The following is a 115,343-nucleotide window of genomic DNA, read 5'->3' as shown; positions in this document are numbered from 1 at the left end:
CCATGATTATGGGTTTTGTGATCTTCTTTTTTTGTCTCGTCGTGATTAGATTTGTGACTCATAATTGAACCTCTAAATTAGATAGCTAACAGTTGATGAGTCTAGATTGCGCTTAAGCTAAAAGCAAAAATGTGATCTTCATCAACATTTGTTTAAGGCTGAAATTAATTATAAATCATCAATATTTCATCTTATAAATATTAACACTCGTCGTTAGGCAATAATCATTTGCACTGAGTGTAAACTTACACAAAACCACGATGATTAAGTCAAAAGGAAATCAACAGTAAATTGAAGCTATATGGTTAAAAAAGGCAGGGTAAATCAATGTTATAACGGCAGCAGAGTAAGCTATATCTAAGCTTACTCTGCTTTCATATTAGGGCTGCATCCAATCAACTTTGACGCCAGCTTGGTCAAACATATCTTGGCTTATCTTAATTTTATCTGCCCAGCGCGATAAAAAGTCCTCGCTTGGTTTAGGGCTATGTACTGTACTTAATCCCGTTTGGATTATCTTGGCTGCACAGTTAGGGCAGGGGAAGTGGGTCACCCATATTTCGCAGCCGCTAAGATCACGCTTAGCATAGAGAATGGCATTCTCTTCTGCATGGAGCGTTTTTAGTAGCTTCATCTCTCGGTTATCGGTTTCGGCACTGTCTGAGATCCCGTGTGGGTAGCCATTGAAACCTAAGGAGACAATTCGGTTATCTTCGGTGATTACCGCACCCACTTGAGTGGAGGGATCTTTACTCCAAGATGCGACAAGCTCAGCCATCTGTAAAAAACGTGTCGCCCATTTTGTCATCATTTAACAGTAACTCCTAATGTACGCTATTGAATAGCCAACTTAAACTAGCGTTATTCTCTATGGTGAACAATGATAAATCAACCTGTAGCAATGAATAAATGAGCTGCCTTCAGCTCTGAATCATCTATTTGAGACTTTATTGACTCTATATATCAGGTGGCAATATTTGAGCGTCAGCCTATAATTGAGGTATCGCTTAACTTACTGACTTGATTATTATTTTGCTGAGTTGTAAACTTTTATCTTACATTTGACTTGCTATGCAGGTTAAAACACCTTAATTAGGTTTGATTAACGATATGGTAATTAATAATCACGAAAACAATAGTTTAGATAAAGCTGATGTTTGTAATGAGTGTGACCTTACCTTATTGATCCCCAAGTTAGCGGTAAACCAAAAAGCGCTTTGTCCTCGTTGTGGCTACCTTTTAACGGCTAGACGTAGTAACTGCTTGGATCGTATTCTTGCGTTTGCCATTTCAGCGTTAATTTTCTTGATCCTATCATTTCAATTTGAGTTTATTTCTTTTGAATATAATGGCTTAGGAGATAGCATTAAGCTCTTAGATAGCGTGAGAATTCTTATTGATAATGGTTATGCTTGGCTTGCCATTATCGAAGTGGCTAGCGTATTTGTTATCCCCGGTTTCATATTAATCTCTGTTATCTATTTAGTGTTTTTTCTCAGGCAAGGTCGCTATCCACCTAAAGGGCTAGGCCTCACAAGTGTGATATTTAAATTGATCCCTTGGAATATGGTAGAGATTTTTTTAATAGGAACCTTAGTAAGCTTTGTAAAGATAATTTCGATAGCAGAAATTGGCTTGGGTACTTCCTATTTTTCATTTATTTTATTTTCAATTTCAATGACTGCCGCGTTATTACACTTGGATAAAAGAGCATTTTATCAAGCGTTAACAGTGAGGCGTACTGAACAGCAGCGAGTCCGCGTTCCAGTGTCTGAGCCTGCCGAGCCAAAACTCATACCTCAAGTGACAAGCAGTGATAAACGTCGAGCTAACAGCCTATCAATCCAAAAAACTTGGGCATTAATTATTACTGCAATTCTCCTTTACATTCCGGCTAATATTTTGCCGATAATGAATACTCAATTTTTAGGACAGAATGAACCTAATACAATCATTGGCGGGGTATTATTACTCTGGCAAGAAAAGTCATATCCTATTGCTATGGTAGTATTTATTGCCAGCATTATGGTACCGATTACTAAAATAGCTACCCTTATCTGGTTAAATTACAGCGTACAGATCCACTCGGGTCAATTATCGCATCAACGCATACTTTTGTACCGCGCTGCAGAGTTTATTGGTCGCTGGTCCATGGTGGATATATTTGTGGTGATTACACTCACAAGCTTGGTTCAGCTTGGTAATACCATGAGCATAATACCTGGCCCTGCTAGTTTGGCTTTCTCGGCGGTCGTCATCATAACTATGTTGGCTGCAATGAGCTTTGAGCCGAAATTAATCTATAACGAGTATTAAAATTTATGAAAACACAACAGCCCCTTGATGCAGAGATTAAAACAGTGAAAACAATCTCTACTATCTGGTTTGTGCCCATAGTTGCCCTATTGATTGGTGGCTGGATGGTGTATTACCACATAAGTAACCAGGGCCCGACTGTGACCATTCTTTTTAATTCTGCCGAGGGGATGGAAGCGGGAAAAACAAAAATAAAATCGAGATCGGTCACTATTGGCGAGGTTGAAACCATTAAGCTCAATGATCAAGATGATGGGGTTATTGTCACAGCAAGAATGTCAAAAAATACTGAAAAAATGCTGATGGAAGACAGTAAGTTTTGGGTGGTGAGCCCAAAAGTTGCCCTCTCAGGGATCACCGGTTTAGATACATTAATATCCGGTGTGTATATTGAGCTCTCACCGGGCTCATCTAAGCAAGGTCGTAATGAATTTACCGCCTTAAATTCTCCTCCCATCACGCCAAAGGGGACGCCAGGCTTACAAGTCACATTAATCAGTGATAAGGAGTTCGCTTATTCTCAGGGGGACCCTATTATCTATAAAGGATTAACCGTCGGTAAAATTGAAGAGGTGCACTTTAATATCAAAGAGCGCGCTGTTTATTATAATGCATTTATTCATGCTCCATACCATGAGCTACTCACTAATAACACTCGATTCTGGGATGCTAGCGGCTTAGTGGTTGACCTCAATGCTGAGGGGATTTCACTTAAAACAGGTAGTCTTCAAACCATATTAACCAATGGAGTGACCTTTGGCATACCGGACGGAATGCCATTGGGAACTAAAATTAATGAGCTAGACTCTTTTCAAATTTTTGATGACTATCAAGATGCCAGTAATGCCCGTTATAAATACTCACTACAATATGTGATGTTAGTGAGTGATACGATCCGAGGATTAAGTGTCGGTGCGCCAGTGGAGTATCGCGGTGTGACGGTAGGTGAGGTTTCCTCTGTTGAATTGATAACCACAGATCCTAGCATCATGTACAGCGAGGCAGTTCGTATTCCTGTGTTGCTCAGTATACAGCCTGGTCGAATTGGCCTGCCTGATAATGAGCAAGGCATGGCCTTGATGAAGAAACATAATACCCTGTGGATTAAAGAAGGATTAAGGGCCAGCTTGAAAACAGGCAGCTTACTGACAGGAAGTTTATTTGTTGAGTTACAGCATTTTGATTTGCCACGGCTAGAGAAGCTTGATATTTATCAAAATTATCCAGTAATCCCGACCGTAAAAGATCAGTATTCTCAGTTGATTGATAAAGTTGAGCTATTTGTCGACAAGCTGAATGGTTTGCCGTTAGATGAACTAACGGGCAATGCCAATGTCACCCTAGTTAATGCTGCCAGCCTGCTTAGCGAGCTTCAGCATACGAGTCAAAATCTAGATAAGTTATTGGTTAGTGCTGAACAGCAAGGCTTAATTAAGCAGTTAAGAGTCGCATTGGAGAGTTTTGAATCATTGAGCCAAGATTTCTCATCTGGATCTCAAGGTTATGAGGGGTTACAGGAAGCGATGAAGAGTATTTCAGATGTGATGTATGAGCTTAAGCCTTTGTTGGAGCAATTAAAGCGCAAACCGAATGGTCTTATCTTTGACTCTGGTAGCCAAGATTTAGAGCCAAAAAAACATTCAGAGGTTAACCAATGAGACTGATCTTAACAATGAGGCTGATATTAACAATGAGACTTGGCTTAATAAGTTTATTCGGTGCCGCCTTGTTACTTACAGGCTGCAGTTCTGCTTCAAGCAGCAATAGTTATTACTTGTTAAATAGCTACTCGGCAGCAGGGAATGCATCACAAGGGCAGATTGCATTAAATCAGGGCGTTGAGCCTAGTGAAAAAACCAATGTTGGGCTCACTGTGCAATTGGCGGAATATTTAAACTCTCCCTATCTCGTGATGCAAATTAATCAGCACAAACTGAGCTATGCCAGTTTTCATATGTGGGCCGAACCATTAGCCGATGAGACCTTAAAGGCCTTGCAGCTTGATTTAAACGCTATCAGTAAAACGCTTAAATTTGTCCCAGAAGCCGAAGCTCTGCAGGCTAATGAGCTAGCCCAGCTGTCTATTGAAATCGATTATTTCTATGTGACAGCGCAATCTAAGGTAGTGCTAGCGGGTCGCTACCAGTATCACAACAAGCTAGAAATGGAAGGTAAAGCAAAGGGCCGACAGGCCATTGAACAGACTTTTACCTTTGAGGAACCATTAGAAGCGGATGGATATTCGCAATCCGTTACCCAGATGAGAAGTTTGCTGTTAAAACTGGCTAAACAGGTCGCTGTCAATATTGAGCGTTAGTACTAGTGTTACCATCGCGCTAGCTTTATTCTAAATAGCGATGCCTGTCTCTTGTTTCTTATTTACAGCCTTCAGTTTCTAACAGAGGAGTCGCAGGCTCCTCTTTAGTAAACGATGAGTATTCGGGCATTTCTTTGATATAACTCAGCTACCCCATGTATCACTTGGGTTTATGATGCTGGACTATATTCGCAAAAAAGAAGTCGCATACAGATGAAAAATATCAATCAAGAAAGACTCGTTGAACATTTTATCTCACTGGTGAAAATCGACAGTGAATCAGGTAATGAAAAAGCGGTTGCAGAAACCTTAGTTGAGCAGCTCGGTCAACTAGGCTTTGAGGTGACTCGGCTTGCTGTACCAGGCTCGATTTCAAACGGCTTTAACATCTACGCTAAGCTACAAGGCGAGCTTGATGGTAGCATTGTTTTCAGTAGCCATATGGACACTGTAACACCGGGCAATGGTATCGAGCCTATCATCGAAGACGGCATTATTCGCTCTCAAGGCGACACCATTTTAGGTGGCGATGATAAATCGGGGATCGCCGCTGTGATGGAAGCGGTTCGTAGCATTCAAGAGAGCGGCGAAGCCCATAAAACGATTGAAGTGGCCTTTACCGTTTATGAAGAGCGCGGCATGCACGGTTCAAAAAACTTCGATATCAGCAAGATTGAATCTAAACAAGCGATTGTGCTCGACTCCGGTGGTCCTATTGGCACCATTATTACTACCGCTCCGGGTCAGCAAAGCTTAAAAGTGACCATCAAGGGTAAGCCTGCCCATGCGGGACTTGAGCCGGAAGCTGGCATCAATGCCCTGACGGTAGCAGCCGATGCCATTAGCAAGATGCAGCTGAGCCGTATCGATGATGAAACCACCGCTAATATCGGTGTGGTGCGAGGCGGTCAGGCGACCAATATCGTGATGCCAGAGCTGCATATTGAAGCAGAAGCTCGTTCATTGGATGATGACAAGCTAGCAAAGCAAGTAACGCATATGGTGTCGACCTTTGAAGCGGCGGCGCAAAAGCATGGTGCGAGTATAGAGATTGACTCAAGCCGCTCTTATAACGCCTACCATATCTCAGATGATGATGCGCATGTAGTTGCGATTAAGGCTGCCTTTGAGGCCATAGGGATTGAAGCGGTTACTAAGCCTACGGGTGGCGGTTCTGATGCCAACATCTTTAATGAACAAGGTTTGAAGACGGTTAACTTGTCGACGGGCATGTCGAAGGTGCACACCACCGATGAGTTCATTGCCGTTGCAGATATGGTCGCAATTACCAACTTTGTTCGCGCTTATCTAACGCGTTAAGTACAACGTCAGTTAATTGCCACGCTAGCTATCTCGCTAATTGCTGCGTTAAATTTAGCAATAGCAGGATGTACAGCCTGTGGGGATGAGCCGCTCTCTTATACTGATTGGTATTAATGGGGAGTGGTTTTTTGATTGATGAAGCCCCATCAAATTTTACTATTTTGAAGGCTAAGATTAACTTTAGTTATGGTTAAGATTAACATTAGTTAAAGCAACTACTTTTGTGATCCAAGTCAGATTTCAAACCAAACCTTTGTGCAATATTTCTCCAGTCGTATCCGTTGCTATCGAATTAAACTGGAGGTTTTCGATGGAGTTTGTTGATAATTTTCCTACCCTTTTCTCACTGGCGGCCAGCATAGCTACTGTTCAGTTTTTGGTTGTCGCTGTTGGACTCATTATAAATAAGCTGCAAGGTCTCTATAGCCAGCAATAGCGTTCATCGACAAAAAAGCCTGCATAGCAGGCCTTTTTTATAAGCTCGGTTCAACCGTTAAGCGACTTTCAATACCACTGCATAACCGTTATTAGTGATCTAACCATTTTGATTTACCTATTGCCTATCGAATCGATAGGGAGAATATTGAGTTCTGCTCATAAAAAGAGGGCGATTTATGCCCCCTTTCTCTTTAAGTGAATGGTTTTGATTTCGCTATTGTTTATCGTATCGATAGGGGGAGTATTGCGTTCGGGTGTAAGGGGCCAGTGTGTAATAGGGCTGCAAAAACACCACTAGGTTAACCAGCTCATCGACAGTCATTACGCTATTAAAGCTCACCATTTTTGATACACCATCGACTTGAACTGCAGACTTGGGGTAGCCGTCTATGAAGGTGTGTGACGGATTTATAATGCCCGTTACCAGAGCTGCGTAGGTTTTAACCTTATTGGATTCCCCCCCCAGAGGGATTGATAATATTGAGTGTTCGATGACCTCCGGTTGCTTAATACCTTCTAACTGATGACATGAGAGGCATTGATACTTCAAGAAAACCTGTTTTCCTTTGGCAACATTGCCATCAGGGAGGCTAAAGCCCTGAGGCGAATCTACCGACTTGTCACAACCCGATATTGCAGCTGCAACTAACCCTAGCATGCATAGACGTAAAAATTTCATACTCTGTAACTCCATCCTTATTGATCTGTTGCCGCTACCAGAAATTAGCTGCAACGAGCAATCATCACGGTTTGTGTCACTTTCGTTTCGTCATTAGCCAGCATTGATCCTCATCATCGCTGTCCTAGTTTAAGGAGGCTTAGATTGTCTTTGGCAGTAAGTAATTATAGTTCACTAAGCTCATTTTACGAATAGAGTCGTAGGCATGGTAACGGTTAGTGAGTCAGTCATTGGGTCCGACTGTAATGGAGTTTTCGGGGCTGAGAATTGTGAACCGATAAGCCGTCTTGAATACTAGTGAGAATCCACTAACATTTATTGCAGCCGCTATTGAGCACGAGCCCTGTATTGCCTACAATAGCGCACTTTTTATTTACTCCGATTTTTTACTACAGGCCACGATTATGACCGACACTACATCACAACCAGCTTTACCGGATCGTCTTTCTGTTAACCCACGTAGCCCACATCATGTGGAAGCTATTTTCGAGTTTGATATCGGTATCAAGGTTAACGGCAAAGAACGTTTTGATGTTGAAGAATATTGCATCAGCGAAGGCTGGGTAAAAGTGCCTTCACACAAAGCATTAGACCGTCGTGGTCAACCGCTTATGGTAACTGTAAAAGGCGAAGTTGAAGCTTTTTATAAATAGACGCAGTTAACTGCCTATCTTATTGAGCCTTGTCTGTAGTTATTTCATTGATTTAATGATGATTTAAATGGCAAGGCTTTTTCTCATCCTTTTGGCTTTTAACACATTTAGTGCCTCACCATCTGCAATATTGACTTCAATAACGACAAGATAGTACCAACCTCAATTTCAGCTTCAGTTTAAATTTCAAGTTAAACAAGCATTTGCCATTTTGCCTGCGCGATTACAACACGCTGACATAATCTGATTGGCTTAATAGCTACTTCTGTTTACAAATCTATGGCTTATGGATTTATTCGCTAATAATTATGTACTTTTGTTGTCTTAGCTTCAACTAGACTAATGTTGAACTATATTTCAAACAGGTTCATTGTACCTATACCTACGACTTCCGTTTTAGAGGCTTAGTTGTGGGCATGTCGACTAACCCAATCACCTCATACTATGAAGATGAAAACTTATGCCAACAAGTAAAGATACTGCATCAACTGGTGATTCCGAAATTACTCAGAAAAAAACGGTTGCCTCCTCTAAGCGTGTGACGTGGATTTTATTAGTTATTGTCTTTTTATTATGGATTTATACGCTCTGGGCTGATCGTGTTACTCCGATGAATAATCACGCGAGAGTTAACGCTCAATTGATCCAAATCACTCCTCAAGTTTCCGCTGATATTTACAAGGTATCAGTGCTCAATAATGCAGAGGTCCGCCAAGGCGACGCTCTAGTTGATTTAGATAATGCCCCTTTTTTATTAAAAATCACCGCCGCTCGCCTACATTTGCAGCAAACAACGTTGTCATTAGGGGCTGATTCGGCAGGGATCCAAGAGGCTCAAGCCAACTTAGTGGCTAGCGAAATCAAACATGATAATGCCTTTAAACATACTCAGCGAATGGCGGCTTTAGGGCGCACAGGGGTGATAAGCAAGCAGTCTTTAGAGGACAGTCAAGATCAGCTTAAAGATGCCGAGGCGCAGGTCGTTCAAGCTAAGGCCGCACTTGAACGCGCCAAAAAAGCTCTTGGACCAAAGGGTGAAAATAATCCACAGCTGCAAAGTGCGCTTAATCAGCTCCATCAAGCACTACTTGAAGAGTCATATTGTCACCTGCGATCACCAGGTGACGGAGTCATTACTCACCTTAATTTGGCGGCGGGTAATTTTGCTGTAGCAGGTCACCCTTTAATCACCTTTATCAATAATAAGCACACTTGGATCACCGCGATGCTGAGGGAGAACTCTCTCATTTATTTGAAACCGGGTACGCCTGTTAAAATTGTATTTGATGCCTATCCCGGCCAAGTCTTTCGTGGTGAGGTGCAATCTATTGGCTGGGGAAGCAGTGGTAATGGCAATTTACAAACCGATCAAACGACGGGATTATTGATCTCTCCTGATGGGCTGCAACACTCGCAACGTTTTCCTGTCAATATCAATCTCGGGCCGGAGGCGAGTGCATTACAGCAGCGCTATGGTGCTCGAGCCATGATAAGTTTTTACCCTGGGGAGTCGGGGGTAGGTGAAACATTGTTGAATATATGGACTTGGACTTGGAGCTACTTATCCTATGTTTCATAGCCGGGCAAATGCGCTGATCCGATTGGCTGTATTTCCAGTTTTATTGTTATATTGGCAGGATTTTTACGGTACACGTCTACCACTACTTGGGCCTGCCTTGGTGGCGGTTTTATTTTGTATCAGCTCACAAATGCCGTCAGCGAAAATGATTTTAAAGCTAGGTGTTATCTTGTTTGTTTGCACATGGGCGCAGGGTCAAATAAGCCTATACCTATTTGATGATCCATTAATTTATTATCTATTATTGTTTGTTACCTTCTATTGGTGCATGCAAAGGGCGCGTGAAAACCCTACTGATATCATATCTTCTTTCATGCTGCTTTCATTGGTATTAGTGACTGTATTTAGCCGCCAGAAGGGGCTTGATATCACTCAACTGCCTAAAGGGCTATTTTTAGAACTTATCTATGCTGGCTTTACGGTCTTTATTGCCTTTCTATTATTCCCCGGCGGGGAAATTATCGCGACAACTCAAACGATCCCAGAGGGGGGAGCACAGACGGAGATTTGGCATCTTTTGCTTAAAGCGGCTTGTTCGTTTATCTGTTTGTGGGTCTTTATCGACTTAAACTTATCTCAAGCGGCTCTTATGGCTATTACTTTTACGAATGTGATTAAGGATCCAAACCCGATGAAAGGGGTAAATTATGGTATTAGCCGCTTCATAATGAACAGTGTCGGGCTGTTGTTTGCTTTACCTCCGTTGTTGGCTGCTGCATTTGAAGTCAACATTATCGTGCAGCTAGGCGTGGCTATTGTTTGTGCCATGTTGATGGGTATTTATGCGATGAAAAAAGAGGCTAGTATCAATAGTTTTCAAGTCTTATATTGCGCCTATGTGATTTTGCTCTTTAAAGGCATTACAGAGAGTGGTGGTAATGCACTGCATAACGATTTTATTCGTATTGGGTCAATTTTGTTTTCGGTGATGCTGGGTTTGATTATATTGCTGCTACTTCAATCTCCGACTAAAACTGAGCAAGTACCTTAGCCATATTGTAAACAAAAGGTCGCATTTGCGGCCTTTTTTATTTGTTGTAAAGGTGAATAATATTTAAGGCTAACTCACTTAGCACAAACTAGTTTTTATTGTTTGGCTGATATATATTGTGGCGGCGCGTCAATATAGATCCCATTTACTACAATACAGAAATCCTCAATGTCTTTTACTAAAATACTCGTTTGTATGGTTTTGCTTACGTCGCCGCTTGTTTTAGCTAGCTCAAGTCTTAATCTAAGCCAGAATCTCAACGCTATCCACAGTTTGCCTTTATCTCCTGAGCAAGTGCAACAACCTTACCCTCATGTCACCGTTAAAACGCTAAGGTCGGCAGATCAGCTGATCACTGAGTTTGATAAAAATAACTATCAGCTTGGGCGCGTTGAGGACAGCAATAAGCTCCCAGCCTACTTTATTGAAAACTTGCCGAGTGATTTAAATGCGCTGCCGGTATCGCAAAAAACATCCGGTTTTATTCGGCTACTGATGCCCACCATCAAGGCGGTGAACGACCGTATTTTGCTGATAAGAGATGAGTTAAGCAGGTTATCGGCCAAACCTGCATCCCAGTGGTCTGAGGCTGAGAAGCTTTGGGTGCAAACATTGTCAGACTCTTACGCGATAAAGTCAGGAGATATAGCCGAGTTACTCTTGCATATCGACATTATTCCTGCCGGTATGGTGCTTGCGCAAGGTATTGATGAGAGTGGTTGGGGAACAAGCCATTTCGCAATAGCAGCCAATAATCTCTATGGTGAGCATCTGCCCCACGATGGCGGCAAGTACTTAACGACGCCGGACGGTCATGTAAAGGTGGCTGCATTTAGTGATCTGTACCAGAGCACCGCAAGTTATATGCATAACCTCAATACGACACGAGCTTACAAGGAGCTTAGGTTGTTGCGGCAGCAATTACGAGCTCAAAAAAACTTAACAGGATATGAGTTGGTGCAATCTCTGCTGCATTACTCGACGCGTGGTCAGGCCTATGTGGACAACTTACGTGCACTGATCAAGCGCCACCATTTAGATGATTTCGACCAGAGCAAGCTGAGCGCAAATGACACTATTCGCTACCGCTTTACCGATGACGGCAATGGTTAGCGAGTATCTGCTCATCGGCTTAGTTTTTTGCTAGAGGCTCAAACGATAAGATAAAGGTCGCAATGGCGGCCTTTTTTATGCTGATTTTATGAGCATAAAGGCATTATTTTGCACTTATTGTGATTATGCTGACTGTTAGCTTTAATCTTATGAAAATAGTGTCGACTTATTAGGGCTGTGTATTGCTGTTTCGAACTCATCACCCTTAACTCATTTTATGACTGAATCATTAACTTACACACAAACTTAAGCAAGTGTTTATATAAGGTGCTTATTTAAGGTGTTTGTGTAAAAGATGAAGCTTGAGTTGTGAAGCTGGCTGCTTAATGGGCTTATGCAGAGCTAAGGGATTATTCGATTAATATTGAGGTTTGTTTTGTCTGCTTTTTATCATAGTTGTCGTTACTTTTTTCTTCCTCTTATCTTCACGGCTATTGGCTTGGCTATGAGCGAGATCTATCAATCAGATTTGCAGGTTTGGCAGGGAGTGATACAACAGCTTCCCTATTGGTTGCTGCCGGCCTCAATCGCTATTGCGTTGCAGTTTAACCGTAGCCGCTTAGCTTACTTAGCGGCATTCATGTTGGCTTACTATCTGTGTGTGACCCACTCTTTAGTTGACTCCGCAGAGTTGGCGCAATACTCACGGCAGATCTTGCTCGGCGGTGCACTCACTATCAGTTGGTTTGCCTTTATTAAAGACAGAGGGCTACTATCTCCCCATAGTTTGGTGAGAGTGCTTGGTTGCTGCGTTTGTTTGGCGGCGGGCTTTGGTTGGCTATGGGTCAACTCGCAATTTAAATTACAGTTGGATGAGGTACTTCCTACGCAAATTAGCATGGATATTAGAGTCTTATCCCCTCTGTATCTTGCCTTATTGTTAGTGTTTATTCGTGGAGTTTGGCAGCCTAATTTAGTGAATACGTCTATATTCATAACCTTAGTGCTTTGGGCTGTGCACTTTGTTTTTCCGGCCTCTCTTCCATTGTCTATTTCAATGACGACATTGGCCACTATTTATATTTTGACTGTGCTCACCGACTCTTATTTCTTGGCTTATCGCGATGAACTCACAGGACTTGCGTCGCGCCGTGCACTGTATAACTTAGTGCTTTCTTTAGGGCGTAAATACAGCGTGGCCATGCTCGATATCGATCACTTTAAGAAGTTCAACGATACCTATGGCCATGATGTCGGCGATCAGGTATTGAGGTTAGTCGCCAGCAAAATCGCAAAGGTGAGCGGTGGCGGCAAAGCCTTCCGTTATGGTGGTGAGGAGTTCACCGTTATCTTTCCACGCAAGGATTCATCTGCGGTTCTTGGTTACCTAGAAGACGTACGCGAGGCGATAGAGGAATATGATATCGTGCTTCGTAATGAGCAGCGTAAGAGTCAATCAAAAGCTAAACGCGGTAAAGCTCAGCAAAAATCTCAAACGGTGAGTGTCACTATTTCGATAGGGGTCGCGGAGCATCAAAGTGGTGAAACCTTTGAGCAAACAATGAAGCGCTCGGATCAAGCCCTGTATAAAGCTAAGAAGAAAGGCCGTAACCAGATCTGCGTGTAACGAGGTGAGCTGCATACTCTTGTCATTGTATTTCTGTGCGGCCTATTACGCTACTGGGCGATAAATTGGCGTATGGTGCTGGTCATGCTTTTTAATGACGAGACCACTATGATTCAATTTAATGCCATAGGGTATGCAAAAACCGCGTATAAAACGATTGCTGATATGCCGATCCAAGGGGCGGGTATTGCCGATAATTTAGCGCAAATTGTAATAGATGAAGCTCTGCAGGCTGGCTTACAAGATCTCGGTGCCTTCTCTCATATTTATGTGATTTTTCATCTGCATAAAATGAGTGAACCAGCGCTGAGCGTAATCCCTTTTCTTGATACAAAACCACATGGTATTTTTGCGACTCGCTCGCCAAAAAGACCCAATCCGATCGGACTCTCCATCGCTGAAATCGAGCGAATTGAAGGCAACATTATTTTCGTAAAAGATATCGACCTGCTTGATGGCACGCCAATCTTAGACATTAAGCCCTATATTCAAGCTTTCGATAATATCAGCAATACTCGCGATGGCTGGTATGAACAAGGACTGGACCCTAAAACGATCCGCTCAGATGAGCGTTTCAAGTAAAGGAAGCTTAGTATTGAACACCATGTTTGGCAGAGAATGGAGGCGCTTATTTTTACTTGGCTTGAGCTTTTGCATATTGATTTAAGAAATAAATCAGATTCGAAGCGTAATATGTTTCTAATGGGTAAAAAGTGTGTCCTAGCGTCGTATTTTCGTCATAATTCTTCGCTATTATTGGCACCGAGATACATATGGTTAACTTATTACAAGGAGTATTTATGTCCCTTAGCCATCAGCAAAAAGTGTACATTCCCAAGAGCGTTCGAGCTAATCAATATATAACTGCTGAAATTAAGGTAACGGATGCTTTACTGGCCCATTACCCCGATTACAAAACGTGTTATCAGACGCTTAGTCGCAGCATTTTTAATCTTGCGAATCAAGAAGAGTTATATAATGTTCACGTGATCACCAACGATAAGTTACCCGTAGTACGTTTTCACTCTGAGGCGTACTGCTTCCCAACGGCAGAGCAGATCATATTTTTCTATAATCCCGAGTACCATGAAGCCCAAAGCCTTCATAGTAAGGATGACTATCGAGCACGAAAAATTAGGATTGTATTTCTAGCAACGGGTGATGAAATTCGCAGTAACTCAGCTAATCTTCATATCAAGGTGCAATCTTTTCTTGCGAAACTGATGCCTCAATTACCAGAAAAAGATCTCACCATCAAAATCCGCGATCACCAACATCTCTCATATGATCTATTCGCCAAAGCTAAAGGCAACAAAGAGAGTTATGGATATAAGCTGCGCTCAATTAGCGACAGATATAGATCAAGGCAGTGTCCGCTTCCAGAAGGGCACGGGTCACTATGTTATGTCACGGTCAAACTACCTTTAAGCCGTAAGCTTAAGCTGGCTATATTGCCAGAACATACCAATGACTTTACGCCTCTATATCAAAAGCTTGAGGATGCCTTTGTGCAAGCGGCATCAGCCAAACAACTTAAGCAGATAGCAATGGTTGCTAATGGACTCACACCGCTTGTACGCAACAGCAAATTCGATCAAGTTGATGGTACCGACGAAGTGCAAATGCTTGGCTTCGATCCCAATATAGAAGATCAACAATTTATTTGTCATTGGGATGGTAACCACTTAGTCGAAATGGTTAGCTTTACTATTGCCGCTGGCGTTAATGATAGTAAAGATGGGGCGCTTGGGCGTTATTTGAATCGAGTCGAAGATGCGCTAAGGAGCTTTGCCTCTGAATTAGCGTTAGATAAATCACGCGAAGATCTTATTGTGCGTTTTCATCAACATATTAGCTATCAAGCGCCGCAGCAGCTGCTAAGCTAATCCGTAATACAGACTTTTTGATGTGAAGATACGCCCTTTTATCATTGTGCCGCTAGATAGTGTTAGTCGTGCTGTGAGGAGGGCGTTTCTGTATAGGGAGTTGTATAGGAACTTTTATAAAGAGCCATAATCCAGCAGGCCATGGATGGCAACGAAAGGGAGTCGCATAGGGGCTTTTATAAAGCGTCATGCTCCCCGCAGGCCATCAGTGAGCGTCGATAGCGTACCGATTGCTAAGGTGTCAGTAGAACTTTCGAGTGTTGCTTAACTTAATTCGTGGAATTGACAGCGAGTTATCTTGCTAGAAGGAGGTCGAAAAATTACCGATAAGCTGATTATCACTATTAATGATCTTACCTTGGCAGGTTTCATCGCAATAGATAAAGTCTATATTTCTGTCTACGACATTACCTTTCACTAGAACATGGCGTAATAGCACATCACCATTTAGCTGGTGGATTAGTGCATCCCAAGAGATGTTATCTTTAAAAATATTAAAATTTACTCTCATTTATACCCTTTTTGTTATTTTAGTTTGTGCTGATTTCTTTTTTGATTGGTGAAACCAAAATCGTTTTGGACCCGATGTACGAGACATAGTTAACCTTTTTAAAATGGTGACTTAAATATAAGAAAAACTTAAATTAGTCTTGGTTTTTGAATGTTTAATTTTTATTTATAAGAATATAACGAAGTAGATCAGAAACGTAATGACATATACAAAAAGCAGATGATTGAAATGTTAATGTTTTCGCAGATACAGTATAAATTTGATTAAAGCTGTTTTTGTTGGCGTTAGTACTTAACGCTAGTTCTTAAAATTAGTTTAGAATGACGTAAATGACCAAGAAGCCATTTACGTCAACTTACGAAGTTACAGCGCGATTACGTTAGCTGCTTGAAGGCCTTTTTGACCTTGCTCTACTTCGAAAGATACTTTCTGGCCTTCAGCCAAAGTCTTGAAGCCGTCTGAAGTGATAGCACGGAAGTGAACGAATACGTCAGCGCCGCCGTTGTCTTGAGTAATGAAACCAAAACCTTTCTCTTCGTTAAACCATTTTACGATACCAGTTGTATTAGACATGATGTGTCCCTTATATTTAAATTCATAAAAATTGTCGCATTATGCGATGCACTGAAAAGTTGAATTATTTAATGTGACGATGAAGATAAGGGAAAACTAAGGATAACAACAATAACGAAGGAATTCTGAGATTTTACTTTTTAACTTATGTTTCATTAATAACTCTAAGCAGAGCGAGGCAGATAGTACCCGATAACTGAGTATTGTCCAGATCTATTTTGAATTTTTTTACTGAGCGAGTAACTCCAACAGCTAGAAATGAGCTAGTTATTGTGTCGTTTGTAGGAGTGGCTTTGATTATGGCTTTGATTGTGATGTAGCTAAACTTTAGTGTTTTCAGTGATTTGCTGTTTTTCTTGGTCGCGTGCTTTTGAATTATTTAGAGCGGATGCTACTGTTCTGCATCTAGGATGATAAATTTACATAAAAATGATGTTCCCACTTTCATCCACGGTTCTTTATTGCAGACAATAGCCAGAAAAATTTGCAAGCGACATGAGTACCGCTTGCTTTGAATGCGATTAGATAAGCTCGCTTGAGATCGCGCTTAAGTGCAGCTCTAGTTCATCTTCAGTTTTGGGTAATGAATTTAATTCAAAAGTGAGTGGTTTGCTGCCGTTTAGCATAAACACCGAGCTGGCTCCGTGATCATAGTGAAACCATTTCCCATTGACGCATAGATCGGTATAACAATTTGGTAGTAGCTCCATAGGGTACCTCTATATTTTTGGTTTCATTATTAAAAGCATCGGCATCAAAAGACATAAAGCCGTGCTTGTGTGAGCTGGATGTGAATGTCTGAATGCTATTTGTGACCCACCTCACTATTATATGACCTGAAAAGGCGTAGAGGCTCATTGATCTAAATCAAACCTAAGAGGATTAGCTCTGTTGAGTTTTTGATTATGGCGATACAAATCACTTAATCGAGAGTTGATTCAGTACCTTGCCGGAAGAAAGTTCGGCTTCAACTTGCTATGGCGAGAGTTACTTTTGTTTGTGAGAGCCATTAGCCGTTAAATGACCTTGGCTCAAAAAAGCGTACAGATTTTTAGCGTGTGGCAATATGGAGGCTTGCTTTGTTGACTGAAACTAAGATTATGTTTCAGAAATTAATTCTCAATATTTACTGAGGCATGAAGGTGAAGCTGCCGTCTCATCCAACCTAGCCGTGCTAATCTTATGAACTAGGCGTATATCGTTTAATTTTCTGCATGGGCTATGCATCCATCTAAAAGCGGAACTAGGTGAGAGGGGGGATTTACCAAAGTAACTCGCGATTGAGGCAAGTAATTAAAATCTAGATAAGATAATTTCTATTAAACGATATCGGAATGCTTAAATACATTTTCGTTATCACGACATTTTAATTATCACATTTAAAATGTACATATGTGATCTTTATACTGATAGTGTTTTCTAAAATTTTTATAATTATCTAAAATCACAATTCATATAGATTGTTAGTTGAGTATTTAATTAACGTTACCAAGTTCACAATTTTCCTTGTAATAAAAAAATACTGTTAAGTCGCAATAACAATAACAATATGATTAGGATGATTATGATGAGTTTAAATAAACGCTATTTAGTATTGGCTGTTGCAGCTGCAATGGGTTTAAGTGCATGTGGTGATGATGGTAAAGATGGCAGCGATGGTGAGTATATCCCTCCCACTGTAGGTACATCTGTAGAAACTAAAATTGAGTTAATAGATCATACTATTGAAGATGGTCAAATTAGCTTCGAGTTTCAGGCTATTAACGAAGAGGGCGTCATAATTGATGGCTTGCAAAAGGCAGAAGCTAAGTTCGCCATACAAACTGAAAAAGGTATTGGATTAAGTCGTACAGGGGAAGGCACTCTTGGCGGTTATGGCACTTTTGATGCGACAAAAGATAGCAATCCAGAAGGCGCCTCATTAGCGATTAATGAAGCGGGTAATTATAGCTTTGTTATGCCGATGGAACATGTGAAGGCGGGTGACGTCGGGATTGTCTGGTTACGCGTCGGGGGAGCTAAAGTTGATGACACGGTGTCAATTGCACGCAGTATGGCATTAATCGTCGACAAACCTGATGCGTTGCATACCACAACCACTGGAACCTGCTATACCTGCCATGTGGACTACGCCACCTCTGATTTCCCTCACCCTAGCTATACGGCTATCGATTTAGAAGGTAAGGTCGACTTCGTTGCAGGTTGTATGGTCTGTCATGGCAATATCTCAAGAAATGAGGAAAATGGCGGCTATGCGAAAAACACTCTGCAAAAAATAGGTCACATTAATCATCAATCATTCGAACGTGATTTCCAAGTGACTAACTGCTATACCTGCCACGCTGAACCAGTAATGAATACTAGTATTGCAGGCAATGGTTGCGTCGATTGTCACGCATCGGGCGCCACTGTGAACGATAAGATTGCCGCTTTTGCCGATGATGTCGATGTACGCGCTATCCACGCGACTAAATCAGGGATTTTAGAGCGTCAACAGACCCGTGATTCACATACTACAACTCTATCGGCTCCATACTGGGACAAGGATGTGGCATGGACAGATAAGCCGAGTGGGGCAGTGTGTACCGATCTGAAGTTGTTTAAAATCGAAGGTGAGACACAGACTCAGCTTAATATTGCCAATTTATATGGCGAGACCTTAAGTTATGCTGGTGGCTATATTCATGGCTATGACAGTAAGCACAATACTATCGTGGGTAGAGCCAATGCCTATGGTGCTCATCAATATGTTGAGCGTGAAGATGGTACGCGTTCAGTCTGTTACCCTGATCTTGTAGAGGGTTTTGCAAACTCAAATCTAGCGGCGAGTTCCCGATTGACCTTTGCCTTGGGCGATGTTGAAAATGCGGGCTATACCGGCGTGACATTAACGTCATACTCTGATGTAGTTTCGACCGACATTTATGATCCTGCGGTCACAGTGCCAACATTTACGCCTGAAGGTAAGTATGAGCGTCGCCTTGCTGTCACCAATGATAGCTGTACTAGCTGTCATAACAGTGAGAGTAACTATCATAAGAATGGTAGCTATCAAGAAGGTGGCATAGATTGTGTTGCATGTCATAACAATGGCCAAGACCGCAAGTCAAAAATGTCAGCACCTGGATTTGGTCCAATGGTTCACAGCATGCATTGGGGTAAAGGCAACGCGGTAAATGATGCAGAAGGCGTTGCTAACTCAGCGGATAAGCTCAATGCTGAAAACTGCGTCGCATGTCACGCCGATGGCATCGATCTCTATGCGGTACCAAATCAGTATATTCGTTCTCAAGCTTATCACGCTGGCGATACCACCAAGATGTCTAGCCCGGTATTAGCTAACTGTTATGCTTGTCATGATAGCGAACAAGCCCTAAACCACATGATTCAAAACGGTGGTGAGCTAAGTGCCGAGAAAGGTGCTGGTGATGATGGCGAGTGGTACACACTGCCAACATCGGAGTCTTGTGCGACCTGTCACGCCACTGGTAAAACATTTGGCATCGAGAAATACCACGTGTTTGAGCGTTAGATTGACTCGTGTCAGGAAGCTGCTAAGTCAGGTAGGTGTTTGATTATCCCAACCTTTATGTTGGCATCCCTGCAGGCTGTCCAAAGGTGGGGCTTGAGTTTAACAGCTGTTATTGATAGATAAATTTGACGCACATCCAAGGCCCTTCGGGGCCTTTTTACTTTTAGCCCTAAACCACAAACTTCGGTCGGGGGATTCTTTATACTAATTGGTATTTTCATTGGCAATGTTTGAATAAATTTTCTTGCAACTCACAAATCTATGGGTATTATCTAGCCTTAATCCTTTGAGTAGAGGCGCGCTGCCTAAAAGTATCCAGATAGAGGGTGACACCTAAGACATCTGGGGAAAGGAGACAGCGCCGAAGTTATTGTTGCGTCATCAACAATCGCTGGGTCTGCATTTAACAGATGCAGGACTGCCATAGTTATGTTGTCTATGGAGCGCTATTAGAGGGGTAAGAAGTATTATTTCGATTGAAATCTGTTTCTCTATCCTTTTGGTAGATCTCCACCTAAATAATAGGTGTTACGAGATCATGAGTTTAGTTCAATATTCCGATTCCCTGCTGTCGGTGGTACCGCCACTGTTAGCCGTTATCCTCGCCATTACGACTCGTCGTGTACTGTTATCCTTAGGGATCGGTATTCTTGCTGGTGCCATACTGCTAAGTAACTACAATCCGCTGAGTGCATTGCAGTACCTGTTCAATATCGTCTCAGGTATCTTTTGGAGTGATGGCGCTATCAATAGCGGTAACGTCAATATGCTGTTGTTTATGTTGCTGCTCGGTGGTTTGATCAGCCTGATGACAGCTACGGGGGCGACGAAGGCTTTTGCTGAGTGGGGAGTACGCCGTTGTAAAGACCGCCGCAGTGCCAATATGTTAACTGGCTTAATGGTCTTTGCCTTCTTCATCGATGACTTTTTCCACAGTTTGTCTGTGGGCCCCATCTGCCGTCCAGTAACAGATAGGTTCCAGATCTCACGGGCAAAGCTGGCTTATCTGCTGGACTCAACCGCCGCCCCTGTGTGCGTCATCATGCCAATTTCCTCTTGGGGGGCGTTTATCATTGCCATCCTCGGCGGTATTTTGGTGACCAATGGTATTACCGATATCAGCCCGATTGCCATGTTTGTGCAGATGATCCCGATGAACCTTTACGCGGTGTTTACCCTGTTAATGGTATTAGTGGTTATCGCCTTTCAGCTCGATATTGGTCCTATGCGTCAACATGAGCGCTGGGCACAAGAAGGCAAGCTGTGGGATGAGTCTAAGGGACGTCCTAAAGGGCTTGAGATCACCACCGAGGGACAAGGCAAAGGCGGTATGATTGATATGGTCTTGCCTATCGCAACCTTAACGCTGTCGAGCATCTTCTTCATGGTATGGAGCGGCGCCGAAGCCCTTTCGGCTAAGGGGCAGGCATTTAGCTTGATCGGTTCTCTTGAGCATACCGATGTGGGGTCGTCCTTGGTGTACGCTGCACTATGTAGTCTTGCCGTCTCTATTGTGTTAGCACTGCGATTAAAGTTGCCTGCCAAAACATGGTTATCTGCAGCGCCACAAGGTGTGCAGGCGATGATGCCAGCGATTATTATCCTGCTGTTTGCTTGGACGATTGGCACAGTAGTGAGCGATATGCAGACTGGACAATACCTCGCTGCATTGACTAAGAGCAGTATTCCGGTTCAGCTTTTACCTGCTTTAGTGTTTGTTCTTGCATGCGGAATGTCATTTGCGACCGGCACTAGCTGGGGCACGTTCGGCATCATGTTGCCACTGGCAGGTGATATCGCTATCGCCAGTGATGCAAGCCTATTGTTGCCTATGCTTGCAGCGGTATTAGCTGGATCTGTATTTGGCGACCATAGCTCACCTATCTCGAGTACTAGTATCCTATCGGCGACGGGCGCGAGCTGTCACCATATGGATCATGTTATGACCCAGCTGCCCTATGCCATCACGGTTGCCTTTGGTGCCTTCCTAGGTTATCTCGCAATGGGTATTACTGGCTCAACCCTTGCCGGTATCGCGGTGAGTGCACTTTGGTTCCTTGCGAACTGTGCATTCCATCTTCGCCGTCATAAAAGACAGCAAATGGCATTAGCTAGCGCATAGTCGTACCATGGCGATATTTCAAAGGCTTAACTTGATAAGTTAATCCGATAAGTTAACTCAAGAAGAGGCCCCTATGGGCCTTTTCTATTGTCAGGCTAAACCATCTATTTCACAAGGTAGATGGTTTACTTTCGGCGCTTTCCCAGTTTGCATGGCTTGAGTTTTTTAGCTGAGGCTGAAAAAATAGAGCGATTAGCTAAAAGCTAAAAGCTAAAAGCTAGAACCTAGAACCTATGACCCAAGCACCTCTATGAAACAAGAGATCACCATCTCGCTTCCCTCACTCATTCACCGAATCGGCCGTGAAGCGGTAAAGCAAGCGCAAGCTGTTGCTCAGCAATTTACCTGTGAGCTTAAGCGTGTGCGTCGTTCGAGAAATTGGGGCTTAACGGGTGATGCAATGCAGATCCAAGCTTTTAGTCAGCAGTTAAAAGCGGTGCAATTAAACACTGGAGGTAGTGAGTTTACCTACCTTATCCGAAAAATTGATACAGCGCTGCTAGCGCATGGGGATAAGTTGGAGCCGTTAGCGGCAAAGTTAATCCGTTTGATCAAGCAAGAACCCAATATCACCCTCACAGAACTGATGCATCTCACCGACTGTACACAGGCTGAAGCGAGAACGGCTCGTTTCGAAGCTGATACTTGGTAGTTATTCATCTCGAGTTAGTTAGAGTTACTCCCTATTTAGTCTTAAAAATTGATCGCTAAAGCAATTTATAACCTTACTTATCTTTATTAAAAATAACGGCTTGTACTTGCATGGGCTAGGGCTTAGTCTACTGCGCATCATGGGGCCTCTTATACCTGTTTTACTTTCCGTTTCTCGCCCCAGACATGAGTCAAAATGAGGTTTACATGCTTAGCAGTCGTATTTTCGATGGATTAGAGCTAGATGATGTTTTACGTGAACATCTTGATGGGTTAGATAGTTATGATGAGCCCTATTTTATCTGTATTAAGCTGAGCACTACGGCCGATAACGCGATAAAAATGTTGATCCCTGAGCTTGATCACCTTGATGACGATATCTTTGCCTTTAGGCTTAAACCGCAACTGTTACTGCTGAGCCTTGAGTGCGAAGTCGACGAGATTAAGTCGTTATCACAGATGTTGCTGAAAGCTTTTGAGGCTAATAACGTCACGGCGCAGATCGCTATTTTTCATCATAACTGTCTAGGCGCGCCGATTGAGACCTTGAAGTGGTCGACCCAGCTACTAGAAACCTTAATTGAGAAGTCGCCAAATGACTCTATCGTTGAGTTCAACGACTTTTGTGATCGCGGTAATTGGCCTGGGCTGAGCGCCTATATTGAAGGTCGTGAGCAAGGCTGCGGCGCTGATTTCGGCTATGACTATGACGAGAATGACTATGATGAAGACGACGAAGATGATGACGAAGACGAAGATGATGAAAACGATGATCGTTTTGATCAAGATGGCTTCGACGAGAATGGCCTCGATGCCAGCGGTTTTACCGCGCTTATTCAGGCTATTTTAGATAAAGATGCCGCAGCGGTAACCAATATGATAGCTAATGGCGCTGATATTAATAAAGGCGATTGGTACAAGAATACACCGCTTAATCATGCGGTCCAAAAAAGCACTCTTGAGATTGTTAGCTTGCTACTTGAGGCAGGCGCTAACCCTAATCAAGCGGGGAGTTACGGAACTAAAGCGCTCTATATTGCCAGCATCAACGGCATGTTGCCGAAAATGCAGTTGCTGTTAACTAAGGGCGCAGACGTAAACGACAAAGACGATGAAGGTGAGAGCGCACTAATGGCTGCAGCCGGAAATAGCACTGCGGAGGTGGTTGCGTTATTACTGCAAGCGGGCGCTGATAGTAATGCGCATAGTGACGATGGCAATACCGCATTAATTAAGGCTGTTATTGGTAACTATAATGAACGTACTGCGATTGTTGAGTTGCTCTTGGCTAATAACGCGGCAGAGACGATTCATCAAATCAATATCCATGACTCGACGGCGATGGATCTGGCTTTGGATCGTGAACATCAAGACATTATCGAACTGCTGAAACAAGCGATGTAAAACGCTTTTTGATTGGTATTACTGAGAGACAAGCCTTAACCCATACTGTTCGCAGGGCGTTGAGGCGATCTCTTTGATCTTGTTTTTTGCTTCTGTTTTTCCATTCTTGTTTTTCACTATTTTATTCGTTATTGCTTGCGTCTTGGAGTGTGACCGCTCCAGTTTTTGTAGGCGCGGAAAAATACCCGCACATCACTAAACCCTAGTTCTAACGCGATTTCGCTTAAAGAAAGTTCGCTGCAGCTAAGCCAGTAATCCGCCATCTCAAGACGCACATTATCTACTAGACCTTGATAGCTCATTCCCTGCTTGAGTAATTTTCGCTGCAAGCTTCTGCCGCTAAGATGCAGTTGGCTGGCTATCTGTTCCCGGTTTATTTTGGTTTGAGGGAGTCGCAGGCGAATAATTCGGGCGGCGGCAAGCTTTAGCTGATCGGCATCGCCAATGTCTTCTAATTGCAGTTTAGCGTTATTCATCAATTGCTTAAGTCGCCGCTTATCACCGCTTGGAAGCGGCTGCAGCAAAAGATCTTTGTCGATAAGGATGGCGTTCTCACTCTGCTCAAAGCGCACCGGGCAGTTAAATAGCGCCTGATACTGTTTTAGCTCTTTTGTGGCGGGTTGTGGCCGCGAAAGTTTGATCTCAATGGGTGAGGTGTAATTGTCTTGCATAAGAAAGCGGGCGAAGTTGACCCAAGACGCTAGCACGTTATCAATCAGATGGGGGATCACCATAGGGTTGCTGTATTGGCAGTGCCATACCATTTTTAATCCTTGAGGATGCTCTCTTAACTCGGTGATCCCCATGTCGCCAACCAGCTTTTCTAGCGGCATGGCTTGTTTGATGGCTTGGGCAAAATTGTCTGAGTTAAGCCCTATCTGTCCCAGTAGGTAGAAGCGGTCCGGCTGGATAAAGCGAGCGCTATAGAGGCCAAACAGCGGATGGTTCGCTTGCTCAATAAGATGGTGTAATAACTGCTGAAACTGCTCACCACTAAGGCGGGTATCTTTGCTTTGCAGGCAAGAGGGCTCGATATTGGCCAGCTCAAGAGCTGCTGCAACTTCAACCTTACAGTGCCGCGCTGCCTGCAGAAATTGCAGCACAGGCGGTAAGGAGGTTGTTCCTAAAGAGAGCGTCCCAGAAGATAAGCCTCCGTGTTCAGCTTGTATTGCCATCTTGTTTCGCTCCTACATTTTCATCGTTTAACCAATTTATGAATATTGTCCATATTTGTCACTGATAATATGTTGCAACATTGTAATATAAATCTATCTGTATGCAAATCGGTCAAATATTATGGGTAGAGCAGCGCTGGATAATCGAAAATGGAATGGCTGGGGCGACAAAGATAGGAGCTTGGCGCTGTCTGATGATGGTGCCACTTTTATCACTGAAACGCTTGGTGAGGCGCAGCCGCTACCTATAGCGACACTCGAAGAGGTCTTGGCCAAGGTGCCTGCCTCCCGTTTAGATGAGAGCGAGCTGTATACCACCGACGCTGAAGTGCGGCTGCGTCATGCCCGCGGTCAGAGTCTACCGGACTGGTTGGCGATGAAGAGCGGCGAGTTTAACCTGTTTCCCGATGCCGTCGCCTTTCCCCGTAGTAGTGAGGAGATCCGCGCCTTGATGGACGCGGCAAAATACAATGACTGGCAGTTGATCCCCTATGGCGGTGGTACCTCTGTGGTGGGGCATATCACCCCTTGTGAGACAGACAAGCCGGTACTGACTATCTCCATGAACAAGATGAACCGACTGCTCGCGCTCGACAGAGTCTCGCAACTTGCCACCTTTGGTGCCGGCGTTAAGGGGCCATTTTTGGAGTCTCAGCTGCAGGCTCAAGGTTACACATTAGGCCACTTTCCGCAGTCTTTCGAGCTATCGACATTAGGCGGCTGGGTGGTAACCCGCTCAAGCGGTCAGCAATCGTTACATTATGGCCGTATTGAAAACCTGTTTGCCGGCGGTGAGATTGAGACCTTCGAGGGCAAGGTGGATATTCCGACCTTGCCTGCGTCATCTGCGGGGCCGGATTGGCGTCACCTGGTGTTGGGCTCAGAGGGCCATTTAGGCATTTTAACCGAAGCCAAAGTTCGGGTGAGCCGCGTGCCCGAGCAGGAGTTCTTTGGGGTGGCCTTTATGCCGAGTTGGCAACAGGGGATTGCCTGTGCTCGAGAGGTTATTCAGCAGGGGCTGTCTCTTTCAATGCTTAGGCTAAGCAATAGTATCGAGACCAAGACGCAGCTTTTTCTGTCGGCTAATCAGCCCCAGCGTCACTGGCTTGCCAAGTTACTGTCTCTAAAAGGCGTGGGTGATGACAAATGCATGCTGATCTATGGCATTACAGGTGACAAGAGCGATAACAACCAGAGCTACAAGCGCTTGAAGCGCATTATCAACCAGTTCAAAGGGGTTAACACTGGCCAGAGTCTCGGTAAAAAATGGGCGCATAAGCGCTTCGCCTTCCCCTATTTACGAGAAACATTGTGGCAGATGGGCTATGCCATCGACACGCTAGAGACGGCGACCAACTGGTCCAATATTGAGCCGCTGACCGATAAGATTGAGCAGAGCCTAAAAGGGGGACTCGAGGAATTGGGCACTCGGGTGCATGTATTTTCTCACCTGTCGCATCTCTATAGCGACGGTGCCAGCATCTATACCACTTACCTGTTTCCTGTGGCGAAAACCTATGAGCAGACCTATCAGCAATGGCAAAAACTCAAATCGACCACCTCTAAGCTGATTGTTGAGAGTCACGGCACCATCAGTCATCAACATGGCGTGGGCGGCGATCATGCCGCTTATCTTGCAACAGAAAAAGGCGGGCGAGTGGTTGAGTCACTGCAGGATTATTTTAACGGCTTCGATCCTAAGGGGCAGTTAAATCCCGGCAAGCTGTTTAAGGCTATTAATAACCAAGATAAGGCGCAGCCATGAATACCTTGAGTCAGGCAGCGAAAGCAGCAACTGATGCTATTACTCAGGTGGAGGAGGCTGAGTATGATCTTATCATCATTGGGGGGGGGATCACTGGGGCTGGTATTTTCCATCTTGCTGCCAATCAAGGCCTTAAGGTGTTGCTGTTGGAGCAAAATGACTTTGCCTGGGGTACATCGAGCCGCTCTTCCAAAATGGTTCATGGGGGTCTGCGTTATCTGGCGACGGGTCAATGGCGTATGACTCGAGATGCTGCCAGAGAGCGAGAAGTGATGTTGGCGCAGCTGCCGGGCTTGGTGGACTTGATGCCCTATATGATGCTGCATAAGAAGGGCGACTTCCCGTCGGCGGCACTTTTTCATCGAGTATTGTCGATTTATGACAAGCTGGCTGGCAGTAAGCACCACCGCCCCTTGAGTATGGAAAAAGCGCGTACTTGGCTATCGGAGCTGTCTTTCGATGGCATAAATGGGGTGAGTCTGTTTGCCGATGGAGTCACCGATGATGCGCGCTTGGTATTGCGTGCGCTGCAAGACGGCGTACTCACAGGCGGGCAGGCGCTTAATTATGTCCGAGTGACAGGCCTCATTGAGCGAGGGGAAAAACAAGATAAAAACGAGCGAGTTTGCGGTGTAAGGCTTACCTTAGCGAATACTCTGGATAGCCAAGCTTTAGCAGACAAAGAGTACAGTGTGAAAGCTAAGTGTGTCATCAATGCTACCGGCAGCTGGGCTGATAAGTTGCATCCATTGCCCCAAGGCGGCTTGAGGCCATTGCGAGGCAGCCATCTGGTGCTGCCTTTTGAGCGTTTACCCGTCTCGGCTTGCTTGACCTTTTACCACCCTCAAGATGGACGCCCGGTGTATATCTATCCATGGCAAGGCTGTTGCGTGATAGGCACGACAGACTTAGATCATAGTGGCTCATTAGATAGTGAGCCGGGGATCTCCCAGCAAGAGGTCGACTACCTGCTGGGGTTAGCAAGGCATTATTTCCCTAAACAGCAACTCGACGAGCGTGATGTGGTTAGCTGCTGGAGTGGCATAAGGCCTATTTACAGTGATAGCCAGCACGAAGGTAAGGGCAAAGAGCTATCTAAAGAGCCATCGAAAGAGTCCCGTGAGCATATTATCTGGTCTAAGCCGGGGCTTATTTCGGTAACCGGCGGCAAGCTAACCAGCTATCATCTGATGGCTAAAGAGACCTTGGCGCGAGTCTCGCTGCAGCTGCCAAACCTCTTTAGTGCTGAACTGAAAAGAGCGCCTTTTAGCCAAGCGACACAAGGTTATGCCGATGAGCATTTAACTGGCTACTTTGGACATTTTGCGCCGCATATCGCGGCGATGAACAACGCACTTATGATAGGTATTAGTCGCTGCCAATGGCGTGAGCTGGAGTGGTCGCTAGCCAATGAGAGTGTGGTGCATCTGGATGATCTCTTGCTACGCCGAACCCGCTTGGCATTGCTGTTAGGCAGCGAAATTAATCAGTACCGAGAGGCGATACTGTCTCTGTGTTGTCAGCATCTAGCTTGGTCAATGACAAAGGCTGAGAGTGAGTGGTTGCGATTCGAGCAGATCATGAATGCTAGCTACCGCTTACCGAGCCAACAAGAGAAAAGGGAGTGTCTGTGATAGACAAAAAACAGCAGAGCCAGACACAAACACAAATGCAGATACCAGCAGAGACTCCAGTAGAGAGGCAAGCGGATTACATATTAACCATAGACAACGGTACTCAGAGCGTACGAGCCATAGTGTTTGATGCAAAAGGTCAGCTTGTTGCTAAGTCACAGGTCAAACTGACCCCCTATGAGTCGCCGCAATCGGGCTGGTGTGAGCAAAGTGGCGACTATTACTGGCAAAACGTTTGTGTTGCTTGTCAGGCGCTCTGGCAACAAGGCGTTGATAAAGCACGCATCAAAGGCATGTCGGTGACCACTCAGCGCGGCACCATGTTGCCGTTAGACCGTGATGGAGAGCCCCTGTATCCGGCGATCCTCTGGCTCGATCAGCGCAAAGCCGAGAGTGAGTCCGGTTTGGGAGGGCTGTGGGACCCGCTGTTTAAGCTGCTGGGACTGAGTGAAACCATTGCCAACTTTCGAAGTCGTGCTCAGCCTAATTGGCTCTATATGGCTAAGCCTGAACTGTGGCACAAGACCCATAAATTTGCGTTTTTGTCGGGATTTTTCCATCACAAGCTCACGGGAGAGTGGGCTGATTCGGTGGGCTCACAAGTGGGCTATCTGCCGTTCGATTATAAGAAGCACAGATGGGCACCTAGGTGGGACTGGAAGTGGCGCGCACTGCATGTGAGACCCGAGCAGCTATTAACGCTGCTAAAGCCCGGTGACAAGGTGGGCGAAATCACCGAAAAAGCCAGCGAACAAACTGGACTTCCTCAAGGGTTGCCAGTGATTGCCGCCGCAGCCGATAAGGCCTGTGAGGTGCTCGGCTCGGGCGGGCAAAACTCCGACGTGGGCTGTTTAAGCTTTGGCACCACGGCTACCATCAATGTGACCATGAAGCGCTATACCGAAGCGGTGCGTTTTCTTCCTGCCTATCCGTCGGCCATTGCCGGGGCATTTTGCAGTGAGGTGATGCTCTATCGAGGCTTTTGGATGGTGAGTTGGTTTAAGGAACAGTTTGCTCATATCGAGCAGGAAAAAGCACTACAAGCAGGGATTGAAGCCGAAGCGCTATTTGATGAGCTGGTGAGTAGTGTGCCACCAGGTTCCATGGGGCTGATGTTGCAGCCCTATTGGGGGCCGGGGGTAAAGCAGCCCGAAGCCAAGGGCGCTGTGATCGGCTTTGGTGATGTGCATACCCGGGCTCACCTGTACCGCGCAATTCTAGAGGGATTAGCCTTTGGGCTTAAAGAGGGGTTGGAAGCGATTGAGAAAAAGGGCGGCTGTAAAGTAAAAGAGCTACGAATTTCTGGTGGTGGTGCCAAGAGTGATGCTGCGATGCAGATAGCCGCCGACGTGTTTGGATTGCCAGCGGTGCGGGCGCACACGGTTGAGACATCAGGGCTGGGCGCCGCGATAGCAGCATCTGTGGGACTGGGACTGCATGATGATTTTGATAGCGCCATCAAGGCCATGGTGCATGACGGTGAGCGTTTTGAGCCTGATAATGAGCACCACCTTATGTATCAGCGACTCTATAAAGAGATCTATCTTGATATCTATAAGAAGTTGCAGCCACTATATGGCAAGATCCGTGATATTACGGGCTATCCGGAATAGAAGGTCCTAGGTTCTAGGAAAGGCAAAGAAAGGTTCTAGGAAAAACAAAGTCGGCCTGCGGCCTTACGAACGTGACAGTGTCACTGACGGAACGCTGCGCTTACGGAAAAGCAGGAAAAGAAGGTTCGAGGTGCTAGGAAAACAAAGAAAGGTCCTAGGAAGAAAAAAGACGGGAAAAGCCGGTAAAAGCTAAGACGATGAAAGCTGGAAAAGAAGGTTTTAGAAACTAAGTACTAGGAAGAACCAAGACGGGGTAAGCTAAGACGGGAAAAGCCGAGAAGAGAGCTGTCCTGCTTGTTAGCTTTTGCTCTTCCTAGCAGGGCGGAGCCCGTTCTCGCAGCGAAGCGCCCTAGAACCTAGGACCTTATGCTCTAGAACCTAAAACTAATGAATGGTGGGAGAATGACAGACCAAAAGCTTATTTTGATCCTAAAGATCTGTATCAGCATTGGAATTTGCTTGATTCTTGTGGGGATCTACCTGCACAATTTTAATGAAACCGTTGAAGCCATGGGCGTCAGCGGGATTATCATTAGCGCCGTCTGTGTGGCCTTTGGCATGGTGTTATCACTGCCAACAAAAATGTACCTGACCTTTTTGTTAGTCAAACGCGAAGCCGATAAGAATCAATAGCCTAACTACTGAGGAACTCTATTATTCCTCTGCCTTAATCTTATTTTCTTTTATTTAGGTTTGCTGTTCTGTCGCTTCGTTGTCGCTAATCTGAGCTTTTCTGTAATTAACCCAAGACTAATGCGCTAAAAACACCGATAATTCCCCCATTAAGTTTATCTGGCCTCAGGGCTCATATTTAAGCTTCTTGGCTCATATTTGAGTGCAAGACTCATATTTGAGCCAAAGGGCGACGCTCGCAATAAAGTGGAAATCATATTCAATGGAAATCAAAGTTAACTTTCTCGACAACTTGAGACTCGAAGCCAAGTTTGACGACTTCACCGTTACGGCCGACCAGCCTATTCGCTACAAAGGCGATGGCTCTGCACCAAGTCCTTTCGATTACTTCTTAGCATCGTCAGCACTGTGTGCGGCTTACTTTATCAAGGTGTACTGCAAAGCTCGCGATATTCCTACTGAAAACATTCGTTTGTCGCAGAACAACATTGTCGATCCTGAAGATCGCTATAACCAGATTTTCCAGATTCAAGTTGAGCTACCAGAGGATATTTCGGATAAAGACCGTCAAGGGATTTTGCGCTCGATTGAGCGTTGTACCGTGAAGAAAGTGGTACAAACCGGACCAGAATTTAAGATTGAAACCGTTGAAAACCTCGATGCCGACGCTAACGCCATGTTGATGGGTCAAGACGACAGCGACGCGAGCACCTATATCTTAGGTAAAGACCTACCGCTTGAGCAAACCATTGCCAACATGACGGGTATGTTGGCTGACTTAGGCATGAAAATTGAGATCTCATCTTGGCGCAATATCGTGCCAAACGTGTGGTCACTGCATATCCGTGATGCGGCCTCTCCTATGTGTTTTACCAATGGTAAAGGCGCGACGAAAGAGAGCGCGTTATGCTCGGCATTAGGCGAGTTTATCGAGCGTCTAAACTGCAACTTCTTCTATAACGATCAGTTCTTCGGGGAAGAGATCGCTAACAGTGAGTTTGTGCATTACCCGAACGAGAAATGGTTCGAGCTTACAGATGATGACTCATTGCCAACGGGCATGCTAGATGACTATTGTCTAGCTATCTATAACCCAGAGGGTGAGCTAGGTGGTTCGAACCTTATCGATACCAATTCGGGTAATATCGACCGTGGCATCTGTACCATTCCCTACACGCGTCACTCAGATGGCGAAACCGTGTATTTCCCATCGAACCTGATTGAAAACTTATTCTTAAGTAACGGCATGAGCGCGGGTAACAACCTGCAAGAAGCGCAGGTTCAGTGTCTGTCTGAAATTTTTGAGCGCGCGGTTAAGCGCCAAATCATTGAGCAAGAAATCGTACTGCCAGATGTACCGATGCAAGTGCTAGAAAAGTACCCAAGCATTCTTGCGGGCATTAACGGTCTAGAAGAGCAGGGTTTCCCAGTCGTAGTGAAAGACGCATCACTTGGTGGTCAATTCCCAGTGATGTGTGTAACGCTAATGAACCCGAAAACTGGTGGCGTATTTGCCTCGTTTGGCGCACACCCAAGTTTCGAAGTGGCACTGGAGCGTAGCTTAACAGAGCTGCTACAGGGTCGCAGCATCGAAGGTTTAAACGATGTACCTAAGCCAACGTTCAACAGCATGGCGGTGACTGAACCTGAAAACTTCGTTGAGCACTTTATCGACTCAACGGGCGTGATCTCTTGGCGCTTCTTTAGCAGCAAGCATGACTATGAGTTCTGTGAGTGGGATTTCTCGGGTACTAACCAAGAGGAAGCCGATGGCCTATTCGGCATCTTAGAAACCTTAGAGAAAGAGGTTTACACCGCTGAATTTGACCAGCTTGGCGCATCGGCTTGTCGTATGCTGGTTCCGGGCTTCTCTGAAGTTTACTTGGTGGATGACCTGATTTGGGATAACACCAACAAGGCGCTTGATTACCGTGAAGATATTTTAAATCTACACTCACTGTCTGATGATGAGCTGGTGGACTTGGTTAATCGTCTAGAAGAGAGCCAGCTAGATAACTACACCGACATTCGCACCATGATCGGCATCGTCTTCGATGAAAATACCGTTTGGGGTCAGCTAACCATTATCGAGCTTAAGATCTTAATCTATCTAGCACTTGGCGCAGCTGAAGAAGCGATGGAGCTTGTGGGTGATTTCCTACAGTACAACGACAACACGGTTGAGCGCGGTCTGTTCTACCAAGCGGTTAATGCGGTACTTGAAGTTGAAATGGACGACGAGCTAGAGCTTGAGCACTTTATCCATAGCTTCAACCGTATGTTTGGTGAAGATGTGATGCAAAACGTCATCGGTTCGGTGAGCGGTGAAGTGCGTTTCTTCGGCCTAACCAAGACCAGCATGGCGCTTGAAGGCATCGAGCCACATCTGCGATTGATTGAAAGTTATAAAAAGCTGCATAGTGCCCGTGCAAAGGTGGCAGCTAAGTAACTAGCGCGATAATGCTAGTCGATGTTAAATGCATTTGATTTAAAGTTCATGTTCGCACAAAAAAGCGAACCCTAATTAGGGTTCGCTTTTTTGTTTTGAGATTTCAACATCTATTCGGTTGTTTTTAATTAGTTTAATTGAAATTCTACCGCCCCAATATCAATTATCTTTGAGCCATTATTATCGCCATCAAAAGGCCTTTCGACACCATTTATATCCACATTCAGCGTTGAGGCTATTCCAGCATCAATTGCAGGCGAATTACTTAGCGGATAACCAGTATTATCAATCAGTGGATCGGCAAACACGCTGCCTATTTCGCTCTGCTTATTATGCATATCTTGATATTGCTTATCGACTTGGTAAATAAGGTTGTTTGTCAGGTTAAAAGAACTACTAGAAGTAAATTCAGCGAGGTTGCTCGAATACGAGGCATTCTCTATTAAAAAACGAGACTTAGAGATAATATTGTTGTTGATAGTGGCGTCATAATGCGGCGCGATGGTGCCGCGGTATACTAGCTCAAGCATTTTTCCTATGCCTTGAAAGGTGTTGTTATTCATCGTTATTTCGGCATTTGGATAGGCTCTAATAAAATCACATGCCCAATACAGATCAGGGTGAGTCAGCAAATTCCCTGAATAGATATTGTTGATGACAGTCGTCGTTGTGGCTTCATGGGAGTCGTAATTACCAACCTCAATATAGGGGCAATGGTAACTCTCTCGCACGTAGTCATAGGCATATCCAGTATCTAGCGCCGCTCCTACCAGTCTATTTTGCTCTAATGTTAGCTCACTAAAGCTTTGGATAAAGGTGCCTTTTAGGTGATAGTCAGTGCCATCAAACAGATTGCTTTTTATAACAGCATTTCCTTGGTTCACCTGAATATAGTGATTCGCAATGGTAAAACCGTTTAACTGACTATCATTCCCGATTTTTATGCTAGGACCGCTAAAACCTCTGTCGTTACCTAAGTCAAAATATAGCTTTGCATCCAGTGACTCCGCCTTGAGTTGCGTTGTTTGTTTACTGAGATCGAGTGAGCCCAAGTAAATACCTGCTGGGACCATTACTGTACTGTTATTCGCAGTGGCATCGATTTCCTGTTGAAGTAACTGGGTTGATTGTCCAACAACGATGGGAAACTCGGCAAAGCCAAGGAGCTGATCTTGAGTTGTGTCGCTTCTGGCGGTAAAGACTATCTGACCATCACCTTGGTTTTGAGCCGAAACCGTCAGCTTAAATTTGTTATAAGAACTGTCCTTTGTAAAAACAAGCTCATCATTTTCTAAGCAGTCATACCAGATGAAGCTGTCCTGTTCATAACATTGAGCGGAAGCGAGTGTTGCAAATGTTGGGATTTGAACTTTTACCTTAAACCCTGCAATTGGATCCAAGTTTCCAGAGTCTGTTTCTTGCTGGTGGAAGATAAATTCAGCCTGCTCTTGCTCACCTGTCAGCATCATAATGTGGTGCTGGTTAAGAGGTGCTTGAAAACCAAATTGAGCATCAACAGGCAGTCTAGCAATTTCGATTGAGGCGCTATCATTAGTCGTGTTTAAATCATGGCCAATATACTTTGCTGTAGCTGAAAGACTACTCGTTAGTGCGCCTGTGTGTTCTTCATTGCCTGTTAAATACACCCTATGATTAGATTGATTGCCGGGACTGATATAGTCGATTCGACAAGAAAGTTGTAAGTGATCGTCTGACAGATTGCATAAGCGGTTCGATTGATATCGAGTGCTATCAAATTGCGTGGGCGCCTGTGTTGTATAAGTAATGTCGAATACTGCATTTTGGGCTGAATTTGCACTATTTGTTAATGAGGCGATCACTTCTATCGCCTTGCCATAGCTATTAGGGGTATGGCTAAGAGATACGCCAACATCTGCCAGCCGTGGTGTTAGTTCGGCGTTATTGGGGTGACCAAAGTGAGTGAATTCATCGAGGTTGCTAAAACCATCGCCATCGAGATCTTGCTGGGCGTCACTGGCATCTAATGGATTGAGGCCAAATATTATTTCCCACGCATTGGTCATTCCATCAGCGTCATCATCAGCAAATGAGAACAGCATCGAGTTATCAAAATATTCCTGTAAGAAAATGTACTCGTTCTTCTCCTCTTTAGTATCGAGTTTGACTCGATAAAATGGATAATTTGAGGTGAAGTTTCCTCTTTGCTGGGAATAAAACTCAACTGAGAGCTGCGCAGTGCTTTCATTGGCGCCAGTGACGATAAGCGTTCCCTGTTCTTCTAGGGTTGGGATCATTGTGTTGAGGACGAAAGGCGTTGTGGTGTATAGGTTCCAGTAACCAGAGTCTGAATCGTAGACTTGTCCACGAACGGTAAAGCCGTTGTTATCCGAACAAAGAAGACCTGTGCCACCTACGCGAAAAAAGGCAAAGTCGGTATAGTAAACTTGATGGCCTGAGCTTGGCTCGGTAAACATCAAGTTATACAGCCCCTCTGTTTTGGGGCAAGCGTCACCATGCTCAATATGTTGAGCTGTACCCGCTAGCACTCTTTCTCCTAGCAAGTTTGTCACCTTTACATCTTCAAATATAATGGTGCTATCGATAAGGCTACCATTTGCTGAAAATTGATTGGCTCTAATCGTTGCTAGGCCATTTGTGACCATGCCATCTTCTGAGCAGTTTTCAAATGAAACTCGCTTTTCATTATCAGAATTGCCATCAGAAATAGTGAGTTTCCCTCCACCACTACAGGTCGAGCCTACCTCACCTGTTTGATCTTGGTAATCAGGTAAAAGCTCTGGCGCGAGTGACACTATGTACTGATAGACTTGGCCTAAGTTGTCAGTATTGAGAGCGGCAGGAGAACGACTGCCGATATAGGCATTATCTACGTCGATATATTTGGCTAAGGGATCAATCGGTGTTGGGTCAGGTTGTTCGGGGGAGGGCGTTGAGCCGCTATCAGAGCCACCACAGCCAGAAAGTAAGGTAAAACAAAATACTAAACTTAGGTACTTCATATAATAATCATCCTTTTTATTATAATTGTTTGGCTGTTTATTTAATGCTGGTTAAGGCGCGATGCAGTTTTTGATTAGGTGGGATAGTAACTTGCTACTTACATTACATTCAACATTTGTTTACAACCGCCTATGATACTTATTCATTTCTGAACGCTGTGACTATAGTTTGTAGCTTTAGGTGCATGTTCTGCATTAAAATCAGTCATTAAACTTTTAATAGCAATCCTATGTAGATGGGATTGCTATTTTGTTTTTAGCGCGATGATTTTATTCGCCTTTCATCGAGGCTATGCAAACTGTCCCTATTTTCTAATTGGCTATATGCCGCTATTAAAGAGTGCTATTGATGCGCGGAGTCTTGTATCTATTTATCGCCACCCTGTTGGCTGCAGTGGGCTGGGTTGCTTCAAAAATTGTGGTGCAATCTATGCCAGGAGAGCTTTTTATTGGCTCACGCTTTCTATTGGCGAGCCTGGTATTGCTGCCTTTTTGCTATAAAAGCCTACTGAAACTCAGTATGAAGCAGGTGTTATCGGCCTGTGGTGTCGGTGTTTTTCTTGGACTGGCACTGCAAGTTTGGATCTATGCGGTATCCATTAGTGACAGCTTGTCTGAGGGGGCGTTTATCATGAGCCTTGCGATGATTATCGCGCCGCTAACCGCGTGGCTACTGTTTCAAGTCAAACCCAATCGCGCCTTTTGGATTGCGTTGCCAGTGAGTATTACTGGCATGATGCTATTGAGCCTAACTAACGGCTGGCGGATGGAAGCGAGCCAGTTACTGTTTTTGCTAGCATCGGCACTGCTTTCGGTGCATTTTGTGATGAACAAACGCATTAGTGGCAATTTAAAGCCGCTGGTTTCTATCTGCTTGCAGCTATTTGTTGTTGGCTTAGTGGGTCTGATGTATGCCGCGTTCACTCAGCCACACACCATAGGCTTTTCCAGCAATCTGATTATCTGGTTTGCCATTTCGACCCTAATCGCCACCTCAGTACGTTATCTATTACAGACTATGGGGCAGTATAAGGTGAGCATGGAAACTGCGGCGCTGCTGATGATCTTAGAGCCTGTTTGGACCATGTTCCTGAGTGTTTACATGCTTGGGGAAACCATCGAACCACAGAAGCTTATTGGTGGCCTCTTTATATTGTCGTCGCTTTTTGTGTATATCAAACTTTCTCGGCGTGAGGCTAAGGCGGTGCAAGCAAAGGCCGAACAAGCTGGGACGGAAATGCAGGTTAAAGCAAAGAAGGTTCTAGGTTCTAGGTTCTAGGAAAAGCAGGTTCTAGGAAAGGTAAACAGCAAAGACGATGAAAGCTGAGATAGGAAAAGCAGGGTGAGTGCTGTTTGTTGTAGGTCGAGCTTTAGCCCGTCATGCTTTTGCTCTTCCTAGCAGGGCGAAGCCCGCCATCGAAGCGAAGCGCCCTAGAGCCTAGCCCCTTCTTTATAAAGCAAAGACTAAAAAGCCAGCGTTAATCGCTGGCTTTTTTTATGGGGCTAACTGATGTTGGCTTTTATTAAAGGCTAGCCAACAAAAATCATAAAGCCTTTTAGAAACAATGCGTTGACAATATCCACGAAGAAGGCGCCTACAATGGGGACTACCATAAAAGCTTGTGGTGACGGCCCCGTTCTCGATACCAGTGCGCTCATGCTCATCACCGCCGTAGGTGTCGACCCTAAAGCAAAACCGCAATGACCACCAGCCATCACTGCTGCATCATAGTTACTGCCCATTAAGCGGAATGTTACAAAGTAGGCAAACAAAGCCATTACCACAGTTTGTACCAGCAAGATAAGCAGTAGTGGTATCGCGAGGTCGAAGGTTTCCCACAATTTTAAGTTCATCAAAGCCATCGCTAGGAACAGCGCCAAAGAAACCGAGCCTAATACATCAACGCACTCGTTATTTATCTTATAGCCGCGAGAGACCTCTGTGATGTTGGTGATAAGTACACCGATAAAAAGTGCATAGACAAAAGCTGGCATCTTTAACCAGCTAACGTCGAGTGTTGCGACTAAGATACTGACCCATTTGGCGCCAGCCACACATAAGAGCAAGATAAACAAGACCTCTAATATACTCTTAGCGGTGACTCTGTCCTCTTCAAGCTGATCAAAGGTGACGAGCTCTGGATGCTCGGTGTGATGGTTGCCGCCGATCCCGTATGAAGAGACCAAGTTGTTCTTGTTGATCAGCCTTTGCGCCACTGGTCCGCCGATAATGCCGCCCATAACTAGACCAAACGTGGCCGCAGCCATGGCAAGTTCAAGCGTATTGATGCCGTACTCACTGAAGAAAGTATCAGCCCATGCCGCACCCGTGCCATGCCCTCCTGTGAGTGTAATTGAACCTGCAACCAAGCCCATAAACGGCTCAAGCCCAAAAGCGGTGGCCATGCTGATCCCTACAACATTTTGGATAATAATAAACAGTGAGGCAACGGCTAAAAATAGAAATACCTTAACTGCCGCCCTTGAGCAATAATTTATAATTTGCAGCTAAACCTACGGTACTGAAAAACATCAGCATTAAGGTATCTTGCATCGGCAGGCTAAATGTTAAGGTGATATGGTTGAAGTGCAAAACAGTGAGCAGGGTGGCAATGATTAAGCCACCGACTATGGGTTCGGGGATATTATATTTCTTTAACAGCGGGACATGACGATTGACCGTGTGGCCAATGAACAGCACCAGAATTGCCACTAAAAACGACTCTAGTTCGCCGATTGTATAAACGGTATCCATATGACTCCTAGTAGAATAGAACAGGTGTTATTCGAAGTTGTATGAACAGCTTAATTAGAGTTATTTATTCGATTAAAGTGAATAACTATTGTCTATGGGTGACTTATACTGCCACACTTTTTTAGGCTAGCGATATCTCTGAAGATGTAATAATGAGCTGATTTGCATTAATCTTTTTTTACATATCATAAAATCTTAAGCTCGCAGCCACTTGAAATAGCAGGTTGAAGCAAAGATGGGAAAGCCAGTTAAAATCCGAGAAGAGAGCAGTTCTGCTTGTAAGCTTTTGCTCTTCCTAGCAGGGCGGAACCCGTCGCTAGAAGCGAAGCGACCTAGAACCTAGCCCCTTCTTTTAAAGCTAAGACTAAAAAGCCAGCGTTAATCGCTGGCTTTTTTTATGGGGCTAACTGATGTTGGCTTTTATTGGAGGCTAACCAACAAAAATCATAAAGCCTTTTAGGATCACCGCGTTGACGATATCGACGAAGAAGGCACCAACAATGGGTACCACCATGAAGGCCTGTGGCGATGGACCCGTTCTCGATACCAGTGCGCCCATGTTCATAACCGCAGTTGGGGTAGCGCCAAGGCCAAAACCACAGTGACCACCGGCCATAACCGCTGCGTCATAGTTACTGCCCATTATCCTAAATGTCACAAAGTAGGCAAACAACGCAAGTACCGCGGTCTGCACCACGAGGATGATAAGTAGTGGTATGGCAAGATCAAAGATTTCCCATAGCTTTAGGTTCATTAGCGCCATCGATAGGAATAACGCTAAGGAAACTGAGCCAAGTACATCGACGCATTCACTGTTGATCTTATAGCCGCGAGAAATCTCGGTAAGGTTAGTGATGATCACACCAATAAATAGTGCGTAAACAAACTCCGGCATTTTAAGCCAACTAGCACCGACCACTTCGATAAGCATAGTGGTCCATTTGGCTCCAGCTACACATAACAGCATAATAAATAAGACTTCTAGTACGCTTTTAGCGGTAACTCTGTCCTCTTCTAGTTGGTCATAGGTAACTAGGTCTGGATGGTCTTTATGATGATTGCCACCAATACCGTATGACGACACTAGGTTATTTTTATTAATAAGGCGTTGTGCAACTGGGCCACCAATAATACCGCCCATCACCAAACCAAATGTTGCCGCTGCCATGGCAAATTCTAGCGTATTAATGCCATACTCGGTCTGGAAAGTATCAGCCCAAGCCGCGCCAGTACCATGGCCACCAGAGAGAGTGATAGAGCCTGCGATTAGGCCCATAAAGGACTCTAGACCCAACAGATTAGCTAGGCTTACACCGACGATGTTTTGAATCACAATAAATAAGGATGCGACACCAAGGAATAGAAATACCTTACTGCCTCCCTTGAGTAGTAGCTTGTAGTTCGCTGCTAAGCCTACGGTGCTGAAGAACATCAACATCAAGGTATTTTGCATCGATAGGTTAAATGCCACGGTAATATTGCTGAAGTGCAATATAGTGATTAATGCTGCTACCAGTAAACCGCCCACAATGGGTTCGGGGATATTATATTTTTTTAAGATTGGAATATAACGATTGACCGTGTGGCCAATAAATAGCACTAGAATCGCTACTAGAAACGATTCGAGCTCGCCGATTGTATAAACTGTATTCATATTACTCCTAGCAAAATGGATAAGGGCGTTATAGAAAAAACACCAATTTGTTACTAAGTTTTTATTTTTATTGGTTTATTTATATGGTTATGCCTTTGTGGCGGAATATACTGCCACACTTATTTATGTTTTAGATATCCCATATCTAGAAAACTGTTGCGTTTTTACATTAATTATTTTTTATGAATAGCTTGCTACAAATCTAAGCCTATTAACCCCTTACTTCTGATGGATAAAGTTAATAACGCTGAAATTTTGGCTATACTTGAATGATTCAATTTCGCTCTTTTGTAGTTACAGCTTAAAGTGCTGTAGTGAGAGCTGTAGAAGATTTAATTAAGCTAAAAAGGAGTTTGAAGATGAAAGCCACACAACTAGTGAGTGCATTGTTTGTATTGACCTCGTTTGTGCTTGCGCCAAGTGCAGTGGCTGAGCCACCGCAAAAAGCTGAAAAGCAAGTCAAAAAGGAATTAAATAAGAGGTCGCAAGAGCTAGATAAAACACTGCAAAAAGAAGAGAAACAGGCCGCCAAAGATATCCGAGATGCTAGAAAGGATGCTGAAAAGTATGACCGTGAGGCTCGTACAGCTGCGGACAGGGATATGAAAGAGGCTCAGAAGGATGCGCGTGATGCGAGAGAGGATGCTGACAGGTATGAAGGTGATGCCCGCAAAGATGTTGACCAAGATATGCGAGAGGCCAAGCAAGATAAGCGTGATGTGAGAGAGGATGCCGACAGGTATGAAGGTGATGTCCGCAAAGATGTTGACCAAGATATGAAAGAGGCCAAGCAAGATGCGCGTGATGCGAAAGAGGATGCCGACAGGTATGAAGATGATGCCCGTAAAAAAGCTGATGAACTAAAGCGAGAAGCCGAAAAGAAACCCATTCCTGAGTAAGCCGTTTGAGTTAAGAGCAAGTCTGAGCTACTACAGCTATGTCGACACGATATGAAGAAAAAGCCAGCAATTGATGCTGGCTTTCTAGCTTAACGCTAGTTTTACTCTAGCTTAGCTTCTGCAAGAAGGCTAAAAGTTGCTGCTTGCCATCGCGAACCCGATATAGGGTATCCATGATAGGTTTAATTACCTGATTTGCCGCTTTTAGGTTGCGGCGTTCATTACGTAAGCTTAGGCCGTAAACGGTCGCCATGATTGCCCCAAGAACAGATGCACAGATAAGGTACTCACTACTATAATAGGCCGCGGTAACCGTTAACCCCAGTAGCAGGCCACCACAAATTTGGCGCTAAAGCAGGTCTTGTTATAGTTGACCACAGACTGTGGCATCTGCCATTCACCTTTGCTGATATTGTAATAATATTCGCCGTAGGTCAGATTGCCTTTCTTGTAGAATAAACGTGAATAGCCTACTAGCAGGTAATCGCCAACGTCAGTTGAGCTTAACATCGATTCCGGTAACCACTGCTCAAACATTTCGCCTTCATCGTTTTCAAATTGAGAAAATCATTCTCAGATGAGCAGATGTAATGGAGCCTGAGGCGACTCCACTATGGTTGGGTTAGTACTTATTTTAGCTAATCGTGCGGCGGGCCATGCTGGTGAGGTAATCATTGAGCGCATAAGATGCTTCTACTGCAGCAACGGGATCGCCTTCAACAATTTTACGCAGTATGGTCGCATGTAAGTACGCTGCATCAGCCAGATCGCTAGATTCATTCTTGTAGGCGAACCAGAAACGACGCGATAGTCCCTGCAGCGGCGCCATCGCCAGTTGCAGATATTCATTATTGGAGACTTGTACTAACAAGATATGGATCTGTTTAAGTAGCTGGGCATAGACGAGATCATCTTGCTTGGCGGCATTATCTTCTAATTGACTCGCTAGCTTGGTCATTCGGATCTTTTCTGACTCAGAGGCTCGCGTTGCAGCAAAGCGAGCACATAGCGCTTCGACATCCCTACGTACTTCTAAGATCTTTAGTTGGCTCTCTAACGAGATCTGTGGAATTTGGATCCCGCGCCTAGGATGGATCTCTACCATTCGCTCGTACGATAAACGTTGTAGTGCTTCGCGAACTGGCGTTCGGCCAACACCGAGTTGCTCTGAGAGTTGCTTCTCACTAACCATGGAACCTGGCTTGAGTTCCCTGAAAGTAATCATCTTTTCGAGCTGATCGTAAGCAAACTCAGATTTATTCACCACATCATTAATGATCATCGTCACACTCCCTTTTTAATCTCGCGATCTAGGTCACGCTTTTGTGGTTTTCACTTGTTCGCTGCATGATACAGGAATATATTAGCGCTCAACAACTGATATATCAGATGAATATCACAAGCATATCAAGTGTGTATTAGAGTTCGTCTGACTCATATCAGCACCTATTGGAGTAAACATGAAGAATTGGCAGATTATTAACCGTTATGAGCAGGTACCACAACTACCTGTTCTTGCTGAGGTTGATGTATTAGTAGTTGGCGGCGGTCCAGCTGGTGTTGCTGCAGCTGAAACGGCAGCAGTCGCAGGTAAGAGTACCTATTTAATTGAAAAGTATGGTTTCTGTGGTGGTGCTGCCGTAGCGGGTTTATCTGGCACAATTTGTGGCATGTATATGGCGACCGAAGATGGAGCCGCTGAGCCAGAGCAAGTTGTTTTCGGCTTTACCGAGCGCTTTCGTCAAGCATTGGCTGACAATAATGGTGTTACCGCTCCGCAGCGCTATGGCAAGACATTTACCGTTACTCATGATCCTTTAGTATGGCGTGAAGTGGCAGATGACATGTTAATGGCCGCTGGCGTTAATATTCTATATCACACCGCCGTGACCGGAGTGATTATGGATGGCGATACCTTCAAAGGTGTGGTGATTGAGTCAAACGCAGGTCAGAGCGTCATACTTGCAAAAATCATCATCGATGCTTCTGGTGATGCCGCCGTTATTGCCCGCGCAGGACTCGATACCTACTTTGGTGATGAAGGCCGCATTCAAAATCCCACCATGTTTTTCCGTATTGCGGGTGTGGATATGGAGCAGTACTTGGAGTACTACGGTATGGATACTATCTGTCCGCCTAAAGTAACCGAGAATATCCTTAAAGCGAATAGCGAGCTAGGCTGGGAGCTACCACGCCATAAGATCTGGATCTTCCCGACCACGCGTCCTGGTGAGCTGATGGTTAATGCAACTCGTTTAGCTGGCCAAGATGGCCGCGTGCTGAATGTGATTGACCCTGTTGATTTTACCGAAGCCGAAGTCTTTGGCCGTCGCCAAGTTCGCGCCTATGCCAAGTTCCTTAATAAGTTTGTGCCGGGTTGTGACAATGCCTATGTGGTTGATACCGGCGTTGAAGTCGGTATTCGTCAGACGCGCTCTATCAAAGGGGTGAAGACACTGACTAATGACGATGTGGTTAACTGCCGCAAACAGCAAGATGGTATCTGTCGTACCCCCTGGCCAATTGAGTTGCACTCTGGCGATAAGCCAAAACTGCACTGGTTATTGAATGATTACTACGATATTCCCTTCGCCACTTTAGTCCCTCAAGTCGGTGAAAACATTATCGTTGCGGGTCGTTGCCTTAGCGCTGAGCATGAAGCGTTAGCTTCGGCGCGTGTCACCGCCCAATGTTTCGAATTAGGCCACGCCGCAGGTGTTGCCGCTATACAAGCTATCGATAGTCAGAGTCACATCCGTGACCTTAATGTTGCAGAGATCCGCGCCACCATGATTGCCAATGGTAGTGCGCTGTAACCCAATATAACTCGCCGCAGAGATTATGCTAACAGCATAAGGCGGCATCAAGCTGGTTCCTTTAAATGTAAGACAAAGGAGCAGCGTGGAATTTACCTATGAATTTCAAGAATCTTGATCATAAGCTGTTTTGGCCGGCCATCAGCTTTACTTTTTTAAGTTTGGCGTTGGCTGTATTTTTTCCGGAAAGCTCTAAAAATGTCGCGCATGCAGGTATGAAGTGGGTGACCAATGATATTGGCTGGTTTATCCAATTAGCCGGATTTGGTGCGCTTGTATTTTTGATGTGGATTGCCTTTAGCCGTTTTGGTCATATTAAACTGGGGGACGACAATGATGCCCCTGAGTTCACCTATGCAACCTATTCATTTATGATCTTTACCGCGGGTGTGGGCGCAGCATTGATTTTCTGGGCCGTAGGTGAGCCCATGTACTATATGCAGAGTCCGCCGATGTTTGCTGAAGCAGGCAGTGCAGAGGCTTCTCAGTGGCTTATCACTTATACCTTGTTCCATTGGGGACCGATAGGTTGGGCTATTTTCTGTTTGCCAGCAGTGCCTTACGCTTACTATCTACATAAGAAAAAGAAGCGTAACCTACGTCTATCTAACTTACTAGAAGATGTGATTGGTGAGAAGAATGCTAATGGTCCGCTAGGCTATTTCATCAACATTATCGCTATTTTTGGTACCTTGGGCGCCTTCTCTACCTCTATGGGATTGGCTGTTGACCTTATCGGTTCGGGTATTGAGAAAGTCACTGGTTTACCTAATGATATCTGGCTTCAAGTTGGCTTGATTGCACTGTTTATTGTCTTCTATGCCGTGGTGATGTTGGCGGGAATGAAGAAGGGCGTTGCTAAGCTTGCTAACTGGTGTGTGTATGCCGCGTTTGCCTTAGGTATTTTCATCTTATTGTCAGGTCCAACCGCGTTTATTCTGTCTTATTTCTTCGACAGCTTGAGCGTGATGGTTGATAACTTTGTCCGCATGAGTTTCTGGAGTGATCCAGTAGAAAAGTCAGGTTTCCCACAAGCGTGGACCATGTACTACTGGGCTTGGTATTTTGCTTACCTTGTGATGATGGGCATTTTCTTAGCGCGAATCTCTAAGGGACGCACGATTAAAGAGTTGGTATTGACCACGATATTCTTTGGTTCGGCAGGTTGTGCTTTCTTCATCGCTATCTTCGGTAGTTACTCGGTATTCAGTGAGTTAACGGGTGCGTTGCCTGTGCTTGAGTGGATGAATGAGGCTGGGGTCTCCATGGCCGTGATTGAGGTGATTAATGCACTGCCTTTTGGTGCGGCCATTTTGATTGTTTTTCTTATCGTTGAGTTCTTCCTGATGTCGACAACGATGACGTCGGCTGCGGTGTCCATCTCTATGATGACCACCAAGGAACTGGATGCTGATGCAGATCCGGATGTCTCGGTAAGACTGATTTGGGCATTAGGGATCGGTGCGGTTTCGATGGCAGCCTTCTTTATGGGGGGCAGTATCGACACGATTAAGTCCATGTGTATTATCGTTGGTTTACCGATGATCTTCTTGAATATCTTGATGGTGGTGTGTTTGATGAAGTGGATTAGAAAAGATCACCCAGAATTAATCAAATCAACAGCAACACCGGCTGTAAAAGCCAACGCCGAACAGGCTGAGCCTGCTCATGCCGAATTAGCCAAAGTTGAGGTATAACGAGATGGGCGCAAATATTGTTTCAGTGGAGTTTATTCCGGTAAACGTGGCCGCGACTAACTGGAGTGAAAACACCGTTATCGTTAAGGTTACCGATGAAAATGGTGTTTATGGACTCGGTGAGGCTGATGGTCCGCCAGAGTGTATGAAAGCGTTCTCGGAAATTGAGAACGAGCATAAATGGCTTAATAATATTAAAGAAGCGGTGATCGGTAGAGATCCGCTAGAGTTTCGCGCTAACTACAACCGTATGTATGACACCACAAAGTGGATCGGCATGCGAGGCTTAGGGTTATTTGCCATCTCTGGCATTGATATGGCGTTATATGATCTTGCCGGTAAGCAGCTAGGTGTGCCTGCCTATAAGCTTATGGGCGGCGCGCAGAAGGCGCAGTTGACGCCTTACTTTACCCTGTATCCGTCTGTTGCAGCCGATGCCACACTTAGCGATATTGTTGAGGCATACAAACCGCTAATCGCCAAAGCGAAAGAGCGTGGTGCTAAGGCCGTTAAGGTGTGCATCATTCCTAATGATAAGGTAACTGATAAAGAGGTTGTCGCTTACCTACGCGAATTGCGTGAGGTCATTGGTTGGGATATGGACATGATGGTTGATTGTTTATATCGATGGACCGATTGGCAGAAAGCTCGTTGGACCTTCCGTCAGCTAGAAGACATTGACCTGTATTTTATCGAAGCCTGCCTGCAACATGACGATCTGATTGGTCATCAAAAACTCGCGGCGGCGATTAACACTCGGTTATGTGGCGCCGAGATGTCGACTACACGTTTTGAAGCGCAAGAGTGGCTCGAAAAAACTGGTATTTCGGTGGTGCAGTCTGATTATAACCGTTGTGGTGGTGTTACTGAGCTACTACGTATCATGGATATTTGTGAGCACCATAACGCTCAGCTAATGCCCCATAATTGGAAAACAGGCATAACTGCGGCGGCGGCGCGTCACTTTGGTATCGTTTGCCATATCTCTGAATATGTAGAGTATCTGCATCCGGATTTCTGGAATGGCACCTTGACGCAGCAGCTGACACTTAACGAGCCTAAGATTATTGATGGCGCAATAGCCGTCAGTGATAAACCTGGGTTAGGTATCGAGCTGAACATTGAATTTGTTGAGCAGGTAACGGATCACAAGTTCTAGAGCTTTTCTTGAGAGCTCGCTGTTAGCGTTAACATTGAGCTAATTCAGGAGGTAGGTTTATAAAATGCCGATAAGTATGACTTATCGGCATTTATTTGTTTGAATACGAGCTTAATTGAGTAGTTGTTCTATATAAGGACGAACACTCTCTACATTATTGCAGTGATTAGGAATTGAGATGCAGTGGTAACCATCACCAGAGAAGGCTCTATCAATTTCAATCAATACCCCCGTTTCTGCGCCATTATCAACAAAAGTCACTTCTAACTCTCTTGCCCCAAAGAATGAGCGTGATTGTGGTTTAAACTCATACTCTTGATAGCAAGGTAGGTGCGACGCAAAACCTTGCGCACGAACATAGCCCACTTCGAGATCAGACTTAAACAAACGATAACCACTGTTTTCAATCAGTTCTAATACTGCAAGTTGGGTGCAAGAAGGCACGATCACCAAGGGGTCTTTGTCTGAGCCGTCGATGCCGTTTTTAATATCTAGTCCTGTTTGCAGCCAGACCTTAGCGATTCGTTGGCCAAATAGACTCGTGGCAGGGGCTTCTGGATGTAGATCAAGATTGAACTGACGGGTGATGGTTTCGCCTGGCTGAATCGCCTGCTTGAGCATAGGTCTCCAGCTTTGTAACACCACACTCTTGTTGTATTTGACTTCATCGTCACCGACTTTTTGCTCGGCTTTGGCTTCGGCCATAATCGCGAACTCAAGACCGTTAATCTCCTGCTCGATATCACCGCCTTTGATCACAACTTCAATAGCAAATGACTCACCGGCTCTTAATTGATCATCGAGCAATATGGTATCGACAGTGGCTTTACCAATACCAATACTGGCCAAGATTTTTTTTAGCATTTTTGTTTCCTTGGATGTGAACAAGTTTGGGCAGACACTAGCATTGAGGCTGTTCTAGCTCAATAACTACTTTGTATCTAAAGGCTTAGCATCAAGTCTTATTAGTTACGTTATCGTCGCTATCAATTTTTTTTGCTGCCGAGAAAATCGTTAGCCTGACTGGTGTCTATTCATGTTGACCGTTTCCTAAAAAACTCTGCAATATGTGATGTTAATCACTCATGTGTAAAGCTGTCAGTACTCTACAATAGCGCCCCTCGTTAGTTAAAACCGTAATCATTAAGTCGTCATCTCCAGAAATATGCTTTCAGGGGATCAAGTGTGTGCGTCGTAAATTTAATATTGATGTTGCACAGCTGTTTGGGACGCGGGTTGAGTGAAGTTAAAAGTGGAAATAATCTATTTATGAGTACGCCAAGCAATAAACAACATGCTGCAACTAATGAAGAGCCTGCAGAAGCTTGTGCTTCTGCCCAACCTGCAAGTGGTGGGTTGTTAGAGCGCTTTTTTAAATTATCAGCCCACAACACCACTGTATCTACCGAAGTTATAGCGGGCATTACCACCTTCATGACCATGGTGTATATCGTGTTCGTGAATCCACAAATTCTATCGGCTGCTGGTATGGATGCCAGTGCGGTATTTGTGGTCACCTGTTTGATCAGCGCTATCGGCTGTATCGCCATGGGCTTAATTGCCAATCTGCCAATTGCACTAGCGCCTGCAATGGGTCTAAATGCGTTTTTTGCCTTCTCTGTAGTAGTGGGGATGGGCGTAAGCTGGCAAATCGGTATGGGCACCATTTTTTGGGGCGCAGTTTGTTTTGCTATTGTGTCCTTACTTGGGATCCGTTCTTGGATCTTAACCAATATCCCAAAATGTTTACGTATTGGTATTCCTAGCGGTATCGGTTTGCTGATAGCCATGGTTGGCTTTAGTAATGCCGGCATTGTGGTCGCAAGTCCAGCGACTATGATCACCGTTGGCGACTTAAGCTCACTGCAGTGTGTTTTAGGTGCGCTAGGTTTCTTTATTATCGTAATTCTAGCCTCTCGTGGTATTCATTCCGCTGTGCTGGTCTCGATTGCCGTTGTGACTGCCATAGCGGCCCTGATGGGGGATATTGAGTACACTGGCATCGTGTCTATGCCGCCTAGTATCGCTAATACCTTTGGTCAGCTCGATCTTGCAGGTTCATTAGATGTGGCGTTGATGGGCGTTATTTTCTCATTTGCCTTAGTAAGCCTTTTCGATAGTTCTGGCACCATGATTGGCGTCACTGAAAAGTGCGGTTTCACTGATGAGCGCGGCCGTTTCCCACGTATGAAACAAGCCTTGATGACAGACTCTGCAACTTCTGTTGTTGGCGCTTACATGGGCACATCAACGGTAACGGCTTACATTGAAAGCTCGGCAGGTGTCGCTGCGGGTGGCCGTACCGGTTTAACCGCAATCGTTGCCGGTCTACTGTTTGTTTTGGTGATTTTCTTCTCGCCATTGGCGGCTATGGTACCGGGTTACGCGGTTGCTGGCGCGCTGGTTTATGTCGGTATTTTGATGTCATCAGAACTGGCTAAAATTGATGGTAAAGACTTAACCGAGTCGGCTCCAGCCTTTATCACCGCAGTGATGATGCCATTTACCTTCTCAATCACCGAAGGCGTAGCAGCAGGTTTTATTACTTACTGCGTATTGAAAGCGGGCACCAATCGCTGGCGTGAAATCCACCCTGGTGTGGCGCTAGTGGCACTGCTATTTATTATCAAGTTTGCCTTTGTTGATGGGCATTAATTCTACTCGCTTAAATGAGTAGCTTGTAAAAGTGATAAACAAATAAAAGGCTCAGAAGGATTACCTTCTGAGCCTTTTTTATATGACTAGATTTACAAAGTAAGTGGCTTACTTCTCTATCACCAATTGCCCTTTCACCCATACCTTGCGGATGTTTTGACGGTTATTGAGGGTGATGATTTTCTCGAGTTTATCTTTAGCGCTGTCCATCTCATCTAGGATAAAGATATTGCTGTCAGTGACGCTGGTATCAACAACTAGCGCATCGAACTCGAATCCTGCTTGGAACAAACCGACTTTGGCATCGATTGCCTGTCCGCCGCCCACAGTCGCCATCCAGTAAGACTCTAAGAATGAGATGCGCGAACCGCTCTCACCACGAGTATCTGCTGGCAAGTAAGTCGATGTGCCATCTTCACGAACCCGCGAGTGGTTTACCGCATCTAAGCAAGTATGGAAAATAGATGGAATTGGCGCGCCAGCTAAGTCACTACCTAGACCGCACTTAAGCTCGTTATCAAGAATTTCACGGGTCTGCATCGCCGCATTGGCAAAGTACATGTTTGATAGCGGGCAGTGGGCAATACTGGCACCGGTTGCCTTAATCACCTTGTGATCATTTGGCGTTAAGAATATCGAGTGCGCTAAAATGGTCTTGTTGGTCATAAGGCCAAAGTCGCTATAGATCTCAACGTCAGTCTTACCATACATCTCTTGGCTGTAATCACGCGCCCAATCGCTTTCAGAGCAGTGGGTCTGCACATGGCATTGGTACTTTTGTACAAGTTTACCTAAGCCCTGTAGCATCTCGCTGGTACAGCTCGGTACAAAACGCGGTGTGACAACCGGTGAAACTAATTGTTGCTCGTTGCCTTCAAGTTGCAGGACTTGTTGGATAAAGTCTTCGGTGTCGATTAGGGCATCGTTGGTTGAGGTTTCGATATAAAATGGCGGGCATTGGCTTGCCTCATCCATATTGACCTTACCGATAAAGCCGCGCTGACCCTGCTTTAAGCATTCACGAGCAAGCTCCACAGAAGTGTGCTTGTGAATGGTGGCAAAATACACTGCGCTGGTGGTGCCATTGGCGAGCAGTGATTGCACTAGCTCTGGGTAAATTTTCTTAGCAAAGTTCATATCTTCAAACTTGGCTTCAAGCGGAAAGGTGTAATCTTGTAGCCAGTCGTAAAGTGGTAGGTCTAGGCCTTTACCCGCTTGCGGGAACTGCGGCGCATGTACGTGTAAGTCGACCATGCCCGGCATTAGATATTGGCTGTTGCTTAATTCGATGAGTTGCTTATTGGCAGATAATTGGCTGATCTGTACTTGGAAATCGGCATCTTTCTCGGTGAGGGTTGATGAGATCACGCCTTTATCATCAACAAGCACCAATGCGTTAGACGCATACTCAAAATCACCTTTCACAGGGCAATGAAAATGCTGCCCTAATACACCAAATTTAATTTCAGACATCAAGAGTAATCCATCTTATTAATTGTAGGGTTGCTGGCGGGAGTATTACATGAGCATCATTTAATTTTGTAAATTAAGCACTGATTTGTGACCAAGATAATAGACTAAATTAAGCGTCTGCTTAATTTGCAGCCAGAGGGTAAAATGGCTTGTGTGATATTTACCTTTATTCAAACTAGAACTGCACTCTTTTAATCCTTAGCTATGATCTGTAAAGTACGCCACATAATATACTTAGGGCCTATAGGCGCTTTGGTTGTGTGAACAGATAAGAGTATTAAAGATGAGTGATGAGCAAAACGTAATTGATAATCTAGACGACCTAAGGCGCTTTCTGGTGTCGGTTGAAACTGGTGGTTTGGGTCTAGAGGGAGTTGCTGGTATCGGTATGGCAACCAATAATGCCGATGGTCGTCATTTTGTTGCGGTTTTCGATAATAATCATAAGCTGCTACATGCGCGTTGGGTCACAGATGAAGTGTATGAGACGGGCAAAGAGATGGTGCGTGATGGCGTTCGAGGTCAGCACTAAGACGACGGTAGGAAGAGCGACTAAGAGTCAACAATTATCGCGACTCAAGTTGCACGAAAAATCATACTAAGCCCAAGGTTAATCGCCTAGGGCTTTTTTATTATGCAAAACGTCTAATTAAAGTGGGAGTAAAACGTCAATCTTAGCGACAGTCGCCGCAATCACAATTACAGTCACAATCTTAGACCATGATATTGATTACAATCGGACGTTTATCAGCCCTACTTAATATAACAAGGTATTTGTAATGCAAACTGCTGAACAATTTATCCAACATTTAGAATTAGAACAACATGTTGAAGGTGGCTATTTCCGCTCATCATACCGCTCTGAGCAGCAGTTTGATGACTCACGTGCGCTGTGGACCAGTATTTACTTCCTGTTGCGTACGGGGGAGGTGTCGAACTTCCATCGTTTGACCGCCGATGAGATGTGGTACTTCCATGCTGGTGAGTCACTGACGATTTATATGATAGATGAACAAGGCGAGTTAACCACAGCGCAATTAGGTTTAGACTTAGCGGTAGGTGAGCGACCACAATTCCTCGTACCTAAAGGCTGCATTTTTGGCTCGGCGATGAATAAACCAGGCTTTTCTCTGGTGGGATGTATGGTGTCACCAGGGTTTACCTTTGATGACTTTGAACTGTTCAGCCAAGAAACTTTACTCAATGACTACCCGCAGCATGAAGCGGTGATAAAACGCTTAAGCCGTTGTGGTGTGGGCAGCTAGTTACTAACAGTTAATAGGCTATAGGCTAAATTAAAAAAGGCTCTCGGTGATTGTCACTAAGCGCCTTTTCTGTATTAGAGATAGTCCTATGGTTTTTTGTTTAGCACTGCATCAATGTCGGCAGCGCAGTGGCGCTCGCTAAGCTGCTCCCACTCCTCCCCCGATGTTCGATTAACGATACGGCCACGTTTTACGGCATCGCGCTCGCTTATCTGCTTCGCCCAGCGCTGCAGATGAGGGTAACTAGCGACATCTAAAAACTCGGCCGCGTCATACAATTTACCTAAGGCTAAGTTGCCGTACCAAGGCCAGATAGCGATATCGGCTATGCTGTACTCATCACCCGCAATATATTCATTGTTGGCAAGCTGCTTATCGAGCACGTCGAGTTGTCGCTTGGTCTCCATGGCGAAGCGGTTGATCGGGTATTCGAAGTTTTCAGGTGCGTAAGCATAGAAGTGGCCAAAACCGCCGCCAAGGTAGGGCGCTGAGCCTTGCAACCAGAATAGCCAGTTCATCACCTCTGCTTTAGCGGCAAGATCTTTAGGTAAAAAATGGCCAAACTTTTCGGCTAAATAGAGCAAGATATTACCGGACTCAAATACCCGAATTGGACTCTCTGAAGAGGTATCAAGCAGGGCTGGAATTTTCGAATTTGGATTAATCTCAACAAAGCCTGATGAAAATTGGTCGCCTTCGCCAATGTTGATTAGATAGGCATCATACTCAGCCTCTTTTATACCTTTGGCCAGTAATTCTTCTAACATGATAGTGACTTTTTGGCCGTTAGGTGTCGCTAATGAATACAGTTGTAATGGCTGTTTACCTTTAGGTAATACTTGCTCATGCCTAGCGCCTGAGTCTGGACGATTAATGGCGGCCCACTGACCACCATTTTCATTATCCATGGTCCACACTTTTGCTGGAATGTATTGCTTTGTCATGTTATGTCCTATTGGTATTAGCCCAGTCAATTGCCTTGTTATAAGTGTCGAGCTAGTGTGATGGCTTTGCGTTAACAGTATAGATATCGGGGTAAATTATGGTTTTAAAACCCTTATGGATATAACCGTTTAATCTGACTGAGATGCGTTAGGAATAAAAAGTGCGGAATAAAAAATGCCAGTCAGGTGGCTGACTGGCATTTTGTTTCGCTTATTTCTAGCTTAGCTTCAGCTTGTGTTCGTGCTTGCTGACTACCAGATGCGTACGCGCTGATCTTCAGGAAGGTACAGCTCGTCACCAGGCTTAACATCAAATGCCTTGTACCAAGCATCGTGGTTACGTGGTGCCTGAGCACGGTAACGACCCGGTGCATGAGTGCCTGCACGTAGTTGGTTAAGCATGCTTTGTTCGGTGCGCTTTTCTTTCCATACTTGTGCCCAAGCAAGGAAGAAACGCTGATCGCCTGTCACGCCATCAATCACTGGGGCTTCTTTACCGTTAAGGCTTAGCTTGTAAGCATGATAAGCCATTGCAAGGCCACCCACATCACCGATGTTTTCGCCTAGGCTGTTGCGGCCGTTAACAAAGTTCTCAGGAATAGGCTCATACTTACTGTACTGCGCCGCAAGCTGATCGGCTTTAGCTTCAAATGCGGCGCGGTCTGAATCAGTCCACCAGTTACGCTGAATACCGTTAGCGTCAGATTTCGAGCCTTGATCATCAAAACCGTGACCCATTTCATGGCCGATAACTGCACCAATACCGCCGTAGTTTACCGCTGGATCGGCATTGGGATCGAAAAACGGTGGCTGCAAAATCGCTGCCGGGAATACAATCTCGTTGAACGAGCTGTTGTAGTAGGCATTAACGTATTGTGGGGTCATACCCCAACGGTTACGGTCAGTTTTCTTAAGCTCTTTAGCGACGCTATCGGCATTGAAGAATTGACGCAGATTTTGAATATTACCGACAAGGTTGCTGTTAGTCAGTTCTACACCATCAAACTCTTGCCATACATCGGGATAACCAATTTTAGGGTTAAACGCCGCAAGTTTAGCGTGGGCATTGACCTTAGTCTCTGCGCCCATCCAATCTAGACCGTCGATACGCTCACCCATTGCGGTACGTAAGTTTTCAACGAGCTCAGCCATCTGCTGCTTAGATGACTCAGGGAAGTAGCGCGCTACGTAGACCTTACCAATAGCAAAGCCTAACGATTGAGTGCCCGACATTTCTTCTACGGCACGCTTCCAACGTGGACGCGGCTCCTCTTGACCACTTAGGGTTTTACCATAGAAGCCAAAGCTGGCGGCATAGATATCTTCAGACAGCAAGCCTGCGTTGTTACTCACAGTATGGAAGGTTAGATAATCTTGCCAGACGTTAAGCGGTTGTTTATTGACGAGGTCAATCATGGCTTTGACAGGCTCAGGCTGAGAGATGTTCAGCTGTGGCACTTGGTAACCCGTCTCGGCAAAGTAAACGTCCCAATCAAAACCTGGATACTCTTTTGCTAAGTCGCTGCGCTTTACTTGGTTTAGGGTGAGGTCGCGGTTACGACGCTTTTCACGTGGCCATTGACCTTCAGCCATCTTAGTCTCTAACGCCAAGATGGCCTCGGCGCGTGCTTGGCCATCTTTAATCCCTGCAAACGCTAGCATTTCAGCGATATGAGTAACATAAGCTTCGCGGATTTTAACGAAGCGTTCGGCATCTTCTAAGTAGTATGAGCGAGCGGGTAAGCCTAAGCCGCCAGCACCGATAGACATCTCGTACTGATTTGGATCGAGGCGGTTGAACCACATGCCACCAGAGATAGGCGAGGTGGCACCTGTTAGCCAAGCCTGACCGAATACCTTAGTCAAATCATCGGTATTTTTAACGGCTTTAATTTGGTCAAGAGTGTCTTGGATTGGGGTGATCCCGAGCTTGTTAATGGTCTCGGTATCCATGTATGACTGGTAAAAATCAGCGATGAGCTGCTCTTCAGCGTTAAGGTCGCTGCGACTGGCGATATCGTCGATGATCTCTTTAACCTGCTTTTCGCTTCGTTCTGCAAGACCGGTAAATGCTCCAAAGCGGGTTTTATCCGCAGGCATAATATAATTGTCGTACCAAGTACCGCTGGCATACATAAAGAAGTCATCACCGGGCTTCACGGCTTGGTTACGTGCACTTAGGTCAACCCCAAAGCTACCAAGCTCGGCTTTAGTATTGGCGGTTTTAGTGACCTCTGTTTTAGCCGTTTTAGAATCGTTGTTCAGTTCTGATGTGCCACAGCCACCTAGAAAGCTTGTTGCTAGGGCTATCGCTATGAGGGATTTTTTCATTTTTGTACTTCCTTCCTTGTCAAAATTTCTATCGTTTTTTAACGGATCTTATTATGAATTTTCAACGAACTTTCAATTATTGTTAACCGAACTATCTTCTAGAGTTGCCATAAAAAGTCAACATTTGAATTGTTAATAAGTATTGTTGAATAAAGAGGGCTAAAGGACTTTCAGTGCTGAATATTTAAGTCATTGGTATAACTAACAAAAAGCCCGCGCGAGGCGGGCTTGAAAAAGGTATGCATTGTAAAACGGTGAAATGCTATTGGCTTAAGCAGTGACCTACCTGTTGTGGGTTAAGTTCGGTCGTTTCAATGTATTGACTGCCCATACAGGCGATGTAATGACTAAAGAACTCTTTTAGTTGGTCATTCATTGGGATTTCAGAAAGTTGCTTGACGGTCGTTAGTGCATCTTTTAAACATTGGGCCTTAAAAGGCTGCATTTTAATGGCGCAGCTATTGGCATCTTTAAAGCCTAAACACTGTTGATACTTATCTTGCTCACAAAGGTAATACTCACCTTTAGTGACCAGTTTTTCTAGCGTTAGGCCTTGTTCAACGACTCTATTCTGCTGACTGCTTAGTTTAGGCTTTTCATCCATATTGACTAGCATGAAAGACTTTTTGGCCACGACTGAATCACGATAAAGGATCTCTAATGTCCAACGGCCAGTGACAAGTTCATAAGGCTCACCGAAATACCACATCGCGAGATTACGGTCGTGCTTAAACATGGTGTCGGTCCAACTTGAGCTGGTAAAACCTTTACCGCTCTTAGGGTCGACTATCTCGGGGTGAGTCATGCGCACTGTAATTGGAAACTGGTTTTGCTGAGCAAGGCTAGAATCGATTTTACCCGACTTGTCTTTTGGTAGGCTAACCGCGTAGCGAAAGCCAATATATTGCCCTAGGGCTGGCATCACGAGTTGACTGGCAGACACATGGTATTGATTGCTGTTCTGGGTAATGGTTCCACCTTCAATAATGCTCACTCGAGGCGATAGTAAGTTAGAGATATCCTGTTGGTTGACGTTTTTACTGGCCAGTGCAACCGGGGTACCCTCTATTGATAGCATTTCAGGTCGATGCTGCTCATTTAAGGTCAGTTGCTGTAGTGGATTATTAAATGCCACTAGCTTGTTGAGCTGTTTGAATGAGGATATGTCTAGCGCTGTGATGCGGTTATTATTCAGCTCTAGCTCCATTAATGGCGCGTCATGGCTCAATATGATGTCATCGATTTGGTTGTAATCGGCTTTGACTTTTATCAGTAGCGGATTGTGGCTTAAGTCTAACTGCTTGAGCTGGTTGTTTCTGACGGCAACGACTCTCAGATCTGGATTACTCTCAAGATTAAGCTCGCTAAGCTGGTTGCTGGGCAGGTAAAGGTGGTTCAACTTAGGGTTATGAGACAGATCGATTTTTGTTAGCGTGCCGACCGATAGGTTTAGTGTCTGTAACTCAGGATTACCAGATAGGTCAATATCGGTCAGTTGATGGCGGCTTAGGCCAAGATCCCTTAATTTCGGTAGACTCGAGACATCTATAGAAGTCAGTGGCAGCTTATAAGCGTAGAGACTCTTGAGTTTAGGATTGGCGCTTATATCTACGCTGGTGATCTTATTGCCAGAAATATTGAGCGCGATCAGCTGTGGGCTATTAGACAGATCAATATTTGTCAGCTGGTTATTGCCTATGATGAGGCGGTCAAGGTTTTCATTATCGCTGATATCAATGTCAGTGATTTTATTATCCAGTAACACCAATGCCGTCAGTGCAGGCATAAAGCTAATTTCGTCTACATTGGTAATTTGCTGCTTGTTACAACTAAGCTCAGTGATCTGATCCAGCACTTTGATGCCACTTTGCTGTACGCATAGGGCAAATTGGGGGTCATTAAATTGCACTTCACTCACAAGCTTAGGCGCTTGTGTAAGTGCGCAGCCACTTAGGGCTAACAGGGTTGAACCAAGTAAGGCGACGGTTAACTTTGATGTTCTCATTTATGCTTGTCCTTTTATAGCAGTGATTTTATGCCTGTGTTTTTATCGCTGCACTCTTAATGCCCGTTAACGCCTGCCTTGAGTGATTGCAGAGCAATATCCATCTAGCTAATTAGTGGTATGTTAACTTTAGGCGGGCAAACTAACATAAAGTCTGTTCGAACCCATATAGGTATTTGGCAAGTTGCTTTAATCTTACTTAAGCTGCGTATATGTCAGGTTGCTTAAGTTATTTAGAAGCAAACCGATTGTTGGAAAAGACAATTGTCGTCAATTTATTGCTCTTTTTAGAATTTAAGGACACAGAACTGTAGTGGCAATGTGAACTTTACTACTTGTAACCTAAGTTTTTTGTTTGTGTGAGTTAAGTTCTTGAGGTATATCCCTTTGGTGGTATACTGCGTCAGTTTTTTGACTTTTGAGAATTAAGATGAAAATATTTGCTCTGCTTTTGATGATAGTACCTATCTCGGTATCGGCATCTGCTCCTTTTGGGGTCAACTGGGGAGATGATATTGCTGCATATGGTGAGGTGATTAAACGACTAGATTTTTCTGAAGTTAACACGGATCGCTTGCCTAAAAATTTTTCAATCGCCAAGCACTACCAACTCGTTCAAGTCTCAGAGAAAGGCTTAGTCAAAGTTGTGATGACTACGCACGACTATTCAGCCCATAGTGCAAGTTTTAAAGATGATTTCCAGCAGATAGAAGCTTCACTGATTGCTAGCGGCTATCAAACAACAGCGTTTACATCTGGTGAGTTGAACTCATATCAATGTGTCTTACAAGGGCGTTGCGCTGGTAAGCGTTGGACTGCGATGAATACCGATGGAGTCACTGTAATTTTAGAGCAAAAGATGAAGGGGCGTGATAGCGCCTTTATTAATCTAGAGTTTGAAACAAAAGAGTTTATTAATATAGAAAAGCAACGATTAGAACGTCAGCAAGAAAAACAAAAGCAGCTAAAAAACAAAGATAGGCTAGCGTTTAGTTCATAGTTATTGTACCAAGCTGAATAGATGAGTGGAAGTTGTTAGGCTTCACTCATCTGCTATTTGATAGCTCTTATTTATGCCATTAATTCGACTCGTTGGCGTTTCGAATGTCCATAATCGGCATGACGCTTTCCCCCATCATGGTCATAGGTAGTCTGCCATCCCAAGCTTGTGCTTCGGTAAGCTTAACAATAAGCGGGTTATTTTTAAGGGCCTTAGCTTTCGCTTCAATAGCTTGAGCTTCGGCTTTACCTTTTAGCAGTATGGACTGCGCTTCGGCTTCAGCGACTTTGAGTATGCCTTTTGCTCTCGCGTCAGCGGTGTTGACTGCGCGCAGTGCCTCAAGGCGTTGACGTTCAAGTTTATGCTCCTCTGCAGCGGCGAGGTTTTTCTCAGTTTGCTTAATCTCAATCGAGTTGATGTACTTTTGCGGCAAAATGATGTTTTCAATTTGAATGTTATCAACGATAACTGGAAAGCCTTCCATCTCTTCGGCTAAGCGGTGCTCGATGCCCTGAATCGCGCTGGCTCGGTCTTGAATTAACTGCTCAGCCTCGAATTGCGGAATTGTGTCTTTAGTTGCAGAGCGAAAACGTGGATCGAGGATCCGTTGCTCGAACTGAGTCAGACCGCCGTAACGCTTGAAGAGATCTAATGCCGCTTCTTTATTAACTGTCCAGTTAACGCTGACCTCAACGGTTACGGGCATCTGTTCTTTGGTACTCGAAGCCATTTTTTCGGCATTTTTACGAGTACGTACCTCTATCATCTCAACTGTTTCGATAAACGGAATTTTAAAGTGCAGCCCTGGATTTTGTTGATCTTTAGCTTCTCCAAAGCGCTTGACTACACCTACATGCCCCTCATTAACAATGAAGTAGGAGTTAAATATAGCGATGATAAGTAACGCAATAGGTAGTATTTTTATCACTGAAGCGGATTTGAAAAAATGAGCTAATTTTGATTTCTGTTGCAGCATTTGAGTGTCCTTTCTAAATATGCGCAGCAAAGATACCAGTAAATACACGTTTGTTAAATATTTGTTTTTTACTGTGGTGTTGTGTTGAACGTGTTGATTGTGGTGTTAGCGACAAAACCCTCTAGCTCGTTTAATGCCTTGTTTTGAGTTAGGTGAAATGCGTCTATAAGACTTGGAGCCATCTAGTTTCAAGTGCTAGATATCTATGTTGAGGGGGCGTAGGTAACCATGTTTCAGTGACTCAGTAATGAGCGTCTGTGAGTGAATAAGGGAGCTTAGGCTCCCTTTTAGTTTAAGCTTTATGCCACCAACTTAAGGCGGTGGTTTCTTTACTATCTACAGAACAGTGATGCTGTTTAACAGCCCCTAACGACTTGTATTGATTTATTCGGTATTAGTTAAACACTGGTACTGAGGCGATGAAACAGTGAGTCTTTTAACTCTGCTCTATCATGTTTCAGTTGATGCATAGCATTGTCATCAATTGGTGCGCCTCTTAATTCAAGTTCGCGGATCTCTTTATCAAGTGCATTGTAGTGTTTGGTGTCTTTAGCAAAAGCCTCATCAGTTTGGCAAAGCTTAACAATAATATCTTGGTACTCAGGAAACTCATGCATAATTGAGTGGTTTTCGCCTAACATATCAACCCCTAAATAATTAATGAACAGTATTGTTGTTAGGTAAGTAAAGCTAATTGCAGAAGGAATTACAAGCTAGTTGGTTAAGGTTTAACACTTCCTTTAATCATTATTACCATGTGAAGTGGTTTTCGTTAAGTCAGGCTGCAATATTGGATGTTTCGCGAGTTGGATAACGATATATATATTTTCCTAACCTTAACGATAGCGTGGAGTATCAAGCCTACATTTATAGACAGGTCAACAGGGTAATTATAATTATTGCTAACTATGTTTTGTTTGAAAATGGATTTATTGGTGCGATATGTCTAAATGTGGCTAAGGGTATAAACACCTAATTGAAGTCGAGCCTTTGTCAAAGGAGTGATGTTTATCACTCCATTTTATTGTCTAGCTAATCCACTATGGACTAGCTTTGAATGTTGTTGCGGGGACTATTCGTAGAACAGTTCGCTAAAAAATTCCTATCGCGAACTATTTAAGTAATCAAAGAATTAGGTAGGTAGAATTAATACCTATTTGTGTGTACCTCTAAATCGGTACGTTGTGGTGATCTTGGTCACACATTTGGTAAGCTATTTGTAATCGAGATGTAACATTGTTTTAGATCAAAAAGTTAAACTTGTTTCGTTAATATAACTACGCGTGAGAATGATGAAACAAAAGGATTACAATAAATGAAAGTCCATACCCTTACTCTAGCTGTACTCGCAAGTTTAGCTTCTACTGCTGCAACCGCAGAAACGGCTGATCCACTAAAGAAAGCCTTTATCGATGACTCCGCGGTCAAAGTGCAGTTCCGCCTTCGCTATGAAGACGTTGATGTTGCTAATGTTGACCAGCAAAACCAAACTACATTACGCACACGCTTAAACTACCAAACTGGTGACCTCTATAACCTCTACGCAGTTGCTGAAATTGATGACGTGCGCTCATCAAAGAATGAGCCATTGATCGGAGACTATAAGTACACTCAAATCAACCAAAGCTATATTGGCTATAAAGGTCCTGCAGAAACGTTAGCATTGCTTGGTCGTCAGCGTATTTTGCTTGATAATCAGCGTTTTGTTGGTGGTGTTGGCTTCCGTCAAAATGAACAGACCTATGATGCGGTGTCAGTTAAGAATACCGCGATTGAAGGCTTAACGGCTTACTACGCTTATGTTGCGAATGTGAACCGTATCTTCCCTGAAGGCTCTGGCAAAGAAGAGAATGAAAGCGAGACTAATTTAGTCAATATCAATTACAAGGCTTTGGATTTCGCCAAGATCTCAGGCTATGCATATTTAATTGATAATATTGATGTAGCAGCTTTCTCTACTGACACTTATGGTATTCGTGCAACCGGCGATATCAAGCTTGATGCGTTAAAACTAAGCTACGAAGCCGAGTTCGCTCAGCAATCAGAAGCTGCCAATAACCCAGAGACTTATAGTGCGACTTATTACCATCTGGGCGCAGGTATTAACTTTGATGCCTTCGGCGCTAAAGTGAGTTACGAAGTGCTAGGCTCGGATGACGGTAAAGCAGGCTTTATTACACCGCTAGCGACATTACATGCCTTTAACGGTTGGACAGATAAGTTCCTATTTGGCGGTAAAGGTAACTGGGAAAATGGCCTCGTTGACACGAGCTTTGCTTTGACAGCAAAACTTGCAGGGCTAAAGTTACTTGCTAAGTACCACAAGTTTGACTCTGACTATGGCGATATCGACATGGGTCAGGAGTGGGGTGTTTCTGCTACGTACCCATTCGCTAAGTACTATAGTGTAGGCGTGAAATATGCGAGCTTTAGTGGTGCCGATGCGGGCTACGGTTTCTCAAATGATACCGATAAATTGTGGGTAACACTTCAAGCTAAATATTAAATGAAATCAGGCGTAAAGCCTAACTGAGTCGTATTGAGCCCACACTTGGGCTCACCTCAAAGCTCCCATTTTATAAGCAGGATAATTAAGTTATTCCTGCTTTTTTTATGGCAAAAATTCCATCAAAATAACCAAAATATTTTTAGGTTAATTGCTAGTCGAAACTTCATTAAGGGTTTATCTTTTAAGCATAAGCACCAGAGATGACCACTCTATGTTGAAGTGGTTTAAAGGGAATAACGGTGCCTTTTGAGGAAGAATGCTATGCAGATGACTCTCTCTTTTTTAGGTGCGACTCAAGAAGTGACGGGCTCTTGTCACTTACTCAATATTGATGGACAGCAAGTATTACTCGACTGTGGATTAATCCAAGGGAGTAAGGCTGATGTGTTGCGTAATCACGAGCCCTTTGCCTTCAGCCCATCGCAGATCCATGCAGTGGTCTTAAGTCATGCTCATATCGATCATTCGGGACGATTACCTTTGTTGGTTCGTTCGGGGTTTACAGGACCTATATATAGCCATAAGGCTACGGTAGAGCTTTGTGCGGTGATGCTAAAAGATGCCGCCATGCTCCAAGCTAGAGATATAGATCGACTCAATAAGAAGCGAGTAAAGAATGATTTACCCTTGCTAGAGCCGCTATTCGATGATGCCGATGTCGACCGTGTTATGCAGCAATTTGTGGCGCTCGATTATGGCGAGAGCACACAAGTGATCCCCCATCTTAATGTGTGTTTGTCTGATGCGGGGCATATTTTAGGTTCAGCAGTGGTTGAGCTTTGGTTAGGAGAGGGGACTTCAACTAAAAAGCTGGTCTTTAGTGGCGATCTTGGTCGTGAAGGCATGCCGATATTAGACGATCCAAGCTTAATCGATACGGCGGATCTGGTATTGATGGAAAGTACCTATGGCAACAGGTTACATCGCTCATGGAACGATACGCTAGAAGAGCTCAAATCAATCTTTGCGCGTACCATAGATCAGAGTCGTGGCAATATTCTACTGCCAGCGTTTTCGGTTGGTCGAGCACAGGAGCTGCTTTATCTGTTTCATCTCTACGCCAAAGAGTGGGATCTATCTCGTTGGCGGGTCTGTCTCGATAGCCCGATGGCGATTAGGGCAACACAGATCTATGTCGAAAATTACGCCTTAATGGATGAGGATTTTAAGCGTTTTACCCGTTTATCCCCGGGAAAGCATCCACTATTGTCGAATGTGGACTTTATCGATACCACAGAGGAGTCGATGGAGCTGAATCATATTCACCAAGGGCTGATTATTATCGCAGGCAGTGGTATGTGTAACGGTGGCCGTATTCGCTGCCATTTAGAACACAATCTAGCGAACAGTCTATCTGATGTGATTATTTGTGGCTATCAGGCGCAGGGCACGCCTGGTCGACTCTTGGTCGATGGCGCGACAAGCTTAACTATCAGTGGTCAAAGTATCGATGTTGCGGCGAGGCTACATACCGTTGGCGGACTATCGGCTCATGCCGATCAGGCTGAGCTGCTGCACTGGTATCGCCATTTTAACGACTCTCCACCAATTGTATTGGTGCATGGTGAGAGTGAGGCGCAGCAGGTCTTATTGGCTGCGCTTAATGAAGACGCCACTAATGCCCCTGCTCATAGTGTGATAGCCGAGCAAGGTGACTGTTTAGATCTGACGCAACTACCTAAGTTTGTTTGGTTAGCTAACGCTATAAATAGCGAATCACAAGATGATTGACTGTTATGTGTTCATGAGCCGCAGGCGCAATTAGCGGGTGATATAGTTACGCAGGTGATATGCCATTATCCTCATGATAGCTCTTAATCGCTTATCATTATTGGCGGAGGAATAATTTTTAATGCCAGTTTCAATATTGAACCTCATGTAAACCTGGGGAATGAGTGATACTATCTTTACTCATTATTAACATATTCTGAGAGCATAACTTGTTTCCTAGATGGTTGTTATTCATTGCTTTAACTTTTAGTTTTGCGTCTGCTCATGGGGCGCAAACGTCTGTGGGTGAAGAGCAAAAAGTTAAGGCGTCTGAGCTTGAGCCTGAAGCTCAGTCTGATACGGCAGCGAACACTGTAGAAGCAAAGCCAATCCCTGAAGATGACCCCTGTTATAGCCAGTCACAGATGGAAGGAGCGATAGATAAAGCATTCGATTACATCAACACTAAATTCTGCCAGCCAGCCATCTGGTTTGATAGCTTTTTTGTGGATGATAGAGTCGAGGATGACGCCAGAGCTGGCACCATTGTGCGCTGGTTTAACGACTTTGCTTATTACGAAAAAGAGGGTTTCAAATACCGAGCTAATCTCAATGCCAGATTAAATTTACCAGGCGTAACCAAGCGCTTAAAGTTTATTTTAGACTCGACAGGGGAGGATGATCCGTTCGCCTTTATTAGAGCACCAGATGACAATAATGAACGGGATATCGGTCTTAGATATGATTGGTATGCCAAAGATCGTGTTAGTTTCAATATTAAGGCTAACTTCAAGCCCAAGGTCGAAGCGAGATGGCGTTATACCTATCCTCTTTCTGAGAGTACAGTGACTCGATTAACTCAAAAGCTATACCAAGAGAAGAAGGTTACGGGTGAGTCAACCGAGTTTGATATTGAGCATGCCTTTAACGAGACATTTGTTGGTCGCTGGAGCGCGGTGGCGCAATATGAGGATCGAGATAATGGCTGGGAGTTTGGCTCTAGCGTTAAAGTCTATCAATACATCAATAACAAGCAGGCGCTGAGCTATCAGGCGAGCATTTATGGCGTCGATGAGCCTTATCATTACGTTAAGAATGCCAGTGTCAGTATGACCTACAGACAAAATTTTGCGAGGAACTGGTTATTCTTTGCAATTACGCCTGAATACAATTGGAGTAAAGAGGATGAATTTTCCGAGCGGATTAATCAGTTTGTCCTTACCTTCACCATTGAGATGCTGTTTCAGAATGTCTAGTCAAATATTAGCCAAGCACGAATGAGCTTAGCTAAGCTCATCGGTGGGAATATTGGTATCAAGAATAGGATCGTCTAGGCTTTCATTTACCACTTGTTGCTTAGGTGCTTCAGCAATAAGCTCTGCCAGAATAATCAAGCTATCGGTATAGGAAAAGCCATAACCATATCCGCCTTCTGTGCTGACGCCATTACCTAGCAGGTGAGGGTCGCTGAAGTGATCTTTAAAGGCATAATCTCCTGATGTTACAGGGGTTATCTGTTGCACTTTATAGCCATCGGTGTTGAGTGCCTCGATAGCCTGTTGTAGATCATTATTGAGCCGTTCGCTATCAATCTTGCAGGTGGAGTATTCAAAGTCTGATGTTTTCGGCTTAGCGGCCCACATCTCTTCGCGTATATTGGTTTCAATCTTAGCGAAATAACTCTTCACTAATACTATTTTCTGTTTCATGGGGGCGCCTTTAATGCGTCATTGCCATACAATATTTATGTTAGTTTAAACGCGGATGGTAATGGCTTTGATACTGTTTATATAAAGTTACAGGTTACTCTATCAGAGCAAACGGGTAAATATGCTAACTTGTTATTATTCATGGGCCTTATTGATAATCGATAGCGATTCTCTAGCATGATTCTCCTAGCTGGATCATCGCTTATTGCAACTCATTTCTGTCGATAAACTTAGCCGAACTTGGCTAATGGGGAGCGAGTTATAACTGAGCGTTGTTGAAAAAAAGTCTCGTAATTGTTATGGTTGTGTCGCGATTAATCCAGTCAAAATCATGTTTTCTGCGGACTAATTAGAACGTTGAATGTTGTCATCTACCTGATGTATTAAGGTATAAACCAGTGGTTATATAGCAAATAGGAAAGAGCCTTATTATGTCTAGTATAGTGGAACTGAATTCTCTCTCGGAGTTGAAGTTTCATATAAAAACCTTCGACGAAAAGCTTAATGAGCAGTTTTTAATTCTGCCAGTGCAGACTCTGCTAAAGAGGCGCGCTAAGCATATAGATGAAATGTTGGTTTCATTATGGAAGATGTATAACTTGCATAATACCTCGATGTCGCTTAATGCGGTAGGGGGATATGGTCGAAGGGCGTTGCACCCAAGGTCTGATATCGATTTAGCCATTATTATCGAACAAGAGTTAACCCCGCACCAGCAAGAACAATTATCGCTTTTTCTTACCCGCCTGTGGGATTTTGGTCTAGATATAGGCCAAACCGTTAGAACACTCTGTGAATCGATTGAATCTGCAAAATCTGATATTACCATTGCTACCAATCTGCTCGATATCCGCTGTTTAGTCGGCCCTAAAAAACACGCACAAAACATTAAAGAACAGCTTTATCAAAACGAGCTATGGACTAGTTTGTCCTTTTACGATGCTAAAATGGCCGAGCAGCAACTGAGACACAATAAAGCGCTCAATACCGCACTTTATTTAGAGCCTAACCTCAAGAACAACCCCGGTGGATTGCGAGATGTGCACACCATTATGTGGATCGCGCAAAAGCACTTCTCACTTACCAACGCTAATGCCCTTAAAACCATCGGTTTCTTACAGCAAGATGAAGTGTATGAGCTATTAGAGGCTTATGACTTTATCTGTCGTGTTAGGTGGGCGCTGCACTGCGTGACACAGTCTGCGCAGGATGTGTTGTTATTCGAACATCAAGCTGGTGTCGCCGAATTTATGCAGTTTGGCCAAGGTGATAATAGTCAGCTGGCAATTGAGCGTATGATGCGCCAGCTCTTTAGAGCCATGACTCGCGTGCGTGAGTTAAATCAGATCATCTGTGATTCTTTTAAGCTCGACACCCTAAACGAAACCGAGCGCGATAATCTGCAATCAATCGATAAGTATTTTAGTGTCTGTAACGGGCTTATAGAGGTGAAGTTCTCTCAGGCGTTTATCGATAAACGCCAAGTCATACGTATGTTCAAGCTGATTGCTGAGAACGATAATATTGATGGTATTGCGCCGCAAACACTTAGATTGCTCAGACAAACCCGTCGCGGTTTACTGGGTGAGTTACAAGATTACCAAGGCTGTCGTGAAGAGTTTTTAGCGATTCTAGCGCACCCTAAGGGGCTGCGAAAATGTTTAGGCTTAATGCACCGTTACGGGGTATTAGCGGCGTATTGTTCACAGTGGCACGCTATTGAAGGCCAGATGCAGTTTGATATGCATAACGCGTTTACGGTAGATGAGCATACCTTTAAAGCCATTCAATATATCGACAGTTTTGCGCTCAATAAGAAAAACAGTCTCACCTATTCAATTTACCAAAATATCGGTAATCGATTTGCGTTGGTATTTGCGACCCTTTGTCATCACTTGTCAGGTAAGCAGGCGATTGAAAACAGCGAATTAAGTGCCATCCAAGCCAAAGAATTAGCCGAAGAGCACTTACTCAAAGCCTCGACAACCTCGCTTATTTATTGGCTGGTGGCGAACCAAGATGTATTAATTAGTGCTATTCAAACCCAAGATATTAGCGATCCCGATGTAATCAAACATTTGGCTAAAGCCATCGGCTCCCAGGGTAAACTTAACGCTCTGTTTTTATTTACCATTGCCGATATGATGGCCACAAACGAAAGCTACTGGAATGACTGGCAAGAAAGCCAGTTGACGCAGCTGTATATGGCGGTGCGAGAGACGTTAAAGCAGGGAATTGAGAACATCTTCGAGGTGCGAACCGTTATTCGTGAAAACCAAACCGATGGTAGAGCTGAACTGCTAAAACTGGGCGTGGAAGAGGAGCGATTAAATCGATTCTGGCACAGTTTACCGAACAACTTCTTTAGTGGTAATTCATTAGAGGATATCGTTGAGATAACTCAAGGTATTCTGGCTGGTGAAGCGGGAACGACCCGAGTATTGGTGGGTAAAAATGGCGATAATGGCTTTACCAGTATTTTTGTTTATACCAAGGATAGACCCAAGTTATTTGTCGATCTGTTTAAGACCTTAGCCAGCTCTAAGCTCAAGGTGAAAGATGCCCAGATGATGCAGACTAAAAATGGTCAAGTGCTGGAGATCATCAAGGTGCTTGATCATAAGGATGAGTCTATTGATGATGAACCTAGAATAGAGCAGATCGTTAAGCGCATCTATCGAGCGGTTGATCAAAAGGACAGACCTAGAAAGCTAATGACGCCAAGAGCCTTAAAGAATTTCGATAGTCCTCCGGTCGTTACAGTGCTACACACTACAAAGAAAAACAGAGCCCTGCTTAAGGTTAATACCTTGGATGATCCTATGTATTTAGAGCAGATCTGTAACCTACTCTCTGAACGAAATCTGAGTATCCACTCGGCGAGAATTAGTACCTTGGGCGAATGTACCGAAAACGTATTTTTGGTGTCCAACGCCGAGAAAACCTCTTTCGGTCATGATGAACAGCTAAAGCTAGTGGATATTATTGAAGAGGAAATTGCGTAAAAGCTGCTAGAATGGCTCGCTATTTTATCGCCAGCTTAGGAGATAGGCTTGAAGCTTGTTTTGTTTGATTTTGATGGCACCTTGACCCATCAAGATATGTTTACCAAGTTTATCCTCTATTCAGCAACGCCACTGCGGTTAGTGCTTGGCGCGGTGTTTATGTCACCGCTTTACCTGCTATACAAGTTGGGCGTTATCCCTGCGCGAAAGCTTAGGCCATTTGTTAGTTTTTTTGCCTTTGTCGGGCGCTCCTCTACTAAAGTGGCAGCCATCGGTGAAGCCTATGCCAGTGGTGTCATTCCCTCCTGTTTACGAACCGATATGCTGCAAACCTTAAGGCTGCATCAAACGGATGGCGCAACCATAGTGCTGGTCTCTGCTTCATTGGATCTCTACCTCAAGCCTTGGTGTCAGACTATGGGCATAGCACTTATCTGTAGTGAAATGGCAAGTGATGGTAAGCGCTATAGTGGCTATTACCGCGCAGGAGATTGTAGCTGCGAGGTGAAAGCTTATAAGGTGTCACAGGAGTTTGATTTAAGCCGTTATAGTCAGATCTACGCCTATGGTGACACTAAAGAGGATTTAGCCATGTTAGCGCTGGCCGACAGAGCCTTTATGCGAGGAGTTGAGCAGTAAAGGGGCTGCTTTTGTTTTTAGCCGAAAGCCACCCACTTCAGAAGGTGGTTTTATCGGGTTTATGTGAGTGTTTAGAGATCCATAAAGCCTGAGTATTTCACGCCGCTTAGGCGCGCCATCTCACAGTGCCAAGTGGCTAAGTCGTTTTTGTTAAACTGACTGAGAGAGTCATGGCCGCAGGCGCGAGCCATCACCTGCATCAACTCGGTTGAGGCTTCAAAAAAATGTTGTAACTGCCTAGCCGATTTTTCAATATCAAGGCGTTGGCGAAGTTCGACTCTTTGGGTTGCTATCCCTGCAGGGCAGTTATTGGTATTACACATGCGTGCGGCAACGCAGCCTATCGCCTGCATTGCACTATTGGAAATTGCGACACCATCGGCACCTAAGGCCATGGCTTTGACAAAATCAATCGGCGTGCGTATACCACCGGTAATAATCAAGGTTACCAGACCACTCATGCCTTGCTCATCTAAGTATCGCCTCGCTCTAGCCAGCGCGGGAATCGTCGGTACGCTGATATGGTCACGAAAAATTTCAGGTGCAGCGCCTGTACCGCCGCCTCGACCATCGAGGATAATGTAGTCGGCGCTGGCATCTAGCGCAAATTGGATATCGCGCTCAATATGATTGGCACTGAGTTTAAAGCCAATTGGAATACCGCCAGAAACCTCTCTAACCCTATCTGCAAAACGCTTAAAGTCGGCGCTGCTTTTGAGATCTTTAAAGGTTGGGGGAGAGATGGCGTCAGTCCCTTCAGGTAAGCCTCGAACCTCTGCTATTTTACCAACATTCTTGCTAGCGGGTAGATGGCCACCGGTGCCCGTTTTTGCGCCTTGTCCACCTTTGAAGTGAAAGCTTTGCACCCGGCTGAGTAAGGCCTCGTTATAGCCAAATTCCGCACTGGCTAACTCGTAAAAGTAACGAGAGTTTTCAGCTTGCTCCTCATCTAACATACCTCCTTCGCCTGAGCAGATCCCGGTGCCTACGAGCTCGGCACCACGAGCGAGTGCAATCTTAGCTTCCTCTGATAGTGAGCCGTAACTCATATCGGAAACAAATAGTGGGATTGCTAATTTAAGTGGCTTTCTTGCTTGGGGGCCAATGATGAGTTCTGTCGACACTTCGACATCTTCCATCAGGGGTTTTGTGGCCATTTGCGCCACCATCAGTTGTAGCTCGTCCCAGTGTGGTAACTCGCTGCGTGGTACGCCCATAGACGTCATAGGGCCATGATGGCCGACTTTTGACAACCCCTCACGAGCCAGCATATGAATATATTCAAGGGTTGGCTCAGCTTGTGTATTTGTCGCTATAGGTGCGGTGCTTACTGAATTGGCCGAGGTGGTTATACCCGGTCCTTCCTTGCCTACATTGGCCGGAGTGAATTGTTTATGGGAGCCATCACAGAAGGGGGGATTAGCGCTATGTTTGCACTGACATAGAAAGGCGTCTTCGGTTTTATCGGCCTTAAAAGCCTTAGGCTTAAACTCTGAACCTGCGTGGGAGCCGTCACAGAAAGGCTGGTTTTTAGAGCGACCACAACTGCAGAAGTAGTACTCTTTTCCTTGAGTAAGGCTGACCTTGATGGGCTTATTATCTGCAACTATTGGCTTCATGCTTTACCCCAGATTAAGTTTTTAAGTGAACAGCATAAGCATAGTCATAAATGGATTGGGCCGATGGTTTTAGCATCATGTTAATTATCATGGCCTTCCCCCTATATTTGCCTATTGAGCTTATTTGTTGAGCTTGTTGACTGCATCTGCGGCATGTAGGGCGAGGCTTAAGCTTGATGAAAGGTTAGGTCGTTAAATTCTTAATCGTTGCTATCGGATAAAAAAACGCCAGAAGGCTGCGTTTTTAGCGTTAAAGCGATAAGCTTTCTATTGGATGATTAAAATAAATTATTCTGTGTTGCTCATCCACATATAAGGGTATGACTAATAGAGGGGCACTATGGATAGATTCAGCTTTTTGGGTAACCCTCAGGACGAAGGCCTGTTCGATATTTACAGTCGTCAGCGAGTACTGACATTTATTCTGCTTGTGACACTGATGACTTTTCTACCACTAAGTATCAAGAACTTTGTGATTGGAGAGACCTTGCTCGGTTTTTGTTTACTTGCCTTTGAGTTAAGTCTGGTCATCGAAGTCTTTGGTATATTGCGATTAAATCGCAATATTTTGGGTTATAGGCCCCCACTTTTTTTGCTCGCTATCTCGATGGTGTTGAGCATTCATGTCTTTGGTACGCTGGCAACATACTGGGTGTTTCCTGTTGTCACAAGCATCGTACTATTAGTCCCTAAAAAAATGGCCATGTTGGCTAATGGGGGAATTATCTTAACGAGTGCTGTAGCGGCACTTCCGCATCAAGAACCCACTGTGACACTGCGATTTATTCTTGCGCTGCTTTTCTGTGTATCAATTGCTCATTATGTAATTGAAACGGTGAGAAAGCTGCAGGCCAATTTAAGTTATCTGTCAACGCGAGACTCATTAACTGGCGCACTCAACCGTCATCAACTGGACGTATCTTTAATTACGGCGAGTGAAAAAGCTAAGATGGAACAAGCCACTTGTATTGCGGCAATAGATATTGATTATTTCAAGGATGTAAACGATGTACATGGCCACGATGTGGGCGACCAAGTCATTAAAACAGTGGTTAAGCTAATTAACTGCCATTGCAGAAAGGCTGACTTACTATTTCGTTTAGGTGGTGATGAGTTCCTACTCTTATTTGATAATACCAAAGCTGAAAGCGCGCTGAAGATTATGCGAACTATTGGCCAGGAAGTGGCTAAAGGCATTGTTGAGACATGTCCTGAAGTCGACAGTGTAACACTCAGCACTGGCATCGCTGAGTCTATAGTGGGTGAAGAACTTGAACTTTGGGTAAAGCGTGCAGACTTAGCGTTATACGAGGCAAAGCATGCGGGGAGAAATCAGGTTAAAGTGAATGACGCCAATCATTTTTATAGTGAAAAAGTCGTAGATTTAAAAACCTCTTGTCATTAAATTGAGGACTGATTGAGTGATGTCTTAAATCAGAGCTCCATTTAGTGAGGTCATAAATAGTATGGCAGTGCTCTCTGTGAGTAATTGGCCACTTCTTACAGCGTAAGAACAATGCCTTGAAAGCCTATTCCAATAGGGGCTCAAGGGTTAACTGTTGGTTGTGATATTGGTGAATAACTTTATTTGATTTTGTATGAATATTTTTATATTCCAATTTCAAAATATGGTGTAAATTACGCCACTCCATCTAGTACAAATTTGTATTGATAGATAGATGCCATTGTCTGACTTGGGTTGCATTTAACCCGAGTCATTGTGTTGTTTATTTTGAATACTCTACACCTCCCCAAGCCATCATCCGGCCCAAGATCTTTAGAGCATTCCACTTTTTTAAGAGATCCTATTGAATATTTTATTTTTGATGTACCCTTGGACGAGTATCGAGCCTGAAACCGATACCACACTGCGTTTAATTCACGAATGTGTTGCTCGTGGGCACACAGTAGCGCTTGCGACGACTAGCAACCTAACTATGCGTGATTCAGAAGCCAGTGCGTTCTGCCAAGTGTTCGATAAAGAACAAGTTACGCCAAATAATATTGTTTCATTCTATAAAAAAGCGCAGTTCAAAAAGCTACGTTTGCCGTTAGCTGGCTTTGACAGCATTATCATGCGCGCCAATCCACCATTGGATCCGATTGCGCTTAACTTCTTAGATTCGGTGCGTGATGAAGTGTTCATCATGAATGACATTGACGGCTTACGTATTGCAAATAACAAGCTATACACAGCGTCATTCGATGATCCAAATAACACCTTTATTCCTGTTACCCATGTTTCTAAAACCCCTGAATATCTAGAAGAAGTGCTACGTGAGTCTAAGACTGACAAGATGATCATGAAGCCTCTTGATGGTTACGGTGGTCAGGGCGTGATCTTGGTTGAGAAAGCGGCTCAAAATAGCTTCCACTCACTGCTTGAGTTCTACATCAACAGTGGCAAAGGCGGTAACTACGTAATTTTACAAGAGTATGTAGAAGGCGCAGATGAAGGCGATGTACGTATTCTTATGCTAAACGGCGAGCCTATTGGTGCGATGAAGCGTATTCCTGCACAAGGTGAGGTTCGCTCAAACATTCATGCCGGTGGCAGTGTCGTTAAGCATGTACTGACCAAGAAAGAAAAAGAGCTGTGTAAGCACATTGGTCCTAAGCTGGTGCGTGACGGTTTGTTCTTTGTCGGTATTGATGTGATTAACGAAAAGCTGATTGAAGTAAACGTACAAAGCCCTGGTGGCATTATGCGTATCAACAAACTGAATAAGGTTAAGCTTCAGACTAAAGTTATTGATTTTGTTGAAAGTGTTGTTAATGCCAAAGAGGTGTTAACTCAGAGGCGATCAGAATTTAGAAAGGCGATTGACGATGCTCACATTATCTGAGAAAGAGTGTATTGCGTTAATTAATAAAGGCGAATGCTTTCAAGCTGAAGTGGAAGGTGGCTCATTTATCGTAAAGATTGATGAGTACTCTCCGGTCGTATGTACCGCGATTCATAATGGTCATCGTTTGCGAGACGACCTGAAAAAGACCTTCTTGCTAACTAAAGAAGAGCGCTTTTATGAAGAAGATCCTTACACCGATGAAATGCTGTCGTCATTTCCTATCGTCTTGATAGGTAATGACTCACGTTTTGAATATGATCTGAATCGCCCTAAGGCCCATTCGACTTATTTCAAGACCGCGTGGGACAAGCAAGTCTGGCAAAAGCCCCTGAGCACTAAGCAGCGCAGTGAAAGCCACGCTAAGCATCAGTCTTTCTACAATGTGTTAAGTGCCCTAATCGCGCGTTTAGAGAAGCAGTTTAAAAACAGTATTGTTTTTGATGTGCACTCTTATAATCATCAACGTATTGAAGCCGATACGCCGACTTTTAACATCGGCACGAGCCAGATTGATATCGAACGTTGGGGAGCGACCTGTCATCACTTTGAGAAGCAGCTGAGCAAGATGGAGCTGCCTAACCTTGCTGTGCGTGCGGCAACGGATGAAGTCTTTCAAGGTCGAGGCTATTTAATTGCTCATGTGAATGCGCATTTCGACAACACTTTAGTTCTGCCTGTCGAAGTGAAAAAAGTATTTATGGATGAGACCTCGGGTGAGCTATATCCGCTGGTGTTAGAAGAGCTAAAAGCAGGCATTAAGCAGGCTATATCAGAAACCGCCGCATTCTTTATGCGCCGTTTTGGTAAACGTAAGTCGGTGAGAAACGTTGATCTATTATCATCGACTCTATCGCCAGAGATCTTATCGCTAGATAAGAGCCTATTTAAGCTGGCTAACAATGTCGCGACACTGAAATATATTAACCCGATTAATATTGCCAGTGAGCGTAAGAAGTTCTTAGCCCGTAAAGGTGCAGTTGCACCTGAGTTTAGTTATAAGCAGTTAAACCTCAACCCATATCAGTTCCGCGAGCAGCTATATAAGTTGCCAGTTGAAAACGTAATGGATGCGGATATTCAGCTGCTTTATCGTCATGTGATTGATAACTTGGCGACTAAGATTGACTTGCTATGCTCTATCGGTAACGACGACTTTGTGTATAACTCACTTAAGTATTACGGTCAGCCTGATAAAGACGATATAGCTAATGCAGAGTTTTTACTGCGCGCGCCAAATATTGAAGCCGATGACGAAGAGCCTGTTTATGATGCCGCTCATGCGGTAAAGTCATTCCAAAAACAGGCCGATGACTGGGGCATTAAGTGTAAGGTTGAAAAATCATCACGTATCGTTGCTAAGGCGATGGTCGACAGTGAAAGAAACTGTTTGTTGATCAATAAAGATGCAATGTTCACAGGTAAAGAACTGGTCGCGTTTGCTTACCATGAACTCGGTGTGCATATGCTGACGACCGTGAATGCTAGACGCCAAAAGCTAAGAGTATTATCGCTTGGTCTTGTGGGTAATACTCATACCCAAGAGGGTGTGGCGATCTACAGCGAATATTGCTCTGGCAACTTGACCTTGAATCGACTCAAGATCTTGGCTCTGCGCGTTATCGCGGTGAATCTGATGTTAGAGCAGCGTGACTTCTCGATGACCTTCCAAACGCTGATGCGCGAATATGGTCAAACAACCGAGCAGGCCTTTATTTTAACTACACGCGTATATCGTGGTGGTGGTTTCACTAAAGACTTCCTTTACTTAAAAGGCTTTAGAGATATTGTTAATTTAAGTAAGACAACGCCGCTAGATAATTTGTTAGTCGGTAAAGCGGGTACGCTGGACTTGCCAATTATCAGTGAGATGGTAGAGCGTAATATGCTTGAAAAGCCAGTGCCTCTATTTGAGTTAAAGCACAAGTCAACGCCAGAAACAGCGGTAATCGATTACTTGGTTTCAGCGATCCGTTAGTCATTATTAACGACGTCTGTAGACGGCATAAAAACGCCTTATTCCTAACGGAGTAAGGCGTTTTTTTATGGCGATTTTAAGGGTAAAGCTTAGATGGTGTAAGCTAAGACGAGCGGCCTGCGGCCTTACGAACGTGACGGCGTCACTTACGGAACGCTGCGCTAACGGAAAAGCTGGAAAGGCTGAGATTAAAAAGCTAAGGCGGGAAAAGCCGGAAGAGCCGGGAAAGCAACTGAGTAGCATATTTGTAGGTCGGACTTTAGTCCGTCACGCTTTTGATTTTCCTCGCAGGGCACAGCCCGCCCTCGAAGCGCAGCGTCCTAGCACCTAATCATAAAAGTAATTAAAAAGGGGACTGGCATGTGGATGAAATCAGCACTTATCAAAACAGGATTGTTACTACTCGCCGCAGTATCGAGTTGCTCCCAAGCCTATGAAGCAGAAAAAATTGCCAGTGGGTTAAATATTCCTTGGGGCTTAGCCTATGTTGACCCGCAAACCATGCTGGTGACAGAGAGACAAGGCGTGGTAAAGCGTGTAAACCTTGAAACGGGTAGGCATCAAACACTGTTTACGCCAGAAGGTGTGTGGGCTGAGGGCCAGGGCGGTTTGCTGGATATTGCATTATCTCCTTTTGAAGCTAACAAAGTTTACCTGACTTACAGTAAAGATATTGAAGGTGAGGGCGCCACGACACTTGCTCAAGCGACTTACAAAAACGGTAAGCTTACCGATTGGCAAGATCTGTTTGTATCGACTTCGCGCACAGATACCAGTAGGCACTTTGGTAGTCGGATTACTTTCGATAAAAACAGTCTGTACTTTTCAATTGGCGATCGCGGCGTGCGTGACAATGGCCAAGATACCTTAACCCATGCTGGAGCCATTTTACGTTTGAACCCCGATGGCAGTGTGCCAAGCGATAATCCATTTGTTGATAATAAGGCTGTGCTCGATGAGATTTGGAGTTACGGCCACCGTAATCCTCAAGGGTTAGTTTATGATGCCAGCAGCCAAAAACTGTGGTCGATTGAGCATGGTCCTCGCGGCGGTGACGAAATTAACTTAATCAAACGCGGTGCCAATTATGGCTGGCCAATCACCTCCCACGGTAAAGAATACTGGGGGCCGATTAGCGTCGGAGACGGCAAGTTAAAAGAGGGCGTTGAGCCGCCGGTTAAGGTGTATGTCCCGTCAATCGCACCAGGCAGTTTAGTGCTGTATCGTGGTGAAATATTTCCTGAGCTCAATGGCAAACTATTAGCGGGTGCACTTAAGTTGACTCACATTAATGTCGTGACGATTAACGAGGTGGGAGAAGCGATTGCTGAACAACGAATAATGTCAGAACTTGGTGAACGTATTCGCGATATTGAAGCAACGCCGAAAGGCGATATCTATTTCAGTACCGATAGCGGTAATCTTTATAAGCTTAAAAGATAGGTTCTAGGAAAAGCTAAGAAAGGTTCTAGATCCTAGGAAAAGAAGGAAAAGCAGGTTCTAGGTTCTAGGATCTAGAACCTCGCAGCGAAGCGTCCTAGGATCTTATGTTCGATACAAGATCTTAATCACATGCCAGCCGAACTTAGTTTTCACTAGATGCGGGGTGATTAACTCACCAGTAAAACAGACTTTATCGAATTCTTGTGGGTATACCCATTTGGCCTTTCAATATTATTAAGCCTAAGTGCGATACAAAACCTTAATCACATGCCAGCCGAACTTAGTTTTCACTAGATGCGGGGTGATTAACTCACCAGTAAAACAGACTTTATCGAATTCTTGTGGGTATACCCATTTGGCCTTTCAATATTATTAAGCCTAAGTGCGATACAAAACCTTAATCACATGCCAGCCGAACTTAGTTTTCACTAGATGCGGGGTGATTAACTCACCAGTAAAACAGACTTTATCGAATTCTTGTGGGTATACCCATTTGGCCTTTCAATATTATTAAGCCTAAGTGCGATACAAAACCTTAATCACATGCCAGCCGAACTTAGTTTTCACTAGATGCGGGGTGATTAACTCACCAGTAAAACAGACTTTATCGAATTGTGGCACCATTTGGCCCTTCTTAAATTCGCCTAAACTGCCGCCTTTCTTACCCGATGGGCAAGTCGAGTGTTTCTTAGCAAGTACGTCGAATTTAGCGCCTTTATTAAGTTGCTTGATAATGTCTTCGGCAAGTGTTTGGTGCTTAACCAAAATGTGTAGTGCGGCTGCGGTGCGCGCCATGTTAAGGCCTATTTATTGATGAAACTATGCTGAGATTATACCGTTTATCGCATAGTCTAGGCTAGCATTTAGGCGAAGCTGGTATTTCGTATTGATTGGAATCAAACAGACTTATCGCTTTATAATTAACGTTATTAAGAGTGAGCATTTTGTCTGGTAGAAACTATTTGTGTTAAAAAGCCGCAGTTACAAACGTATAGGACCCGATTACCGCTTCGATGAGCAGGTCAGTTTTGTCGACATTAAACAGGTATTTGGTCTCGGCCATATCCGCTTAGGTAAGTGGGTTGAGAACGAGGAGCGCGATAAGGCCGCTAATCTGATTTTTGACTCCTTGGCCGACTTGGCTTTTATTCTAAAGCTTCCCCCAAAAGCGCTGGGCCTGCGTGAAACCTTAAATCTTGCCTTTGGCAGTGGTGGCCAAAAAGGCATACAGGCTCATTATGCACCTCACAGATGCGAGTTAGCGCTGGCTAAAAATGCAGGCGCTGGAGCACTTGCTCACGAGTTCTGGCATGCGTTTGACCATTATATTGCACCCAAATCCTTCCATACCTCACCACGAGGAATTTCATTTGCTAGTCACAGCTGGATAGCCGATGTTAAACCCGTTCAACATCCACTGAATCGGCGGCTAGAGCGAGTATTTGAGGTGGCGATGCTTTCAAGTAATGGTGAGGATGGCCATGCCTATGTTAATCGGGCAATCGAGCTCGATAAACAATATGGTAGTCAGTATTTTTCGCGACCAACAGAGTTAATGGCGCGGGCATTTGAGTCCTGCATCGAGTCTTATCAAGATATCACTAACCCCTACTTGGTGGATGAAACCTTAAAGTCCCGGTTGTTCGATGCGGGGGGCTATCCAACGATAGAGCATCGAGAGCAGATCTTTAGTGCGCTTATCGCTTACTTCGAGCCCTTAGGTGAGGCGTTGGGGCGAGAATAATCTCTTGATGAAAAGTATATTGACGAAAAAGACCGATGCCCTTTTCGTCAAACTGACGGTATTAGAAAGTAACTGAATAGCCTGTGTCTTGCGGGGCTGTCATAGCAAGATCGGTAATTGTAGTGACGCCGGGGCTGTACGGCGCAATCTTACTGGCGATTTTGTTAGCGCCATTTGACAAGGCGAACTGATGAAAGCTCTGGCCGTTACACACAAGTTTTGGAAACACCCTACGCTTGTTTATCCTATTTTCCTGCATGGTTCTTTTGAATAGAAACAGGTTGTCACTTAAGCCTGTTTTACAGACTGCGATCAGTGTTTTCTCTAAATTAGGTTCCATTGCGGCTGATGCATTAAAGGTGATTGAAGTCAGTATAATCGCGGTTAATGGTAATAGTTTCTTCATCGTTTGCTCCTTGCGTGGGGGACTTAAAATGGCTTTAAGTTATGCGTTTGCATGGAGCTATTTAAGCGCAAGGCAATGAAAAAAGATGTGCTAAGTTTGTATTCAAATGTATCTTTATCTTATTCTCAATTCAGTCGATGTCTCGAGGTAACAGCATGTGTATTTGGCGCTAATATCGATACATTAAGACATAAAGCGGGCTTTATACTGATTGCTATTATCTCCGGACTGCACAGGAAAAAACAAAAAAGCCTGCAATGAGCAGGCTTTATTTAGCACTATTGGCGTAGTGATCCGCGATTAAGCGTTTTTCACTTTCCAGTTCACCTCTTCACCGGCGAAGAACGGCACGATAGGGTTGCCGTTTGGCAAGATAATTTCGCTCGGTACAGTCCACTTCTCTTTGACTAAGGTTACCGTGCTAGTGTTGCGTGGTAGGCCGTAAAAGTCTGGACCATGAAGACTGGCAAAACCTTCTAGCTTATCCAGCGCCCCTAAGTCATCAAATACCTGTGCGTATAGTTCTAATGCGCTCCATGCACTGTAACAACCCGCACAGCCACATGCAGACTCTTTACGGTGCTTCTCGTGCGGCGCAGAGTCTGTACCTAAGAAGAACTTACTCGAGCCTGTTGCTATCACGGCACGAAGCGCCTCTTGGTGCGTGCTGCGCTTAAGTACTGGCAAACAGAAGTTATGCGGGCGTACACCACCAACAAGCAGATCATTACGGTTAAGTAGTAAGTGCTGTGGAGTAATGGTCGCGGCAACATTATCAGGCGCCGACATGACAAAGTCAGCCGCATCTTTAGTGGTAATGTGCTCAAATACCACTTTAAGCGCTGGGAAGGCGGCAACGATGCGCGCAAGGTAGCGTTCGATAAACATGGCTTCGCGGTCGAAAATATCGATATGCGATTCAGTCACCTCACCGTGTACTAATAGCAGCATGCCGTGCTTCGCCATGGCTTCAAACACTGGGAATAGTGCATCTAGCGCCTTAACGGCAGCGTCTGAATTCGTGGTTGCGCCTGCTGGGTAAAGCTTTGCAGCAACAACGCCAGCGGCTTTAGCATCTATGATGTCTTGCTCTGTGGTGTTGTTGGTCAAGAAGATGGTCATTAGCGGTTCAAAGGTTGAACCTGCTGGGCGCGCCGCCAAAATACGCTCACGATACTCAGTTACCATCTTTGCGTCGGTGACAGGTGGTAAAAGATTAGGCATAACAATCGCACGTTGGAACAGGCGCGCTGTTGCGGGAACTGTTTCTTGTAACATATCGCCATCGCGAAAATGTAAGTGCCAATCGTCAGGGGTAAGTAGGGTGATCTGCGTCATTTGGGATTCCTAAGCGTTTACGACAAAGTAACAGGCTTTTTAAGCCTTTTCTTAGCCCGGTATTGTGCCTGAAATCGCGAGCGCTTAACAGCTGAACCTCTAACAAGGGCGGATAAATACGGGGATTTTTAAATGATCGCTTGTGCAATTTTGGCTGCTGGTGATAATTGTCGTTATCATGAGATAACTCGACTCACAAGAATAGAGCCATATGCGTTTAGACAAATTTATCTGCAAAAGCACCGAGCTTAATCGTGCTCAGGCTAGCGAGTGTATTGAGTGCGCAGAAATTAGCGTTAATGGTGAGACGATAACGGAAGTGAGTTTTCAGGTACATGAAAGCAATAGCGTTGTCTTCAAAGGTCAAAGGTTAGTGGCGCGGCCATCACGTTACATCATGCTGCATAAGCCGATACACACTCTGAGTTCCAATGTTGATGGCGACTACCCAAGCCTGTTTCGCTGTATCAATATTGAAAGAGCGGAAGAACTGCATATTGTTGGGCGGCTCGATGCCGATACCACGGGCTTAGTGTTGTTGACCGACGATGGCCGCTGGTCATTTGATATTATCAGGCCCGATAAGCAGTGCGAGAAAACCTACCGGGTGACATTAAGAGACGCGATTCGTGATGATGTAGCAGATATGGTTGCTAGGTTTGCACATGGGCTGCAATTGCAAAATGAGCCCGCATTAACCCTGCCAGCTAAGCTGGAAGTTGTCACTGAAAAAGAGGTGCTACTCACCATTACCGAGGGAAAATACCATCAGGTGAAGCGGATGTTTGCCGCGGTGGGCAATCGGGTCAACGGTTTGCACCGAGAGCGAATTGGTGGATTGAGTTTAGAGCTTGATGTTGGCTGCTGGCGTCATCTAAGTGAGGATGAGGTGAATCGGCTATCGACTCCGACGCCACAATCACCATAATCTAAAGCTTAAAATAAAAAGCCCTTAACGCTATATAGGTTAAGGGCTTTTTAATGGAGGCTTCTCTCAAGCTTTAGTCAACCCAGTGCAATACATCACGCATAATCGACCAGCGTGGCTGCACTTTTTGAGCGCCTTTACCCAGCATCCAATAATCATAAATCCCCTCTTGGGTGCCATCGACCTTACGCAGACGTTGCCAGTTGTTGATGTAATTGAGCAGTGATTGGTTGTTTTGAGCGATCGCATAGGCGACAGGGTAACGAGATTGGTTTTCTAGCAGCGCAATACCGTAACCTGGGAAGAACAAGGTCCAAGCCGAGCCTGCCTGAGCGCTGATCACTACCGCGTCATATTTGTGCGTCTTCTGCCTAAAGAAGTCTTTATAACCCGCAATTTTGACAAATTTGATGTTAGGAGCAAATTTCTTGGCATCTTCAATCGCGTCGCTGTGCTCAACGTAGGCGATTGTCATATTACGCATCTCTTGTATTTTCTCATTGCTCTTAAACTCATTCACCAGATGGTCTTTGGTGGCGATAGCAAGATTAAGCTCAAGTACCGGGTTGGCGTAACTCAGTGCATCCATCTGCTCGATATCCATGGCGAGACCTGACATGGCGATATCGAAAAATCCAGCCTTTAATGATGCGGCTAGCTGATCTTTTCTAAAGGGAATAAACTCGATTTTGACCCGTAAGTCTTCGGCCAGTTTAGTGGCCATTGCGGTATCAAAACCTACAAGATGACCGGCATTATTATAGTAACTAAAGGGCACGTTACTGGGGATATAACCGACTCTGAGTGTGCCGGCATCTCTAATCGCTTGGATGCTACGAATAGGCGTTGTCGGTGTTTGCCCCACGACCGGGAACTGCTTTTTTACCTTGGTGGGTACTTTATCTGCCACCTGCATATTGGCAATAACCCCACTGGTGATCTCTGGGCTATGGATAAACATCCCCATGCCTACGCGGCAGATTATTAAAGTTGCAAACATACTGACGCCAATACCTACCCCCATTTTCAGTAGCTGTGGCGGGCGTAGTTTGAGAGATTTTTGAAATAGTGATGCAGTCAGTAGCGTAAGTGCAAACAGATTCATTACCGCGGCAATAGAGTTAAATTTACCCGTGATAAAGCCAGACATGACAAATAGCTGGAATAGATCGGCTGGGAGTTTTACCAAGTCCAGCATAAACGGAATGGCCACATAGACACTGCCAAATAGCGCGAGTAGTCCACTGATAGAAAGCGAGGGAATGCTTGCGATATCCACCGGGGTGCCGTTAAACCAACCGGCAAAATAGACAAACATAATAACGGTGAGCTTACCGATATTAGGGAAGGTAAAGGCGATAGGGACCAAAATCTCAATCAAGGTTGCGCCGTCTTCACATAGATCATCGTGCTCGCGCATCACTTGCTTACACTCTTCAACAATGACAGGAATAACGATAAAGATATTACCCGTGGCAAAGGCGGTGACTAGGCTCGACTTTGATATTCGAAGCGCTTGTGCAAAGGTGATAGGAGTCAGCGAGGCCACAATCCACGGCAGTACCCAAAAGGTCAGCAGTAAACACAATACAAAATAGCTGATGAGATAAACCTGCATACTGGCAAACTCATCTACCCCCATGGTGCCTGCCGCCGAGGCCGACATAGCAAAAATACCGATAGGTAGAATTTTAACTAGGCCCTGAGTGATGCGTGAGAAGATCTCAGAGCTGGTGTGCATAAAGGTGAGTATTTGCTGCTTGTTCTCCCCCTGCATGCCTATCAATGCCAGTCCCATGGCGATACTAAATACCACCATTGCGGGTACATAGCCGTCAGCCATCGACTCAAAGGGGTTAGAGGGAATATACAGCTTAAAGTAATCGATGGGGGTGATTGGCTCGATGCTGCTGGTACTAAAGAAAGACGCCGATTCGATAACAGGGAAAGACAGCGGCATAAGTGCAATCATGACGATGGCGAGCAGCCACAGCAGTAACATGATAAGTCCTGCGCGACTAAAGATAAGCTTAGCGGTACTCTTTTGCAGCTTACCTATACCGCCAACCAGCGACACTACGATATAGGGCAGTACTGTCATCTGCATCAGCAGAATAACACTGGTGCCTATCGTGCCCATCCAACTGACGGATTCGCCAAAAAAAAGGCCGACACCAAAGCCGACAAACATGGCCACTAACATCTGGGTCGAGCTGGTCATAGAAAGAATTTTCTTTAGCACACACTTCACCTAAGTAGTTTGAGATCCCAGAAGAATGATTGACGACATAGCTAAAAAGAGGCGCTAGCTGTGCCCGGGAAATGTCTTTTATTATAAGTTTGGTATTGGTTTACTTTAAAGTAATAAATTTAAAATTTGACCATAAAGGTTAACATTGGCCGCGGGTTATATTGTTAAGCGTTCAGCAGCTAAGTCGATAAAGGCCCTGACTTTAGGTGACAGGTGCTTGCGGCTTGGGTAAACCACAAATACATCGATGTCGGCGCTGGGGAAGTTTTCAAATAAGATCTCAAGTTGATCACTTTCGAGTGCCCCTTGCAGATAGAAACTAGGTAGGCGGGTGATGCCGTGGCCTGCCAAAGCCATGCTCAGCTGCATATGACCGTTATTGCAGAGGATCTTTTGGCGAATATCAACGACAAAATGCTTGCCGTCATGGTCAATATAATCCCAGCGACTTGGCTGCTTATGGTTGGAGTAACAGATGCCGTTGTGGGTTTCTAACTCTCTTGGGTGGTGGGGTTTACCATGGCGTGAAATATACTCTTTCGAAGCTACGGTATAGGCTTTGCAACTATATATCTTACGGCAGATGAGGCTCGATTCTTCAAGTTGCGCCGATGCTCTAATCGCTAAGTCGTAACCGTCGGCAACGACATCGGTGCGGTTATCGCTTAAATCTAAATCTAAGCTGACATTGGGGTAAAGCTGCAGGTACTGTGAGATAATCGGTTTAAGATGATTTTGTGCAAAACCGACGGGGCAACTGAGTCTTAAGACTCCCCGTGGACTGACATCGTTTTGAGTGATTAATCCCACGGCTGACTCTGCATCGATAATTAACTGCAGACACTGCTGATAATACGCATCTCCCTCGGGGGTTAATCCAATAGAGCGGGTGGTACGGTTGAGTAGCCTGACCCCAAGACGCTCTTCGAGCTTATTAACCTCTTTACTCACGTAGGAGGTGGAGTGCCCCAGCACCTCTGCGGCAGCTGAGAAGCCACCACTTTTCACCACTTGCGCAAATATTACGATACCATCAAATAGCTTATTCATCGTCGCATTAAGAGTCATATGGAAATAGTTAATATCTTTTGAGGTAATTAATCACAGTTGCTATCTAATATACACTGCTCTACATCGAATTGTCGCTCAAAACGTAACCTTTTTAGAACGGCTTAATCTCAGTATTAAGCGCTAAGTTGAGTGGATGGCAATTGAATCAAATACACTTTGCAGCTGTGACTGCAGCGTCAATGAATAATCACTGAATAGAGAATTACTGAATAGAGAGTCCTATTATGAAACTATTAGCCTTTGCAGCCAGCAGCAGCACTAAGTCAATCAACAAGCAACTTGCAACATATGCAGCATCATTAGTGCAAGGTGCCGAGGTTGAAATCCTCGATATTAATGATTATGAAATGCCAATCTTTAGCCAAGATAGAGAAGAGCAGTTGGGCCACCCTGAGTTGGCTCAACAGTTCTTTGCCAAAATTGGTGCAGCCGATGCGATTATTATCTCTTTTGCCGAGCACAATGGCTCATACACAGCAGCTTATAAAAACTTGTTTGACTGGACGTCACGTATCGATATGAAGGTATTTCAGAATAAACCAATGGTACTGCTCGCGACTTCGCCAGGACCTGGCGGCGCATCGAGCGTATTAGCCGCAGCAGCGGGCTCAGCGCCTTATTTCGCTGCAGACGTGAAAGCGACACTTTCAGTACCAAGCTTTTTCGATAATTTCGATATGGAAAAGCAGCAGCTGCGTAATTCAGAGCTGGAAGAACAGCTAAAGACGGCGCTAGCGTTACTGTAAATCGAGAGTTGAAGATTTAAACTTGAAAAGCGAATGCCGAGCATTCGCTTTTTTGTTTGTGCTGCATCGCCCAATATCCCATTGGTTTTGCCAATCCTTGCTAGGCTTTATTAGGTCATGATATTTGCAACGGGCCATAGTCTTACCAACGGATTTATGTTCTAACCGATGGGTTGTAAATAGGATTTGCTTATCTAAAAGGCTGATTTGTTCGGCGGTTAAGTTAGACATTTAACCGTATAGACGTCTATAATGCGCGCACTCTCAAAAGTGGCACTTTTTCACTCTTGAGCGATAAAAAATCAAACTATGGAATAATCCTAGTTTTTGATAAAACTAAAATATTTTAGTCAACTTTACTGGTGCCTTAGGTTACAGCTGTAATCGAGGATAATCGGGAAGTCAGTTAAATTCTGACACTGCCCCCGCAACGGTGAATGGTGAGAGACGAGTGCACCTCAATGGAAAGGTGTTATAAAGCTTGTACTCGTGTGTTAATCGCTGATTGATACAGAACCTAAGTCCGGAGACCGGCCAGCATAGTGATTTCGATGATTTCGGCGGGCAGATCTCGAAATGCGGCAATTAGACGAACCAGCAAACGGATGGAGTTTTTCCATTTATTGGTCGTATCACCGTGACGTTTTTGCCCCGTTTTCCTTTAGGAGTCAAAGGTAAATGGGAACACAACCATCAAAAATCGCACTGCTAGTTAGCAGTCTTATTAGCCTATCTGCATTGTCGGCGCAGGCCGCTGACGTCGATGTAAACTCAACTGCTATCGATGAAGCAATCACAGTAACAGGGTCTCGTTTCGATACAACAGCCGATCAGCAACTGACCGTTATCAATACCATTGAGCGTGAAGAGATTGTACGCCTTAACCCTAAATCTGTTGCTGACGTATTAGAGACACTCCCGGGTGTAAGCGTATCGCGTAATGGTGGCGCGGGTCAGGCAACGTCAATTAGTGTTCGTGGTAGTAATTCAAACCATGTATTAGTGCTGGTCGATGGCGTTAAAGTCGGATCGGCGACCTTAGGGACGGTGAGCTTTAATACTTTGTCGCCAGAGAATATCGAGCGTATCGAAGTGCTTAAGGGCCCTAGAGCCTCGGTTTGGGGCAGCGATGCGATTGGCGGCGTTATTCAGATCTTTACCCGTCAACTCGAAGGCGGAGAGTGGTTTGCTGGTGCTGAATATGGCTCGAATGATTATATTCGTGGCTCGTTTGGCGCGGGAGTGAATCATGGCAATGGTAGCACAACAATCGCGGTCAATCATGAGCAGTCCGAAGGCTATGATGTGTATAACGGCGCCGAAGTGGAAAACGATGATGATGGTTATAAGCGTAACGCGCTTTCACTGAAAGGCTCGCAGCAGATTAACTCGAATTGGCAAGCGATTTGGAATGGTCAGTACGATAAAGGTAATACTCAATACGATGATATATATGCATCGGGTTCGGCAGATGAGTCTGACTACGAGAATTATTTATGGAACCTAGCGGGTCAGTACCACAATGACAAATTTACCAGCAAGTTAGCACTGAGTCAGTCTCGAGATTATAACGAAAACTTCCGTGGCGATGATGCGAGTGTCGCGACAGCTGAGTTTGAAACTAAGCGTGACCAAGTCAACTGGAGTAACCAGTATTTAGCTGCCGATGATTTAACTCTGACCGGTGGTATCGATTGGTCAAATGAGTCGGTTAGAGGTGACTATGCTCAAGATCAGCGTGATATTTTTGGTGTCTATGCATTAGTACAAAAACAGTGGAGTAAGTTGCTGGCTGAAGTTGCCGTACGTTACGATGATGTTGAAAACATCGACAGTGAAGTCTCCTATAACGCCAGCCTCGCCTATGAGTTTAATGAGCATTGGCGTCTCGCCGCCGCAACGGGCACCGCCTTTAAGGCGCCAACCTTCAACGATCTATATTGGCCAGACTCAGGTAATCCAGATCTTATCTCTGAAACCGCCGAAAGTTATGAACTGACATTGCATTTTAACAGCCAAGATCTTCGTGCTTATATTAGTGTGTTCCAAAACAGCATCGATAATCTTATCGCTTGGGCACCTACAGGCGAGAAGGATGATTACGGTTGGGATATCTGGAAGCCAGCTAACATCAATAAAGCCGAGATTAATGGTGTTGAACTGTCGGCAAATTATCAATTACTAGGGCTAGAACATCAGCTTAGTTATACCTATCTAGATGCAGAAAACAAGCATACAAGTGAGCAGTTAGTTGGTCGTAGTGAGAACGAATTCAACTATTTGCTGAGTTATACTTGGCAACAGTTCGACTTGCTAGCAAACTACCATTATCAAGGTAAGCGCTACGCCGGCGATGAGCAGTTCTTAGATGCCTACCACAAGTTAGATTTAAGCATTGGTTACCAGCTAGACGATGCATGGAGCTTACGATTAAAGGCAAATAACCTGTTTGATGAAGAGATTATCTCAGATCAAAACTACTTTAGCCCTGGAAGAGAGTTATTCTTCAGCGTCAGCTACCAAGCATTTTAATTATCGCTGACGTATAGCGATTGCAAAAAAGCCAGACATTGTGTCTGGCTTTTTTTATGTTATAAATTGGCAAACTCCTAAGTAGGCATGCCAATGAAACACTTGTCGATACTGAGGCCATTTGGTCTACTTCTCACCATACTGTCATTACTATTATTACAAGCTTGCTCCGGTGCGTGTATTCCCGCCTTGCCCGAAAATGCACGAGTGCTGGCCTTTGGCGATAGCCTCACATACGGTATTGGCGCGTCGAAGGGGCAAGATTATCCGAGCCAGCTTGCTTCCATGAGCGGTTTTGATGTGATTAATGCCGGAGTCTCTGGAGAGACAACAACTGGCGGTGCCGCACGTTTAGGCACGTTATTAGATAAACATTCACCCGAGCTATTAATCTTGTTAGAAGGTGGCAATGACTTCTTAAGAAACCATCCTACTATGACGACTAAATCCAATTTGGCGGCCATGATTGAGATGGCACAATCGAAACAGATCCCCGTTCTACTGGTTGCAGTGCCGCAAAAGAGTCTATTTTTATCGGCATCACCCATTTATGAGGAACTTGCAGAGCAATATCAGTTAGTTTTAGTCGAAGATGTCTTAAGTCATTTATTGAAAAGTCCCAGTAAAAAATCAGATGCTATACATTTAAATGATGCCGGCTATTTAGCCCTCGCGAATGCTATTTATCAGGCAATATAGCAAAGGGTTACATTCAGGCCTTAATTTGTAAAAAAATCTCACTCTAGAGTGTACAAATCAGTCTAGTCGTGAATGGATGGTTTAATCGGCTATTAATTTAGTAAAGGTAAATTAATGCGAAGAGAATTGTTGAAACTTGTTAAGGTAGTCGCTTATATGGCTTGACCTTTGACGTCATTATGTGGGTTAATTTACACGGAATTAAGTGCACATATTTATTAAAAAAAATATAAGGTTTAACGTTTCGCATGACAGATCTTGAGCAGCAAGTATTTACTCAAGTACGCGCAATTATCTGCAACGAAGAGCAGGTAATTGGTCGTAGAGGGATCCTTATCCCATTGAAAAAGGCCATTATTGCAGACGGTGATATTCGTAACGTTATCGATATCGTTTCATCTGATCCGGCTTTGTCTGCCCATCTGCTTTGGCGCAGCAACAGTGCTGATCACGCTACGCCGCAATCGAGTAAGAATCGCTCATTAAAAGATGCTTTAGTGCGTTTAGGCCAGGTTAATATTTATCGCTATGCGTTTACTTTCTATCTGAAAGAGCGTTTAGACGAACTGAATGAGCCCTATAAGAAGCTGGTTCATGGCTATTGGGCACTAACAGAAGCGATTGCTACCGATGCTGTCGATCAGCTGTACCAGATAGATAGTTTGCAAATTAGCCCAGATGAAGTGCAAACCTTGGCACTATTTAGTGTATTTGGTGACATTATTGCACTCACAGCATTTGCTTACTTGAACTCAGAACTTGAACAGGAGTATCCACTCAGCCTGCTAAAGTCTGTGATTGAAGATAAACAGCAAACCTTAACGCTGGAAGCGTTTGAATCATTAGGGCTAGATGATGATTTACGTGATGAGTTTTTAATCGCGCATAACTTGCGTCAAACGCATAATGCTAACTCTCCAGGTTTGGTATTAAGACGTGTTCTCGCTAAAAAAGGCCTGTTACTGAAGCCGATATGAACTTTTAATGATAAAGCCTGCAATATGCAGGCTTTTTTGTATGCAACAGAAATCATTACGTAATAGATTGGTATCAGTTCAATCTCTGCTTCGCTAAACCTTCTTTTGCCACCAGTTCTAGCCAATGTTGAGCTAAGCGAGCATTGGCACCGTTACGACGATATGCGCCAAACAGTGGACGTTTAAGACCATCTGGCCCCAACTTAACACTAGTAAGGCTAAGTCCTTGAGCTTCGCTAATCGACCAGCTTGGAAGCGCTGCAATACCATCATTACAGGCGATACGCTGCAGTAGCATCATGGTCAGATCACACTTCACCTGCGGCCCAGCCTGTATGCCTGCTGGCTCTAGGAAGTGGCGATAAATATCTAACCGCTCAAGTGAAACCGGATAACTTAAAATCGTTAAGTTTTCCAACTGCTTTGGTGTGACATACTCTTGCTGTGCCAGTGGATGGTCGCTGGCAACCACCAATCTCACTTCAAAATCAAACAGGTGCTGATAAGCAATTGACTGACCGGGTACGGGATCAGAGCTCAGCACCACATCTAGCTCGCCTAACTGCAATGCATTTAGCGAGTCGAACAGGTGACGACTAGAGAGGTCGAGATCGGCCTGTGGATATTGCTTCCTGAACTCTTCCATTACCGGCATTAACCAGCGGAAGCAGCTGTGGCACTCAATACCAACGCCTAAATGATTATCCCCTTCGGCCAAACCTTTCTTCAGATCAAATTCGGTTTCGATCACTTTTGGCAGAATATCTTCAGCAAGGTTGAGTAGTCTCGCGCCTTCTTGTGTAAAAGAGAGGGGTTTGCTCTTGCGCACAAAAATAGCGGAGTTAATGCGAGTCTCTAACTCCTTGATCTGATGCGACAGTGCCGACTGGGTGACGAAGCGTTTTTTTGCAGCCCCAGCGAGGCTGCCGCATTCCTTTAGGGCAACTAACGTACGTAAATGTCTAAGCTCTATCATTTTATCCTCACGTGTAGTTCGCTCATGTTGCGCTTGAATTCGTTTCGATTGCGAATACTAAGGCTAACGCAATAAACGTCCAGATCCCTAGGTATCCAGATGCCCGCTGTTGTGTTTGGTTATTTGAAATTCAGATGGGCGTTGATTCTGAATTTTGCTCATCTTAACATTAAAAGGTATACAATATGCAATTAAAGGTTTGGAATTTCCACGAATTGGTCGTTTACGATATCCATTCACCCAATACTTCCTGCATAGAGGAAGGCTTTATTGAAACTGAATTAGGGGCGTTGATAAGGGGCAGTGAAAAGCCCCTTTGACTCATTTCTAAGCGGTCGAAATAAAAATGCGTAATCGGCTGAACTATTTTTGTAAAAGCCCGGTCATATCCTGTGTTCACCATTGGTTAAACATAGTTTAGATAGCATGTAGCCTAGTTTTTAGGTTTGCACCGGAGTTTATTATCTCGTATTTGAGTTTTCACAAAACAGCGAAACCTTGGACTATTATGGTTTTTACCATCATGGTGCTGCTGTGCTTGGCTCAAAATAGTGGGATATTTAGTGCCTTTAATCAATTGAGTGCCAGCTCGATTTCACAAGCGAGTGAGAGCGCCATTGGCCTTAACAGCGATTCAACTGATAGCAAGCTCAAGGACGCAGAGTTTAGCCAATGTGAACTATCGGAAAAGTCTTTAAGGGTTTGTCTCGACGAGCCGCCTGTGATGCCGTTATTGGTGTTACTGTTTATCTTCCCCTTTATCTCGCCAGCATCGCGATTGCTGCAAAGGGCACTCGATGTGCCTGTGCTACCAAGGCCGCGGCGAATACACCTCTCTTTCTGCCGATTTCAAGAATAAATACGATTAATCTAGCTTCAAATGAGCTAGTGATAACTGTACTTGAATTTGCTTGTTTTAGGCTAAAGTAACGCTAATCTGCTGTTATTTTGTTTAATATTAAGCCGTTAATTAACACTTTGCCTAGCAGCCTATATGGGGCTAAAAGGTTTTGTGAGCCGTTTTCGCGGAGAGATAAATTGAAAATAATAAAACAGATCATTTTAGTGTGCTTGATAGCACTGGCTAATCCGGTCTTCGCCCAATCAACGGGGTGGCTAGAAAACCCAAATCATCCACCGGTTAAAGCAAGATTTATGCTTACTGGAGAGTTAGACAAAGCCACAAATACGATGCCTGGTGTACTTGAAGTTGAGCTTGATGGCGAGTGGAAAACCTACTGGCGTAGCCCTGGTGAAGGCGGCATTGCACCGAGTATTGATTGGAGTGGCTCAACTAATTTAGACAATGTAAATTGGAATTGGCCTGCACCTGAGCAGTTTTCACTGCTTGGACTACAAACTTTTGGCTATCACCAACAGGCTGCATTTCCTATGTTGGTAACGCTGAACGATGCCTCTAAACCTGCTAGTTTACAGGGTAAATTCACCTTATCTTCATGTACCAATATCTGCGTGTTAACCGACTACGATATTAATTTAGAGATCGATCCTCGTGAGCTTAACTCTGATGTCGGTGCGATGTTTTCCTACAACAAAGCACTGTCTAAGGTACCGCAGAAGAAGATCAGCGACACCCTAGTGTTTGGCTGGGATGCTAAAGCTAAGCAGCTACAGGTGGAGATGGATGACACTGGCTGGATAATGCCTAAGTTTATTGTCGATGGTGAGCCTGATACCACGTTTAAATTTGTCATATTTGAGCGTTTTGAAACCGATACCGCAGCGAAAAAACTCAGAGCGGTATTTGATGCATCAAGTTGGTTGGGAGAGCCAGAGCTGCTCGGTAAGCCACTCAATTTAACTGTGATAGACAGTAATCGCGCCGTGGAGTACACCTCTAAAGTTGAAGCTACCACGATTAAATCGAGCCAGACTTCGCTTTTAAAAATGCTGTTAATAGCGCTTTTAGGCGGCTTAATACTTAATGTTATGCCTTGTGTTTTACCTGTTCTGGGGATGAAGTTAAGTGCCGTTATCGCCGCGCCCGATCTGCAGCGCAGGCAAATTCGTCAACAGTTTATCGCTTCAGCACTCGGCATTTTGGTGTCATTTTGGTTACTCGCGGCCTTTATTTTCACCCTTAAACTGACCGGACAAGCAATAGGTTGGGGCGTTCAGTTCCAGAACCCATGGTTTATTGGGTTTATGGCGATTGTGACCTCGGTGTTTGCGTTGAATATGTTAGGCGCATTTGAGATCACTTTGCCATCGAATCTACAAACAAAGCTGGCGACAACAGGCGGCAATGATCATCGCGGACACTTTTTGCAAGGCATGTTTGCCACCTTGCTGGCAACGCCCTGCAGCGCGCCTTTTCTGGGCACCGCAGTCGCTTTTGCCTTAGGCGCTGACGTCTTGAGTCTGTTTGTCATCTTTACCGCTTTAGCATTAGGCATGGCATTGCCTTGGTTAGTGGTAGCCGCATTCCCACAAGTTGCGAATTACTTCCCTAAACCGGGGCGTTGGATGAATGTGGTTAAAGTGGTGTTCTCGGGCCTACTGGTACTGACCAGTCTGTGGCTAATCAGTTTGTTAGCTAACTTCATCCCTACGGTTTATTTGTGGATTGCGGCGGCTATTCTTTTACTGTTGTTCTTGATGTTGATGGCCAAAGTACAAGGTAAAGCCGCTGTCATCGCCAGTGTCAGTATCGGGATTATGGTATTAGCCGTTGCAGCATTTTCGACATCAAACAGGTGGGCGCAGCCGTTACCTACAGACTTAGATTGGCGTGCTCTGAATGAATCAGAAATAGCGAGACAAGTTGCGGCAGGCAAAACCGTGTTTGTCGATGTTACTGCCGATTGGTGTATCACCTGTAAAGCCAACAAGGTGGGGGTGATCTTACAAGATCCGGTATACAGCGAATTGAAAACTGAAAATATAGTGTTGATGGAGGGGGACTGGACCAAGCCGTCAGCGCCAATAACCGAATATTTACAGAGTCATAATCGTTTTGGTGTGCCGTTTAATGTGGTTTACGGTCCGAATGCACCTGAGGGAATTGCCCTGCCGGTGATCTTGTCTGCCAGCGATGTTATCGATGCTATCAACGTGGCTTCGGTAAGATTTTGATTTAAAGCCGCGCCTCAAGCATTTGGACAATAGCGCACAGTGCAAGCGCTTAACCGTTATAAATAGAGCGCTACTATTAGCAGCGCCACGAGATAATCTAAGAGAAAACCTAAGTGAAAAGAATGAAGACTCGTAAAACAGGTAATAATTTAGGCTGTAAGCAGCCAATATTTAAAAGTAGGCTTCAAGCCACACTCTTTATAACAACTATAGCCGCATTTGCATTATATTGCGCTATGTTGGTCATCAGTCAAAATGTGAAAGCTGAAGACTCAAGAGTAAAACCGATGTGGGCGACAGCTCCAACGATGAAGGAGATGATAAATTCTAATCGCTCAGCCCTGTTTCATCGTGCTACCGACCCGTGGAAAGGTGCTGAAAAACCACAAGTCACCATGGTTTACTTTACCGATTTTAACTGCCCTTACTGCAAGAAACTGGAGCCCGAGTTAGATAAGCTCATGGCTGAGTATCCACAGCTTAAAATCATAGTGAAAATGGTGCCATTACAAGGCCAAAGCTCAGTTGAGGCAGTCGATTTTGCACAAAGGGTCTGGTTAAATGAGCCCGCTAAGTTTCTCAAGCTGAAAGATACATTGATGGCGGCGCCTCGTAGGCTAGATAGGCAAACTCTCGCTAAAGCTGCAGCGATGACAAAGACTAGCCAATGGTTGACTCAGGCTGAGAAAAGCATATCACCAGCCATTTCAGATAACTTAGAGTTAATGAGGGGCTTAAGGATAGGCGGCACACCGAGTATGGTGATTGGAGAGCAAATTATTGTGGGCTTGGTGCCATTTGAACGACTAAAACAGCAAGTCGAACTCACATTGGAGGCACGAGATGAGCACGGATAGTCAAAGGCCAGATAAGTCGAATACGAGTGACAGTCGTGCTGATGGTGCAAATCGTGCGGATAGCGTAGGTAAGCCTCTGCCATTTGGTCGTAGATTAATTGGTTGGGTAAAACAATTGTTGTTCATGCTCGTTGTGCTGAGCGTTTTCTCTGCCGCTTTAGATATTTGGCGCAGCAGAGATCTGCCTAAAACGGCGTTGCCAAATATTCAAGCGACAACAGTTCAGGGGCAAGCTGTCGATTTGATAGCCATGAGTCATGAGCAGCCTGTATTGGTCTACTTTTGGGGCTCTTGGTGTCCAGTTTGTAACTTTGTGAGCCCATCGGTGAACATGATTGCAGATAGATATCCGGTTATTACCGTTGCGATGACTTCGGGGACGGATGAAAAGCTGCTTAAATACTTGCAACATAAAGGCTATGACTTTGCCGTCGTTAACGACCCAAGTGGTGAGTTGTCTCAGGACTGGTCGATGCAGTTAACCCCGACACTCTTAGTGATAAAAGATGGCGAGCTGGCTTATTACACGAGTGGCTTTACCAGCTTACCGGGTATGTGGTGGCGGATGCTATTGGCTTAGGATTAGCCGACCGAGAAACTACTTGCACCATAACAAGCCGCATATCATCTGTGTATGCGGCTTGTTACTAACTATTAACTACTGACGACGATCTACTAACTACCTATTACTTATAGCTTTAGCGCTTTGACTAAGTAATCAATAAAGGCACGGATCACCGGTCGCATATGTTTGCCGCCACTGTATAGCGCATAGATATCACCACTGGATTGTTCTGATAAAGAAGGCGTCCACTCGGGCAGGCAACGCACTAAGCTACCATCTTGGATTAAATCATCCATCATCCAACTCGATAGCAGCACTATGCCGCCATGATGAATAGCAGCCTCTAAAATGGGCGTGCCGCCTCTTGAGGTTAAATTGCCCTGCACAGGGACTTTTTTATATTGCTTGGCTTTATGAAAGTGCCAATAGGTACGCTGTCTGTCACGGTCGAGCAGTAGGCAGTTATGTTGCAGTAGGTCATCAGGTTTTTTGGGCGAACCAAACTGCGCTAAATAGGTTGGGCTAGCGCAGAGTGAGGTTTGGTTGGTCATCAGCATTCTGGCATGCAGACTGGAGTCGGCTGGGCTCCCAATACGAATCGCGATATCGATGTTTTCTGAATGCAAATCAACAAGCTGATTATCTAAATCAATCTCAATCTTTACCTTAGGATATTGAGCTAAAAAGCCTGGCAGAATAGGGCAAACTTTTACTCTGCCAAAGCCTTCAAATACCGAAATTCTTAACACGCCTTCTGGCTGCAGTTCTTGCTGCGACAAAGAGGCCTTAAGTGACTCCTCATCGCTAACAAGTTTGCGTGCACCAGTGAGAAACTGCTCTCCGGCCTCGGTCAGTAACAGTTGTCGAGTGCTGCGCTTTAATAGCACGGCATTAAAGTCTTGCTCAAGATTATCGATGTTACGGGCGACGCTAGAAGGCGCCATATTGAGCACCTCTGCTGCTTTGGAAAAACTACCTAGCTCGACGACTTTGATGAAGATCCGCATTGCACTTAGCATGATTAACCTTAAATTTGCTTTTGCGTTTTATGCAAAGGTAAAGCAGTTTTTATCTGTATTCCAGCTTTTTTGTATCTATGGATAATAGTTGCTGTTCTAACAACTAATTCAAATTGCTATTCAATCCATAAGAGGTGAAACATGACTCAATCGACTAATCAAACGCTTTCAATTACCGCAGCACTTGAGAGTGCAGAGATAAGCAGCGGTGTAATGAACTGCATGCTAAAGACTGAACACTATGTCAATAATTGCGGCATTGAGCATACGCTATTGGAGCTTATTCGTTATCGCGTGTCGCTAATCAATGGCTGTGCATACTGTATCGACATGCATTTTAAAGAATCACTTGCAGCTGGCGAAACCGCTCAACGATTGACGTCATTATCTATCTGGCGAGAAGCGCCTTATTACACAGATAGAGAGCGTGCAGTATTGAATTGGGCTGAGGCATTAACGGATTTACCCCACGCAGGCGTTACCCATGAACAGACGCGTTTAGTGGATGCCACGAGAGGATTAAAGGCCTACTTCTCGGACAAAGAGATCAGCGAACTGACATTAGTGGTGATTCAAATTAATGCTTGGAATCGTCTCGCTAAAACGTTCGACTTTGGTGTTGGCAGCTTTGAAGTGACCCAGTCTAAATAAGTCAAAGCAGGTCATAATTGGCCCATTTTGCTGAGTGTGAGTGGCGAACTATTTTCCCCATTCTTTGCCCTGACTAACACAGATGTTGTTCTATACTGATTAAGGTCATTATTTTAATCACCGTTGGGGTCACTATGAGCCATACCTACAAGATTATCGAACTAACAGGATCGTCTCCCATTAGCTCAGATGAAGCCATCAAGAATGCAATTGCTGCGGCAAATGAGTCACTCAAGCACTTGAGGTGGTTTGAGGTGGTAGAAACTAGAGGCCATCTAGAGGAGGGCTTAATCGCTCACTGGCAGGTAACCGTTAAGGTCGGCTTCACCTTAGATCAGAATGCATAACGATTTCTAATGATTTGTTATACAGAGAGAGATGATTAGGCCTACGCATCCCGCGCTAGGCCTTTTTCGATACAGCGAATAATCCTTTGGGTTTTGCGGCTTAGGCTATGGCTGCTAGTGCTTTCGTTAAGACCAAGACTAAGATTAAGACTATGCGCCGCTTGCGGCTCCAGTTTCTGATGTTGCTGCTCAAGAGCCCAGTCGATATGCTCCATCACCATCTCATCCACTTCACTCGATAGCTTACGGGTCTCAAGCGCTGCGATAATCGCTTCACTGTAGGGCGCATTACCCAGCGCAACGGCGATATTTCTTAACCAGCGGCTGTGGCCTATACGGCGAATAGGGCTACCTTCAGTTAACTTTAAAAATATCGCTTCGCTCCATGCAAATAGTTCAACTAGCTGTGGCTGCTTAAGTGAAGGACGAGTATGGAAATCACTTTCTTCGGTTAGCGGTGCCTTAGCATTGACCGGGCAAACCAGTTGGCAATCATCACAGCCATAGATGCGATTGCCGATAGCCTGTCTAAACTCCACCGGTATTGCCCCCTGCAGCTCAATGGTTAAGTAAGAGATGCAGCGACTGCCGTCAACAACATAGGGCTCAACGATGGCATTGGTTGGGCAAGACTTAATGCAGGCCACACACGTGTTGCAGCCCTCGGACACCGGGATATCGACGGGCAGCGGTAGATCTATTAATAGCTCGCCTAAGAAGAACCAACTGCCAGCGTCTTGGTTGAGCAATAAGCTATGTTTGCCAGTCCAGCCAAGGCCTGCCTTATCGGCTAAGGGGCGCTCTAGAATTGGCGCCGAGTCGACAAAGGGGCGCGAATTAGGTTTATCAACACCCAGCAGCTTTAACTCCGCTTCGATTCTATCGCCCAGTTTCTTGAGACGATTACGGATCATCTTATGATAATCACGCCCACCGGCGTAACGAGAGATATAGCCAAGGTTAGGGTTTTTAAGGTTAAACGCAAAGCCGGCTTCGGGTGGTAGGTAATTCATGCGGGCGCTGATGACCCGCTTAGTACCTGGGTGTAGCTCATGGGGTCTTGCGCGCATCATGCCGTGATTGGCCATGTAACCCATATCGCCATGATAGCCCTTGTCTAACCACTGCTGCAGCTTAGGTTCTTCGGCGCTTAAGTCGGTATCGCAAATACCGATTTGAGCAAAGCCTAGCTCTTGACCCCATGCTTTGATGTTAAGCGCTAATTCGCCGAGCTGAGTTGCTGTTAGGGTGTCGATTGCTGCAAGTTGTGAAGGAGAGTCGGACATAGGTCTATTGTCGGCGAAAAGTATCGGCGAAAGTAACGGCTTTAAGTAACCGCTAATGATAGCAGTTATTGGGGGGAAATAGGTATTGCCGTACCTTAGTCTCGGGGAGCTTAGCTCATTTTTGCTTGGTTACGGCCTAGGCTCTTAGCTTGATAGAGTGCATCATCGGCTCTCTTGAGCAGTTGCGATAACTTACTATCCGTTGAGCTTAGGCAGGCAACGCCAGCGCTGATAGTCATATTAAAGCCTTGTGGAAAAGCGCTAAAATCATTCTCACTAACTCTTCGTACCAGAGATTGTGCGATTTCAAATGCTTGAGGCTTATCGATATCCGTTAGGACTATCAAAAACTCCTCGCCACCGACGCGCGCAGTTTCATAAGTGGATGAAATAAGACTACGGCAGGTGTCGGCGAGTAGCTCTAGCGCATGGTCACCCACTTCGTGACCAAACTTGTCATTAATCAGTTTGAAATGGTCGGCATCGAAGGCAATAACAGACAGTGGCCGATCTGTTTTCTGTGCCTCTTCAAAACAGTGCTGTGCCTTGATATAGATATAACGACGATTTGGAAGCTGAGTTAGATCGTCGGTGAGCGCTAGGGCCGAGAGTAAACGATTCTTTTGGATCTGCTTATAGGCAAATACCGAGATGATCATCATCAAAACGCTACCAAGCAAGATGATGATCCATTGCTGCTGCTTATTTTGCTCAAGCATTGCGAGTTCAATTTCTCTGAGCTGCTGATTTTCAATTAGATGTTGGTTCTCTTTTTCTATCTGGTCGACATTAAAGCGGGTACGCATCTCGGTGGTGTAGTTAGAGAGTCGTTTTACATCGAGCTCATTATGCAGTTTCACATACTCATCAAGTGCATAATAGGCTTGTTGCCATTTTCCCTCTTTAAGAAATAGTTGGCTCTGCACCATTTGAAGCAGCGTTAACCCCCTAAGGTTTTTTACTCGATCAAAGGCGCTGCGTGCATAGGCGATACTCTTATGAGCCTGTGGCAGTTGGCCATTGGCAAGATAGATCTGTGCTCGAAACAGATGCATAAAGCTGTAAAAGGCTTCATCTGTGGGGAGGATAAATGGCTCGGCCTCATTGAGATATTGACTGGCTTGATCAAACTCACCAAGTTTAATTAAGGTGCCGGCGATATTGACCGCGACAGTCGCTTGCTCTAACTCTCGGTTATTGCTTTTCCAATACTTATAACCTTTTTCAAACAGTATCTTGGCGCGTTCTAGGTTACCTCGCTCCTCTTCGGCAATGGCGATAGAGACCGATATAGCATTCGCACTGTCAAAGTTTTTGCTTTTGATATAACTGGTTTTAAGTTTTTTAAAGTAGCGAATAGCACTTTTATAATCGCCAAGGCGACGATAGCTGGTGGCAATTTCATACAGACTAGTGCGTGACCAGGCGGGTAAATTTAAGCTCTGGTATAAAGAATGCGCGGTGAGTAAGTCCTCTAAACCTTGGGTAAAGTTACCTTGATAGGAGTGTAGGTAGCCGCGCATGCCTCTGGCGTCGGCAACTAAGCGTAAGTTTTCTAATGCATAGGCATCATTGATCGCCTGGTTATAGCTTTTTAATGCTAACTGCACGTCACCTTTTTGCTCGGTATACCAGGCTTGGCAGAGCTCGAGATCTAACTTGTTGTTAGGGTATTTAGCCAAGTTTGGAGTATTCAATGCCTGCTGAGCAAAGGCTAGTGCCTTGTCGACTTGGCCCTCTTTAAGCGCATTAAATGCCCAGCAACGTGCTCGGGTTAGCCGTAATTGTCTCTGGGTGTCAGCCTTAGAGATTAGAGAGTCTAATTCGGTGAGGTAAGTTTGATAGGTTTCATTCTTTTCAAGGTTACCACTATCGAGCAACTTAAATATCGCATCGGCCTTCAGTGCATCACTTTGCTCGGCATGGCCTGAAGCGCTCATCGAGAGTAAGCCAAAAAATAGAATGATTTTTATTAATAAAAACAGCTTGGGCATTTAGCGTTTGCTTTGTATTGAAGTCATTGATAATCATGGTCAAGCATACACGATAATGGGTGTTTTTAACGCTATTTTTTGCCAGTGTTAGCTGCTGAGAAAGGACTGTAAAAGACAAGTCTTTGCATTTGCGTCAAGCTGCCTGTATAACAACGCCCTCTAAAGGGCGAACGGGAAGGTCACTCGAATGAAAAAAATTTTTGCTTGTCTGCTTTTGCTAGCAAGTGGGTCAACGTCAGCCGCATCAGATTTGGAAAAATCGGGCGATGTATTGCACCTGTTAATTCCTGCTACGGCGTTGGGTGGCAGCCTTATCTATGAAGACGGCTTTGAGGGCGCATGGCAGCTAGCCAAAACAGGCATAGTGTCACGCTTAGTGGTCGAAGGCCTTAAGTACACAGTCGATAAAGACAGACCCGATGGCTCAGGCTCTGACTCGTTTCCATCGGGACACACCGCCGACAGTTTTGCCGCAGCAACCTTTGTGCAGCAACGATACGGCTGGCAGTGGGCTATTCCCGCTTATATTGGTGCCACTTATGTAGGTTACACCCGCGTTGAAAGCGACAAGCACCATATAGAAGACGTATTAGCCGGCGCGGCAATAGGCATATTGTCGGGACTATACTTTACCGACCCCTATAAAGGCATCACCATCACGCCAGTTGTTGGCAATGGAAATTACGGCCTATACGTTAGCGGTAAGTTCTAGCGCGAATTAACTAGAATAAATAGCACTGAATTAAATCGTATTGAATAAAGGAGGCGCCGATATTTTGTAGACTCAAAATATAGCGCCTGCGAGTAGAAATATTTTTAGAGACATCTTGTAGAGAGAAAGTGATGACTGAAGTAACAGCAGCGTACAAAGAGCGCGCCGAACAAGTGGCATTGAACGTGTGTAACACCGTAATGCCGATGAGCGATATTCCTGAAGGTTTGTTCGAAGCCTACGCAAACCTTTGCAACGAGCTAATTGAAGATACCGATCTTAAGTTCAGCGCAGGTTGGGACGCATTACCAGCCAGTGCTAAGAACCTACTGCCGAAAGAAGATTTCCACGGTTTTTACATCGCAAACGCTTGGTTCCAACTCAGTCGCGTAGCGCAAGACATTGCCGATATGGCTGAGACCGACGATGAAATTGCCGAGAAAGAGTACAATGGCATCTTCACTCGTTTGGCAGATGCATCGCTTAAAGAAAGCGTACGTAAGCTTAAGAAAGCCCGCACCGACCGTTCGATGCTTAACAGCATTAAGTCGGTAATCGAAGGCAAGTAATTACTTATGTTCTAGGCTGTTTTAGCACGCTAAAAAAGGCTATGGGAAACCATAGCCTTTTTTGTTGCTGTGCTGAACCTTGGTATTTGGTGAGGGCGATGACGTTACTTTGTCGCGTTAACTCTAGGCTGATGGGGAAATTGTGACCTTTTACCAGAAAATAATATTTTTTACGTGATATATGTCTAAAATATAGGTGATTTCACCTTCTAAATTTTTCGAGTCACGACAATAATATAACTTAAAGAAAACGTCTTAATTTTGTTAAGGTTTATCTTAAATCTGCTCATTCATATCGATGAGTCCATAGCGTTTAACTCCCCTGAAAAGCGACGTTAAATATCAGGCCTCATCTACAACTCAGTGCTGTAAGCACTTGCCAGTGTGTTACATCAAGACGACTAACTGAGAAGATGATTATCTTGCGAAGTCGGGGGAGCATTGGTGTCACCTCTGTAGCGGTCAATCTATTTTCGACATGTCTTTCTGATCACAATTTTACTTGTGATCAAATCTAAATCACATCCGTTTATATGTGATTCACATCTAAATACATTTGAGTTGTTGATCTTAATCATGATTTATTCAAATGAACTGAGCTTACTATGCACACAGCTAGTCTCTAGTCCTAAAAATAAAAAAATTGCTTTTAAATCTGATGTTTATGAATGTGAAGAGAGAGGTAAGAACATGTTGTCTCGCCGCGATTTTTTGGCAAAAGGTAGCGCCTTTTGCGCTATAACAATTTATGCCCCCGGAACTTTAGGGGCGCAAAGTCAGTTATTAACACCCGCTACGCCATTTGTTAAAGAAATAAACAGTATCTGCGAAATGTGTTCAACTCGATGTCCAATTACCGTCGAAAGCAGACAAGATAAGTTGTTTATTCGGGGGAACCTGAACGCTAAGAGCTTTGGTGGTAAGGTATGCGCAAGAGGCACATCAGGTAGCAAGCTACTTAATGATCCTCACCGTTTAGTTAAACCGATTAAACGAACCGGACCTCGAGGCTCGGGAATGTGGCAGGAAATAGAGTGGGAGGAAGCATACCAACTTATTGCTCACAACCTGAATCAAGTTTGTGATCGATACGGACCTGAAGCAATCGCAGTCTCGAGTAAATCGGGCTCATTATCCAGCCATGCCTTTCACTTCGGTAAAGTTATCGGTACTCCAAATATTTTTTCACACGGCTCAACATGTCCAATTTCCTATGCCGTCGCTGCTAAGGTGATGTTCGGTAATGAGCTTAAACTCGATTTAGAAAACAGCAAATATATACTCAACTTTGGTCATAACCTGTTCGAAGGGATCAACATGTCAATGACCCGGGGCTTGTTAGCTGCACAGGAGAAAGGCGCAGTTAAAGTTGTGGTGTTTGAACCTAGATTATCGGTTATGGCAGACAAAGCGGATGAATGGCATGCCATTAAACCCGGCACCGACATTGCCGTTGTACTCGCTCTGAGCCATGTATTGATTGAGGAGCAGTTGTACGACAAATCCTTTGTGCAACAACACGTCAGTGGCTTCGAGGGTTTTGCGACTTCGATGGCACAATATAGCCCTGAATGGGCAAGTGAGATATGTGACGTGTCAGCAGGCGACATTCGTCGTATCGCCCGAGAACTTGCCGCAGCTGCCCCCGCTGCGTTAGCCGACCATGGGCATCGTTGCACCTTTACACCTGAAGAGTTCGATCTTCGACGTGGTATATATGCCATAAACGTACTGCTGGGTAATATTGAACGTAAAGGAGGGGTGTATTTCGCTAAGAAATCTAAGCTGTATAACAAGCTGGCTGGCGAAGCGGTAGCCCCGTCACTGGAAAAAATAAAAGTTGATGGCTTACCAACCCCAGTCTTACCACGCATCGATTTAGCCGAACCTCAGTTTAAGTATGCCGCCAGAGCGGGTGGGCTCTATCAATCTATTATCCCTGCAGCCTTGCTGCAACAGCCCTACGCGATCAAGGCATGGGTGATGTCACGCTCTAACCCGATGCAAACCGTCACTGATCGAACCCAAGTTCAAAATGCACTCGAGGCGATGGATTTTGTTGTCGCCTGTGACGTTTATATCAGCGAGAGTGCGGCCTATGCTGACGTTGTTTTGCCTGAATCCACTTACCTTGAGCGCGATGAAGAGATCGGTGATATGTCTTCCAAGAATCCCGCTTATGCCCTGCGACAGCGAGTCACAGAAACTATCGGTGATACTCGTCCAAGTTGGCAAATATTTAAAGAGATGGCAGACGCAATGGCGTTGGGGCACCACTTCCCCTGGCAAGATATTGTTGACTACCAACAACGCCAGACTGCAAACAACCCTGAGTTATTACCGCAGCTTAGAAAAGAAGGTTTCCTCTCTTTTGGCATCCCACTGTTGATGCGAGAACCAGATATGGTGGCGAAGTTTCGCCAACATTACCCTAATGCGCAGCCTCCATCTGAGCGTGGCGACTACGGAAATCAGCTTCAATTTAGCACGCCAAGTGGCAAGATTGAATTGACCTCTCCTAGTCTCGAAGAGATAGCGCCTGGCCGCAGTGTGATTAGCTACCGCCCCGTGACGCTAAAGCAGCCTAACGAGCTGTACTTTATCCAAGGAAAGTCAGCATTGCACACCAACGCAGCAACTCAAAATATCCCGCTGCTCTTTGATTTGCAGCCCGATAACCCTGTCTGGATCCACCCTGACACAGCTGCAGAATTTAGGATAAATGATGGCGATAGCATCACTATGACGAGTCAAGTGGGAGAGGAGCAAGGCACTGCCAAGCTAACACTTGGGATTCGTAAAGACACCGTTTTCGCACATATGGGCTTTGGTAGTAAGAACCAAGAGCTCACACGCGCCTTCGGTAAGGGATTACATTGCGGCGCCTTATTACCCGATGCCACCGCCGCTATTACCGGCAGTAATGTTCATACCACGGGCGTCACGATCAGACGCGCGTAATGTGTATTGAGTTTAACTAACAAGGAGCGACTTTACTCCAGCCAATGCAATAGCAAGTGCTGGAGTAGAGTGGGAGAAACGCAATGAACGAAAAATTTGTACTCATTCATGATGAAAATCGCTGCATAGGCTGCCATGCCTGCACCGCCGCTTGTAACAGCGCTAACGAGTTGGCCGATCATCAAAATCGGGCCTCAATTGATGTAAAGGGCCCATATCTTATCGATGGTGAACTGCATTACCGTTATCTGCGAGTCTCTTGCGAACAGTGTGACAGACCCGCCTGTATCAGGGCCTGTCCTTATGGAGCCATCAGTCAAACAATAGATGGTGTCGTGTCATTTAATCATGACCGCTGCAAAGGCTGTTTAATGTGTGTAGCCGCCTGCCCGACAGGGGGATGTTTCTATAATAAGCAAGTCAAAGCCACGGATAACTGCGATTTTTGCATGAAAAGCCGTGTTGCAGAGGGACTACAGCCAGCCTGTGTTACGGTATGCCCAGCCGATGCGTTAATTTTTGGCAATGCCAACGATCCAAACAGTGAAGTACATAAGCACCTGTCGACGGTACTGACTTATAACCGTTCCATTGGCTACGACAATAAACCTAAGCTCTACCGAGTCGCCAGTCAAGTAGCAAGTGAACGCAGCCGGGTATAGGTTAGACTGCGTCTAACAATTAGGGTCGTGAGCTTCCAGCTCACACTCGGCCAAGAGGGGGTCAACAGCAACCCCCTCTTGCCTAATTCTTTCACAAGAGTCCCTGCCGCCCCGACGAAGTTACATGCATTAGATACGGGCCTCATACTTATTCTAAATAACCTAACGCTTCCGATGGGGTATCTGATGTGAATGGATTCACAAATGCCGTGATGGCAGGGCCAATGATGTTCCCTACATCATAATGGCATTTCCCAGATCCCTATGGGTCAGATGCCTAGGAACGGCCTGCCCCGCGAAAGCTATGCCCACATCCGTGTGGGCATCACGTGACTCTGGTTTATAAAGAGTTTCCAACGTATTTCGGCAACTCCGATGGGGAACTGGTGTTTTCTGTGAGATTGAGTAACAGGCTAGATTTCAAAGTTATGGCTAAAGGTCGGTTTAACTCGGAATTGGACAAAAGCTATTCACCACGGCGAATATGGCAAGCCATGTGCTAATAAGCGAGAGCTAGGGATAGCGAACTGGCCGTTAAACACGGATGTTATTGGGACACAGAGGACACCAAGAAAGGCAATAATTAGCAGTAAGCTGAGATATCGCTACTTCTGTGGAACGCTGTAAAGCCATCCTTGGCCGCTCTGCGGTTTCATCCTTGAAACCGAAGCCCACAGCCGCACCGATATCTGACTATTCACCTCTCCGAATTAGCTGTCTCAGATGTTACAAACTCATTTCTGGACAAAAGCTATGGCTCTTCTCCGTGACCTCCGTGAAAGCGCAGCGCTTCGTGGTGAGATTAGTGCTTTTAAAAAAGTATGCTGATACGACATAATCGCTTGGTGATCACAAGATACTTTCAGCGTTCGTGACTCGTTTCTGGACATAAACGTTTTAGAGCTAAGGCTTTAAAAGTGACTTTTGGCATTAGGGAAAGTAAGTCAATTCCATATGTGGTAGTGCTGGGAGTAGCAGTAGGGAAATATCGTTAATTTGGCTGATATTGGAAAAATAGAGACTTTTTTGACTGTCTGATTAAGGGCGGAGAATAAAGTTTACACTGACCCCACATACCCTGTTAAATCAGTTCATTAATAACGTCATAATATCAGATAGTTAATAGGTAATATGAGTGTATAATCAAAGAAACCTAGTTTTCTTAAGGCAAAAAATAATGAAAAACTTTGACTCTCGTACCTATAGCATTAATGACTTCTTAGAATGGGAAAGCAATATGCAACTTGAGCTTTCCCCAAAGTTTCAACGACGCTCCGTTTGGACTGATACAGCCCGTTCGTTTTTAATGGATACAATTATAGAAGGAAAGCCAATCCCGAAAGTTTTTGTTAGGCAAAAGCTTAACACTCAAACCAGAAAATCAATACGTGAAGTCGTTGATGGGCAACAAAGGCTACGTACGATTCTATCATTTATGAAAGACGGCTTTACGATTAACAAGAAGCACAATTCAAAATATGGCGGCCTATATTTTAGCCAGCTTGATCAAGCTGATGAAGATATCCAAGCACACATTTTGAACTACGAAATATCTGTAGATTTACTTGTGAATATGTCTGATTCAGATGTTCTAGATATATTCAGCAGACTGAATTCATATTCAGTTACCCTTAATGATCAAGAAAAAATAAATGCTAACCACTTTAGTTCTTTCAAGGTTCTAGCTGATAAAGTCGCACATAAACACAATTCTTTTTGGACAAAGAACAAAATAATCGCTGAACTAAAAGTGCTTCGTATGGAGGATGTTCAAATGTCTGCGGACCTTCTTATTGCAATGATTGAAGGCATCATGACTAAGAAGAATATCAAAAAGCAGTATGCTTTATATGAGAAAGAGTTTGAGCATGATGTCGATGAGTTAGAAGCTAGGTTTGATAGGGTTATTAACCTTATTGACTCTCTGTTCTCTGGAAATTTAAGCAAACGTGAGTTTAAGAGAAATCATGTGTTTTACTCGCTATTTCTAGCTATTTATCACCTAGAGTTTGGAGTAGTAAATATTGATCGCCCTACTAATTTCTCTTTGGATGATAATCTGTCTAAAGTTTCTCAACGCCTAGAGCATATCGATTATATTTTTGAAGAAATGGATAAAAATAACCTTTCAGAAAATGACCTGCAGTTCCTTAATGACTGCCGTCGAGCAACAACTGATACATCAGTCAGAGTGAGAAGAAGTACTTACTTAATTGACCTGATGATAACGGATTAAAGCAGAGATGAATGATAATTTTTCTGAGTTTAGGGCTGGAATAACCCAAGTTAACAATTATATAGCGATAGCTTACAAAACAGCAGAAGATGGTAGTGAGATATGCACTCCTGATGAAAAAGAGTTCATAATTTCCTCTGCCTTTCTAAAAATGTTTATTTACTGGGAGGGATTTATTGAGAAAGCGTTCATCATATATCTAACTGGAGGCTCTAGTACTACCGGGGATATGCTAACAAAATATGCGAATCCTAGCGATGAAGAGCATGCACATAAAATGATTATTGGCACTCAAAAGTATGTAGATTGGGCAAATCACGAAATAGTAATGCGCTTATCAAGATTATACTTTGAAAATGGTAGCCCAATAGTAAGTATTTTAACTAGCATAACAACGGAACTATCTGATCTAAAAAATATTAGGAATGCTTCAGCCCATATTAGCTCGACGACCCAAACTAAATTAGACGCTATCGCTTCGAGAATGCTTGGTACAACTGTTACAAACACGACTGTAGATCAGTTTATTATGCAACCTCACCCCGAGGATGTGAGTATAACAATTCTGCAGCACTACCAAAATATACTAGATATCGCGGCAGAAAACATAGCTAGTAATCAACAGTAATATGTGTACTGTATGGTGAAAGTCAACAGAAAAGAAGATAGGACAGGCATAACTTATAGACAAAGCAAAATCCTTTCACATTAGCTTTTCTATTGACAAAGCTTTACTTGTGCTATTTACGACTTTTGTCAGGCGCAGCCTGATGCATTACCAATGTGGCAACGCCACGACCTTTATCAAGCGGAGCTTGATTGCTTAAAACCTAGTTTGTTAGACAGCGTCTAACTTAAAGCTCGAGTGCAGCTTGGTAGACAAATATCTCGGCTGTAAGGCCGCCGCTCTCATACTCCAAATTCAAACAAAACCCCAAAACCCAAAAACAAAAAAGCAGCCAAATATGACTGCTTTTGCTTTCTACTTCGTTAGTATAAGGTTCCGAAGCAGAACCTTAAAAAGCGGTTCGTTTATAACTACGATACTCTGCGGTCCAAAAGTTATCTTCAATCGCATAGGTCAGTAACTCTTTGGTTGTTGGCAACGCATGGCCCTCTTCAATTGCCACTCGGGCAACCGCAAAAGCAATACGCTTACTGACAAGATGGATATCCTCAAGTTTTGGTAATAGCGAGCCTTCACCGTCTATTGCCAGTGGTGAGCACTCAGCAAGCGCGCGGCTCGATGCCATCAACATGGCGTCGCTGACACGTTTTGCGCCTGACGCGAGTACGCCAAGGCCAATGCCAGGGAAGATATAACTATTGTTACATTGAGCAATTTCATAGGTGGTGTCATCAATCACCACAGGCTCAAACGGGCTACCCGTCGCCACAAGTGCCTTGCCCTGAGTCCAGTGCAAAATGTCTTTTGGTGTGGCTTCAACGCGGCTGGTTGGATTCGACAGAGGGAACACTATTGGGCGAGGACAATGGCTATGCATCGCTTTGATGATCTCTTCTGTGAACAAGCCCGGCGCGCCCGATACACCTATGAGCACGGTTGGCTTAGCGTTATTGACCACATCGAGCAGTGAGATATTGTCACTGAAGTTATCCCAGTTGGTTAGGTCATCACATTGCTGGGCTAACTTTTGCTGGAAAGGCAGTAGATTAGGCATATTCGATTGCAACATACCCCAGCGGTCTACCATAAAGACTTGCTTGCGAGCCTGAGCTTCACTAATGCCTTCAGACACCATCTGCGCCACGATGGCCTCGGCGATACCGCAGCCTGCAGAGCCTGCACCTAAGAAGGTGATGCGCTGTTCGCTAAGCTTACTCTTTGCCGCTTTACAGGCAGCTAAAAGCGAGCCAACGGTAACGGCGGCGGTGCCTTGAATATCATCGTTAAAGCAGCAGTATTGATCTTTATAGCGCTCTAACAGTGGCATCGCATTCTTCTGGGCGAAATCCTCAAACTGAATCAGCGCATCTGGCCAGCGGCGGTTTACCGCCTGCATAAAGGCTTCGACAAACTCTTTATATTCTTCGCCGCCAATACGTGGGCTACGCATGCCCATGTACATAGGATCTTCAAGCAGATGTGGATTATCGGTACCCACATCGAGCGTAACAGGCAGGGTGTAAGCGGGACTGATACCACCACAGCTGGTGTATAAGGACAGCTTACCAATCGGGATCCCCATACCGCCAATACCTTGGTCACCAAGACCCAAGATCCGCTCACCGTCGGTAACAACGATAATTTTGACTTTTTGCCGAGTCGAATTATTGAGAATGTCGTCGATGCGGTCTTTATTGGCGTAAGAGATAAATAGGCCACGATTGCGACGATAATCTTTAGAGAAACGCTCACAGGCCATACCTACCGTTGGGGTATAGATGATAGGCATCATCTCGGTGATATGGTTTTGAACAAGACGGTAATAAAGAGTCTCGTTGGTATCTTGAATGTTTCTTAGGTAGATATGCTTATCGAGATCATTGCTGAAGTTTTTATATTGGTCGTAAGCGCGTGAGGCTTGCTCTTCAATGGTTTCAATAACGTGGGGTAATAGGCCTTCAAGATTAAAAAAGATCCTTTCCTCTTCGGTGAAAGCGCTGCCTTTGTTGATCAAAGGGGCTTCAAGAATCGCAGGACCGGCAAAAGGAAGATAGAGCGGGCGTTTGTTATCGTCCATTGGAAACCTTTTCTTTGTTTTTGTTAGTAGAATAATACCAATCAGTATAAGAACTTTATCTACTCAGAGCGGTTTTTAGCAAACTGTTTCAAGGTGAATAGTCGAAAGAGCTATTATTCCCTTATGGTGCCGTTCAATGCGGAAGTAGGCAGCCAAAAACGCTCCAGAATGGCGAGTTTTAGCAGCTCTGATGCTGCGATAACTAACTTGAGCGTAGAATCGCTATGCTCTTCATTCGTTGTCTTGCCTCAGAACCGCAAAATTCTCGCTGAGCGAGTAAATCTATATACTGATTGGTATTACTGGTGATGCTAATCACGGAAGATTAACACAAAGCGTGATCTTTGTTTTGATTTGCAAGCGAATTTTTTAAATTAATAAGTTCTAGGAAAAGCAGAAAAAGCTAAGACGGCAAGAGCTGGGCGCCTATGGCCTTACGAACGTGACTGCGTCACTGACGGAACGCTGCGCTTACGGAAAAGAAGATACTAGGTCATAGGAAAGGCAAAGAAAGGTTCTAGGTCCTAGGAAAAGCAGGGGAAAGCAGGGGAAAGCGGTGTTTGTAGTAGGTCGGGCTTTAGCCCGTTAAGCTTTTGCTTTTCCTCGCAGGGCGAAGCCCGTCCTCGCAGCGTAGCGTCCTAGTAACTCGCACCTTCTTTAAAAAAAAGCACCGCCATTGACAGTGCTTTCAATAACTTGCATATAAATGCGGCGTGAGAGTTACTCAGCGTCTTTTGGACGGTGCTTCAGTGATAAGCCCATCAAGAAGTTACGCAGCACTTGGTCACCACATGGCTTGTAGTGCTTGTGCCCAGGCTTTCTAAATAGTGCGCCTAGCTCAGACTTGCTCATGTTGAACTCTGCAAGTTCTAGCGCTTCAATGATATCGTCTTCGCGTAACTCAAATGCCACTCTTAACTTCTTGAAGATAAGGTTGTTGGTTAGTTGAGATAGCGGCTCTGGAGCTTCTGCGCCAGGCTTAAGGCCACGCTTGTAGATCACTAAACCGTCCAAGAAACGACACATGTTTTTGTCGTTGCAAGGTGCATAACCTTCTTCATGCTCTTTTTTCAGCATGTCGATGATCTCTTCTTGAGTCACTTCGTGCTTAGCTTTGGCAAAAATGCGGATCATTTTGGCATTGCTTAAGTCGAGGATATAGCGAACTTTACGTAAAATATCATTGTTAATCATAAGTTTGATTTCTTTTAGCTATGGGATCGCGCGGCTGCGCGATCATCGGCGGTTATTATAGCAGAAGTTACCTCTTCAATAGCAATTACTCTGTAGTCTTAGGCTGTGAACTTTCTGGTTCAGGCTTTGGTTCAGGTTTAGCTGCTAAGGCATTTTCTACTGCAGATACGCCAGCTTGATAGAGTTTAGCCACGGGTCTGTCTTCGAGTGCAATCAGCTTACTGCGAATGCTGCTGCGAATATCGTCATGCAGGCCAAAAGTCCTTCTGCTGTCGCTAAGATCCCACGAGGTGTTTTCAAAGATCACCAGACTCACTTTAGATTTAGGGTAATAAACCGCAAGACTCACATAACCGGGCAGGTAGCCACTGTGACTGTATTCGACTAACTGCTCATCTCGGCTTATTTGAATGCCGTAGCCGTATTCCAATACCCCCCATCTGTGGTTGCGGGTCGCGTGAGGAGAGGTCATCAGCTCAAGGCTCTTAGCACTGATCAACTTGCCATTGTAAAGGGCATGTTGGAACTGGCTGTAAGCTTCCACCGAGGCTATCATTCCGCCAAAAGCCACCAATTTATTATCTATGTTTAAATCGGCTTTAGTGTAATGAGAGTTGCTGTTGCCATCGCTGGTTTGGCTCAACTCTTCAACTTGGCCAAGGATCAAACTTGGGTGTTTGGCTTGAATGCTGCTGATCATGCCAGTTTGTGCATACAGACCATTGAGTTTGGTTTGCTCATTGAGCTGGTTGATCAGTTGATAAATCGGCTTTTGATAAACCGTTTCCAGTAACTCACCTAAAAGTGCATAACCATAGTTAGAATATTGAAACTGACTACCTGGTTTATATAGGGGCGCTTCGCCGATATTGACCAGACCCGAGGTATGGCTCAGTAACTGCGATACGGTGACGCTAGGGGGAATATAGAGTTGTGCTTGGCTAGCCTGTTTTGATAGGTAATAGCTCACGCTTTGTTTTAGCTCAATTAAGCCCTCATCAACCGCTTTTAGGATCAATGCGGCGGTGACCTGCTTAGACAGGGATGCAATGACAAAGCTTGAGTTGATCTTAATATCATCACCAGAGATATAGGTAAATATCGGCTGGTTATCACGCTTGAGCATAATGATGCCGCTAAAGGGGCGCTCATTTTGGGCGATAAGCGTCGGCAATTGCTTGGCTATATCACTATTGACCGTTCGGTTAGCACTGGCTTTATTTGCAGCCCAGAGACAAAGTGCTAGAACCACTGAGCCTAGAAGCGTTTTAGTTATTAGGTGCATTAAGGTGTAGGTATCCGTATCTGTTATTTTGTTAGCATCCAATAGATAAATAGTGCAGCAAAACTCACTAAGTAAGTTAAGCCTAGCCATGAAAGCACTCGCATGGCACTACCATACCTGTCTGCTGGCAACAGCGCTGTGCTGATCATCAACTTATAGTTAAGCCAGGCAAAAACCACTGTCGTCATAAAGGCGAGGATCATAACAAATTCGAGCAGGGGAAGTAGAGCCCCTTTTAAAAACAATATGATAGTTAAGGCCAAAGTACTCATCGCGATCATGACAGCAATGAGTCGGCGTTCACTCTCTTGACGTTTGCTGAGCAGTTGCCAGCCCATATTGAGGGTGCGGCTGTAGCCATCGATTACGGTTACTGTGGTGCTGAAGATACATAGAAAGGCCACTGCGCCGATAAGATAGCGGCTTTCACTGCCCATCACTTGGCTATATAAGCTGATTAGCTGGCCAGCAAACTTGGCACCTGATGCCGAAAATTGCTCGCCGCTGCCATACATGACTAAGGTGCCTAGGGCCAGAAATACAATGGCGAGTAGTGCCGTCATTAAGTAGCCAAAGTTAAAGTCAAACAGGGCCTGTTGTTTAGTCACCGGTGACAGCTTCTGCTTTTCGATTAACCAAAGTGAATTCCAAGCGCTGACCTCAATGGGGGCTGGCATCCAGCCCATCATGGCGACGAGAAAACCGATAGATGCCCATTGCCAAGGTGATTGAGGCACAAAGTCTGGATTAACAATTGCGGGTGCGTTAAAGGCCAGAGCAACCGCAACTAAGGTGGTAAGGGTTAATGCCAGCATGATGACCTTGGTCATTTTATCTAGCAGTGCATAATGGCCGAAAATTAAAATAACTAGGCTAGAGACTAAGACCAGTAGTGCTAGAACATCAATGGGTAAAGGCACAAACTGAGTTAACATGGCGGCGGTGAGCATGGCGACGCCGGCAGTACTGGCAATGGCTGCAATGGTATTGAGCGCGGTAAACACCAGCAGATAGTTTCGTCCTTGTTTTAAGTAACCCTGCAATAAATTCTCACCGGTGGCGCTGGTGTATCGTGCTCCTGCGGCAAAAAACGGATATTTAAGCAGATTGACGGCCAAAATAACCCAGGCCAGTTGCCATCCAAACTCTGCGCCAGCTCGAGTTGAGGCAACTAAATGCGAGGCGCCAATGGCTGCTGCGGCCATTAACAAGCCTGGCCCCATGGCACCGAAGAATGAACCGAAATTAAACAGAGGTTTTGCTAGGGTGGGTGTATCGCTGTTGCTCATACTTTAGTTACTTATTCTTAGTGATGAAAAGAGGGGCTCTGCAGTGTATTGCTGCAGTATTTGGTCAAGGGCTCTTATTTTATGAGCTCATGTTTACAGAGCTTAAATTGACTTATTGTTGGCTTCGATGCGTTTGAGGCTAGCAGAGATCTCCTGCAATAGGTTTATCACCCTAGCATCATTATTTTCATCTGGTGTTGGAGCGGCTTCAAGTTGACTGAGCTTCTCTTTTTGCGCTAACACTTGACTTCTAAAGTCTGCAGCATCGATGATACCAGTCAGGTTAAGTAGCGCACCAGCCCCCGATTGCCCAGCCGTTTCTATGGTGAGCTTATGCAGTTTAAACACTCGCATTAACGGCCCTTGGATCAACGCCATGTCGGTGATCTTGTCTAGTGGCACGCTATTTTCGGTGCGAGTAAAAATGCCTTTGCGCACAATCAGCTTTCTGTCGGTCAGCTCGGTACTCATGTTGTCGATATAGCGGCGAGTGAAGAGCTTGCCGATGGGGAGATATAGCAGTAACAGCGGGATGCCAACGATAGACAGAGTCAATATAATTGCAAACGGTGTGAGCCAGTATTGGCCTAAATTACTCGCGAAAGCTGCGTGTTTGATACTGGCCTCTTGGCTCTTTGGCATAATCATTCCCTTGTGCTGTTTTTGGTACTCGTTACTTTTTTAATTCTATTATTACTAAAGCAAAATTGTGGCTAATTTGAAACCATTTTATTTTGGAGCGGTTAATTTGAACCCGTTTTATTTTGAAACAAAGTGCAGGTTTCTATTATTAGCGCTTCGGAGTAGCTTAGGAGCTTTACTCATTTAGTTGTTATCAGGTTAAGGAAGCGTACGATGATAAAGTTATATGGGATCCCCCGTAGTCGCTCATTACGAGTATCATGGACCTTAGAAGAACTCGGTTTAGACTGGCAGTATCAATATATTAATTTTGCAAATGGCGATGGACGTGATCCTGCGTTTTTGGCTGTTAATCCTTGCGGTAAAGTCCCTGCTTTAGAAGATGATGGCTTTGCATTAACCGAGTCGTCAGCAATCGTGCTCTATTTGGCTGAGAAATACGGCAAGGGTAAATTATTGCCTGTTGCTGGTACTCATGAGTCAGGGCTGCACCATAAGTGGATTAGCTTTATTACCTGTGAACTTGAACAGCCGTTATGGAGTATGGGTAAGCATAAGTTTGCCTTGCCGGAGGAGCAACGACTGGTCGAGA

General features: G+C 44.7%; 92 protein-coding genes, 3 pseudogenes and 2 riboswitches (2 of these 97 only partly in view). Of the genes and pseudogenes, 57 read left to right on the top strand and 38 right to left on the bottom strand.

The genetic code is table 11. The annotated features are described in order from the left end of the window. Together SHAL_RS17370 and SHAL_RS17365 are read right to left on the bottom strand one after the other, a co-directional pair. Positions 1–62, bottom strand: the 5' portion of a protein-coding gene (locus SHAL_RS17370; RefSeq protein WP_012278418.1) for a cation diffusion facilitator transporter. The gene continues 292 nt to the left of window position 1, outside the view; only the first 62 of its 354 coding nucleotides appear in the window; the start codon lies at positions 60–62; its stop codon lies beyond the left edge, outside the window. Between the two features lie 317 nt (positions 63–379). After that, positions 380–811: a dCMP deaminase family protein gene (locus SHAL_RS17365; RefSeq protein ID WP_012278417.1), complete on the bottom strand. Its 432-nt coding sequence runs from the start codon at positions 809–811 to the stop codon at positions 380–382. Between the two features lie 299 nt (positions 812–1,110). Between SHAL_RS17365 and SHAL_RS17360 the strand changes: the two genes are divergently transcribed. The 4 genes from SHAL_RS17360 (at position 1,111) to SHAL_RS17345 (ending at position 5,953) form a co-directional block, all read left to right on the top strand. Further along, positions 1,111–2,316, top strand: a complete 1,206-nt coding sequence (locus tag SHAL_RS17360) for a paraquat-inducible protein A (RefSeq protein WP_012278416.1) — start codon at positions 1,111–1,113, stop codon at positions 2,314–2,316. 5 nt (positions 2,317–2,321) lie between these two features. Further along, complete coding sequence (pqiB, locus tag SHAL_RS17355; protein ID WP_012278415.1) at positions 2,322–3,974, top strand: intermembrane transport protein PqiB; 1,653 nt, start codon at positions 2,322–2,324, stop codon at positions 3,972–3,974. Positions 3,975–4,006: 32 nt separating this feature from the next. Beyond that, positions 4,007–4,633 (top strand): PqiC family protein, encoded by a 627-nt coding sequence (locus tag SHAL_RS17350; protein ID WP_190273611.1) that lies wholly within the window; start codon positions 4,007–4,009, stop codon positions 4,631–4,633. 213 nt (positions 4,634–4,846) lie between these two features. Further along, entirely contained in the window at positions 4,847–5,953 is a 1,107-nt protein-coding gene (locus SHAL_RS17345; protein ID WP_012278413.1) for a M20/M25/M40 family metallo-hydrolase, read from the top strand. 655 nt (positions 5,954–6,608) lie between these two features. On the opposite strand, the gene SHAL_RS17340 is transcribed toward SHAL_RS17345, so the two are convergent. Beyond that, positions 6,609–7,073, bottom strand: a complete 465-nt coding sequence (locus tag SHAL_RS17340; protein ID WP_041416085.1) for a c-type cytochrome — start codon at positions 7,071–7,073, stop codon at positions 6,609–6,611. Positions 7,074–7,477: 404 nt separating this feature from the next. Here SHAL_RS17340 and SHAL_RS17335 point away from each other — a divergent pair, with 404 nt between their 5' ends. From SHAL_RS17335 to SHAL_RS17305, 7 genes are all read left to right on the top strand, one after another. Continuing rightward, entirely contained in the window at positions 7,478–7,726 is a 249-nt protein-coding gene (locus SHAL_RS17335) for a DUF3297 family protein (protein WP_012278411.1), read from the top strand. Positions 7,727–8,186: 460 nt separating this feature from the next. Then, positions 8,187–9,305 (top strand): HlyD family secretion protein, encoded by a 1,119-nt coding sequence (locus tag SHAL_RS17330; protein ID WP_012278410.1) that lies wholly within the window; start codon positions 8,187–8,189, stop codon positions 9,303–9,305. After that, positions 9,295–10,296: a DUF2955 domain-containing protein gene (locus tag SHAL_RS17325; protein WP_012278409.1), complete on the top strand. Its 1,002-nt coding sequence runs from the start codon at positions 9,295–9,297 to the stop codon at positions 10,294–10,296. The genes SHAL_RS17330 and SHAL_RS17325 overlap by 11 nt, the downstream gene beginning before the upstream one ends. A gap of 168 nt (positions 10,297–10,464) precedes the next feature. Continuing rightward, positions 10,465–11,409 (top strand): glucosaminidase domain-containing protein, encoded by a 945-nt coding sequence (locus tag SHAL_RS17320; protein ID WP_012278408.1) that lies wholly within the window; start codon positions 10,465–10,467, stop codon positions 11,407–11,409. A 445-nt stretch (positions 11,410–11,854) separates the two neighbouring features. Further along, positions 11,855–12,976, top strand: a complete 1,122-nt coding sequence (locus SHAL_RS17315) for a GGDEF domain-containing protein (RefSeq protein WP_150102107.1) — start codon at positions 11,855–11,857, stop codon at positions 12,974–12,976. 84 nt (positions 12,977–13,060) lie between these two features. Beyond that, entirely contained in the window at positions 13,061–13,558 is a 498-nt protein-coding gene (gene tsaA, locus SHAL_RS17310; RefSeq protein WP_012278406.1) for a tRNA (N6-threonylcarbamoyladenosine(37)-N6)-methyltransferase TrmO, read from the top strand. Between the two features lie 218 nt (positions 13,559–13,776). Then, on the top strand, positions 13,777–14,862 hold the full coding sequence (locus SHAL_RS17305; protein ID WP_012278405.1) for a DUF3083 family protein: 1,086 nt from the start codon (positions 13,777–13,779) through the stop codon (positions 14,860–14,862). A gap of 301 nt (positions 14,863–15,163) precedes the next feature. Here SHAL_RS17305 and SHAL_RS17300 read toward each other — a convergent pair whose 3' ends face one another. The 3 genes from SHAL_RS17300 to SHAL_RS17290 form a co-directional block, all read right to left on the bottom strand. Then, positions 15,164–15,373 (bottom strand): hypothetical protein, encoded by a 210-nt coding sequence (locus SHAL_RS17300; protein ID WP_012278404.1) that lies wholly within the window; start codon positions 15,371–15,373, stop codon positions 15,164–15,166. 363 nt (positions 15,374–15,736) lie between these two features. Then, positions 15,737–15,946 carry a transcription antiterminator/RNA stability regulator CspE gene (gene cspE, locus SHAL_RS17295; RefSeq protein WP_012156476.1) on the bottom strand — a complete coding sequence of 70 codons (210 nt, stop codon included), beginning with the start codon at positions 15,944–15,946 and terminating at the stop codon, positions 15,737–15,739. Between the two features lie 521 nt (positions 15,947–16,467). Further along, positions 16,468–16,656 carry a hypothetical protein gene (locus SHAL_RS17290; protein WP_012278403.1) on the bottom strand — a complete coding sequence of 63 codons (189 nt, stop codon included), beginning with the start codon at positions 16,654–16,656 and terminating at the stop codon, positions 16,468–16,470. 854 nt (positions 16,657–17,510) lie between these two features. On the opposite strand from SHAL_RS17290, the gene SHAL_RS17285 reads away from it, so the two are divergent. From SHAL_RS17285 to SHAL_RS17270, 4 genes are all read left to right on the top strand, one after another. Further along, entirely contained in the window at positions 17,511–19,478 is a 1,968-nt protein-coding gene (locus tag SHAL_RS17285; protein WP_012278402.1) for a multiheme c-type cytochrome, read from the top strand. 283 nt (positions 19,479–19,761) lie between these two features. Then, positions 19,762–19,935, top strand: a riboswitch (Lysine riboswitch). 81 nt (positions 19,936–20,016) lie between these two features. After that, positions 20,017–21,600, top strand: a complete 1,584-nt coding sequence (locus tag SHAL_RS17280; RefSeq protein WP_012278401.1) for a Na+/H+ antiporter NhaC family protein — start codon at positions 20,017–20,019, stop codon at positions 21,598–21,600. A 250-nt stretch (positions 21,601–21,850) separates the two neighbouring features. Then, on the top strand, positions 21,851–22,252 hold the full coding sequence (locus SHAL_RS17275) for a ribosome recycling factor family protein (protein ID WP_012278400.1): 402 nt from the start codon (positions 21,851–21,853) through the stop codon (positions 22,250–22,252). Between the two features lie 206 nt (positions 22,253–22,458). Continuing rightward, a complete protein-coding gene (locus SHAL_RS17270) occupies positions 22,459–23,655 on the top strand; it encodes an ankyrin repeat domain-containing protein (protein WP_012278399.1) in 1,197 nt (398 codons plus the stop codon). 128 nt (positions 23,656–23,783) lie between these two features. Here the strand turns inward: SHAL_RS17270 and SHAL_RS17265 are convergent, their stop codons facing one another. After that, positions 23,784–24,830 carry an AraC family transcriptional regulator gene (locus SHAL_RS17265; protein ID WP_012278398.1) on the bottom strand — a complete coding sequence of 349 codons (1,047 nt, stop codon included), beginning with the start codon at positions 24,828–24,830 and terminating at the stop codon, positions 23,784–23,786. Between the two features lie 121 nt (positions 24,831–24,951). On the opposite strand from SHAL_RS17265, the gene SHAL_RS17260 reads away from it, so the two are divergent. From SHAL_RS17260 to SHAL_RS17240, 5 genes are all read left to right on the top strand, one after another. After that, positions 24,952–26,595, top strand: coding sequence for an FAD-binding oxidoreductase (locus tag SHAL_RS17260; RefSeq protein WP_012278397.1), 1,644 nt, complete (start codon positions 24,952–24,954; stop codon positions 26,593–26,595). Further along, positions 26,592–28,229, top strand: a complete 1,638-nt coding sequence (locus SHAL_RS17255) for a glycerol-3-phosphate dehydrogenase/oxidase (RefSeq protein WP_012278396.1) — start codon at positions 26,592–26,594, stop codon at positions 28,227–28,229. The genes SHAL_RS17260 and SHAL_RS17255 overlap by 4 nt, the downstream gene beginning before the upstream one ends. Before the next feature lie 35 nt (positions 28,230–28,264). After that, positions 28,265–29,842 (top strand): FGGY-family carbohydrate kinase, encoded by a 1,578-nt coding sequence (locus tag SHAL_RS17250; RefSeq protein ID WP_041416528.1) that lies wholly within the window; start codon positions 28,265–28,267, stop codon positions 29,840–29,842. A 402-nt stretch (positions 29,843–30,244) separates the two neighbouring features. Beyond that, on the top strand, positions 30,245–30,475 hold the full coding sequence (locus SHAL_RS17245; protein WP_012278394.1) for a hypothetical protein: 231 nt from the start codon (positions 30,245–30,247) through the stop codon (positions 30,473–30,475). 262 nt (positions 30,476–30,737) lie between these two features. Then, positions 30,738–32,924, top strand: coding sequence for an OsmC domain/YcaO domain-containing protein (locus SHAL_RS17240; protein WP_012278393.1), 2,187 nt, complete (start codon positions 30,738–30,740; stop codon positions 32,922–32,924). Between the two features lie 128 nt (positions 32,925–33,052). On the opposite strand, the gene SHAL_RS17235 is transcribed toward SHAL_RS17240, so the two are convergent. Next, positions 33,053–35,926 carry a choice-of-anchor Q domain-containing protein gene (locus SHAL_RS17235; RefSeq protein WP_012278392.1) on the bottom strand — a complete coding sequence of 958 codons (2,874 nt, stop codon included), beginning with the start codon at positions 35,924–35,926 and terminating at the stop codon, positions 33,053–33,055. 349 nt (positions 35,927–36,275) lie between these two features. Here SHAL_RS17235 and SHAL_RS17230 point away from each other — a divergent pair, with 349 nt between their 5' ends. Further along, positions 36,276–37,205, top strand: a complete 930-nt coding sequence (locus tag SHAL_RS17230; RefSeq protein ID WP_012278391.1) for a DMT family transporter — start codon at positions 36,276–36,278, stop codon at positions 37,203–37,205. A gap of 251 nt (positions 37,206–37,456) precedes the next feature. Here SHAL_RS17230 and gltS (SHAL_RS17225) read toward each other — a convergent pair. Both gltS (SHAL_RS17225) and gltS (SHAL_RS17220) read right to left on the bottom strand, forming a co-directional pair. Further along, a pseudogene (gltS, locus tag SHAL_RS17225) lies at positions 37,457–38,681 on the bottom strand (sodium/glutamate symporter). Between the two features lie 430 nt (positions 38,682–39,111). Beyond that, complete coding sequence (gene gltS / locus SHAL_RS17220; protein ID WP_012278390.1) at positions 39,112–40,335, bottom strand: sodium/glutamate symporter; 1,224 nt, start codon at positions 40,333–40,335, stop codon at positions 39,112–39,114. Between the two features lie 359 nt (positions 40,336–40,694). On the opposite strand from gltS (SHAL_RS17220), the gene SHAL_RS17215 reads away from it, so the two are divergent. Continuing rightward, on the top strand, positions 40,695–41,234 hold the full coding sequence (locus SHAL_RS17215) for a hypothetical protein (protein ID WP_012278389.1): 540 nt from the start codon (positions 40,695–40,697) through the stop codon (positions 41,232–41,234). A gap of 106 nt (positions 41,235–41,340) precedes the next feature. Here SHAL_RS17215 and SHAL_RS23310 read toward each other — a convergent pair whose 3' ends face one another. The 3 genes from SHAL_RS23310 to SHAL_RS17205 all read right to left on the bottom strand — a co-directional run bounded on the left by SHAL_RS23310 (position 41,341) and on the right by SHAL_RS17205 (position 42,516). After that, complete coding sequence (locus SHAL_RS23310) at positions 41,341–41,487, bottom strand: hypothetical protein (RefSeq protein ID WP_190273610.1); 147 nt, start codon at positions 41,485–41,487, stop codon at positions 41,341–41,343. Between the two features lie 62 nt (positions 41,488–41,549). Continuing rightward, positions 41,550–41,771 carry a hypothetical protein gene (locus SHAL_RS17210; protein ID WP_041416084.1) on the bottom strand — a complete coding sequence of 74 codons (222 nt, stop codon included), beginning with the start codon at positions 41,769–41,771 and terminating at the stop codon, positions 41,550–41,552. 97 nt (positions 41,772–41,868) lie between these two features. Next, entirely contained in the window at positions 41,869–42,516 is a 648-nt protein-coding gene (locus tag SHAL_RS17205; RefSeq protein WP_012278388.1) for a GntR family transcriptional regulator, read from the bottom strand. Positions 42,517–42,694: 178 nt separating this feature from the next. On the opposite strand from SHAL_RS17205, the gene SHAL_RS17200 reads away from it, so the two are divergent. The 3 genes from SHAL_RS17200 (at position 42,695) to SHAL_RS17190 (ending at position 46,906) form a co-directional block, all read left to right on the top strand. Continuing rightward, positions 42,695–44,050, top strand: a complete 1,356-nt coding sequence (locus tag SHAL_RS17200) for an FAD-dependent oxidoreductase (protein WP_012278387.1) — start codon at positions 42,695–42,697, stop codon at positions 44,048–44,050. A gap of 98 nt (positions 44,051–44,148) precedes the next feature. Further along, the gene (locus SHAL_RS17195; RefSeq protein ID WP_012278386.1) at positions 44,149–45,747 is read left to right on the top strand and encodes a BCCT family transporter; all 1,599 of its coding nucleotides are present in this window, start codon (positions 44,149–44,151) and stop codon (positions 45,745–45,747) included. A gap of 4 nt (positions 45,748–45,751) precedes the next feature. After that, positions 45,752–46,906, top strand: a complete 1,155-nt coding sequence (locus SHAL_RS17190) for a mandelate racemase/muconate lactonizing enzyme family protein (protein ID WP_012278385.1) — start codon at positions 45,752–45,754, stop codon at positions 46,904–46,906. A gap of 111 nt (positions 46,907–47,017) precedes the next feature. Here SHAL_RS17190 and SHAL_RS17185 read toward each other — a convergent pair whose 3' ends face one another. Next, entirely contained in the window at positions 47,018–47,770 is a 753-nt protein-coding gene (locus SHAL_RS17185; protein ID WP_012278384.1) for a sporulation protein, read from the bottom strand. A gap of 492 nt (positions 47,771–48,262) precedes the next feature. On the opposite strand from SHAL_RS17185, the gene SHAL_RS17180 reads away from it, so the two are divergent. Next, positions 48,263–49,561 (top strand): NCS2 family permease, encoded by a 1,299-nt coding sequence (locus tag SHAL_RS17180; RefSeq protein ID WP_190273651.1) that lies wholly within the window; start codon positions 48,263–48,265, stop codon positions 49,559–49,561. A 108-nt stretch (positions 49,562–49,669) separates the two neighbouring features. Here SHAL_RS17180 and guaD read toward each other — a convergent pair whose 3' ends face one another. Further along, positions 49,670–51,034 (bottom strand): guanine deaminase, encoded by a 1,365-nt coding sequence (gene guaD / locus SHAL_RS17175; RefSeq protein WP_012278382.1) that lies wholly within the window; start codon positions 51,032–51,034, stop codon positions 49,670–49,672. Positions 51,035–51,317: 283 nt separating this feature from the next. Here guaD and SHAL_RS17170 point away from each other — a divergent pair, with 283 nt between their 5' ends. Together SHAL_RS17170 and SHAL_RS17165 are read left to right on the top strand one after the other, a co-directional pair. Beyond that, positions 51,318–51,566, top strand: coding sequence for a hypothetical protein (locus SHAL_RS17170; RefSeq protein WP_012278381.1), 249 nt, complete (start codon positions 51,318–51,320; stop codon positions 51,564–51,566). A 247-nt stretch (positions 51,567–51,813) separates the two neighbouring features. After that, positions 51,814–52,299, top strand: a complete 486-nt coding sequence (locus SHAL_RS17165) for a cupin domain-containing protein (RefSeq protein ID WP_012278380.1) — start codon at positions 51,814–51,816, stop codon at positions 52,297–52,299. A gap of 86 nt (positions 52,300–52,385) precedes the next feature. Here the strand turns inward: SHAL_RS17165 and yghU are convergent, their stop codons facing one another. From yghU to SHAL_RS17150, 3 genes are all read right to left on the bottom strand, one after another. Continuing rightward, positions 52,386–53,243, bottom strand: coding sequence for a glutathione-dependent disulfide-bond oxidoreductase (yghU, locus tag SHAL_RS17160; protein WP_012278379.1), 858 nt, complete (start codon positions 53,241–53,243; stop codon positions 52,386–52,388). Between the two features lie 252 nt (positions 53,244–53,495). Then, complete coding sequence (locus tag SHAL_RS17155) at positions 53,496–55,574, bottom strand: M13 family metallopeptidase (protein WP_012278378.1); 2,079 nt, start codon at positions 55,572–55,574, stop codon at positions 53,496–53,498. 262 nt (positions 55,575–55,836) lie between these two features. Then, positions 55,837–57,579 carry a DUF3859 domain-containing protein gene (locus tag SHAL_RS17150; protein WP_012278377.1) on the bottom strand — a complete coding sequence of 581 codons (1,743 nt, stop codon included), beginning with the start codon at positions 57,577–57,579 and terminating at the stop codon, positions 55,837–55,839. Between the two features lie 430 nt (positions 57,580–58,009). Here SHAL_RS17150 and SHAL_RS17145 point away from each other — a divergent pair, with 430 nt between their 5' ends. Further along, entirely contained in the window at positions 58,010–58,579 is a 570-nt protein-coding gene (locus SHAL_RS17145) for a hypothetical protein (protein ID WP_012278376.1), read from the top strand. Positions 58,580–58,658: 79 nt separating this feature from the next. Here the strand turns inward: SHAL_RS17145 and SHAL_RS17140 are convergent, their stop codons facing one another. Next, complete coding sequence (locus SHAL_RS17140; protein ID WP_012278375.1) at positions 58,659–59,555, bottom strand: prohibitin family protein; 897 nt, start codon at positions 59,553–59,555, stop codon at positions 58,659–58,661. Between the two features lie 398 nt (positions 59,556–59,953). Next, complete coding sequence (locus tag SHAL_RS17135; protein WP_012278374.1) at positions 59,954–60,196, bottom strand: HP1242/YdcH family protein; 243 nt, start codon at positions 60,194–60,196, stop codon at positions 59,954–59,956. Between the two features lie 674 nt (positions 60,197–60,870). On the opposite strand from SHAL_RS17135, the gene SHAL_RS17130 reads away from it, so the two are divergent. The 3 genes from SHAL_RS17130 to SHAL_RS17120 all read left to right on the top strand — a co-directional run bounded on the left by SHAL_RS17130 (position 60,871) and on the right by SHAL_RS17120 (position 65,030). Next, positions 60,871–62,061, top strand: coding sequence for an alginate export family protein (locus tag SHAL_RS17130; protein ID WP_012278373.1), 1,191 nt, complete (start codon positions 60,871–60,873; stop codon positions 62,059–62,061). Positions 62,062–62,325: 264 nt separating this feature from the next. Next, on the top strand, positions 62,326–63,795 hold the full coding sequence (locus tag SHAL_RS17125; protein ID WP_012278372.1) for an MBL fold metallo-hydrolase RNA specificity domain-containing protein: 1,470 nt from the start codon (positions 62,326–62,328) through the stop codon (positions 63,793–63,795). Between the two features lie 209 nt (positions 63,796–64,004). Then, a complete protein-coding gene (locus tag SHAL_RS17120) occupies positions 64,005–65,030 on the top strand; it encodes a hypothetical protein (protein ID WP_223296207.1) in 1,026 nt (341 codons plus the stop codon). 27 nt (positions 65,031–65,057) lie between these two features. On the opposite strand, the gene SHAL_RS17115 is transcribed toward SHAL_RS17120, so the two are convergent. Continuing rightward, complete coding sequence (locus tag SHAL_RS17115; RefSeq protein ID WP_012278370.1) at positions 65,058–65,483, bottom strand: hypothetical protein; 426 nt, start codon at positions 65,481–65,483, stop codon at positions 65,058–65,060. Positions 65,484–65,914: 431 nt separating this feature from the next. Here SHAL_RS17115 and glnD point away from each other — a divergent pair, with 431 nt between their 5' ends. Both glnD and SHAL_RS17105 read left to right on the top strand, forming a co-directional pair. Then, complete coding sequence (gene glnD, locus SHAL_RS17110) at positions 65,915–68,488, top strand: [protein-PII] uridylyltransferase (protein ID WP_012278369.1); 2,574 nt, start codon at positions 65,915–65,917, stop codon at positions 68,486–68,488. Positions 68,489–68,536: 48 nt separating this feature from the next. Next, positions 68,537–69,127, top strand: coding sequence for an HAD-IB family hydrolase (locus tag SHAL_RS17105; protein WP_012278368.1), 591 nt, complete (start codon positions 68,537–68,539; stop codon positions 69,125–69,127). 71 nt (positions 69,128–69,198) lie between these two features. On the opposite strand, the gene SHAL_RS17100 is transcribed toward SHAL_RS17105, so the two are convergent. Then, positions 69,199–70,746 (bottom strand): glutamate synthase-related protein, encoded by a 1,548-nt coding sequence (locus SHAL_RS17100; RefSeq protein WP_012278367.1) that lies wholly within the window; start codon positions 70,744–70,746, stop codon positions 69,199–69,201. A 340-nt stretch (positions 70,747–71,086) separates the two neighbouring features. Here SHAL_RS17100 and SHAL_RS17095 point away from each other — a divergent pair, with 340 nt between their 5' ends. The 4 genes from SHAL_RS17095 to SHAL_RS17075 all read left to right on the top strand — a co-directional run bounded on the left by SHAL_RS17095 (position 71,087) and on the right by SHAL_RS17075 (position 77,013). Continuing rightward, complete coding sequence (locus tag SHAL_RS17095; protein WP_012278366.1) at positions 71,087–72,151, top strand: GGDEF domain-containing protein; 1,065 nt, start codon at positions 71,087–71,089, stop codon at positions 72,149–72,151. 403 nt (positions 72,152–72,554) lie between these two features. Further along, positions 72,555–73,592 (top strand): glutathione synthase, encoded by a 1,038-nt coding sequence (gshB, locus tag SHAL_RS17090; RefSeq protein ID WP_083758325.1) that lies wholly within the window; start codon positions 72,555–72,557, stop codon positions 73,590–73,592. Beyond that, positions 73,576–75,570, top strand: a complete 1,995-nt coding sequence (locus tag SHAL_RS17085; RefSeq protein ID WP_012278364.1) for a flavohemoglobin expression-modulating QEGLA motif protein — start codon at positions 73,576–73,578, stop codon at positions 75,568–75,570. Before gshB ends, SHAL_RS17085 begins: the two co-directional genes overlap by 17 nt. A gap of 360 nt (positions 75,571–75,930) precedes the next feature. After that, the gene (locus tag SHAL_RS17075) at positions 75,931–77,013 is read left to right on the top strand and encodes a PQQ-dependent sugar dehydrogenase (RefSeq protein ID WP_041416080.1); all 1,083 of its coding nucleotides are present in this window, start codon (positions 75,931–75,933) and stop codon (positions 77,011–77,013) included. Between the two features lie 102 nt (positions 77,014–77,115). Here SHAL_RS17075 and SHAL_RS22955 read toward each other — a convergent pair. The 3 genes and pseudogenes from SHAL_RS22955 to ppiC form a co-directional block, all read right to left on the bottom strand. Further along, positions 77,116–77,211: pseudogene (locus SHAL_RS22955) on the bottom strand (peptidylprolyl isomerase); the annotation flags it as partial. Positions 77,212–77,391: 180 nt separating this feature from the next. Beyond that, a pseudogene (locus tag SHAL_RS23690) lies at positions 77,392–77,487 on the bottom strand (peptidylprolyl isomerase); the annotation flags it as partial. Positions 77,488–77,529: 42 nt separating this feature from the next. Beyond that, on the bottom strand, positions 77,530–77,808 hold the full coding sequence (gene ppiC, locus SHAL_RS17070; protein WP_012156435.1) for a peptidylprolyl isomerase PpiC: 279 nt from the start codon (positions 77,806–77,808) through the stop codon (positions 77,530–77,532). 169 nt (positions 77,809–77,977) lie between these two features. Here ppiC and SHAL_RS17065 point away from each other — a divergent pair, with 169 nt between their 5' ends. Next, positions 77,978–78,757 (top strand): CLCA_X family protein, encoded by a 780-nt coding sequence (locus tag SHAL_RS17065; RefSeq protein ID WP_012278362.1) that lies wholly within the window; start codon positions 77,978–77,980, stop codon positions 78,755–78,757. Between the two features lie 61 nt (positions 78,758–78,818). On the opposite strand, the gene SHAL_RS17060 is transcribed toward SHAL_RS17065, so the two are convergent. Then, on the bottom strand, positions 78,819–79,163 hold the full coding sequence (locus SHAL_RS17060; protein ID WP_012278361.1) for a DUF3718 domain-containing protein: 345 nt from the start codon (positions 79,161–79,163) through the stop codon (positions 78,819–78,821). A gap of 300 nt (positions 79,164–79,463) precedes the next feature. Then, positions 79,464–80,501, bottom strand: coding sequence for a dihydroorotase (pyrC, locus tag SHAL_RS17055; RefSeq protein WP_012278360.1), 1,038 nt, complete (start codon positions 80,499–80,501; stop codon positions 79,464–79,466). A gap of 211 nt (positions 80,502–80,712) precedes the next feature. On the opposite strand from pyrC, the gene SHAL_RS17050 reads away from it, so the two are divergent. After that, entirely contained in the window at positions 80,713–81,429 is a 717-nt protein-coding gene (locus SHAL_RS17050; protein WP_012278359.1) for a pseudouridine synthase, read from the top strand. A 73-nt stretch (positions 81,430–81,502) separates the two neighbouring features. Here SHAL_RS17050 and SHAL_RS17045 read toward each other — a convergent pair whose 3' ends face one another. Both SHAL_RS17045 and SHAL_RS17040 read right to left on the bottom strand, forming a co-directional pair. Beyond that, positions 81,503–83,671, bottom strand: a complete 2,169-nt coding sequence (locus tag SHAL_RS17045; RefSeq protein ID WP_012278358.1) for a cation:dicarboxylate symporter family transporter — start codon at positions 83,669–83,671, stop codon at positions 81,503–81,505. A 165-nt stretch (positions 83,672–83,836) separates the two neighbouring features. Next, positions 83,837–84,730 (bottom strand): LysR family transcriptional regulator, encoded by an 894-nt coding sequence (locus tag SHAL_RS17040; RefSeq protein ID WP_150102106.1) that lies wholly within the window; start codon positions 84,728–84,730, stop codon positions 83,837–83,839. Positions 84,731–84,975: 245 nt separating this feature from the next. On the opposite strand from SHAL_RS17040, the gene SHAL_RS17035 reads away from it, so the two are divergent. The 4 genes from SHAL_RS17035 to SHAL_RS17015 all read left to right on the top strand — a co-directional run bounded on the left by SHAL_RS17035 (position 84,976) and on the right by SHAL_RS17015 (position 89,705). Beyond that, a complete protein-coding gene (locus SHAL_RS17035; protein WP_012278356.1) occupies positions 84,976–85,497 on the top strand; it encodes an NADPH-dependent FMN reductase in 522 nt (173 codons plus the stop codon). 343 nt (positions 85,498–85,840) lie between these two features. Further along, positions 85,841–86,050, top strand: a riboswitch (cobalamin riboswitch). A 125-nt stretch (positions 86,051–86,175) separates the two neighbouring features. Further along, the gene (locus tag SHAL_RS17025; protein WP_012278355.1) at positions 86,176–88,029 is read left to right on the top strand and encodes a TonB-dependent receptor domain-containing protein; all 1,854 of its coding nucleotides are present in this window, start codon (positions 86,176–86,178) and stop codon (positions 88,027–88,029) included. Positions 88,030–88,122: 93 nt separating this feature from the next. After that, entirely contained in the window at positions 88,123–88,728 is a 606-nt protein-coding gene (locus SHAL_RS17020; RefSeq protein WP_041416078.1) for an arylesterase, read from the top strand. 248 nt (positions 88,729–88,976) lie between these two features. After that, positions 88,977–89,705: an HDOD domain-containing protein gene (locus SHAL_RS17015; RefSeq protein WP_012278353.1), complete on the top strand. Its 729-nt coding sequence runs from the start codon at positions 88,977–88,979 to the stop codon at positions 89,703–89,705. Between the two features lie 73 nt (positions 89,706–89,778). Here the strand turns inward: SHAL_RS17015 and SHAL_RS17010 are convergent, their stop codons facing one another. Further along, positions 89,779–90,681 (bottom strand): LysR family transcriptional regulator, encoded by a 903-nt coding sequence (locus SHAL_RS17010; protein WP_012278352.1) that lies wholly within the window; start codon positions 90,679–90,681, stop codon positions 89,779–89,781. 508 nt (positions 90,682–91,189) lie between these two features. On the opposite strand from SHAL_RS17010, the gene SHAL_RS17005 reads away from it, so the two are divergent. The 4 genes from SHAL_RS17005 to SHAL_RS16990 all read left to right on the top strand — a co-directional run bounded on the left by SHAL_RS17005 (position 91,190) and on the right by SHAL_RS16990 (position 95,214). Further along, positions 91,190–91,540 carry a hypothetical protein gene (locus SHAL_RS17005; RefSeq protein WP_012278351.1) on the top strand — a complete coding sequence of 117 codons (351 nt, stop codon included), beginning with the start codon at positions 91,190–91,192 and terminating at the stop codon, positions 91,538–91,540. A gap of 179 nt (positions 91,541–91,719) precedes the next feature. Then, complete coding sequence (locus SHAL_RS17000; RefSeq protein ID WP_012278350.1) at positions 91,720–93,777, top strand: protein-disulfide reductase DsbD family protein; 2,058 nt, start codon at positions 91,720–91,722, stop codon at positions 93,775–93,777. Between the two features lie 317 nt (positions 93,778–94,094). Continuing rightward, positions 94,095–94,634, top strand: coding sequence for a DsbA family protein (locus SHAL_RS16995; RefSeq protein WP_223296206.1), 540 nt, complete (start codon positions 94,095–94,097; stop codon positions 94,632–94,634). After that, positions 94,621–95,214, top strand: a complete 594-nt coding sequence (locus SHAL_RS16990; RefSeq protein WP_012278348.1) for a protein disulfide oxidoreductase — start codon at positions 94,621–94,623, stop codon at positions 95,212–95,214. The genes SHAL_RS16995 and SHAL_RS16990 overlap by 14 nt, the downstream gene beginning before the upstream one ends. 110 nt (positions 95,215–95,324) lie before the next feature. Here SHAL_RS16990 and SHAL_RS16985 read toward each other — a convergent pair whose 3' ends face one another. After that, entirely contained in the window at positions 95,325–96,218 is an 894-nt protein-coding gene (locus SHAL_RS16985; protein WP_012278347.1) for a LysR family transcriptional regulator, read from the bottom strand. 141 nt (positions 96,219–96,359) lie between these two features. Here SHAL_RS16985 and SHAL_RS16980 point away from each other — a divergent pair, with 141 nt between their 5' ends. Both SHAL_RS16980 and SHAL_RS16975 read left to right on the top strand, forming a co-directional pair. Continuing rightward, complete coding sequence (locus tag SHAL_RS16980) at positions 96,360–96,869, top strand: carboxymuconolactone decarboxylase family protein (protein ID WP_012278346.1); 510 nt, start codon at positions 96,360–96,362, stop codon at positions 96,867–96,869. 134 nt (positions 96,870–97,003) lie between these two features. Next, entirely contained in the window at positions 97,004–97,216 is a 213-nt protein-coding gene (locus SHAL_RS16975) for a dodecin (RefSeq protein WP_012278345.1), read from the top strand. Between the two features lie 41 nt (positions 97,217–97,257). On the opposite strand, the gene queG is transcribed toward SHAL_RS16975, so the two are convergent. Further along, a complete protein-coding gene (gene queG, locus SHAL_RS16970; protein ID WP_012278344.1) occupies positions 97,258–98,502 on the bottom strand; it encodes a tRNA epoxyqueuosine(34) reductase QueG in 1,245 nt (414 codons plus the stop codon). Positions 98,503–98,612: 110 nt separating this feature from the next. Continuing rightward, a complete protein-coding gene (locus SHAL_RS16965; RefSeq protein ID WP_223296205.1) occupies positions 98,613–100,442 on the bottom strand; it encodes a tetratricopeptide repeat-containing diguanylate cyclase in 1,830 nt (609 codons plus the stop codon). Positions 100,443–100,683: 241 nt separating this feature from the next. Here SHAL_RS16965 and SHAL_RS16960 point away from each other — a divergent pair, with 241 nt between their 5' ends. From SHAL_RS16960 to SHAL_RS16935, 6 genes are all read left to right on the top strand, one after another. Then, positions 100,684–101,208: a phosphatase PAP2 family protein gene (locus tag SHAL_RS16960; protein WP_012278342.1), complete on the top strand. Its 525-nt coding sequence runs from the start codon at positions 100,684–100,686 to the stop codon at positions 101,206–101,208. A 131-nt stretch (positions 101,209–101,339) separates the two neighbouring features. Beyond that, the gene (locus SHAL_RS16955) at positions 101,340–101,777 is read left to right on the top strand and encodes a DUF3069 domain-containing protein (protein ID WP_012278341.1); all 438 of its coding nucleotides are present in this window, start codon (positions 101,340–101,342) and stop codon (positions 101,775–101,777) included. 690 nt (positions 101,778–102,467) lie between these two features. Further along, entirely contained in the window at positions 102,468–104,738 is a 2,271-nt protein-coding gene (gene phsA, locus SHAL_RS16950; RefSeq protein ID WP_012278340.1) for a thiosulfate reductase PhsA, read from the top strand. Between the two features lie 83 nt (positions 104,739–104,821). Then, a complete protein-coding gene (locus SHAL_RS16945) occupies positions 104,822–105,400 on the top strand; it encodes a 4Fe-4S dicluster domain-containing protein (protein ID WP_012278339.1) in 579 nt (192 codons plus the stop codon). Positions 105,401–106,577: 1,177 nt separating this feature from the next. Beyond that, complete coding sequence (locus SHAL_RS16940; protein WP_012278338.1) at positions 106,578–107,636, top strand: DUF262 domain-containing protein; 1,059 nt, start codon at positions 106,578–106,580, stop codon at positions 107,634–107,636. Between the two features lie 7 nt (positions 107,637–107,643). Beyond that, positions 107,644–108,264 (top strand): hypothetical protein, encoded by a 621-nt coding sequence (locus tag SHAL_RS16935; protein ID WP_012278337.1) that lies wholly within the window; start codon positions 107,644–107,646, stop codon positions 108,262–108,264. Between the two features lie 388 nt (positions 108,265–108,652). Here SHAL_RS16935 and SHAL_RS16930 read toward each other — a convergent pair whose 3' ends face one another. The 5 genes from SHAL_RS16930 to SHAL_RS16910 all read right to left on the bottom strand — a co-directional run bounded on the left by SHAL_RS16930 (position 108,653) and on the right by SHAL_RS16910 (position 114,751). Beyond that, positions 108,653–110,341: an NAD-dependent malic enzyme gene (locus tag SHAL_RS16930; protein WP_012278336.1), complete on the bottom strand. Its 1,689-nt coding sequence runs from the start codon at positions 110,339–110,341 to the stop codon at positions 108,653–108,655. A gap of 720 nt (positions 110,342–111,061) precedes the next feature. Continuing rightward, positions 111,062–111,535 (bottom strand): YehS family protein, encoded by a 474-nt coding sequence (locus SHAL_RS16925; protein WP_012278335.1) that lies wholly within the window; start codon positions 111,533–111,535, stop codon positions 111,062–111,064. 85 nt (positions 111,536–111,620) lie between these two features. After that, positions 111,621–112,820, bottom strand: coding sequence for a serine hydrolase domain-containing protein (locus tag SHAL_RS16920; RefSeq protein WP_012278334.1), 1,200 nt, complete (start codon positions 112,818–112,820; stop codon positions 111,621–111,623). 23 nt (positions 112,821–112,843) lie between these two features. Beyond that, positions 112,844–114,109, bottom strand: coding sequence for an Nramp family divalent metal transporter (locus SHAL_RS16915; RefSeq protein WP_012278333.1), 1,266 nt, complete (start codon positions 114,107–114,109; stop codon positions 112,844–112,846). A 102-nt stretch (positions 114,110–114,211) separates the two neighbouring features. After that, the gene (locus SHAL_RS16910; RefSeq protein ID WP_012278332.1) at positions 114,212–114,751 is read right to left on the bottom strand and encodes a PH domain-containing protein; all 540 of its coding nucleotides are present in this window, start codon (positions 114,749–114,751) and stop codon (positions 114,212–114,214) included. Positions 114,752–114,964: 213 nt separating this feature from the next. On the opposite strand from SHAL_RS16910, the gene SHAL_RS16905 reads away from it, so the two are divergent. Next, positions 114,965–115,343: the 5' portion of a glutathione S-transferase family protein gene (locus SHAL_RS16905; protein ID WP_012278331.1), read on the top strand. It continues 245 nt past the right edge of the window; only the first 379 of its 624 coding nucleotides appear in the window; its start codon is at positions 114,965–114,967; its stop codon lies off the right edge, out of view.

The sequence above is a fragment of the Shewanella halifaxensis HAW-EB4 genome (assembly GCF_000019185.1).
Classification (GTDB): domain Bacteria; phylum Pseudomonadota; class Gammaproteobacteria; order Enterobacterales; family Shewanellaceae; genus Shewanella; species Shewanella halifaxensis.
Note: the sequence above shows the minus strand (reverse complement) of the source record. Positions and strands in the feature narration are given on the sequence as shown.

Coding starts and splice junctions, on each gene's coding strand:
- SHAL_RS17365 (WP_012278417.1), bottom strand. CDS start 811: ATGATGACAAAATGGGCGACACGTTTTTTACAGATGGCTGAGCTTGTC.
- SHAL_RS17360 (WP_012278416.1), top strand. CDS start 1,111: ATGGTAATTAATAATCACGAAAACAATAGTTTAGATAAAGCTGATGTT.
- pqiB (WP_012278415.1), top strand. CDS start 2,322: ATGAAAACACAACAGCCCCTTGATGCAGAGATTAAAACAGTGAAAACA.
- SHAL_RS17350 (WP_190273611.1), top strand. CDS start 4,007: ATGAGACTTGGCTTAATAAGTTTATTCGGTGCCGCCTTGTTACTTACA.
- SHAL_RS17345 (WP_012278413.1), top strand. CDS start 4,847: ATGAAAAATATCAATCAAGAAAGACTCGTTGAACATTTTATCTCACTG.
- SHAL_RS17340 (WP_041416085.1), bottom strand. CDS start 7,073: ATGAAATTTTTACGTCTATGCATGCTAGGGTTAGTTGCAGCTGCAATA.
- SHAL_RS17335 (WP_012278411.1), top strand. CDS start 7,478: ATGACCGACACTACATCACAACCAGCTTTACCGGATCGTCTTTCTGTT.
- SHAL_RS17330 (WP_012278410.1), top strand. CDS start 8,187: ATGCCAACAAGTAAAGATACTGCATCAACTGGTGATTCCGAAATTACT.
- SHAL_RS17325 (WP_012278409.1), top strand. CDS start 9,295: ATGTTTCATAGCCGGGCAAATGCGCTGATCCGATTGGCTGTATTTCCA.
- SHAL_RS17320 (WP_012278408.1), top strand. CDS start 10,465: ATGTCTTTTACTAAAATACTCGTTTGTATGGTTTTGCTTACGTCGCCG.
- SHAL_RS17315 (WP_150102107.1), top strand. CDS start 11,855: ATGAGCGAGATCTATCAATCAGATTTGCAGGTTTGGCAGGGAGTGATA.
- tsaA (WP_012278406.1), top strand. CDS start 13,061: ATGCTTTTTAATGACGAGACCACTATGATTCAATTTAATGCCATAGGG.
- SHAL_RS17305 (WP_012278405.1), top strand. CDS start 13,777: ATGTCCCTTAGCCATCAGCAAAAAGTGTACATTCCCAAGAGCGTTCGA.
- SHAL_RS17300 (WP_012278404.1), bottom strand. CDS start 15,373: ATGAGAGTAAATTTTAATATTTTTAAAGATAACATCTCTTGGGATGCA.
- cspE (WP_012156476.1), bottom strand. CDS start 15,946: ATGTCTAATACAACTGGTATCGTAAAATGGTTTAACGAAGAGAAAGGT.
- SHAL_RS17290 (WP_012278403.1), bottom strand. CDS start 16,656: ATGGAGCTACTACCAAATTGTTATACCGATCTATGCGTCAATGGGAAA.
- SHAL_RS17285 (WP_012278402.1), top strand. CDS start 17,511: ATGATGAGTTTAAATAAACGCTATTTAGTATTGGCTGTTGCAGCTGCA.
- SHAL_RS17280 (WP_012278401.1), top strand. CDS start 20,017: ATGAGTTTAGTTCAATATTCCGATTCCCTGCTGTCGGTGGTACCGCCA.
- SHAL_RS17275 (WP_012278400.1), top strand. CDS start 21,851: ATGAAACAAGAGATCACCATCTCGCTTCCCTCACTCATTCACCGAATC.
- SHAL_RS17270 (WP_012278399.1), top strand. CDS start 22,459: ATGCTTAGCAGTCGTATTTTCGATGGATTAGAGCTAGATGATGTTTTA.
- SHAL_RS17265 (WP_012278398.1), bottom strand. CDS start 24,830: ATGGCAATACAAGCTGAACACGGAGGCTTATCTTCTGGGACGCTCTCT.
- SHAL_RS17260 (WP_012278397.1), top strand. CDS start 24,952: ATGGGTAGAGCAGCGCTGGATAATCGAAAATGGAATGGCTGGGGCGAC.
- SHAL_RS17255 (WP_012278396.1), top strand. CDS start 26,592: ATGAATACCTTGAGTCAGGCAGCGAAAGCAGCAACTGATGCTATTACT.
- SHAL_RS17250 (WP_041416528.1), top strand. CDS start 28,265: ATGCAGATACCAGCAGAGACTCCAGTAGAGAGGCAAGCGGATTACATA.
- SHAL_RS17245 (WP_012278394.1), top strand. CDS start 30,245: ATGACAGACCAAAAGCTTATTTTGATCCTAAAGATCTGTATCAGCATT.
- SHAL_RS17240 (WP_012278393.1), top strand. CDS start 30,738: ATGGAAATCAAAGTTAACTTTCTCGACAACTTGAGACTCGAAGCCAAG.
- SHAL_RS17235 (WP_012278392.1), bottom strand. CDS start 35,926: ATGAAGTACCTAAGTTTAGTATTTTGTTTTACCTTACTTTCTGGCTGT.
- SHAL_RS17230 (WP_012278391.1), top strand. CDS start 36,276: ATGCGCGGAGTCTTGTATCTATTTATCGCCACCCTGTTGGCTGCAGTG.
- gltS (WP_012278390.1), bottom strand. CDS start 40,335: ATGAATACAGTTTATACAATCGGCGAGCTCGAATCGTTTCTAGTAGCG.
- SHAL_RS17215 (WP_012278389.1), top strand. CDS start 40,695: ATGAAAGCCACACAACTAGTGAGTGCATTGTTTGTATTGACCTCGTTT.
- SHAL_RS23310 (WP_190273610.1), bottom strand. CDS start 41,487: ATGGCGACCGTTTACGGCCTAAGCTTACGTAATGAACGCCGCAACCTA.
- SHAL_RS17210 (WP_041416084.1), bottom strand. CDS start 41,771: ATGTTTGAGCAGTGGTTACCGGAATCGATGTTAAGCTCAACTGACGTT.
- SHAL_RS17205 (WP_012278388.1), bottom strand. CDS start 42,516: ATGATCATTAATGATGTGGTGAATAAATCTGAGTTTGCTTACGATCAG.
- SHAL_RS17200 (WP_012278387.1), top strand. CDS start 42,695: ATGAAGAATTGGCAGATTATTAACCGTTATGAGCAGGTACCACAACTA.
- SHAL_RS17195 (WP_012278386.1), top strand. CDS start 44,149: ATGAATTTCAAGAATCTTGATCATAAGCTGTTTTGGCCGGCCATCAGC.
- SHAL_RS17190 (WP_012278385.1), top strand. CDS start 45,752: ATGGGCGCAAATATTGTTTCAGTGGAGTTTATTCCGGTAAACGTGGCC.
- SHAL_RS17185 (WP_012278384.1), bottom strand. CDS start 47,770: ATGCTAAAAAAAATCTTGGCCAGTATTGGTATTGGTAAAGCCACTGTC.
- guaD (WP_012278382.1), bottom strand. CDS start 51,034: ATGTCTGAAATTAAATTTGGTGTATTAGGGCAGCATTTTCATTGCCCT.
- SHAL_RS17170 (WP_012278381.1), top strand. CDS start 51,318: ATGAGTGATGAGCAAAACGTAATTGATAATCTAGACGACCTAAGGCGC.
- SHAL_RS17165 (WP_012278380.1), top strand. CDS start 51,814: ATGCAAACTGCTGAACAATTTATCCAACATTTAGAATTAGAACAACAT.
- yghU (WP_012278379.1), bottom strand. CDS start 53,243: ATGACAAAGCAATACATTCCAGCAAAAGTGTGGACCATGGATAATGAA.
- SHAL_RS17155 (WP_012278378.1), bottom strand. CDS start 55,574: ATGAAAAAATCCCTCATAGCGATAGCCCTAGCAACAAGCTTTCTAGGT.
- SHAL_RS17150 (WP_012278377.1), bottom strand. CDS start 57,579: ATGAGAACATCAAAGTTAACCGTCGCCTTACTTGGTTCAACCCTGTTA.
- SHAL_RS17145 (WP_012278376.1), top strand. CDS start 58,010: ATGAAAATATTTGCTCTGCTTTTGATGATAGTACCTATCTCGGTATCG.
- SHAL_RS17140 (WP_012278375.1), bottom strand. CDS start 59,555: ATGCTGCAACAGAAATCAAAATTAGCTCATTTTTTCAAATCCGCTTCA.
- SHAL_RS17135 (WP_012278374.1), bottom strand. CDS start 60,196: ATGTTAGGCGAAAACCACTCAATTATGCATGAGTTTCCTGAGTACCAA.
- SHAL_RS17130 (WP_012278373.1), top strand. CDS start 60,871: ATGAAAGTCCATACCCTTACTCTAGCTGTACTCGCAAGTTTAGCTTCT.
- SHAL_RS17125 (WP_012278372.1), top strand. CDS start 62,326: ATGCAGATGACTCTCTCTTTTTTAGGTGCGACTCAAGAAGTGACGGGC.
- SHAL_RS17115 (WP_012278370.1), bottom strand. CDS start 65,483: ATGAAACAGAAAATAGTATTAGTGAAGAGTTATTTCGCTAAGATTGAA.
- glnD (WP_012278369.1), top strand. CDS start 65,915: ATGTCTAGTATAGTGGAACTGAATTCTCTCTCGGAGTTGAAGTTTCAT.
- SHAL_RS17100 (WP_012278367.1), bottom strand. CDS start 70,746: ATGAAGCCAATAGTTGCAGATAATAAGCCCATCAAGGTCAGCCTTACT.
- SHAL_RS17095 (WP_012278366.1), top strand. CDS start 71,087: ATGGATAGATTCAGCTTTTTGGGTAACCCTCAGGACGAAGGCCTGTTC.
- SHAL_RS17085 (WP_012278364.1), top strand. CDS start 73,576: ATGCTCACATTATCTGAGAAAGAGTGTATTGCGTTAATTAATAAAGGC.
- SHAL_RS17075 (WP_041416080.1), top strand. CDS start 75,931: ATGTGGATGAAATCAGCACTTATCAAAACAGGATTGTTACTACTCGCC.
- ppiC (WP_012156435.1), bottom strand. CDS start 77,808: ATGGCGCGCACCGCAGCCGCACTACACATTTTGGTTAAGCACCAAACA.
- SHAL_RS17060 (WP_012278361.1), bottom strand. CDS start 79,163: ATGAAGAAACTATTACCATTAACCGCGATTATACTGACTTCAATCACC.
- pyrC (WP_012278360.1), bottom strand. CDS start 80,501: ATGACGCAGATCACCCTACTTACCCCTGACGATTGGCACTTACATTTT.
- SHAL_RS17050 (WP_012278359.1), top strand. CDS start 80,713: ATGCGTTTAGACAAATTTATCTGCAAAAGCACCGAGCTTAATCGTGCT.
- SHAL_RS17040 (WP_150102106.1), bottom strand. CDS start 84,730: ATGAATAAGCTATTTGATGGTATCGTAATATTTGCGCAAGTGGTGAAA.
- SHAL_RS17035 (WP_012278356.1), top strand. CDS start 84,976: ATGAAACTATTAGCCTTTGCAGCCAGCAGCAGCACTAAGTCAATCAAC.
- SHAL_RS17025 (WP_012278355.1), top strand. CDS start 86,176: ATGGGAACACAACCATCAAAAATCGCACTGCTAGTTAGCAGTCTTATT.
- SHAL_RS17020 (WP_041416078.1), top strand. CDS start 88,123: ATGAAACACTTGTCGATACTGAGGCCATTTGGTCTACTTCTCACCATA.
- SHAL_RS17015 (WP_012278353.1), top strand. CDS start 88,977: ATGACAGATCTTGAGCAGCAAGTATTTACTCAAGTACGCGCAATTATC.
- SHAL_RS17010 (WP_012278352.1), bottom strand. CDS start 90,681: ATGATAGAGCTTAGACATTTACGTACGTTAGTTGCCCTAAAGGAATGC.
- SHAL_RS17005 (WP_012278351.1), top strand. CDS start 91,190: ATGGTTTTTACCATCATGGTGCTGCTGTGCTTGGCTCAAAATAGTGGG.
- SHAL_RS16995 (WP_223296206.1), top strand. CDS start 94,095: ATGATAAATTCTAATCGCTCAGCCCTGTTTCATCGTGCTACCGACCCG.
- SHAL_RS16990 (WP_012278348.1), top strand. CDS start 94,621: ATGAGCACGGATAGTCAAAGGCCAGATAAGTCGAATACGAGTGACAGT.
- SHAL_RS16985 (WP_012278347.1), bottom strand. CDS start 96,218: ATGCTAAGTGCAATGCGGATCTTCATCAAAGTCGTCGAGCTAGGTAGT.
- SHAL_RS16980 (WP_012278346.1), top strand. CDS start 96,360: ATGACTCAATCGACTAATCAAACGCTTTCAATTACCGCAGCACTTGAG.
- SHAL_RS16975 (WP_012278345.1), top strand. CDS start 97,004: ATGAGCCATACCTACAAGATTATCGAACTAACAGGATCGTCTCCCATT.
- queG (WP_012278344.1), bottom strand. CDS start 98,502: ATGTCCGACTCTCCTTCACAACTTGCAGCAATCGACACCCTAACAGCA.
- SHAL_RS16965 (WP_223296205.1), bottom strand. CDS start 100,442: ATGAGCGCTTCAGGCCATGCCGAGCAAAGTGATGCACTGAAGGCCGAT.
- SHAL_RS16960 (WP_012278342.1), top strand. CDS start 100,684: ATGAAAAAAATTTTTGCTTGTCTGCTTTTGCTAGCAAGTGGGTCAACG.
- SHAL_RS16955 (WP_012278341.1), top strand. CDS start 101,340: ATGACTGAAGTAACAGCAGCGTACAAAGAGCGCGCCGAACAAGTGGCA.
- phsA (WP_012278340.1), top strand. CDS start 102,468: ATGTTGTCTCGCCGCGATTTTTTGGCAAAAGGTAGCGCCTTTTGCGCT.
- SHAL_RS16945 (WP_012278339.1), top strand. CDS start 104,822: ATGAACGAAAAATTTGTACTCATTCATGATGAAAATCGCTGCATAGGC.
- SHAL_RS16940 (WP_012278338.1), top strand. CDS start 106,578: ATGAAAAACTTTGACTCTCGTACCTATAGCATTAATGACTTCTTAGAA.
- SHAL_RS16935 (WP_012278337.1), top strand. CDS start 107,644: ATGAATGATAATTTTTCTGAGTTTAGGGCTGGAATAACCCAAGTTAAC.
- SHAL_RS16930 (WP_012278336.1), bottom strand. CDS start 110,341: ATGGACGATAACAAACGCCCGCTCTATCTTCCTTTTGCCGGTCCTGCG.
- SHAL_RS16925 (WP_012278335.1), bottom strand. CDS start 111,535: ATGATTAACAATGATATTTTACGTAAAGTTCGCTATATCCTCGACTTA.
- SHAL_RS16920 (WP_012278334.1), bottom strand. CDS start 112,820: ATGCACCTAATAACTAAAACGCTTCTAGGCTCAGTGGTTCTAGCACTT.
- SHAL_RS16915 (WP_012278333.1), bottom strand. CDS start 114,109: ATGAGCAACAGCGATACACCCACCCTAGCAAAACCTCTGTTTAATTTC.
- SHAL_RS16910 (WP_012278332.1), bottom strand. CDS start 114,751: ATGCCAAAGAGCCAAGAGGCCAGTATCAAACACGCAGCTTTCGCGAGT.